The 112,362-nt window shown below is 56.8% G+C and carries 115 protein-coding genes and 1 other annotated feature (2 of these 116 running past the window's edge); of the genes, 63 read left to right on the forward strand and 52 right to left on the reverse strand.

The genetic code is table 11. The annotated features are described in order from the left end of the window. Both ACOYA6_RS04520 and ptsG read left to right on the forward strand, forming a co-directional pair. Positions 1-678 carry the 3' portion of a metal-dependent hydrolase gene (locus ACOYA6_RS04520; RefSeq protein WP_422654119.1) on the forward strand. Its footprint begins 117 nt before the window's first position, so 678 of the gene's 795 nt are visible here — the last part of the coding sequence; its start codon lies beyond the left edge, outside the window; the stop codon is at positions 676-678. A 297-nt stretch (positions 679-975) separates the two neighbouring features. Beyond that, positions 976-2,409, forward strand: coding sequence for a PTS glucose transporter subunit IIBC (gene ptsG / locus ACOYA6_RS04525; RefSeq protein WP_039028937.1), 1,434 nt, complete (start codon positions 976-978; stop codon positions 2,407-2,409). 171 nt (positions 2,410-2,580) lie between these two features. Here the strand turns inward: ptsG and fhuE are convergent, their stop codons facing one another. Continuing rightward, positions 2,581-4,770, reverse strand: coding sequence for a ferric-rhodotorulic acid/ferric-coprogen receptor FhuE (gene fhuE / locus ACOYA6_RS04530; RefSeq protein WP_039028938.1), 2,190 nt, complete (start codon positions 4,768-4,770; stop codon positions 2,581-2,583). A gap of 350 nt (positions 4,771-5,120) precedes the next feature. Between fhuE and hinT the strand changes: the two genes are divergently transcribed. From hinT to ACOYA6_RS04570, 8 genes are all read left to right on the forward strand, one after another. After that, positions 5,121-5,480, forward strand: a complete 360-nt coding sequence (gene hinT, locus ACOYA6_RS04535) for a purine nucleoside phosphoramidase (RefSeq protein ID WP_138368681.1) — start codon at positions 5,121-5,123, stop codon at positions 5,478-5,480. Between the two features lies 1 nt (position 5,481). After that, the gene (locus ACOYA6_RS04540; RefSeq protein WP_138368682.1) at positions 5,482-5,856 is read left to right on the forward strand and encodes a YcfL family putative periplasmic lipoprotein; all 375 of its coding nucleotides are present in this window, start codon (positions 5,482-5,484) and stop codon (positions 5,854-5,856) included. A gap of 10 nt (positions 5,857-5,866) precedes the next feature. After that, the gene (gene lpoB / locus ACOYA6_RS04545; protein ID WP_255296447.1) at positions 5,867-6,517 is read left to right on the forward strand and encodes a penicillin-binding protein activator LpoB; all 651 of its coding nucleotides are present in this window, start codon (positions 5,867-5,869) and stop codon (positions 6,515-6,517) included. Beyond that, positions 6,498-7,322 carry a thiamine kinase gene (gene thiK, locus ACOYA6_RS04550; RefSeq protein ID WP_139565464.1) on the forward strand — a complete coding sequence of 275 codons (825 nt, stop codon included), beginning with the start codon at positions 6,498-6,500 and terminating at the stop codon, positions 7,320-7,322. Before lpoB ends, thiK begins: the two co-directional genes overlap by 20 nt. Positions 7,323-7,333: 11 nt before the next feature. Then, positions 7,334-8,359 (forward strand): beta-N-acetylhexosaminidase, encoded by a 1,026-nt coding sequence (nagZ, locus tag ACOYA6_RS04555; RefSeq protein ID WP_139564769.1) that lies wholly within the window; start codon positions 7,334-7,336, stop codon positions 8,357-8,359. A gap of 34 nt (positions 8,360-8,393) precedes the next feature. Next, positions 8,394-8,936 carry an alpha/beta hydrolase YcfP gene (gene ycfP, locus ACOYA6_RS04560; RefSeq protein ID WP_032617568.1) on the forward strand — a complete coding sequence of 181 codons (543 nt, stop codon included), beginning with the start codon at positions 8,394-8,396 and terminating at the stop codon, positions 8,934-8,936. Between the two features lie 233 nt (positions 8,937-9,169). Next, positions 9,170-10,474 (forward strand): NAD(P)/FAD-dependent oxidoreductase, encoded by a 1,305-nt coding sequence (locus ACOYA6_RS04565; RefSeq protein WP_039028944.1) that lies wholly within the window; start codon positions 9,170-9,172, stop codon positions 10,472-10,474. Positions 10,475-10,670: 196 nt separating this feature from the next. Then, positions 10,671-11,210 (forward strand): glycine zipper 2TM domain-containing protein, encoded by a 540-nt coding sequence (locus ACOYA6_RS04570; RefSeq protein ID WP_039028945.1) that lies wholly within the window; start codon positions 10,671-10,673, stop codon positions 11,208-11,210. 479 nt (positions 11,211-11,689) lie between these two features. Here the strand turns inward: ACOYA6_RS04570 and ACOYA6_RS04575 are convergent, their stop codons facing one another. Next, entirely contained in the window at positions 11,690-12,325 is a 636-nt protein-coding gene (locus ACOYA6_RS04575; RefSeq protein WP_139564770.1) for a TetR/AcrR family transcriptional regulator, read from the reverse strand. A 240-nt stretch (positions 12,326-12,565) separates the two neighbouring features. Between ACOYA6_RS04575 and bhsA the strand changes: the two genes are divergently transcribed. Beyond that, positions 12,566-12,823 (forward strand): multiple stress resistance protein BhsA, encoded by a 258-nt coding sequence (bhsA, locus tag ACOYA6_RS04580; RefSeq protein WP_139564771.1) that lies wholly within the window; start codon positions 12,566-12,568, stop codon positions 12,821-12,823. Positions 12,824-12,899: 76 nt separating this feature from the next. Here bhsA and ldtC read toward each other — a convergent pair whose 3' ends face one another. From ldtC to ACOYA6_RS04595, 3 genes are all read right to left on the reverse strand, one after another. Next, positions 12,900-13,853, reverse strand: coding sequence for a L,D-transpeptidase LdtC (ldtC, locus tag ACOYA6_RS04585; protein WP_039028948.1), 954 nt, complete (start codon positions 13,851-13,853; stop codon positions 12,900-12,902). A 155-nt stretch (positions 13,854-14,008) separates the two neighbouring features. Beyond that, a complete protein-coding gene (gene mfd / locus ACOYA6_RS04590) occupies positions 14,009-17,455 on the reverse strand; it encodes a transcription-repair coupling factor (protein WP_138368686.1) in 3,447 nt (1,148 codons plus the stop codon). A gap of 118 nt (positions 17,456-17,573) precedes the next feature. Continuing rightward, positions 17,574-18,647, reverse strand: coding sequence for an acyltransferase family protein (locus tag ACOYA6_RS04595; protein WP_422654120.1), 1,074 nt, complete (start codon positions 18,645-18,647; stop codon positions 17,574-17,576). A gap of 270 nt (positions 18,648-18,917) precedes the next feature. Here ACOYA6_RS04595 and lolC point away from each other — a divergent pair, with 270 nt between their 5' ends. Genes lolC through cobB form a run of 5 tightly spaced genes read left to right on the forward strand, consistent with a single transcriptional unit; the run spans position 18,918 to position 23,858 of the window. Beyond that, a complete protein-coding gene (lolC, locus tag ACOYA6_RS04600) occupies positions 18,918-20,117 on the forward strand; it encodes a lipoprotein-releasing ABC transporter permease subunit LolC (RefSeq protein ID WP_039028951.1) in 1,200 nt (399 codons plus the stop codon). Further along, the gene (lolD, locus tag ACOYA6_RS04605) at positions 20,110-20,811 is read left to right on the forward strand and encodes a lipoprotein-releasing ABC transporter ATP-binding protein LolD (protein WP_039028952.1); all 702 of its coding nucleotides are present in this window, start codon (positions 20,110-20,112) and stop codon (positions 20,809-20,811) included. The genes lolC and lolD overlap by 8 nt, the downstream gene beginning before the upstream one ends. Continuing rightward, entirely contained in the window at positions 20,811-22,055 is a 1,245-nt protein-coding gene (gene lolE, locus ACOYA6_RS04610; protein ID WP_039028953.1) for a lipoprotein-releasing ABC transporter permease subunit LolE, read from the forward strand. The genes lolD and lolE overlap by 1 nt, the downstream gene beginning before the upstream one ends. A gap of 54 nt (positions 22,056-22,109) precedes the next feature. Continuing rightward, a complete protein-coding gene (nagK, locus tag ACOYA6_RS04615) occupies positions 22,110-23,021 on the forward strand; it encodes an N-acetylglucosamine kinase (RefSeq protein ID WP_422654121.1) in 912 nt (303 codons plus the stop codon). Between the two features lie 15 nt (positions 23,022-23,036). Then, positions 23,037-23,858 (forward strand): Sir2 family NAD+-dependent deacetylase, encoded by an 822-nt coding sequence (cobB, locus tag ACOYA6_RS04620; RefSeq protein WP_422654122.1) that lies wholly within the window; start codon positions 23,037-23,039, stop codon positions 23,856-23,858. A 105-nt stretch (positions 23,859-23,963) separates the two neighbouring features. Here cobB and potD read toward each other — a convergent pair whose 3' ends face one another. From potD to potA, 4 genes are read right to left on the reverse strand one after another with little or no spacing between them, the layout of a single operon-like run. After that, positions 23,964-25,010: a spermidine/putrescine ABC transporter substrate-binding protein PotD gene (gene potD, locus ACOYA6_RS04625; protein WP_422654123.1), complete on the reverse strand. Its 1,047-nt coding sequence runs from the start codon at positions 25,008-25,010 to the stop codon at positions 23,964-23,966. After that, on the reverse strand, positions 25,007-25,798 hold the full coding sequence (gene potC / locus ACOYA6_RS04630) for a spermidine/putrescine ABC transporter permease PotC (protein ID WP_039028957.1): 792 nt from the start codon (positions 25,796-25,798) through the stop codon (positions 25,007-25,009). Before potC ends, potD begins: the two co-directional genes overlap by 4 nt. Continuing rightward, positions 25,795-26,652, reverse strand: a complete 858-nt coding sequence (potB, locus tag ACOYA6_RS04635) for a spermidine/putrescine ABC transporter permease PotB (RefSeq protein ID WP_138368693.1) — start codon at positions 26,650-26,652, stop codon at positions 25,795-25,797. Before potB ends, potC begins: the two co-directional genes overlap by 4 nt. After that, positions 26,636-27,772: a spermidine/putrescine ABC transporter ATP-binding protein PotA gene (gene potA / locus ACOYA6_RS04640; RefSeq protein WP_422654124.1), complete on the reverse strand. Its 1,137-nt coding sequence runs from the start codon at positions 27,770-27,772 to the stop codon at positions 26,636-26,638. The genes potB and potA overlap by 17 nt, the downstream gene beginning before the upstream one ends. A gap of 248 nt (positions 27,773-28,020) precedes the next feature. Between potA and pepT the strand changes: the two genes are divergently transcribed. Beyond that, positions 28,021-29,247: a peptidase T gene (gene pepT, locus ACOYA6_RS04645; protein ID WP_422654125.1), complete on the forward strand. Its 1,227-nt coding sequence runs from the start codon at positions 28,021-28,023 to the stop codon at positions 29,245-29,247. Between the two features lie 74 nt (positions 29,248-29,321). Here the strand turns inward: pepT and ACOYA6_RS04650 are convergent, their stop codons facing one another. From ACOYA6_RS04650 to rluE, 8 genes are all read right to left on the reverse strand, one after another. Continuing rightward, positions 29,322-30,443, reverse strand: coding sequence for a ribosomal protein uL16 3-hydroxylase (locus ACOYA6_RS04650; RefSeq protein WP_039028962.1), 1,122 nt, complete (start codon positions 30,441-30,443; stop codon positions 29,322-29,324). A gap of 89 nt (positions 30,444-30,532) precedes the next feature. Then, a complete protein-coding gene (phoQ, locus tag ACOYA6_RS04655) occupies positions 30,533-31,996 on the reverse strand; it encodes a two-component system sensor histidine kinase PhoQ (RefSeq protein WP_039028963.1) in 1,464 nt (487 codons plus the stop codon). After that, positions 31,997-32,668: a two-component system response regulator PhoP gene (phoP, locus tag ACOYA6_RS04660; protein ID WP_039028964.1), complete on the reverse strand. Its 672-nt coding sequence runs from the start codon at positions 32,666-32,668 to the stop codon at positions 31,997-31,999. A 124-nt stretch (positions 32,669-32,792) separates the two neighbouring features. Next, positions 32,793-34,163 carry an adenylosuccinate lyase gene (purB, locus tag ACOYA6_RS04665; protein ID WP_138368695.1) on the reverse strand — a complete coding sequence of 457 codons (1,371 nt, stop codon included), beginning with the start codon at positions 34,161-34,163 and terminating at the stop codon, positions 32,793-32,795. Positions 34,164-34,182: 19 nt separating this feature from the next. Then, on the reverse strand, positions 34,183-34,812 hold the full coding sequence (gene hflD, locus ACOYA6_RS04670; protein WP_039029007.1) for a high frequency lysogenization protein HflD: 630 nt from the start codon (positions 34,810-34,812) through the stop codon (positions 34,183-34,185). Between the two features lie 27 nt (positions 34,813-34,839). Continuing rightward, entirely contained in the window at positions 34,840-35,949 is a 1,110-nt protein-coding gene (mnmA, locus tag ACOYA6_RS04675; protein ID WP_138368696.1) for a tRNA 2-thiouridine(34) synthase MnmA, read from the reverse strand. 41 nt (positions 35,950-35,990) lie between these two features. Continuing rightward, a complete protein-coding gene (locus tag ACOYA6_RS04680) occupies positions 35,991-36,464 on the reverse strand; it encodes an NUDIX hydrolase (protein ID WP_039029009.1) in 474 nt (157 codons plus the stop codon). After that, entirely contained in the window at positions 36,457-37,128 is a 672-nt protein-coding gene (rluE, locus tag ACOYA6_RS04685) for a 23S rRNA pseudouridine(2457) synthase RluE (protein ID WP_039029010.1), read from the reverse strand. Before rluE ends, ACOYA6_RS04680 begins: the two co-directional genes overlap by 8 nt. Positions 37,129-37,245: 117 nt before the next feature. On the opposite strand from rluE, the gene icd reads away from it, so the two are divergent. Together icd and ACOYA6_RS04695 are read left to right on the forward strand one after the other, a co-directional pair. Then, the gene (gene icd, locus ACOYA6_RS04690; RefSeq protein ID WP_039029011.1) at positions 37,246-38,496 is read left to right on the forward strand and encodes an NADP-dependent isocitrate dehydrogenase; all 1,251 of its coding nucleotides are present in this window, start codon (positions 37,246-37,248) and stop codon (positions 38,494-38,496) included. Positions 38,497-38,563: 67 nt separating this feature from the next. Next, positions 38,564-38,821 carry a hypothetical protein gene (locus ACOYA6_RS04695; RefSeq protein ID WP_422654126.1) on the forward strand — a complete coding sequence of 86 codons (258 nt, stop codon included), beginning with the start codon at positions 38,564-38,566 and terminating at the stop codon, positions 38,819-38,821. A 36-nt stretch (positions 38,822-38,857) separates the two neighbouring features. On the opposite strand, the gene yncL (ACOYA6_RS23090) is transcribed toward ACOYA6_RS04695, so the two are convergent. Next, positions 38,858-39,052 carry a stress response membrane protein YncL gene (gene yncL, locus ACOYA6_RS23090; RefSeq protein WP_353620492.1) on the reverse strand — a complete coding sequence of 65 codons (195 nt, stop codon included), beginning with the start codon at positions 39,050-39,052 and terminating at the stop codon, positions 38,858-38,860. Positions 39,053-39,313: 261 nt separating this feature from the next. Between yncL (ACOYA6_RS23090) and ACOYA6_RS04710 the strand changes: the two genes are divergently transcribed. Continuing rightward, positions 39,314-39,562: a GlsB/YeaQ/YmgE family stress response membrane protein gene (locus ACOYA6_RS04710; protein ID WP_032617669.1), complete on the forward strand. Its 249-nt coding sequence runs from the start codon at positions 39,314-39,316 to the stop codon at positions 39,560-39,562. 50 nt (positions 39,563-39,612) lie between these two features. Here the strand turns inward: ACOYA6_RS04710 and yoaJ are convergent, their stop codons facing one another. The 3 genes from yoaJ to ACOYA6_RS04725 are packed head-to-tail and all read right to left on the reverse strand — an operon-like array spanning position 39,613 to position 40,859. Next, a complete protein-coding gene (yoaJ, locus tag ACOYA6_RS04715; protein ID WP_073885218.1) occupies positions 39,613-39,687 on the reverse strand; it encodes a protein YoaJ in 75 nt (24 codons plus the stop codon). Beyond that, positions 39,688-39,786 (reverse strand): YoaK family small membrane protein, encoded by a 99-nt coding sequence (locus ACOYA6_RS04720; RefSeq protein WP_032617670.1) that lies wholly within the window; start codon positions 39,784-39,786, stop codon positions 39,688-39,690. Positions 39,787-39,830: 44 nt separating this feature from the next. After that, complete coding sequence (locus ACOYA6_RS04725; protein WP_422654127.1) at positions 39,831-40,859, reverse strand: sensor domain-containing diguanylate cyclase; 1,029 nt, start codon at positions 40,857-40,859, stop codon at positions 39,831-39,833. Between the two features lie 353 nt (positions 40,860-41,212). On the opposite strand from ACOYA6_RS04725, the gene ACOYA6_RS04730 reads away from it, so the two are divergent. Then, positions 41,213-41,518, forward strand: coding sequence for a hypothetical protein (locus ACOYA6_RS04730; protein ID WP_422654128.1), 306 nt, complete (start codon positions 41,213-41,215; stop codon positions 41,516-41,518). Position 41,519: 1 nt separating this feature from the next. On the opposite strand, the gene ACOYA6_RS04735 is transcribed toward ACOYA6_RS04730, so the two are convergent. After that, complete coding sequence (locus ACOYA6_RS04735) at positions 41,520-41,864, reverse strand: DUF488 domain-containing protein (protein WP_422654129.1); 345 nt, start codon at positions 41,862-41,864, stop codon at positions 41,520-41,522. A gap of 100 nt (positions 41,865-41,964) precedes the next feature. On the opposite strand from ACOYA6_RS04735, the gene ACOYA6_RS04740 reads away from it, so the two are divergent. After that, positions 41,965-42,675 (forward strand): CTP synthase C-terminal region-related (seleno)protein, encoded by a 711-nt coding sequence (locus ACOYA6_RS04740; protein WP_422654130.1) that lies wholly within the window; start codon positions 41,965-41,967, stop codon positions 42,673-42,675. A 7-nt stretch (positions 42,676-42,682) separates the two neighbouring features. Here the strand turns inward: ACOYA6_RS04740 and ACOYA6_RS04745 are convergent, their stop codons facing one another. Next, on the reverse strand, positions 42,683-43,870 hold the full coding sequence (locus tag ACOYA6_RS04745; RefSeq protein WP_422654131.1) for a CynX/NimT family MFS transporter: 1,188 nt from the start codon (positions 43,868-43,870) through the stop codon (positions 42,683-42,685). 99 nt (positions 43,871-43,969) lie between these two features. On the opposite strand from ACOYA6_RS04745, the gene ACOYA6_RS04750 reads away from it, so the two are divergent. Further along, entirely contained in the window at positions 43,970-44,758 is a 789-nt protein-coding gene (locus ACOYA6_RS04750) for an AraC family transcriptional regulator (RefSeq protein WP_138368751.1), read from the forward strand. On the opposite strand, the gene ACOYA6_RS04755 is transcribed toward ACOYA6_RS04750, so the two are convergent. Next, positions 44,742-45,188, reverse strand: coding sequence for a DUF441 domain-containing protein (locus tag ACOYA6_RS04755; protein WP_039029019.1), 447 nt, complete (start codon positions 45,186-45,188; stop codon positions 44,742-44,744). The genes ACOYA6_RS04750 and ACOYA6_RS04755 overlap by 17 nt on opposite strands. Before the next feature lie 311 nt (positions 45,189-45,499). Here ACOYA6_RS04755 and ACOYA6_RS04760 point away from each other — a divergent pair, with 311 nt between their 5' ends. Further along, a complete protein-coding gene (locus tag ACOYA6_RS04760) occupies positions 45,500-46,396 on the forward strand; it encodes a diguanylate cyclase (RefSeq protein WP_422654132.1) in 897 nt (298 codons plus the stop codon). Between the two features lie 242 nt (positions 46,397-46,638). Beyond that, positions 46,639-48,669 (forward strand): TonB-dependent copper receptor, encoded by a 2,031-nt coding sequence (locus tag ACOYA6_RS04765; RefSeq protein WP_422654133.1) that lies wholly within the window; start codon positions 46,639-46,641, stop codon positions 48,667-48,669. 47 nt (positions 48,670-48,716) lie between these two features. Here the strand turns inward: ACOYA6_RS04765 and ACOYA6_RS04770 are convergent, their stop codons facing one another. Next, positions 48,717-50,000: a YeaH/YhbH family protein gene (locus ACOYA6_RS04770; RefSeq protein WP_039029290.1), complete on the reverse strand. Its 1,284-nt coding sequence runs from the start codon at positions 49,998-50,000 to the stop codon at positions 48,717-48,719. A 121-nt stretch (positions 50,001-50,121) separates the two neighbouring features. Beyond that, a complete protein-coding gene (gene yeaG / locus ACOYA6_RS04775) occupies positions 50,122-52,056 on the reverse strand; it encodes a protein kinase YeaG (protein WP_039029022.1) in 1,935 nt (644 codons plus the stop codon). 434 nt (positions 52,057-52,490) lie between these two features. Between yeaG and ACOYA6_RS04780 the strand changes: the two genes are divergently transcribed. Further along, the gene (locus ACOYA6_RS04780) at positions 52,491-53,237 is read left to right on the forward strand and encodes a MipA/OmpV family protein (RefSeq protein ID WP_039029023.1); all 747 of its coding nucleotides are present in this window, start codon (positions 52,491-52,493) and stop codon (positions 53,235-53,237) included. A 90-nt stretch (positions 53,238-53,327) separates the two neighbouring features. Beyond that, positions 53,328-54,182 carry an aldo/keto reductase gene (locus ACOYA6_RS04785; protein ID WP_422654134.1) on the forward strand — a complete coding sequence of 285 codons (855 nt, stop codon included), beginning with the start codon at positions 53,328-53,330 and terminating at the stop codon, positions 54,180-54,182. A gap of 41 nt (positions 54,183-54,223) precedes the next feature. Here ACOYA6_RS04785 and ACOYA6_RS04790 read toward each other — a convergent pair whose 3' ends face one another. Beyond that, positions 54,224-55,108, reverse strand: a complete 885-nt coding sequence (locus ACOYA6_RS04790; protein ID WP_039029025.1) for a D-hexose-6-phosphate mutarotase — start codon at positions 55,106-55,108, stop codon at positions 54,224-54,226. A 75-nt stretch (positions 55,109-55,183) separates the two neighbouring features. After that, entirely contained in the window at positions 55,184-56,179 is a 996-nt protein-coding gene (gene gapA / locus ACOYA6_RS04795; protein WP_039029026.1) for a glyceraldehyde-3-phosphate dehydrogenase, read from the reverse strand. 341 nt (positions 56,180-56,520) lie between these two features. Here gapA and msrB point away from each other — a divergent pair, with 341 nt between their 5' ends. Together msrB and ACOYA6_RS04805 are read left to right on the forward strand one after the other, a co-directional pair. Continuing rightward, on the forward strand, positions 56,521-56,934 hold the full coding sequence (gene msrB / locus ACOYA6_RS04800) for a peptide-methionine (R)-S-oxide reductase MsrB (protein ID WP_039029027.1): 414 nt from the start codon (positions 56,521-56,523) through the stop codon (positions 56,932-56,934). A gap of 42 nt (positions 56,935-56,976) precedes the next feature. After that, positions 56,977-57,255 carry a YeaC family protein gene (locus ACOYA6_RS04805; RefSeq protein ID WP_039029028.1) on the forward strand — a complete coding sequence of 93 codons (279 nt, stop codon included), beginning with the start codon at positions 56,977-56,979 and terminating at the stop codon, positions 57,253-57,255. Between the two features lie 47 nt (positions 57,256-57,302). Here ACOYA6_RS04805 and chiD read toward each other — a convergent pair whose 3' ends face one another. The 4 genes from chiD to sppA all read right to left on the reverse strand — a co-directional run bounded on the left by chiD (position 57,303) and on the right by sppA (position 62,360). Then, positions 57,303-58,556, reverse strand: a complete 1,254-nt coding sequence (chiD, locus tag ACOYA6_RS04810; protein WP_422654135.1) for a chitinase ChiD — start codon at positions 58,554-58,556, stop codon at positions 57,303-57,305. A 220-nt stretch (positions 58,557-58,776) separates the two neighbouring features. Beyond that, the gene (pncA, locus tag ACOYA6_RS04815; protein ID WP_039029030.1) at positions 58,777-59,418 is read right to left on the reverse strand and encodes a bifunctional nicotinamidase/pyrazinamidase; all 642 of its coding nucleotides are present in this window, start codon (positions 59,416-59,418) and stop codon (positions 58,777-58,779) included. Positions 59,419-59,427: 9 nt separating this feature from the next. Further along, on the reverse strand, positions 59,428-60,444 hold the full coding sequence (gene ansA, locus ACOYA6_RS04820; RefSeq protein ID WP_039029031.1) for an asparaginase: 1,017 nt from the start codon (positions 60,442-60,444) through the stop codon (positions 59,428-59,430). Between the two features lie 59 nt (positions 60,445-60,503). Then, positions 60,504-62,360 (reverse strand): signal peptide peptidase SppA, encoded by a 1,857-nt coding sequence (sppA, locus tag ACOYA6_RS04825; RefSeq protein WP_139564805.1) that lies wholly within the window; start codon positions 62,358-62,360, stop codon positions 60,504-60,506. Positions 62,361-62,525: 165 nt separating this feature from the next. Between sppA and ACOYA6_RS04830 the strand changes: the two genes are divergently transcribed. The 3 genes from ACOYA6_RS04830 to ACOYA6_RS04840 all read left to right on the forward strand — a co-directional run bounded on the left by ACOYA6_RS04830 (position 62,526) and on the right by ACOYA6_RS04840 (position 66,147). Further along, complete coding sequence (locus tag ACOYA6_RS04830) at positions 62,526-63,077, forward strand: NAD(P)H nitroreductase (protein ID WP_039029033.1); 552 nt, start codon at positions 62,526-62,528, stop codon at positions 63,075-63,077. 117 nt (positions 63,078-63,194) lie between these two features. Beyond that, the gene (gene selD / locus ACOYA6_RS04835; RefSeq protein ID WP_138368757.1) at positions 63,195-64,238 is read left to right on the forward strand and encodes a selenide, water dikinase SelD; all 1,044 of its coding nucleotides are present in this window, start codon (positions 63,195-63,197) and stop codon (positions 64,236-64,238) included. 4 nt (positions 64,239-64,242) lie between these two features. Beyond that, positions 64,243-66,147: a DNA topoisomerase III gene (locus ACOYA6_RS04840; protein WP_422654136.1), complete on the forward strand. Its 1,905-nt coding sequence runs from the start codon at positions 64,243-64,245 to the stop codon at positions 66,145-66,147. A gap of 93 nt (positions 66,148-66,240) precedes the next feature. Here the strand turns inward: ACOYA6_RS04840 and gdhA are convergent, their stop codons facing one another. Continuing rightward, positions 66,241-67,584 carry an NADP-specific glutamate dehydrogenase gene (gene gdhA / locus ACOYA6_RS04845; RefSeq protein WP_039029036.1) on the reverse strand — a complete coding sequence of 448 codons (1,344 nt, stop codon included), beginning with the start codon at positions 67,582-67,584 and terminating at the stop codon, positions 66,241-66,243. Between the two features lie 235 nt (positions 67,585-67,819). On the opposite strand from gdhA, the gene ACOYA6_RS04850 reads away from it, so the two are divergent. Then, positions 67,820-68,095 (forward strand): YnjH family protein, encoded by a 276-nt coding sequence (locus ACOYA6_RS04850; protein WP_138368759.1) that lies wholly within the window; start codon positions 67,820-67,822, stop codon positions 68,093-68,095. Here ACOYA6_RS04850 and ACOYA6_RS04855 read toward each other — a convergent pair. Beyond that, a complete protein-coding gene (locus ACOYA6_RS04855; protein WP_422654137.1) occupies positions 68,046-68,471 on the reverse strand; it encodes a pyrimidine (deoxy)nucleoside triphosphate diphosphatase in 426 nt (141 codons plus the stop codon). The two genes, ACOYA6_RS04850 and ACOYA6_RS04855, sit on opposite strands and share 50 nt — an antisense overlap. 67 nt (positions 68,472-68,538) lie before the next feature. On the opposite strand from ACOYA6_RS04855, the gene ACOYA6_RS04860 reads away from it, so the two are divergent. Then, positions 68,539-69,111, forward strand: a complete 573-nt coding sequence (locus tag ACOYA6_RS04860; protein WP_039029039.1) for a carboxymuconolactone decarboxylase family protein — start codon at positions 68,539-68,541, stop codon at positions 69,109-69,111. Further along, on the forward strand, positions 69,104-69,727 hold the full coding sequence (locus ACOYA6_RS04865) for a CDP-alcohol phosphatidyltransferase family protein (RefSeq protein ID WP_422654138.1): 624 nt from the start codon (positions 69,104-69,106) through the stop codon (positions 69,725-69,727). Before ACOYA6_RS04860 ends, ACOYA6_RS04865 begins: the two co-directional genes overlap by 8 nt. On the opposite strand, the gene ACOYA6_RS04870 is transcribed toward ACOYA6_RS04865, so the two are convergent. The 6 genes from ACOYA6_RS04870 to xthA all read right to left on the reverse strand — a co-directional run bounded on the left by ACOYA6_RS04870 (position 69,728) and on the right by xthA (position 75,944). Continuing rightward, positions 69,728-71,035, reverse strand: a complete 1,308-nt coding sequence (locus ACOYA6_RS04870) for a rhodanese-like domain-containing protein (protein ID WP_422654139.1) — start codon at positions 71,033-71,035, stop codon at positions 69,728-69,730. Positions 71,036-71,122: 87 nt separating this feature from the next. Then, on the reverse strand, positions 71,123-71,755 hold the full coding sequence (locus ACOYA6_RS04875) for an ATP-binding cassette domain-containing protein (RefSeq protein WP_422654140.1): 633 nt from the start codon (positions 71,753-71,755) through the stop codon (positions 71,123-71,125). After that, positions 71,755-73,290, reverse strand: a complete 1,536-nt coding sequence (locus ACOYA6_RS04880; protein ID WP_422654141.1) for an ABC transporter permease family protein — start codon at positions 73,288-73,290, stop codon at positions 71,755-71,757. Before ACOYA6_RS04880 ends, ACOYA6_RS04875 begins: the two co-directional genes overlap by 1 nt. Then, on the reverse strand, positions 73,263-74,426 hold the full coding sequence (locus ACOYA6_RS04885) for an ABC transporter substrate-binding protein (protein ID WP_422654502.1): 1,164 nt from the start codon (positions 74,424-74,426) through the stop codon (positions 73,263-73,265). Before ACOYA6_RS04885 ends, ACOYA6_RS04880 begins: the two co-directional genes overlap by 28 nt. Positions 74,427-74,447: 21 nt before the next feature. Further along, the gene (locus tag ACOYA6_RS04890; protein ID WP_422654503.1) at positions 74,448-75,128 is read right to left on the reverse strand and encodes a TVP38/TMEM64 family protein; all 681 of its coding nucleotides are present in this window, start codon (positions 75,126-75,128) and stop codon (positions 74,448-74,450) included. Positions 75,129-75,134: 6 nt separating this feature from the next. After that, a complete protein-coding gene (gene xthA / locus ACOYA6_RS04895; RefSeq protein ID WP_422654142.1) occupies positions 75,135-75,944 on the reverse strand; it encodes an exodeoxyribonuclease III in 810 nt (269 codons plus the stop codon). 444 nt (positions 75,945-76,388) lie between these two features. Here xthA and astC point away from each other — a divergent pair, with 444 nt between their 5' ends. The 7 genes from astC to ves all read left to right on the forward strand — a co-directional run bounded on the left by astC (position 76,389) and on the right by ves (position 84,091). Next, positions 76,389-77,609 carry a succinylornithine/acetylornithine transaminase gene (astC, locus tag ACOYA6_RS04900; protein WP_422654143.1) on the forward strand — a complete coding sequence of 407 codons (1,221 nt, stop codon included), beginning with the start codon at positions 76,389-76,391 and terminating at the stop codon, positions 77,607-77,609. Continuing rightward, positions 77,606-78,640, forward strand: a complete 1,035-nt coding sequence (gene astA / locus ACOYA6_RS04905) for an arginine N-succinyltransferase (protein WP_039029046.1) — start codon at positions 77,606-77,608, stop codon at positions 78,638-78,640. Before astC ends, astA begins: the two co-directional genes overlap by 4 nt. After that, complete coding sequence (astD, locus tag ACOYA6_RS04910) at positions 78,637-80,124, forward strand: succinylglutamate-semialdehyde dehydrogenase (RefSeq protein ID WP_422654144.1); 1,488 nt, start codon at positions 78,637-78,639, stop codon at positions 80,122-80,124. The genes astA and astD overlap by 4 nt, the downstream gene beginning before the upstream one ends. Further along, on the forward strand, positions 80,111-81,436 hold the full coding sequence (astB, locus tag ACOYA6_RS04915) for an N-succinylarginine dihydrolase (protein WP_039029048.1): 1,326 nt from the start codon (positions 80,111-80,113) through the stop codon (positions 81,434-81,436). Before astD ends, astB begins: the two co-directional genes overlap by 14 nt. A 10-nt stretch (positions 81,437-81,446) precedes the next feature. Then, positions 81,447-82,412: a succinylglutamate desuccinylase gene (astE, locus tag ACOYA6_RS04920; protein ID WP_422654145.1), complete on the forward strand. Its 966-nt coding sequence runs from the start codon at positions 81,447-81,449 to the stop codon at positions 82,410-82,412. A 338-nt stretch (positions 82,413-82,750) separates the two neighbouring features. Next, positions 82,751-83,239 (forward strand): ATP-independent periplasmic protein-refolding chaperone Spy, encoded by a 489-nt coding sequence (spy, locus tag ACOYA6_RS04925; RefSeq protein WP_039029050.1) that lies wholly within the window; start codon positions 82,751-82,753, stop codon positions 83,237-83,239. Positions 83,240-83,533: 294 nt separating this feature from the next. Further along, positions 83,534-84,091, forward strand: coding sequence for an environmental stress-induced protein Ves (gene ves / locus ACOYA6_RS04930; protein WP_039029051.1), 558 nt, complete (start codon positions 83,534-83,536; stop codon positions 84,089-84,091). On the opposite strand, the gene cho is transcribed toward ves, so the two are convergent. Together cho and nadE are read right to left on the reverse strand one after the other, a co-directional pair. After that, positions 84,060-84,947 (reverse strand): excinuclease Cho, encoded by an 888-nt coding sequence (gene cho / locus ACOYA6_RS04935; protein WP_422654146.1) that lies wholly within the window; start codon positions 84,945-84,947, stop codon positions 84,060-84,062. The genes ves and cho overlap by 32 nt on opposite strands. Positions 84,948-85,032: 85 nt before the next feature. Then, positions 85,033-85,860, reverse strand: coding sequence for an ammonia-dependent NAD(+) synthetase (nadE, locus tag ACOYA6_RS04940; protein WP_039029053.1), 828 nt, complete (start codon positions 85,858-85,860; stop codon positions 85,033-85,035). Between the two features lie 231 nt (positions 85,861-86,091). Between nadE and osmE the strand changes: the two genes are divergently transcribed. The 7 genes from osmE to chbG all read left to right on the forward strand — a co-directional run bounded on the left by osmE (position 86,092) and on the right by chbG (position 91,942). Beyond that, the gene (osmE, locus tag ACOYA6_RS04945; protein ID WP_039029054.1) at positions 86,092-86,433 is read left to right on the forward strand and encodes an osmotically-inducible lipoprotein OsmE; all 342 of its coding nucleotides are present in this window, start codon (positions 86,092-86,094) and stop codon (positions 86,431-86,433) included. Positions 86,434-86,708: 275 nt separating this feature from the next. Beyond that, complete coding sequence (gene chbB / locus ACOYA6_RS04950) at positions 86,709-87,026, forward strand: PTS N,N'-diacetylchitobiose transporter subunit IIB (RefSeq protein ID WP_039029055.1); 318 nt, start codon at positions 86,709-86,711, stop codon at positions 87,024-87,026. Positions 87,027-87,110: 84 nt separating this feature from the next. Then, positions 87,111-88,469, forward strand: coding sequence for a PTS N,N'-diacetylchitobiose transporter subunit IIC (gene chbC / locus ACOYA6_RS04955; protein ID WP_039029056.1), 1,359 nt, complete (start codon positions 87,111-87,113; stop codon positions 88,467-88,469). A gap of 46 nt (positions 88,470-88,515) precedes the next feature. Next, complete coding sequence (chbA, locus tag ACOYA6_RS04960; RefSeq protein ID WP_039029057.1) at positions 88,516-88,869, forward strand: PTS N,N'-diacetylchitobiose transporter subunit IIA; 354 nt, start codon at positions 88,516-88,518, stop codon at positions 88,867-88,869. A gap of 28 nt (positions 88,870-88,897) precedes the next feature. Continuing rightward, positions 88,898-89,716 (forward strand): transcriptional regulator ChbR, encoded by an 819-nt coding sequence (chbR, locus tag ACOYA6_RS04965; RefSeq protein ID WP_039029058.1) that lies wholly within the window; start codon positions 88,898-88,900, stop codon positions 89,714-89,716. A 103-nt stretch (positions 89,717-89,819) separates the two neighbouring features. Continuing rightward, complete coding sequence (locus ACOYA6_RS04970; protein WP_422654147.1) at positions 89,820-91,175, forward strand: 6-phospho-beta-glucosidase; 1,356 nt, start codon at positions 89,820-89,822, stop codon at positions 91,173-91,175. 11 nt (positions 91,176-91,186) lie between these two features. After that, the gene (gene chbG / locus ACOYA6_RS04975; RefSeq protein ID WP_422654148.1) at positions 91,187-91,942 is read left to right on the forward strand and encodes a chitin disaccharide deacetylase; all 756 of its coding nucleotides are present in this window, start codon (positions 91,187-91,189) and stop codon (positions 91,940-91,942) included. Between the two features lie 97 nt (positions 91,943-92,039). Here chbG and katE read toward each other — a convergent pair whose 3' ends face one another. After that, positions 92,040-94,298, reverse strand: coding sequence for a catalase HPII (katE, locus tag ACOYA6_RS04980; RefSeq protein ID WP_422654149.1), 2,259 nt, complete (start codon positions 94,296-94,298; stop codon positions 92,040-92,042). A 197-nt stretch (positions 94,299-94,495) separates the two neighbouring features. Here katE and cedA point away from each other — a divergent pair, with 197 nt between their 5' ends. Beyond that, entirely contained in the window at positions 94,496-94,750 is a 255-nt protein-coding gene (gene cedA / locus ACOYA6_RS04985) for a cell division activator CedA (protein WP_223074245.1), read from the forward strand. Between the two features lie 58 nt (positions 94,751-94,808). Here cedA and ACOYA6_RS04990 read toward each other — a convergent pair whose 3' ends face one another. The 4 genes from ACOYA6_RS04990 to hxpB form a co-directional block, all read right to left on the reverse strand. Next, positions 94,809-96,200 carry an L-cystine transporter gene (locus tag ACOYA6_RS04990; RefSeq protein WP_039029064.1) on the reverse strand — a complete coding sequence of 464 codons (1,392 nt, stop codon included), beginning with the start codon at positions 96,198-96,200 and terminating at the stop codon, positions 94,809-94,811. Between the two features lie 129 nt (positions 96,201-96,329). Further along, complete coding sequence (locus tag ACOYA6_RS04995; protein WP_039029065.1) at positions 96,330-96,920, reverse strand: metal-dependent hydrolase; 591 nt, start codon at positions 96,918-96,920, stop codon at positions 96,330-96,332. Between the two features lie 92 nt (positions 96,921-97,012). Further along, positions 97,013-97,774: a 2-dehydro-3-deoxy-D-gluconate 5-dehydrogenase KduD gene (kduD, locus tag ACOYA6_RS05000; RefSeq protein ID WP_422654150.1), complete on the reverse strand. Its 762-nt coding sequence runs from the start codon at positions 97,772-97,774 to the stop codon at positions 97,013-97,015. Positions 97,775-97,923: 149 nt separating this feature from the next. Beyond that, positions 97,924-98,592 (reverse strand): hexitol phosphatase HxpB, encoded by a 669-nt coding sequence (gene hxpB / locus ACOYA6_RS05005; protein ID WP_422654151.1) that lies wholly within the window; start codon positions 98,590-98,592, stop codon positions 97,924-97,926. A gap of 145 nt (positions 98,593-98,737) precedes the next feature. Between hxpB and ACOYA6_RS05010 the strand changes: the two genes are divergently transcribed. Then, positions 98,738-99,274 carry a YniB family protein gene (locus ACOYA6_RS05010; protein WP_422654152.1) on the forward strand — a complete coding sequence of 179 codons (537 nt, stop codon included), beginning with the start codon at positions 98,738-98,740 and terminating at the stop codon, positions 99,272-99,274. Between the two features lie 39 nt (positions 99,275-99,313). Here ACOYA6_RS05010 and ACOYA6_RS05015 read toward each other — a convergent pair whose 3' ends face one another. The 3 genes from ACOYA6_RS05015 to pfkB form a co-directional block, all read right to left on the reverse strand. Then, positions 99,314-100,174 carry a fructosamine kinase family protein gene (locus ACOYA6_RS05015; protein ID WP_039029069.1) on the reverse strand — a complete coding sequence of 287 codons (861 nt, stop codon included), beginning with the start codon at positions 100,172-100,174 and terminating at the stop codon, positions 99,314-99,316. Between the two features lie 105 nt (positions 100,175-100,279). After that, positions 100,280-100,570 (reverse strand): type V toxin-antitoxin system endoribonuclease antitoxin GhoS, encoded by a 291-nt coding sequence (ghoS, locus tag ACOYA6_RS05020; RefSeq protein WP_422654153.1) that lies wholly within the window; start codon positions 100,568-100,570, stop codon positions 100,280-100,282. A gap of 89 nt (positions 100,571-100,659) precedes the next feature. Then, positions 100,660-101,592, reverse strand: coding sequence for a 6-phosphofructokinase II (pfkB, locus tag ACOYA6_RS05025; protein ID WP_039029071.1), 933 nt, complete (start codon positions 101,590-101,592; stop codon positions 100,660-100,662). Between the two features lie 292 nt (positions 101,593-101,884). On the opposite strand from pfkB, the gene ACOYA6_RS05030 reads away from it, so the two are divergent. Next, entirely contained in the window at positions 101,885-102,643 is a 759-nt protein-coding gene (locus ACOYA6_RS05030) for a DUF481 domain-containing protein (protein WP_039029072.1), read from the forward strand. A gap of 255 nt (positions 102,644-102,898) precedes the next feature. Then, positions 102,899-103,132, forward strand: coding sequence for a YdgH/BhsA/McbA family protein (locus tag ACOYA6_RS05035; protein ID WP_072036628.1), 234 nt, complete (start codon positions 102,899-102,901; stop codon positions 103,130-103,132). A gap of 188 nt (positions 103,133-103,320) precedes the next feature. Here ACOYA6_RS05035 and yniD read toward each other — a convergent pair whose 3' ends face one another. Together yniD and yncL (ACOYA6_RS05045) are read right to left on the reverse strand one after the other, a co-directional pair. After that, positions 103,321-103,428: a small membrane protein YniD gene (yniD, locus tag ACOYA6_RS05040; protein WP_138368780.1), complete on the reverse strand. Its 108-nt coding sequence runs from the start codon at positions 103,426-103,428 to the stop codon at positions 103,321-103,323. 100 nt (positions 103,429-103,528) lie between these two features. Beyond that, positions 103,529-103,621, reverse strand: coding sequence for a stress response membrane protein YncL (yncL, locus tag ACOYA6_RS05045; RefSeq protein ID WP_072036629.1), 93 nt, complete (start codon positions 103,619-103,621; stop codon positions 103,529-103,531). 328 nt (positions 103,622-103,949) lie between these two features. Here yncL (ACOYA6_RS05045) and thrS point away from each other — a divergent pair, with 328 nt between their 5' ends. From thrS to ACOYA6_RS05095, 10 genes are all read left to right on the forward strand, one after another. Beyond that, positions 103,950-105,878, forward strand: coding sequence for a threonine--tRNA ligase (thrS, locus tag ACOYA6_RS05050; RefSeq protein ID WP_039029073.1), 1,929 nt, complete (start codon positions 103,950-103,952; stop codon positions 105,876-105,878). 3 nt (positions 105,879-105,881) lie between these two features. Beyond that, complete coding sequence (gene infC / locus ACOYA6_RS05055; protein ID WP_023616141.1) at positions 105,882-106,424, forward strand: translation initiation factor IF-3; 543 nt, start codon at positions 105,882-105,884, stop codon at positions 106,422-106,424. A 97-nt stretch (positions 106,425-106,521) separates the two neighbouring features. Next, a complete protein-coding gene (rpmI, locus tag ACOYA6_RS05060; RefSeq protein WP_003030583.1) occupies positions 106,522-106,719 on the forward strand; it encodes a 50S ribosomal protein L35 in 198 nt (65 codons plus the stop codon). A 52-nt stretch (positions 106,720-106,771) separates the two neighbouring features. Beyond that, positions 106,772-107,128 (forward strand): 50S ribosomal protein L20, encoded by a 357-nt coding sequence (rplT, locus tag ACOYA6_RS05065; protein WP_000124850.1) that lies wholly within the window; start codon positions 106,772-106,774, stop codon positions 107,126-107,128. A gap of 117 nt (positions 107,129-107,245) precedes the next feature. Next, positions 107,246-107,369: a sequence feature (Phe leader region), on the forward strand. Beyond that, positions 107,251-107,295 (forward strand): pheST operon leader peptide PheM, encoded by a 45-nt coding sequence (gene pheM, locus ACOYA6_RS05070; protein WP_001386830.1) that lies wholly within the window; start codon positions 107,251-107,253, stop codon positions 107,293-107,295. (Overlaps the previous feature by 45 nt.) Positions 107,370-107,409: 40 nt before the next feature. Beyond that, positions 107,410-108,393, forward strand: coding sequence for a phenylalanine--tRNA ligase subunit alpha (gene pheS / locus ACOYA6_RS05075; protein WP_039029074.1), 984 nt, complete (start codon positions 107,410-107,412; stop codon positions 108,391-108,393). A 15-nt stretch (positions 108,394-108,408) separates the two neighbouring features. Continuing rightward, complete coding sequence (gene pheT, locus ACOYA6_RS05080; protein ID WP_422654154.1) at positions 108,409-110,796, forward strand: phenylalanine--tRNA ligase subunit beta; 2,388 nt, start codon at positions 108,409-108,411, stop codon at positions 110,794-110,796. A gap of 4 nt (positions 110,797-110,800) precedes the next feature. Beyond that, positions 110,801-111,100: an integration host factor subunit alpha gene (gene ihfA / locus ACOYA6_RS05085; RefSeq protein ID WP_006820203.1), complete on the forward strand. Its 300-nt coding sequence runs from the start codon at positions 110,801-110,803 to the stop codon at positions 111,098-111,100. Between the two features lie 101 nt (positions 111,101-111,201). Beyond that, positions 111,202-112,182, forward strand: a complete 981-nt coding sequence (gene btuC, locus ACOYA6_RS05090; RefSeq protein ID WP_138368783.1) for a vitamin B12 ABC transporter permease BtuC — start codon at positions 111,202-111,204, stop codon at positions 112,180-112,182. Positions 112,183-112,217: 35 nt separating this feature from the next. Next, positions 112,218-112,362 carry the beginning of a glutathione peroxidase gene (locus tag ACOYA6_RS05095; protein WP_138368784.1) on the forward strand. Its footprint extends 407 nt past the window's final position, so 145 of the gene's 552 nt are visible here — the first part of the coding sequence; its start codon is at positions 112,218-112,220; its stop codon lies off the right edge, out of view.

The following is a 112,362-nucleotide window of genomic DNA, read 5'->3' on the forward strand; positions in this document are numbered from 1 at the left end:
GTCGCCACGACTTTACCCGGCTACCGCACCATGCGCGAACTGGTGGGCGTGCGCGACAACGTGGTTTTCTCCTGCGGCGTGCATCCCCTGAACCAGGATGAAGCCTATGACGTCGAGGATTTACGCCGTCTGGCGGCGGAAGAGGGTGTGGTGGCGATGGGCGAAACCGGGCTGGATTATTTTTACACCCCGGAAACGAAAGACCGCCAGCAGACGTCATTCCGCGACCATATCCGTGTTGGCCGGGAGCTGAACAAGCCGGTGATTGTCCATACCCGCGATGCCCGGGCCGATACGCTGGCGATCCTGAAAGAAGAAAAGGTGACGGATTGTGGTGGCGTACTACACTGTTTCACAGAAGACAGAGAAACAGCGGGCAAGCTGCTGGATCTGGGTTTTTATATCTCGTTTTCCGGGATCGTAACGTTCCGTAACGCCGAGCAGCTTCGTGACGCTGCGCGGTACGTGCCGCTCGATCGCCTGCTGGTGGAAACAGATTCCCCTTATCTGGCACCGGTGCCGCATCGCGGTAAAGAGAACCAACCCGCGATGGTACGGGATGTGGCCGAGTACATGGCCGTTTTGAAAGGCGTCGACGTTGAAGAACTGGCACGCATTACCACCCACAACTTCGCCAGTCTGTTTCACATCGATTCCTCCCGCCTGCAATCTGCCTGATTAGTCAGTTTTTTTTGGGCTCGTAATTAATAGCTAAAGCGAGTAAAGTTCACCGCCCAAATGGGGGCGGTGAATGCGTTTCTGGTAACATCTGGCAATCTATTTTGTAAAAATCTGAAAGTTTTTCAGCTGCCGAGCGCTGAAACGTGATAGCCGTCAAACAAAGATCCGCAGATTTATTTTACTCTGCGTAATAAATAAAGGGCGCTTAGATGTCCTGTCCACGGCACGGTTCTCCCCCCGGGCCAATGCGTGAAAACGTAAAAAAAGCACAAATACTCAGGAGCACTCTCAATTATGTTTAAGAATGCATTTGCTAACCTGCAGAAGGTCGGTAAATCGCTGATGCTGCCGGTATCCGTACTGCCTATCGCAGGTATCCTGCTGGGCGTCGGTTCTGCAAACTTCAGCTGGCTGCCAGCCGTAGTTTCCCACGTGATGGCCGAAGCAGGCGGTTCTGTTTTCGGTAACATGCCACTGATCTTCGCTATCGGCGTTGCGCTTGGCTTCACTAATAACGACGGCGTATCTGCGCTGGCCTCTGTTGTTGCCTACGGCATCATGGTTAAAACCATGGCTGTGGTTGCACCTCTGGTGCTGCACTTGCCACCGGAAGAGATCGCAGCAAAACACCTGGCTGACACCGGTGTTCTGGGCGGTATCATCTCGGGTGCTATTGCGGCGTATATGTTTAACCGCTTCTATCGCATCAAGCTCCCTGAGTATCTGGGCTTCTTTGCTGGTAAGCGTTTTGTTCCAATCATCTCTGGTCTGGCGGCGATCTTCACAGGTGTGATCCTCTCCTTCATCTGGCCACCGATTGGTTCCGCTATCCAGACCTTCTCTCAGTGGGCTGCTTACCAGAATCCGGTACTGGCATTCGGTATCTATGGCTTCATCGAGCGTTGCCTGGTGCCGTTTGGTCTGCACCATATCTGGAACGTTCCTTTCCAGATGCAGATCGGCGAATTCACCAACGCAGCGGGCCAGGTATTCCACGGCGATATCCCACGCTACATGGCAGGTGACCCAACTGCAGGCAAACTGTCTGGCGGCTTCCTGTTCAAAATGTACGGCCTGCCGGCTGCTGCGATTGCAATCTGGCACTCTGCTAAACCAGAGAACCGTGCAAAAGTGGGCGGTATCATGATCTCCGCAGCGCTGACCTCGTTCCTGACCGGTATCACCGAGCCGATCGAGTTCTCCTTCATGTTCGTTGCGCCGATCCTGTACATTATCCACGCGATTCTGGCTGGCCTGGCGTTCCCAATCTGTATCCTGCTGGGTATGCGTGACGGTACGTCCTTCTCACACGGTCTGATCGACTTCATCGTACTGTCCGGTAACAGCAGCAAACTGTGGCTGTTCCCAATCGTTGGTGCGGGCTACGCAGTGCTGTACTACACCATCTTCCGCGTGCTGATCAAAGCACTGGACCTGAAAACACCAGGTCGTGAAGATGCAACAGAAGACAGCAAAGCGGGTGCGACCAGCGAAATGGCTCCAGCACTGGTTGCAGCCTTCGGCGGTAAAGAGAACATCACTAACCTGGACGCATGTATCACTCGTCTGCGTGTTAGCGTCGCCGATGTCGCGAAAGTTGACCAGCCAGGTCTGAAAAAACTGGGCGCAGCTGGCGTAGTTGTTGCAGGTTCCGGTGTACAGGCTATCTTCGGTACTAAATCCGATAACCTGAAAACCGAAATGGATGAGTACATCCGCGGCAACTAAGTTGTGACCTGGGGAGACTAAGGCAGCCAAATGGCTGCCTTTTTTATTGCCTGAGATTTGGGAAATGACCGGCGGCGCTGCGCTTGCACGGGCCTACATATCCTGGGCCACAGGCAAACCGCGCGTACAAAAAAGGGAGCCTTCTGGCTCCCTTTGGTAACGGATGCTGTATCAGAACTGATAGCTTGCGGTCACGCTGACGTTACGCGGTTCGCCATAGACAATCGCGCCTTCAATATTCGTGTCGTAAGTCTTATCAAACAGGTTATTCACATTACCCTGCAGAGAGAAGTTCTTCGTGACCTGATAACGGGTGAAGAGGTCAACCAGCGCGTAGCTGCCCTGTGACGCTCGCCATGTGCCGTACGGCGTGTCCTGATAGGTATACACGCTGTTTTGCCAGTTAACGCCGCCACCTACGGTCAGCTCAGGCATGACCGGCAGACGATAGCTGGTAAACAGTTTCACCGTGGTACGCGGCAGCTGCGGGTTAACCGCCTTGCCCTGGTTATCTTCTGCAACGTAACGCGTCGCACCGAAGGTCATCTGCCAGTTATCCGTCAGCGCGCCGTTGATTTCAAACTCAACGCCTTTACTCACGGTACCGTCTACGCTCTCGTAAGCCGTATCCGTCGAGCCCTGAATGGTCCGGCCGGTGCTTTGTCCCAGATTATCCTGCTCAATGCGGAAGACGGAGAGGGTGGTCGTCAGACGGCTGTTCATCCAGTCGGATTTCAGACCCGCTTCGTAGTTATTACCGGTGATCGGGTCGAGATATTTGCCCGAGCTGTCGCGGTAGTTCTGCGGCTGGAAGATAGAGGTATAGCTGGCGTAGGCAGACCAGTTGTCGTTGATGTCGTAGACCAGACCCGCGTAAGGCGTGGTGTGGTTCTTCTCCATGCCGTAGGTCAGGGTGTCAATGCTCCAGTTGGTATAGCGCGCGCCGAGGATCAGGTGCAGCGGATCGGCCAGCGAGATACGGGTTGCCGCATACAGCGATTTCATGTTGGTGGTATCGTCCTGGGCGAGGGACTGCGATCCCCAGTTGGTTTCCGGGAAGTTACCGTCATAGTCGTAGAAACTGCCGAACTCATCCGGGAAGACGTTGGCCCAGGAGTTGGTGTAACGGTTAGTCTGACGGCTGAAGCTGCCGCCGATCATCACGGTGTGCTGACGACCTAACAGCTCGTAACCACCGTCAGCAAAGAGATCCACTGCATCCACTTTACGCTTGCCGCTGTTCCAGCCGGTACCGCCAATGTAGCCGTAATCCGGACCGTAGTTCACGTAAGGACCTTCCAGCATTCCGGTGCTCTTGTTGACATAGGCATCAAGGTACATCGCTTTACTGTCGAATTTCGCTTCGGTATGGGTCGCATTTAACGTGGCCTGCCAGTCGTCGGCAAAACGCTGCTTCAGCGTAAAGAAGACCTTATTGAACTCTTTGTCGTTGTAGGCCCAGTCTGGCGACGTGCTGTGTGCGCGATCGTAGTGTCTGACGCTGCCATCGGTGTTCCAGCGCGGTAAACCACCCCACGTCTGGTTGTTGATGTCGATACGCTGATATTCGTAGCCCGCCGACAGCGCGGTGCTGGTGCCCAGGTCGGCGTCAAGAATTCCGGAGAAGAAGGTCCGCTTCTGGTTGTAGTTGTCGAGCCAGGAGTCGCTGTCCTGATAACCCGCCACGATGCGGCCGCGCAGATTGCCGTCATCCGTCAGCGGGCTTTGCATGTCCATCACGTAGCGCTGTTTGTTCCAGCTACCGTATTCCGCAGACAGATTGGCCTTAAATTCGCGGCTGGTGGCATGCTTACGCACCATATTGATCGCCGCAGAGGGGTTGCCTGTTCCGGTCATCAGACCGTTGGCGCCGCGCACCACTTCAACCCGCTCAAACAGGGCAGTGTCAGACTGAGAATCACCCAGATTCCAGCGCGATTCGAAGTAGGTTGGGATGCCATCGACCATGTAGTTGTCGATTTCAAACCCACGGGAGTAGAAGTTGCTGCGATCGGAATCGGTGGTGCTTTTGCTGATCCCCATCGTGTTGTCCATCACGTCGCCCAGCGTCTGCAACTGCTGGTCTTCCATGCGCTGCTCGCTGACGATAGTGACCGACTGCGGAATGTCACGCTGGACCATCTGCATTTTGGTGCCGACGGTTGTGGTTTTTACGCTGTAGTCCTGGCTGTCATCGCCAGATGCATCGGACTGTGAGGTACCATCGACAATGACGGTTTCCTCTGAAGGAGCAGCAAAACTGGCGGTAGGCATCAATGCCATAGCAATGCAGGCTGCCAGCAACGAAGGTGTTGCGACAGACTGAGATTGCCCTTCCCTGGATTGAATGGTGAAAGACATCATCAAACCCTTAATGAACGGTGAATGGTGTGCATCAGTCTCTTAAGCGAGCTGAAATAGTTTTCTAGGTATTAATTGCGCATGAAAATGCAAATGCGAAATATACGCATTCGGTTTATCACTGTAAACAGATGTTGCGGTGGTAAGTGAAATAATGTTTCAGACGGAGCAGGGAAGAGATGGTCATTCAGCGAGCAGATCGGGACGAACCAGCAAAGAAATCGTGGGATAAGGTTGAAAGGACTGGAGAAAGTCGCTCATACTCTTGAGTCGTGTCACAAAATAATGCGCCTGTACCGGGCGGGTTGTCTCCGGTCACGTCGCCAGATTAAATGAATAAGGAAAACCTCATGGCTGAAGAAACCATTTTCAGTAAAATTATCCGCCGCGAGATCCCGGCAGATATCATCTATCAGGATGAACTGGTTACTGCTTTTCGCGACATTTCCCCGCAGGCGCCTACCCACATTCTTATTATCCCCAATATTCTGATTCCTACGGTAAATGACGTGAAAACTGAGCATGAACTGGCATTAGGCCGTATGCTGACAGTAGCAGCGAAAATCGCTGAGCAGGAAGGGATTGCCGAGGAGGGTTACCGTTTGATCATGAACTGCAACCGCCACGGTGGGCAGGAAGTTTATCACATTCATATGCATCTGCTGGGCGGACGTCCGCTGGGCCCGATGCTGGCGCATAAAGGTCTCTAAGATGCAAAGAGGATGGATGGCGGCTCTGGTCATGGCGACGGTGTTAGCGGGATGCAGCTCGCAACCCTCGATACCCGTCAATGACGATCAGACGCTGGTAATGGAGTCATCGGTGCTGGCTGCAGGGATCACCGCGGATCAGCCTTCGCTTACCACTAGCGAAATTCAACCGTCCGCCTCCTCTGTGCTGTTTAATGAAAGAGATGAGCCGGTTACCGTTCACTACCGCTTTTTCTGGTATGACAACCGTGGCCTGGAAATGCATCCACTGGAAGCGCCGCGCAGCGTAATTATTCCGGCAAAATCGTCGGTTAAGCTTTACGGCAGCGCAAACTACCTGGGTGCGCATAAGGTCAGACTTTATTTATATCTCTGAGGGGTGAATTTTGATTAATAACTTCAGTCGTTACGCGCTTGTCACGGCTTTTGCACTGTTCCTGTCGGGCTGTATTAGCCGCACTGAGCAACCACCGGCACCGGTGGAAGAAGTTAAACCGGGCGTTGAGCAGCCGGTTGAGCCAACCCAGCCAGTCCCAACCGTACCGACCGTGCCGTCAGTACCGGAGCAGCCAGGCCCGATCGAGCATCAGGAGCAGCCTGCTCAGCCCACACCGCGTGAACGTCACTACGACTGGAACGGGGCAATGCAACCGATGGTCGGCAAGATGCTACAGGCGCAGGGCGTGACAGCGGGCAGCGTGCTGCTGGTGGACAGCGTCAACAACCGCACTAACGGCAGCCTGAATGCGGGTGAAGCCACCGAAACGCTGCGTAATGCGCTGGCGAATAACGGGAAGTTCACGCTGGTATCCGCGCAGCAGCTTGCGGTGGCCAAACAGCAACTGGGCCTCTCTGCGCAGGACAGCCTGGGCTCGCGCAGCAAAGCTATCGGTATTGCCCGTAACGTGGGCGCCCAGTACGTGCTCTATTCCAGCGCGACCGGTAACGTTAACTCCCCGGCGCTGCAAATGCAGCTGATGCTGGTTCAGACAGGTGAAATTATCTGGTCGGGTAAAGGTGCAGTTCAGCAACAGTAACCTGACGCGCGACACGCTGCTGTCGCGCTTTTTCCCGCAGTATCGCATCATCGCGCCGCCAGCCCACGCCGGGTTGAGCGGCGCGAGCTGCATTATCGAACATGCAGGGCACCGTCTGGTGCTGCGCCAGTGCCATGCCGGGCTGGCAACGCCTGCCCATTTTCGCCGTCAGTACCATGCCCTGCGCCATCTTCCCGCCGACATTGCTCCTCAACCGCGTTTTTACAGTCCTGGCTGGATGGCGGTGGATTATCTGGCGGGCGATATCAAAACCACGTTGCCCGCCGCACCTGCGCTGGCCGCAATGCTGTATCATCTCCATCAACAGCCGACGTTCGGCTGGAGCATCACCCTGACGCCGCTGCTGGAACAGTACTGGCTACAGGCCTCGCCCTCCCGACGCACGCCGCTATGGCTGAGATGGCACAAGCGCCTGCTAAAACGAGGAGAGCCGCGCCCGCTGCGCCTGGCGCCGCTGCATATGGACGTTCATGCGGGTAATATCGTGCATACCGACCTCGGCAGTCGGCTGCTGGACTGGGAGTACGCCGGTGATGGTGACGTGGCGCTGGAGCTTGCCAGCGTCTGGACCGATGGTGACGCCGGGCGTCAGGCATTGCTCGCCGCCTATGCAGAGGCCGCACAGCTTGACCTGACGCAGCTGCAACGACAGGTGAAGCGCTGGCGCCCCTGGGTGCTGATGCTGATGGCGGGCTGGTTTGAGCTGCGCTGGCAGCAATCACAAAACAAACAATTTATAACCCTGGCCGATGAAGTCTGGCGCCAGTTAGCAACGAGAGAATAAGAGAGGTTCGTGTGGGTCCGGTCATGTTGGATGTGGAAGGTTATGAGCTGGATGCGGAGGAGCGCGAGATCCTGGCGCACCCGCTGGTGGGTGGCCTGATCCTGTTTACCCGTAATTATCACGATCCGGCGCAGCTGCGCGAGCTGGTTCGCCAGATCCGCGACGCTTCCCATCACCGGCTGGTGGTGGCGGTGGATCAGGAGGGGGGCCGCGTGCAGCGTTTCCGCGACGGCTTTACCCGTCTGCCGGCTGCCCAGTCCTTTGTGGCGCTGCTCGGCCTGGAAGAGGGCGGCAAGCTGGCGCAGGAGGCGGGCTGGCTGATGGCCAGCGAGATGATCGCCATGGATATTGATATCAGCTTCGCCCCGGTACTGGACGTGGGCCATATCAGCGCTGCCATCGGCGAGCGTTCTTACCATGATGAACCGCAGAAGGCGCTGCAGGTGGCGACCCGCTTTATCGACGGAATGCATGAAGCGGGGATGAAAACCACGGGTAAACACTTCCCGGGACATGGTGCCGTCACGGCGGATTCCCATAAAGAGACTCCGCGCGATCCACGGCCACAGGCGGAGATCCGCGCCCGGGATATGTCGATTTTCAAATCGCTTATCAGCGACAACAAGCTCGACGCCATCATGCCTGCGCATGTGATCTACCCCGATGTCGATCCCCGTCCGGCCAGCGGCTCGCCGCACTGGCTCAAAACCGTTCTGCGTCAGGAGCTGGGTTTCAACGGGGTGATTTTTTCCGACGATCTGTCGATGGAAGGGGCGGCGATCATGGGCAGCTACGCTGAACGGGGTCAGGCATCGCTGGACGCGGGTTGCGATATGATCCTGGTCTGCAATAATCGTAAAGGCGCAGTGAGCGTGTTGGATAACCTGTCGCCGATCAAGGCTGAACGTGTTACACAATTGTATCATAAAGGTTCTTTTAGCCGTCAGGAGCTGCGGGATTCCGCACGCTGGAAAACCGTGAACGCGCAGTTACAGGCGCTTCATGAGCGCTGGGAAGCGCATAAAGCGGGGCAGTAATCCCTCCTGACAAGCGTAGTGTGGCGAGGATACGATGATCATCTATTTGCACGGTTTTGATTCGAACAGTCCCGGTAATCACGAGAAAGTACTGCAGCTGCAGTTTATCGATCCGGATGTGCGTCTGATTAGCTACAGCACGCGCCATCCGAAGCATGATATGCAGCATCTGCTGAAAGAAGTGGACAAAATGCTGCAGCTGAACGTTGACGACCGTCCGTTGATTTGTGGCGTCGGCCTGGGAGGGTACTGGGCTGAGCGCATTGGGTTCCTGTGTGATATTCGCCAGGTGGTGTTCAATCCTAACCTGTTCCCGAACGAGAACATGGAAGGCAAAATCGACAGGCCGGAAGAGTATGTTGATATCGCCACCAAGTGCGTGAGCAATTTTCGTGAGAAAAACCGCGATCGCTGTCTGGTGATCCTCTCCCGCAACGATGAGGCGCTGAACAGCCCGCGCGCCGCGGAGCTGTTGCACCACTATTACGAAATTGTCTGGGATGAAGAGCAGACGCACAAGTTCAAGAATATTGCCCCCCATCTGCAGCGTATCAAAGCGTTCAAGACCTTAGGATAAGGCTCATTTTTCCAACTAAGCCCGGCCACTTTCGTGAGCCGGGCTTTCTTTTTGCTAAGCTTGGGTGAATTTTAAGCGGCAAAACTTGATGCACATCAATTTTGGTATGACCAATGCACCGAACATGTTATTCTCATGACGCTTGAATGGTTTCAGTGCTGTAACCTGTTGTTAATTAAAGGTTATTTTAATAACTTTTAGTTAACAATTGGTTAATAATTTAGGGGGTCACGTTGACTACACCATTGAAAAAGATAGTGATTGTGGGCGGCGGCGCAGGCGGGCTGGAGCTGGCTACGCAGCTGGGTAAGAAGCTCGGCCGCGGTAAAAAAGCCAAAGTTACGCTCGTCGATCGCAACCACAGCCACCTGTGGAAACCGCTGCTGCACGAAGTCGCCACCGGTTCTCTGGATGAGGGCGTGGACGCGCTGAGCTATCTGGCGCATGCGCGCAACCACGGGTTCCAGTTCCAGCTGGGTTCAGTGGTCGATATCAACCGTGAAAGCAAAACTATTACGCTGGCAGAGCTGCGTGACGAGAAGGGCGAGCTGCTGGTGCCGGAGCGCAAGCTGGCGTATGACACGCTGGTGATGGCGCTGGGCAGCACCTCCAACGACTTCAACACCCCGGGCGTAAAAGAGAACTGCATCTTCCTCGACAACCCGCATCAGGCGCGTCGTTTCCATCAGGAAATGCTGAACCTGTTCCTGAAATATTCCAATAACCTCGGCGCAAGCGGCAAGGTAAATATTGCTATTGTCGGCGGTGGCGCGACGGGCGTTGAGCTCTCTGCGGAGTTGCACAATGCGGTGAAACAGCTGCACAGCTACGGCTATAAAGGCTTAACCAACGACGCGCTGAACGTGACGCTGGTGGAAGCGGGCGAACGTATTCTGCCTGCGCTGCCGCCGCGTATCTCCGGCGCTGCACATAGCGAACTGACCAAGCTGGGCGTGCGTGTTCTGACCCAGACAATGGTGACCAGTGCCGATGAGCACGGCCTGAACACCAAAGACGGCGAGCACATCAAAGCCGATCTGATGGTCTGGGCGGCAGGGATCAAAGCGCCTGATTTCATGAAAGAGATCGGCGGCCTTGAAACCAACCGCATCAACCAGCTGGTGGTTGAGCCAACGCTGCAAACCACCCGCGATCCGGACATCTACGCCATTGGCGACTGCGCTTCCTGCGCCCGCCCGGAAGGTGGATTCGTACCACCGCGCGCTCAGGCTGCTCACCAGATGGCAAGCCTGGCGCTGCACAACATCCTGGCCCAGGCGAAGGGCAAAACCCTGAAGAGCTATGTCTATAAAGATCACGGTTCCCTGGTTTCGCTTTCGAACTTCTCCACCGTGGGCAGCCTGATGGGTAACCTGATGCGCGGTTCAATGATGGTCGAGGGGCGCATTGCCCGCTTCGTCTACATCTCCCTGTACCGTATGCACCAGGTTGCGCTGCACGGTTACTTCAAAACCGGGCTGATGATGGTGGTTGGCAGCATCAACCGCGTGATCCGTCCGCGACTGAAACTGCACTGAGTTCTAAGCCCCTCCGCATCCGCGGTGGGGCTTTTTTAGCATATCGTTCTGCAAAACGCCCTCTCAGGGTCTAAGAGTCCTCCTAAACCAGCCAGTTTTGCGCTTGTCGCCGCATTTTTAATCCTTTCTCTGATTTGCCTGCGTACACCTTTCGTTGCAAAATTGTTACTAATAGCAATAAAAAGGAGAACGTCACATGAATAAATCCATGGTGGCAGGTATAGGGATTGGCGTGGTTGCCGCATTAGGTGTGGCGGCCGTTGCCAGTCTTAATGTTTTTGATCGTGGCCCACAATATGCGCAGGTGGTTTCGGCTACACCTATCAAAGAGACGGTAAAAACACCGCGCCAGGAGTGCCGCAACGTGACCGTAACGCATCGCCGCCCTGTGCAGGATGAAAACCGTATCGCCGGTTCCGTTCTTGGCGCGGTAGCAGGCGGGGTGATTGGTCACCAGTTTGGTGGCGGCCGCGGTAAAGATGTCGCAACGGTAGTGGGTGCCTTAGGTGGTGGTTACGCCGGGAATCAGGCGCAGGGTGCCCTGCAGGAGCGCGATACCTACACCACGACCCAACAGCGTTGTAAGACGGTCTATGACAAATCAGAGAAAATGCTCGGCTATGATGTGACCTATAAAATTGGCGATCAGCAGGGCAAGATCCGTATGGATAAAGATCCCGGCACCCAGATCCCGCTTAACGGCGACGGTCAGCTGGTACTGAATAACAAAGCATAAAAAAATCTGTTCTCTGCATTTAGCTCCCCATTCGCTCAGGCTGGGGAGCTTTTTTTGCGCAAAAAAAAGACCTTAACACCTGCGCCGGTTGCGCGATGACTAAGGTCTTTCTCAGGGATACAGCAGGGTAAGAGTGGTTAGAGGTCGAATTCGTGATACTGGCGTAGCAGCAAAAATCCCGTTATCAGTACGGAAAGAAAAGCAAATAAAACTGACCCACCACATAAAACCCAGAGACCGAATAACAATGTAATTACTATTAACACCTTGAATAAAGGTAATAGCAAAATCATTTATATTCTCCTTCTGAATGTGTATAGCCAGAACTTCTCCGCCACAACTCATGCGCCTAATCATTAGCACATCAATAATCACACAATAAAGAATAGCAAACAGCAGAGCTAGGGGAGTAATTTTTGCCAGGCTTTGAGAAAGTATAGTTGAGAGGAGGGGATCAGGGCGGCAGGCCGCCCTGACGATCAGGCTTTCAGAAGTTCGGGCCACAGACGCAAGGTAATTTGCGTTATGGTCAGCAATTTTTCCAGGCTGGCGCCTTCCCGGGCGCTGATGGACATACCCTGTAAAACGCAGTTGAGATATTGGGCAAGTTTATGGGGATCGCTCTGGGCCGGGATCTCATCGCGCTGCTGACGCTGCTGTAAAAACCGGCACAGCGTCTCTTCCTGCATGGCATGGCGTGATTTCACCGTGTGCGCAATCTCTTCCGAAGAGGCCGCAAGCGTCGCCGAGGTATTAATCATAAAGCAGCCCGCAGGCGTATCTTTGCTGGTAAAGCAGGTCGCCACTGCGGTGAAGTAGTCTTCCAGCGCCTGTTCGACGCGCTTCTCTTCGCAGAACAGCTGCGCTTCATGGCGTGCGGCGAAGCGGCTGATATAGCGATCCAGCACCGCGCGGAACAGCCCCTCTTTATTGGTAAATTCTGCATACAGCGTAGGCGCTTTCGCCCCCGTCGCGGCAACCAGGTCTGCCAGCGATGTGGCTTCATACCCATGCTGCCAGAACAGCGTCATGGCCTTATCCAGCGCCGCTTCCCTGTCGAACACTTTTGGTCGGCCACGGCTTTTCTTTTCGCAACGCGTGTCATCGGTTGTCATAGCCGTTGTACCTCTGTTGGTTTGTTGAACGACCATTATAAAAATAATCCCTTTCTGCGACCAGCGCTGAATGGATAAAAATTTATTCATCCTATCAATATGAATTTAAAAGCTTTTAAAATTATTTTAATGATCGTTATAAAAATTAATTGACGTGTGACGCAGATCACATCTATCATTTTGTTATCGATCGTTAAGTTAATGCTTGCGACATCCCTTCACTTGCAAAAGGTCTTTATCATGAAAAACGTAAAAACACTGATCGCCGCCGCCGTACTTAGCTCACTCTCATTTGCCAGCTTTGCAGCCGTTCAGGTGCAGTCTACCCCTGCCGATCAACAAAAAGTGGGCACTATCGCCGCGACGGGTGGGACTAACCTGGATTCACTGGAAAGCCAGTTAGCGCAAAAAGCGGATGAAATGGGTGCAAAATCTTACCGTATCACTTCCGTTACCGGCCCGAACACCCTGCACGGTACTGCGGTGATCTACAAATAAGCATGGCTTAACCCTCATTAATGCCACTGCGAAAAAAAACGCTCTGCCTGTGCAGAGCGTTTTTTGTTTGTGCAGTTTACATCGACTGGGTTACAGGATGTGGCGTCACGTCCACCGGCATACCCGAACGCGCTTCCATGGCGCGCTCCATCACCACCTCGTCAGCGCTGGCCTTAAAACCCTGCTGGGCGGCATTGAGGATAATCGGCAGGGTTTGCGGATCGTCATTCAGCTGCTTCGACAGCGGCTGGTGTACCTCCACCAGACGCACGCCGCCTGGCTCTTCCGACACCTTGATCGGCGTATTCATGATATTCACTTTAGTGCCGGGCTGGATGACACGGAACAGCGTCTCGATGTCATTGTCCCGCAGGCGAATACAGCCGGAACTCACGCGCATGCCGATGCCAAAATCGGCATTGGTGCCATGCAGCAGATACACCCCACCGTAGGCCGCGAGGCGAATGGCGTGATGTCCCATCGGGTTTTCCGGCCCAGCGGGCACCACCGCAGGCAGATCGATACCCTGGGCTTTATAGCGGGCGCGGATGTTGGCGGTTGGGGTCCAGGTCGGATTGGCGCGTTTGTCCGACACCGTAGTCACCATCGTTGGCGTCAGGGTATCGCCCCCCAGCTGACCAATGCCGATGGGGTAAACCGTGACCTCATTTTTACCCGGCGGGTAATAGTAGAGCCGCAGCTCGGCCAGGTTGATCACAATTCCTTCCCGCGGCGCGTCGGGGAGCAGGGTTTGCAGCGGGATAGTCAGCACGCTGCCCGCGCGGGGAACGTAGGGGTCAACGCCCGGATTTGCCTGCAACAGGGCCAGGAAACCGACGTTATATTTTTTGGCAATGGCTTCCAGCGAGCCACCATCGTTCTCGACCACATGAAAACGATTTTCGCCCACCAGCCGACTGCCCGCCGGGGGCAAGGGCCAGGTATTGGCCCGGGCGGGCAGGGCAAGCGCCAGGGTCGCGAGGAGCGCAACCAAGGGTATCCAACGGGTAAAACGCGACGTTTTTTTCATCACCAGAATCCATAGCAATAAAGATTATTATTATCTGAACGTTAATCGATAATTATGGCGAATGAGTGTGTCGGGAAGTCCAGGTGGATTGCAAAGAGTTGTAAATTGCGCGGGGGAAATCATGCCGGGCGATATCAACATCGCCCGGCACGGGGTCAGGCTACGGCGTTCTCTTCCAACTGACGCATAAAGTTGCACACCCACTCCATGCGGGTTTTGCGCTCCGCCAGATCCTGGGTGAACTTCAGGCGCGTCGGGCCATCAAGCCGGTAGTGCTGGGGCTGTTTCTGCAGCAGGCCGATCAGCCACATCGGATCGACATGGTTCTTCTCGGCAAACTCAATCATGCCGCCTTTTTCATTCCCTTCCAGCTTGCGGATCCCCAGTTTCTGCGCCTGCTGGCGTAACCGGGCGATATCCAGCAGGTTACGCGCTGCATCCGGCAGCAGGCCAAAGCGGTCGATCAGCTCTACCTTAATTTCGTCGAGACCGGCCTCGTCTTTGGCGCTGGCAATACGCTTGTAGAACGACAGGCGGGTGTTGACGTCCGGGATAAAATCATCCGGCAGCAGGGCTGGCATGCGCAGCTCCACTTCCGTTTGCTGGCTGGTGAGATCTTCCAGCGACGGCTCGCGCCCTGCCTTCAGCGCATCGACGGCGTTTTCCAGCAACTCCATATAGAGCGAGAAGCCGATGGTCTCCATCGAGCCGCTCTGATCTTCCCCGAGCAGCTCACCCGCCCCGCGGATCTCCAGGTCGTGGGTGGCCAGCGCAAAACCGGCACCCAGATCTTCCAGCGAGGCGATAGCTTCCAGGCGCTTCTGCGCATCGGTGGTCATCGCTTTCGGGTGCGGGGTCATCAGCCAGGCATAGGCCTGATGGTGCGAGCGCCCGACGCGACCGCGCAGCTGGTGGAGCTGCGCCAGGCCGAAGTGATCTGCCCGCTCGATGATGATGGTGTTGGCGGTAGGAATATCGATACCGGTTTCAATGATCGTGGTACACACCAGCACGTTAAAACGCTGGTGGTGGAAGTCGTTCATCACCCGCTCCAGCTCGCGCTCGCGCATCTGGCCGTGGCCGATGGCGATACGCGCTTCCGGCACCAGCTCCGCCAGCCGGTCGGCCGCTTTCTGGATATTCTCCACATCGTTATAGAGATAGTAGACCTGGCCGCCGCGCAGCACTTCACGAAGGATCGCCTCACGCACCACCAGATTGTCGTATTCGCGGACAAAGGTTTTCACCGCCAGACGACGGGCAGGCGGGGTGGCGATAATCGACAGATCGCGCATGCCGCTCATCGCCATGTTCAGCGTACGCGGGATCGGCGTGGCGGTGAGGGTCAGAATGTCCACGTCGGCACGCATCGCTTTGATGCGCTCCTTGTGGCGAACGCCGAAGCGGTGCTCCTCATCGACAATCAATAGCCCCAGATCTTTCCACTTCACGTCGCTCTGCAGCAGCTTATGGGTGCCGATCAGAATGTCGATCTTGCCTTCGCTTGCCTGCTCCAGGATCTGCGCCTGCTCTTTGGCGCTGCGAAAACGCGACATCATCTCGATGCGCACCGGCCAGTTGGCAAAGCGGTCGCGGAAGTTATCGTAGTGCTGCTGCGCCAGCAGGGTGGTCGGAACCAGCACCGCCACCTGCTTGTTGTTCTCCACCGCCAGGAAGGTGGCGCGCATCGCCACTTCGGTTTTACCAAAGCCCACGTCGCCGCAGACCAGCCGGTCCATCGCCAGCGGCTGACACATGTCGCTGAGGACGGCGTTAATGGCCTGGGCCTGATCCGGGGTGGTTTCAAACGGGAAGCTGTCGCAGAACAGCTGGTACTGCTCTTTATCGTGCTTGAAGGCATAGCCCGCTTTCGCCGCACGCTGGGCGTAGATATCCAGCAGCTCCGCCGCCACGTCGCGCACTTTTTCCGCCGCTTTCTGCCGTGCTCTGGCCCAGGCGTCACCGCCGAGCTTATGCAGCGGCGCGTTCTCTTCCGCACCGCCCGCGTAGCGGCTGATCAGATGCAGGGAGGAGACCGGCACGTAGAGTTTGGCGTCGTTAGCGTACATCAGCATCAGGTATTCGCCCTTGATGCCACCGGCCTCCAGGGTCGTCATCCCCGCGTAACGGCCTACGCCATGCTCCAGATGGACAATCGGCTGGCCGGTATGCAGCTCCGCCAGGTTGCGGATCAGCGTGTCGGGATTGATGGTGCGACGACTGTCCTGCCGACGGCGCGCCACGCGCTCACCCAGCAGATCGCTTTCGCAGATCAGCGCCAGATTATTGATGGTATCAATAAACCCATGTTCGGCGGCACCGATCATCAGGTAGCGCCCGGTCCCGCTGGCTTCGTCCAGACGCAGGATCCGTTTCGGAGCCACCTTGATGCGGCCGAGCAGTTCGCCCAGCGCCTCACGACGGCCTTCGCTCTCCACAGAGAAGATCACCGGCCCGGTAAAGGATTCGAGAAATTTACGCAGGTTATCCAGCGGCGATTTATTCTGCGCCTGCACCGCGAGGTCCGGCAGCGGCTGATAGGCGAGGTTGGTGTTGGCGGCTTTATCCGGCAGGCTTTCGGTTTTGAGCTGCACGCGCGGCCAGCGTTTCAGCTCGCTGAACAGTTCGTCAGTGCGCAGCCACAGCAGCTCGGGCTCCAGCAGCGGACGCATCGGATCGACACCGCGATTCTCAAAACGGGCGCGGGTTTCACTCTCAAAGCGGTTGGCGCTGGCCTCCAGATCGCCGGTGTTCAGCACCAGGGTATTCGCCGGGAAATAGCTGAACAGGGGAGGCAGCGGCTCGCTGAAGAACAGCGGCTGCCAGTATTCGATCCCCGACGGCAGGGTGCCTTTGCTCACCTGCTGGTAGATATGCTCGGCGTCACGCTTGACGTCAAACTTATCGCGCCACTGGCTGCGGAACAGCTCGATGGCGGTTTTGTCGGTGGGGAATTCATGGGCCGGCAGCAGGTTGATGGATTCCACTTCCTCCAGCGTGCGCTGGGTGTCGGCATCAAACAGGCGCAGGCTGTCGATTTCGTCATCGAAAAAGTCCAGACGATAAGGCTGTGCGCTGCCCATCGGGAAGAGGTCAAGCAGCGCGCCGCGGGTGGCGTACTCCCCATGCTCCATCACCTGATCGACATGGCGATAGCCGGCGCTGTCGAGCTGCACGCGCAGGCCATCCCTTGAGAGGCGCTGGCCTTTTTTCATCACCAGGGCGTGACCGTGCAGATAGCTGTGCGGGCAGACGCGCTGCATCAACGTATTAACCGGCACAATCAGCACGCCGCGCTGCATGGTGGGCAGCTGATACAGCGTGGAGAGGCGCGAGGAGATGATCTCCTGGTGCGGCGAGAAGCTGTCGTAAGGCAGCGTCTCCCAGTCGGCAAGGCTGGTGACCAGCTGATCGGTGAACTGGCGGATCTCATCATGCAGACGCAGGGCGTTTTGCATGTCAGGCGCGACCAGCACCACCGGCCCCTGATGACGCTCTGCAATTTCCGCAACCAGCGTGGCGCAGGCAGCCCCGGTCAGTTCACCCAACTGGCGTTGGTCGCCCGCTTTGCCGGGCAGGGAAAAACGATTTTGTTCAGGCATGGCTTTGTCAGGATCTCTTATGGGCATATCACTGATACACAATGTCTTTATTATCCTTGATCGTTTTACATTAGCAAACCGTAACCGCACACAGGGTGAAGACGCCCCCTGAGGGGCGTTAGCGCGCGGCCTGAACCGGCGTCAGGCGGGCAGGCGGGGTAAAGAAGAAATCCCCTGTCAGCGCAGTGGAGAGTTTGCGGGCAGCCAGGCCCACCAGCGTGCAGAGCAGCAGGCTGGCAAACGGGTAGAACAGCACCAGGGTCAGCTCTGCCCATACCGGCCACGCGCCGCCATTCAGCTCGTGAATCAAAAACAGGCTCATCCCTTCGATAAGAATGCGGTGGGTGGTGTAAATCGCAATGGTGTTCGAGCCAATCACGTTCAGCAGATTGTCAGGCCCGACGGCGAAGCGCTGCTCAAGGCGCGAGAACAGGGTCATGATCAGTAAAATAGAGAGCAGCGACAGCGGCAGGGGCACGTTCGCGAACCACAGCACGACGGAGACCACCGCAAAAGCCGCCACCGCCAGCCAGTCGCGTCGCCACACCCTGGCCTGCATCCAGGTCATCAGCTGCACGCCGTACCAGGCTCCCAGGCTGTAATAGATCATATTGCGCACCACGCTGTTCATCCCCCACCACGGCAGCGGCATAAAGTTAATGGCGATGCTCGCCAGGGCCAGCAGCCCGACCAGCGGCACTTTCCAGCGGCTCAGCAGCTTGCAAAGGGTGAAATAGACCACCAGGGCATAGAGATACCACAGGCTGGTGCTGGCGGTGAGCATACCGGTGATAAAGCCGGTCAGCGAGTCGGCGTAGGCGGCGTTTGAGGTGGTGTTAAGCTCGCGCTCCGGTGCCAGCCAGGCGTTGAGGTGGGTCAGCGCCTGCCACTGCAACACGCCCCACAGCATCAGAACCCAGACAATGCTCCAGAGCCGCTTATCGAGGCTGTTTTTCCAGTCCACCTCGTCGATATAGCGGCGGATCAGATAGCCTGAAATAAAGAAGAACACCGGCATGCGAAACGGGGCGAGATAGAGATTGAAATAGACCCAGCATTTGGCAAGCAGCGCCGACAGCGGCGAGTGCAGCGCGTTCAGATGGGGATAAAAGGTGATGACCGAGTGGTAGATCACCACCAGGCAGATGCAGAGCCCCTTTATCTGGTTAATCCATAGTGTTTTTTGTTTCATCGCTTACCGGGTCCTGTTGTTACCTTGTTCGAACGGGTAAGTGTGTTGGGCGGCGGGCAGGATGTAATGGGTAAGAGTCTGTATCCGTACGATTTTCAGAAAAGCTGCAAACAACCCCGGGCGTCAGGCTTGCGGGCAGATGCGGTTATTACGCTGATTTATCGTGCTTTTTCAGACAACCGGTAAGCAAAGCTTAGGGTTTCAGTCATTTACCCTTTGCGGATTCGCTTATATACTCGTGGGTCTGCTATCAGCAAACAGACGGATTTCATGTACCAACCTGTCGCACTATTCATAGGCCTGCGTTATATGCGTGGGCGCGCCGCGGACCGCTTCGGTCGCTTTGTCTCCTGGCTTTCAACCATTGGCATTACGCTTGGCGTGATGGCGCTGGTGACGGTTCTCTCCGTCATGAACGGCTTTGAGCGCGAGCTGCAAAATAATATTCTGGGGCTGATGCCGCAGGCCATCCTCTCATCCAGCAACGGGTCGGTTAATCCGCAGCAGCTGCCCGAAAGCGCCGTGAAGCTGCAGGGCGTCAGCCGCGTGGCACCGATCACCTCCGGTGACGTGGTGCTGCAAAGCGCCCGCAGCGTGGCGGTGGGTGTGATGCTGGGCATCGACCCGGCGCAAAAAGATCCCCTGACGCCATACCTGGTTAACGTCAAACAGACCGATCTGGCTCCCGGCCAGTACAACGTCATCCTCGGCGAACAGCTTGCCGGACAGCTGGGCGTCAATCGGGGCGACCAGCTGCGGGTGATGGTGCCGTCTGCCAGCCAGTTCACCCCGATGGGACGTCTGCCGAGCCAGCGCCTGTTTAACGTGATCGGCACCTTCGCCGCCAACAGCGAAGTGGACGGCTACCAGATGCTGGTGAATATCCAGGACGCGTCGCGTCTGATGCGCTATCCGCTCGGTAATATCACCGGCTGGCGTCTGTGGCTCAATGAGCCGCTGAAGGTGGATGTCTTAAGCCAGCAAACGCTGCCGGAAGGGACAAAATGGCAGGACTGGCGCGAACGCAAGGGCGAGCTGTTCCAGGCCGTGCGGATGGAAAAAAACATGATGGGCCTGCTGCTGAGCCTGATTGTGGCGGTCGCCGCGTTTAACATTATTACCTCCCTTGGCCTGATGGTGATGGAGAAACAGGGCGAGGTGGCGATCCTGCAAACCCAGGGGCTGACGCCGCGGCAGATCATGGCGGTCTTTATGGTGCAGGGCGCCAGCGCCGGGATTGTCGGAGCGCTGCTGGGCGCCGTGCTCGGTACGCTGCTTGCCAGCCAGCTGAATAATTTAATGCCGATTATCGGCGCGCTGCTCGACGGCGCGGCGCTGCCGGTGGCCATTGAGCCGCTGCAGGTGGTGGGCATTGCGCTGGCTGCGATGGCCATTGCCTTACTCTCCACGCTTTATCCTTCATGGCGCGCTGCCGCCACTCAACCCGCTGAGGCTTTACGTTATGAATAAGATCCTGTTGCAATGCGACAACCTGTGCAAACGCTATCAGGAAGGCACGGTGCAGACGGATGTCCTGCACAATGTCAGTTTCAGCGTAGGCGTTGGGGAGATGATGGCGATCGTCGGCACCTCCGGCTCCGGCAAAAGTACTCTGCTGCACCTGCTCGGCGGGCTGGATACGCCAACCTCTGGCGACGTAGTCTTCTCCGGCACCCCGCTGAGTACGATGTCATCGAGCGCCAAAGCCGACCTGCGTAACCGCGAGCTGGGCTTTATCTACCAGTTCCACCACCTGCTGCCTGATTTTACGGCGCTGGAAAACGTGGCGATGCCGCTGCTGATCGGCAAAAAGAAACCGGCTGAAATCAACGCCCGCGCCAGCGATATGCTGAAGGCGGTCGGGCTGGGCCATCGCGGCAACCACCGTCCTTCGGAACTCTCCGGCGGCGAGCGCCAGCGCGTGGCAATTGCCCGTGCGCTGGTGAACAACCCGCGCCTGGTGCTGGCAGATGAACCGACCGGTAACCTGGACGCCCGCAACGCCGACAGCATTTTCCAGCTCCTCGGCGAGCTGAATGCCTCCCAGGGCACCGCGTTTCTGGTGGTGACCCACGATCTGCAGCTGGCGAAACGCATGTCCCGCCAGCTGGAGATGCGTGACGGGCATCTGAATACCGAGCTGACCCTGATGGGGGCAGATTGATGGCTTCACCGTTATCGTTACTTATTGGTCTGCGTTTCAGCCGGGGCCGCCGTCGCAGCGGCATGGTGTCGCTGATCTCTGTTATCTCCACCATCGGTATCGCGCTGGGCGTGGCGGTGTTGATCGTTGGCCTCAGCGCCATGAACGGTTTCGAGCGTGAGCTGAACAACCGCATACTGGCGGTGGTGCCGCACGGTGAAATCGAGCCGGTTAACCAGCCGTGGAATAACTGGAACGACGCCCTTAACAAGGTGGAAAAAGTGCCGGGCATTGCCGCGGCTGCGCCGTACATCAACTTCACCGGGCTGGTGGAGAGCGGCGCAAACCTGCGCGCCATTCAGGTGAAAGGAGTCAACCCGCGCCAGGAAGAGAAGCTCAGCGCGCTGCCGCAGTTTATCCAGAAAGAGGCCTGGGCGAACTTTAAGGCTGGCGATCAGCAGATCATTATCGGCAAGGGCGTCGCCGACGCGCTGAAGGTGAAGCAGGGCGACTGGGTGTCGATCATGATCCCAAACGCCAGCGCCGATCATAAGCTGCAGCAGCCGAAGCGCGTGCGTCTGCACGTCACCGGCATTCTGCAGCTGAGCGGCCAGCTGGATCACAGCTTCGCCATGGTGCCGCTGGAAGATGCCCGTCAGTATCTGGATATGGGCAGCAGCGTCACCGGCATCGCCATCAAGGTGAACGACGTCTTTAACGCCAACAAACTGGTGCGCGACGCCGGAGAAGTGACCGACAGCTACGTCTACATCAAGAGCTGGATCGGCACCTACGGCTATATGTACCGCGATATCCAGATGATCCGCGCCATCATGTACCTGGCGATGGTGCTGGTGATTGGTGTGGCCTGCTTTAACATCGTCTCTACGCTGGTGATGGCGGTGAAAGACAAGAGCGGCGACATTGCGGTCCTGCGTACTCTTGGAGCAAAAGACGGTCTTATTCGTGCCATCTTCGTCTGGTATGGTCTGCTGGCGGGGCTGCTGGGCAGCCTGTGCGGCGTGGTCATCGGCGTGGTGGTTTCCCTGCAGCTGACGCCGATTATCAACGGTATTGAGGCTCTGATCGGCCATCAGTTCCTGTCGGGCGATATTTATTTTATTGACTTCCTGCCGTCTGAATTGCACTGGCTGGACGTTTTTTATGTGCTGGTAACGGCACTTTTACTGAGTCTGCTGGCAAGCTGGTATCCGGCGCGTCGCGCTAGCCGAATTGATCCGGCGAGGGTATTAAGTGGCCAGTAATTACGTCATGATTTAGTGGTCGCGAGGCCGCTGAATCAGAAAGAGGAATGCACTATGTATTACGGATTTGATATTGGCGGCACCAAAATCGCGCTGGGCGTATTTGATACCAACCTGAAGCTGCAGTGGGAAACCCGTGTTCCCACGCCGCGCGAAAGCTACGATGAATTTTTAACCGCCATTGCCGCGCTGGTGGCCCAGGCCGATGAGCTCTTCGGCGTGAAGGGCACTGTCGGGATTGGCATTCCCGGGATGCCGGAAACCGACGACGGTACGCTGTATGCCGCCAACGTCCCTGCTGCCAGCGGCAAGCCGCTGCGCGCCGACCTGACACGTCTTCTTGAGCGCGACGTGCGCCTCGACAATGACGCCAACTGTTTTGCCCTCTCCGAAGCCTGGGACGATGAGTTCCAGCAGTATCCGCTGGTGATGGGTCTGATCCTCGGGACCGGCGTTGGCGGGGGGATTGTGGTCGACGGCAAACCGGTGACCGGGCGCAGCTATATCACCGGCGAGTTTGGCCATATTCGTCTCCCGGTGGACGCGCTGGAGGTGGTCGGGCGCGATTTCCCGTTAACCCGCTGCGGCTGCGGCCAGCACGGCTGCATCGAAAATTACCTCTCCGGCCGTGGATTTGCATGGCTTTATGAACACTTCTATCATCAAAAACGTGAGGCACCAGAAATCATTGCGCTGTGGGAGCAGGGCGATGAACAGGCCGTTGCACACGTCGAGCGCTATCTCGATCTGCTGGCGGTCTGTCTGGGTAACATCCTGACCATTGTCGATCCAGACCTGCTGGTGATCGGCGGAGGATTGTCGAACTTTACGGCTATCGCCGAGCGATTGTCCGGCCGGTTGCCGCGTCATCTGTTGCCGGTTGCCCGCGTCCCGCGCATTGAGCGCGCGCGACATGGCGATGCCGGGGGAATGCGCGGCGCCGCGTTCCTCCATCTCACCCGTTAGCCATACGAGGTTTTTATGCTGTCGCGTCGGTCACTTCGACTCAGCCGTTTTCGCAAAAACAAACGCCGCTTGCGTGAGCGCTTACGCCAGCGAATCTTCTTCCAGGATGGGGCACTGCCAGAACTGATGGAAAAACCAAGAGTGTTGGTCCTGACCGGGGCGGGGATCTCCGCCGAGTCGGGCATTCGAACGTTTCGCGCGACCGACGGGTTGTGGGAAGAGCATCGGGTTGAAGACGTGGCGACGCCGGAAGGTTTTGCCCGCGATCCTGAGCTGGTGCAGGCGTTCTACAACGCCCGCCGCCGTCAGCTTCAGTCGCCGGAGATCGCCCCTAACGCGGCGCATCTGGCGCTGGCGAAGCTGGAAGAGGCGCTGGGCGACCGCTTTCTGCTGGTGACGCAGAACATCGATAACCTGCATGAACGCGCGGGCAACCGCAACGTGATTCATATGCACGGTGAACTGCTGAAGGTGCGTTGTTCCAGCAGCGGGCAGGTCTTTAACTGGACCGGCGACGTGACCAGCGATGACAAATGCCACTGCTGCCAGTTCCCCTCTACGCTGCGCCCACACGTGGTCTGGTTTGGCGAAATGCCGCTGGGGATGGACGATATCTACAGCGCGCTGGCGATGGCGGACGTGTTTATCGCCATCGGCACCTCCGGGCATGTCTATCCGGCAGCAGGATTTGTTCACGAAGCGAAACTGCACGGGGCGCACACGGTGGAGTTAAACCTTGAGCCGAGCCAGGTGGGCAGCGAATTTGAAGAGAAAACCTACGGACTGGCAAGCGTTGTGGTGCCGGAATTCGTGGATAAATTATTGAAGGGATTGTAGGCATATTTCCCCTCACCCCGGCCCTCTCCCCATAGGGGAGAGGGTGTAAAGTTCCCTCTCCCCTATGGGGAGAGGGTTAGGGTGAGGGGCCCAGACCGCACGAAATTAACGTCCCGCCTTTAACTTCTGATAATACTCTTCATACAGGCGGCTCGCGTCGCCGACATCGTTCTGCCACTCGCCTTTGCTGATGGTTTGCGCATCCGGATAGAGCGACTTGTCATTTGCCACCTCCGGGCTCAGCAGCTTGCGGGCGGCGAGGTTTGGCGTCGGGTAACCAATAGTCTCTGCCACCTGTTTTGCCACATCCGGACGCAGCAGGAAGTTAATCAGCTTCAGCGCCCCGTCCACGTTTTTGGCATTGGCCGGAATAGAGAGGCTGTCCATCCAGAAGATCCCACCTTCGGCAGGCCACACCACTTCAAGCGGCGTACCGGCCTGGCGCGCTACGTACGCTGAACCGTTCCACACCATCCCCACGTTCACTTCCCCTTCCATGTACGGGTTAGCCGGGTTATCGGAGTTGAAGGCGGCGACGTTAGGCATCAGTTTTTGCAGCTCGTGATAGGCTGCTTCAATCTCTTTCGGATCGGTGGTGTTACCGGAGTAACCCAGCTTACGCAGGGCAATCTGGAACACTTCGCGGGCGTCGTCGGTCAGCAGCAGCCCGCCCTTATACTCCGGTTTCCACAGGTCGGCCCAGCTCGTTACCGATTTCGGATCCATCGCCTCGCTGTTGATCCCGATAGCCGTCGCACCCCAGATGTACGGAATGGAGTAGTCGTTATTCGGGTCAAACGGCTTGTTGAGCATCTCCGGATCGAGGTTTGAAAAATTGGTCAGCTTCGTTTTGTCGATCTTCTGGATCATGCCCTCTTTGCGCATCTTGTCGACAAAATAGGTCGACGGGACCACCAGATCGTAGGCGCCCTCTTTATAGGTTTTGAGCTTGGCGTACATGGTTTCATTCGACTCGTAGGTCGAGTAAATCACCTTGATGCCGGTCTCTTTGGTGAACTGCTCCAGCAGGCCTGGCGGCACATACTCGGTCCAGTTATAGAAATAGATCGTTTTACTGTCGTCCGCGTGCGCAGCGCTTATACCCATTACCAGAGCGCCTGCCGCGAGCAGGTGGCGTGACCATTTTTTCATTTTAACGTCCCCTGAGATTTTGTTTTATCACGAGCAATAAGCTGGCTGGCGATCACCAGAACCAGCGATAACATCAACAGAATGGTCGCCAGCGCATTCACCTCCGGTGAGACGCCGACTTTCACCATTGAATAGATCTTCAACGGCAGAATTTCATAGCTCGGCCCGGTGACAAACGACGAAACCACCACGTCATCCATCGACAGAGTAAAGCTGAGCAGCCATCCCGCCGCCACGGCGGGCATCGCCAGCGGCAGGATTATTTTGCGCAGGATGGTCATCTCGCTGGCACCGAGATCCTTTGCCGCCTCCAGCATCCGCACGTCAAAGCCTTTCAGACGGGAGTAAACCGTCACCACCACAAACGGCAGGCAGAAGGTGATGTGCGAGAAGAGCAGGGACCAGAAGCCCAACTGCACTCCCAGCAGCATAAACAGCACCAGCAGCGAAATGGCCATCACGATGTCCGGAGACATCATCACCACGAACAGCATGCCGCTGACGAAGGGCTTGCCGCGAAAACGGTAGCGGTAGAGCGCCACCGCGGTCAGCGAGCCAATCAGGGTGGCAAGAGTGGCCGAGAAGATCGCCATCGTCAGGGAGTGTTGCGCCGCCTGCAGCAGGCTGTCGTTATTCATCAGCAGGCTGTACCACTGGGTGGTGAAACCCTGCCAGTTGATGCCAAAGCGCGAGCTGTTGAACGAGTTCACGATCAGAATAATGATCGGAATGTAGAGATACGCATATATGGCGGTCATAAAACCGCCCCGGAGCAGTCGACCGATCATTCAAGATCACCTTTACTGTTAAGCAGGCGAGACGCACGCCAGTAGATCAGCAGCATCAGGCCCATTACCAGAGTCAGGGTGATGCTGGTGGCCGAGCCGAACGGCCAGTCGCGAATATTCAGGAACTGGCTCTTGATGACGTTACCGATCAGCAGGTTTTTGGCGCCGCCCATCAGGTCGGAGACGTAGAACAGACCCATCGCCGGCAGCATCACCAGCAGGCAGCCGGCAATGATCCCCGGCATGGTCAGCGGAACGATGATGCGGATAAAGGTCTGCATTTTGCTGGCACCCAGATCCCTTGCCGCTTCCAGTAAGGGTTTATCCAGCTTCTCAATGCTGGAGTAGAGCGGCATCACCATAAACGGCAGCAGGATATAGACCAGCCCGACGATCACCGCGCTGGGGGTGAACATGATGCGGATCGGGGTATCAATCACCCCCAGCCACAGCAGGAACTCGTTCAGGTAGCCTTTGGTGCTGAGAAAGATCTTCAGGCCGTAAATGCGGATCAGCGAGTTGGTCCAGAACGGCACAATCAGCAGGAACAGCAGCAGCGGGCGCACCTTCGTCGGCAGCTTCGCCAGGAACCAGGCGAAGGGATAGCCGAGTATCAGGCATGCCAGGGTGGCAATCAGCGCCATGTTGAGCGAATGCAGCAGCACCTGGAAATAGAGCGGATCGAGCAGGCGCGCGTAGTTATCCAGCGTAAAGACCAGCGAGACGAAATGCGCGTCGTCACGGGTCAGGAAGCTGGTGGCGATGATCATCAGGTTGGGTAAAAAGACAAACAACACAAGCCAACCGACGATAGTGGCGATCACCACATTCTGGAATTTACTTGTGTTCTTCATCAGCCAGCACAACCTCCCAGCTCTCTACCCAGTTAATGACCATTTTTTGATTGAGCGAGTGGTCGAAATCAGGATCGTCTTCGTTAAAGAATTCGCTGACCATCACCATCTTGCCGTTTTCCAGCTCAACGACCGACTCCAGCGTCATCCCTTTGTAGTTGCGCTCGCGAATATAGCCGATTAACCCTTCAACTTCGGTTTCGTCGTGGATCTCATCAACGCGCAGATCTTCCGGACGCAGCAGGACGTTCAGCTGCTGTCCCGGCTCTACGGCAAAGTTAACGAAGATATTGCAGGCGCGGCCTTCGACGTTAGCCAGCACGCGCTGGTCGTCGAGACGTTCAATAACGGTAGCACTGAAGATGTTGATTTCGCCAATAAAGCTGGCAACAAACAGGTTTTTTGGCTCTTCGTAGATCTCGCGCGGGGTGCCGTCCTGCTCGATCTTGCCGTCGCGCATCACCACGATGCGATCGGACATGGTCAGGGCCTCTTCCTGATCGTGGGTGACAAAGACAAAGGTGATCCCGAGCTTACGCTGCAGTGCTTTTAATTCGTTCTGCATCTGCTTGCGCAGCTTGTAGTCCAGCGCGGAGAGGGACTCATCCAGCAGCAGCAGGCGCGGCTTATTGACCACGGCGCGGGCGATGGCGACACGCTGTTGCTGACCGCCTGAAAGCTGGTGCGGTTTACGCTGGGCAAACTCCTCCAGCTGCACCATGCGCAGGGCATCGGTAACGCGTGGGGTGATTTCACTGGCGGGGGTTTTTTGCATCCGCAGACCAAAGGCGACGTTTTCGAAAACCGTCATGTGCGGAAAAAGCGCGTAACTTTGAAAGACGGTATTAACGTGGCGGTGTTCAGCAGGAACCTGAGTAATGTCCTGATTTTCCAGATGGATATGACCGCGGTCGACGTTTTCCAGCCCGGCGATAAGGCGAAGCACTGTCGTTTTACCACAGCCCGATGGGCCAAGTAGCGTAAGAAATTCGCCGTTGTTGATGGTTAAATCGAGGCCGGAAATGACGGTTTTTCCATCAAAGCTCTTACGAATTCCGGCCAGTTGCACCAACGGTGACAGTGAAGCTGGTTGTGTATTCAATTTTTGATTCAGTCCCATATCGACGCTGCAAATACTTATCGCAGCGGGGTTTGTGGTTAACCACCTTGGTGAAACGTAATGAGGGCGGACATTCTACGGGAAACCTCTGCAATCGCCAATCCTTGTTACCCATTGATAAGCTACATTTATTAGCAAACGGCGAGATAAACGGAAATATTCTCGTTTACGGGATAATAGTGACCTGACGCAATATTTGGGTTTTGATGCTTATTGATAATGTTGTCACAAAAAGTGAGGGTGACTGCATGGATAAATTACTTGAGCGTTTTTTACAGTACGTATCGCTGGATACCCAATCTAAGCCGGGTGTCCGCCAGGTGCCGAGCACCGAAGGCCAGTGGAAACTGTTACAGCTGTTAAAAAACCAGCTGGAGGAGATGGGCCTCATCAACGTGACCTTAAGCGAAAAGGGGACGGTGATGGGCACGCTACCTGCGAATGTCAGCGGTGATATTCCTGCCATCGGCTTTATTTCCCATGTCGATACCTCACCGGATTTTAGCGGTAAAAACGTCAATCCGCAGATTGTTGAGAATTATCGGGGCGGTGATATCGCCCTCGGTATCGGCGATGAAGTGCTGTCGCCGGTGATGTTCCCGGTGTTACACCAGCTGCTCGGCCAGACCCTGATCACCACCGACGGCAAAACGCTGCTGGGTGCCGATGATAAGGCGGGCGTGGCCGAGATCATGACCGCGCTGGCGGTACTGAAAAATAATAACGTCCCGCACGGCGATATCCGCGTCGCCTTCACCCCCGATGAAGAGGTGGGGAAAGGGGCGAAGCATTTTGACGTTGCGGCGTTTGATGCCCGCTGGGCCTATACCGTCGACGGCGGCGGAGTGGGCGAACTGGAGTTTGAAAACTTCAATGCCGCTTCGGTGAATATCCGCATCGTTGGCAATAACGTTCACCCGGGTACCGCAAAAGGGGTGATGGTCAACGCGCTGTCGCTGGCGGCCCGCATTCATGCCGAAGTCCCGACGGAGGAAAGCCCGGAAAAAACCGACGGCTATGAAGGCTTCTACCATCTCACCAGCATCAAAGGAACGGTAGATCGCGCGGACATGCACTACATCATCCGCGATTTCAATCGCGAAGGGTTTGAAGCGCGTAAACGCAAGATGATGGACATTGCCAAAAAGGTGGGTAAAGGGCTGCACCCGGACTGCTACATTGAGCTGGTCATTGAAGACAGCTACTACAATATGCACGAAAAGGTGATCGAGCATCCCTATATCCTCGAGGTGGCGCAGCAGGCGATGCGCGACTGCGACGTCGAACCCCAGCTCAAACCGATCCGCGGTGGCACCGATGGCGCCCAGCTTTCCTTTATGGGACTGCCGTGCCCGAACCTCTTTACCGGCGGCTATAACTACCACGGCAAGCATGAGTTTGTGACGCTCGAGGGAATGGAGAAAGCCGTGCAGGTGATTGTGCGCATTGCCGAGTTAACGGCGAAGCAGCAGTAGAGAATTGCCCGGTTCACCGGGCCCATTCGTAGGCCGGGTAAGGCGTAGCCGCCACCCGGCAACGTAAAAACCACTCAGTCCTCGAAGAACCAGTACCCGCTGTTGACCAGCGCCGCCAGCATCGCGAGGAACGACGGATCTTCAAGTGCATCACCGAAATGCTCGGCGGTCAGCACCATATGGCTGGCAAGGGCTTCCAGCGCCGGACGGTGCGGGGAATCCAGCTGTTCGCCGTTGACGAAAACATCTTCGCCAATGCGCAACACGCGTAATCCACCCAGACGCGCCAGCTTGTCGCCCTGCTGCAGCGCATCGTAAATTTCATCCGGCTGATACGGCGGCTCCGGCAGGGAGACGTCCAGCTCGTGGCGGGACTGGCTGATAAACTCCCCGAACCACTGGTTGAAATGCTCAGGCTTGTTGATCATATCCAGCATCATCCCGCGCAGCTGATCCAGCTCCTGGGGCAGAATATCCGCCGGATGTTCCCGGGAAGGCACCGCCGGATCGCTGAAACGATGGCTGCCCAGCTCGCGTTGCAGAACGTAATCGGCAAACCCGCTGATCATCTCCCGGCCGCTTGGCGCACGGAAGCCCACCGAATAGTTCATCGAGTTCTCAAGAGAGTAACCTTCGTGCGGGAAGCCCGGTGGAATATAGAGGATATCGCCCGGCTCCATCTCTTCGTCGATGATGCCGACAAAGGGATCGACCTGCAGCAGGTCAGGGTGCGGACAGTGCTGTTTCATCGGCACCTTCTCACCCACGCGCCAGCGGCGGCGGCCGGTACCCTGAATAATGAACACATCGTACTGATCCAGATGCGGGCCAACGCCGCCGCCGGGCACGGAGAAGGAGATCATCAGATCGTCCATGCGCCAGTCGGGCAGGGCGCGGAACGGCAGCATCAGGGCTGCGGCGGGCTGATGCCAGTGGTTAACCGCCTGCACCAGTAGGGACCAGTTGCTCTCGCCCAGATGGTCATAGCTTTCAAACGGACCGTGGCTGACCTGCCATTTCCCGTCCTGATGGCTGACGAGACGGCTGTCGACTTCGCTCTCCATGGCCAGGCCGGCCAGTTCGTCAGGAGAGATGGGATCGACGAAGTTGGCGATGCCGCGTTTCAGAACAACCGGACGCTTTTGCCAGTAACGTTCGATAAAGTCGGGCCAGTTAAGGGCTAATTGATAATCCATATTTATATTCCGCAGGCTTTTACTTGCTCGGATTATAACGGAAGCACGGCAGCCTGCGTGTGAGAATCACGCTTTTTTCACCCGGATGCTCAACTATCGTCGCTGGTCAGGTGTTGGCGGCCAAAAATTGCCTCCATTCGGGCACCGCCCAGCAGACTGTCGCTGGTCTCGATCCTGCCGTCGTACTGCTCCACAATGTCGCGGGCGACCGACAAACCAACACCCTGGCCGGGACGCAACGTATCGGCGCGCTGGCCGCGATCGAAGACCTGATCGCGTTTACCCTGCGGGATCCCGGGGCCATCATCCTCAACAATAATGTGCAGCTGATCCTCTCCCTGCCGGGCAGAGACTTCGACAAACTCCAGGCAGTATTTACAGGCGTTATCGAGCAGGTTGCCCATCACTTCCATAAAGTCGTTTTTCTCGCCCACAAAGCTGATTTCCGGCGAGATATCGAGGGTAATGTTCACCCCCTTGCGCTGATATACCTTGTTCAGGGCCGAGGTCAGGCTGTCGAGCAGCGGGGCAACAGGGTGCAGCTCCCGGCTCAGGAGGGTACTGCCGGTTCGCATACTGGCGCGGTGCAGGTAGTACCCGATCTGCTGGGAGATACGGCTGATCTGCTCCAGCATTACCGGCTCCGCTTCATCGGCGCTCAGTCTGGCGCTGCGCAGGGATCGCATGGTGCTCTGCATCACCGCCAGCGGCGTTTTCAGGCTGTGGGTCAGATCGGTGAGGGTGGTGCGGTACTTATCGTAACGTTCGCGCTCGCTTTTCAGCAGACGGTTCAGGTTACGCACCAGGCTGGTGAGTTCCCGGGTGGTATTCGGATTGAGCTTCTCCCGGTGATGCTCTTCCAGCTCGCGCACCTCTTTCGCCAGCGACTCGATGGGCCGCAGGCTCCACCAGGCGGCCAGCCAGAGCAGGGGGATCACCAGCAGCAGGTTGGCGGCCAGCACGTACACGAACCAGTTCCACACCATATAAGAGCGTTTTAGCTCTACCGGAATGGTGTCGATGACCACAATCGTCAGCTGGGGCATCGCGATCGTGGCGGGGTAGATGTTTACCGCTACCGAGTGGGTCAGCTCGCTGTCGTCGTCGTCCTCGCGGATCTCGGCCAGCTCCTGCTGCATATTGTGATTGTCACCCACCAGCACGCTGGTGGCATCGACATTCGCTTCCAGCTCATGAAAACCGTTGGTGCGTAACCACTCCGGGCGGATGCTTTTTATCAGCCAGGGGACGTCGCGCTGGGCCCACAGCAGTTTGCCTTTTTCATCGTAAATCAGAGACATGGTCGGGCTCTGGCGATCCAGATGGTCCGGCATATCAATGCTGATTTTATTGTCTTCCCATCGAGCAAGGGTATAGAACAGATTGCTCTCCCCGCGCAGCAGGCGAAAGGTGGTTTTGTCGAAGCTGACGCTGTAGCCCACCAGCGCCACCATCCCGTAGGCCAGCGAGAGCACCAGCACCACTACCGCTGTCGCCAGCAGAAAACGAAACCGCAGCGACAGAGGCAGAAAGTGACGAAAGAGATTTTTCATTTAGCGTAATTCGAAAAGATAGCCCTGGCCGCGCACGGTGGTGATGACATCCTCCGGGTACTGCGCCTGAATTTTCTTGCGCAGACGCCCCATCAGCACGTCGATGGTGTGGCTTTCGCGCAGCTCTGCGTCAGGGTAGAGCTGGAGCATCAGGGAATCTTTGCTCACCACCTTGCCGCTGTTGCGGATTAGCGTCTCCATAATGGTGTACTCAAAGGCCGTCAGCTTAATGACCTCGTCATTAATCGCCAGCTCGCGGCGGGAGAGATCGACCTGAAACGGCGGGATGGAGATCACCTGCGAGGCCAGACCGCTGTTGCGGCGCATCAAGGCCTGCATGCGGGCGGCGACCTCTTCGATATGGAAAGGTTTAGTGACGTAATCGTCGGCACCGGCGCTGAGCACTTCAACCTTATCCTGCCAGCCTTCGCGGGCAGTTAAGACCAGTACCGGCAAAGAGACATCGTGGCTGCGCCAGCGGCGGATCAGCGACAGGCCATCTTCATCAGGCAGACCCAGGTCAACGATGGCGATATCGGGAAGGTGTTCATTGAGATAGTAATCGGCTTCTTTTGCATCTTCGGCATCATCCACCTGATGTCCCATTTCCTGAAGCTGAACTTTCAGGTGATGGCGTAGCAACGCATTATCCTCAACAACCAGAACGCGCATCATCGCTTCTCCCTAATATGAATGGTCAGAGTAGTTTAACGCTGATTATGTTGCGGCGGGGATAAACATTTCGTAAACCGAAGGGGAGGAACCCTCTTTCCGGGCGGAAAGAGGGTTAAAAGCGTTATTTCAGCTCATCAACCATCGCAATCGCGCGACCGATGTAGTTTGCCGGGGTCATCGCTTTCAGACGGGTTTTCTCTTCTTCTGGCAGGGCCAGACCGTCGATAAACTGCTTCATGCCTTCGGCGTCAACGCGCTTGCCGCGGGTCAGCTCTTTCAGTTTTTCGTACGGCTTCTCGATGCCATAGCGGCGCATCACGGTCTGGATTGGCTCCGCCAGCACTTCCCAGTTGTGATCCAGTTCGTCCAGCAGACGCTCGCGGTTCACTTCCAGCTTGCTCACGCCTTTCAGGGTGGATTGATAGGCGATCAGCGCGTAGCCAATGCCCACGCCCAGGTTACGCAGTACGGTGGAGTCGGTCAGGTCACGCTGCCAGCGGGAAACTGGCAGTTTGCTGGCCATGTGCTGCAGCAGCGCGTTCGCCAGACCCAGGTTGCCTTCGGAGTTTTCGAAGTCGATTGGGTTAACCTTGTGCGGCATGGTGGACGAACCGATTTCACCGGCGATGGTCTTCTGCTTGAAGTGGTTCAGGGCGATGTAACCCCACACATCGCGGTCGAAGTCGATCAGGATGGTGTTGAAACGCGCGATGCAGTCGAACAGTTCGGCGATGTAGTCGTGCGGCTCAATCTGCGTGGTGTACGGGTTCCACTGGATACCCAGAGAGGTCACAAACTCTTCGCTGAACTGGTGCCAGTCCACTTCCGGATAGGCGGCGATGTGCGCGTTGTAGTTACCCACAGCGCCGTTGATTTTACCGAGGATCTCCACCTGCTCCAGCTGGCGGTACTGACGCTCCATACGGTAGGCGACGTTGGCCATCTCTTTACCGATGGTGGATGGGGTCGCTGGCTGACCGTGGGTACGGGAAAGCAGCGGGATATCGCGATACTCGACCGCCAGCGCTTTGACCGCGTCGATGATTTTGCGCCAGTACGGCAGCACCACTTCTTCACGCGCGGTAGAGAGCATCAGCGCGTGGGAGAGGTTGTTGATATCTTCTGAGGTGCAGGCGAAGTGAATGAATTCAGACACCGCGTGCAGCGCCGGGACGCTGGCGACTTTCTCTTTCAGGAAATATTCAACGGCTTTTACGTCGTGGTTGGTGGTGCGCTCAATGGTTTTGATGCGCGCGGCATCTTCTTCATTGAATTCTGCGACGATTTTATCGAGGTAATCGTTTGCCTGGCTGTCAAAAGCAGGAACTTCCTTGATTGCTGCCTGCGCGGCCAGCTTTTGCAGCCAGCGTACTTCAACCTGTACACGGAATTTCAGCAGACCATATTCGCTGAAGATCCCGCGCAGCGCGCTGACTTTATCGCCGTAGCGTCCATCGACAGGGGAAACGGCGGTCAGTGAGGATAATTCCATAGTTCGCAACTCCGGGAGGTTAACAATGAGCAAGAATTTGTTTTGCCTGAGTCGTCAGGCGATTACGATAAAACATTAACTGCAGGCGGCCACCGCCGACCTGATGCCACAGCACAGCGGCACGAATACCTGCCAGCAGGGAGGCGCGCACTTTGGCCTGCACCTGTGGGCTTTGCAGCACGGCAGGGGAGCCGGTGACCTGGATACGTGGCCCCAGTGGACTGATGACATCCACATAAATGCCCGCCATGGCGCTGAGTAACGTATCGGATTGCAGCTCGAAATGGTCGAGCTGGCGCTGCAGGCCGCTAATGCGGTCACCGAGGGTGTCCATCGCCCCTTTGGCGGCATGCAGCTTGCGCTCGAGCACCATCATGCTGAGGGTATAACGCGTCAGTTCAGCGTTCAGCCCTTGACGGCTGCTGGCATTTAATACACCGAGCAAGGTTTCCAGACCGAGGCGAAGATTCGCTTCGCTACCACCAAACACGCCGAGGGTTGAACTGGGGTTCAGATCCACAACGCTGTTGAGCGAAACGTGCAGCGCGTCAGCATCGCAGTGACCCTGATGCGCCAGCTGTTGCACCAGACGGGCTGACTGGCAAATTCCCGCCAGCGCCAGGGTGATGTCATAAAAGTTCTTCGCCACACTTGCTCCTTTCTGTGTGTTATCGCATTAAACCGCGGTCAGCGGCAGGCGTTGTTCGATGATGCCGCCGCCAAGGCAGATCTCGCCGCTGTAAAAGACGGCAGACTGACCCGGGGTCACGGCGGCAACCGGCTCGTCGAAACGCACTTCAATGCGTTCGTCGTCCAGCGCGGTCACGGTGCAGGGAATATCGGTCTGGCGGTAGCGGGTTTTCACCGTGCAGCGCAGCGTGCCTTTCAGCGGCTCGCGGTCGACCCAGTGCAGCTGTTGGGCAATCAGGCCGACGGACATCAGACGCGGATGGTCATGACCCTGCGCCACAATCAGAATATTGTTTTCGACGTCTTTATCGACGACGTACCACGGATCTTCGCTACCCTCTTTGATACCGCCGATACCCAGGCCCTTACGCTGGCCGAGGGTGTGATACATCAGACCCTGGTGCTCGCCGATGGTATCGCCATCCACGCTGATGATTTTACCCGGCTGGGCAGGGAGGTAGCGGCCAAGGAATTCACGGAATTTGCGCTCACCGATAAAGCAGATACCGGTGGAGTCTTTTTTCTTCGCGGTGATCAGATCCAGCTCTTCGGCGATTTTACGCACTTCCGGTTTTTCCAGCTCGCCCACCGGGAACAGGCTTTGGGCAATCTGTTCGTGGCCGAGGGTATAGAGGAAGTAGCTCTGATCTTTGTTGCCGTCGAGACCGCGCAGCAGCTGGCTTTTGCCGTCGACATCGGCGCGGCGCACGTAGTGGCCGGTGGCGATGTAGTCAGCACCCAGATCTTCAGCGGCGAACTCGAGGAAGGCTTTAAATTTGATCTCTTTGTTGCACAGAATATCCGGGTTCGGCGTGCGGCCGGCTTTGTACTCTTCCAGGAAATGCTCGAAGACGTTATCCCAGTACTCTGCGGCAAAGTTGACGGTGTGCAGTTCAATGCCAAGCTTGTCGCAGACCGCCTGGGCATCAGCCAGATCCGCAGCAGCCGTACAGTATTCCTCGCCATCGTCCTCTTCCCAGTTCTTCATGAACAGGCCTTCAACCTTATAGCCCTGTTGCAGCAACAGCCAGGCAGAGACGGAAGAATCGACGCCGCCGGACATGCCGACGATCACTTTTTTTTGGCTTTCAGACATTGGAATACTCACGACATTGAACTTCAAGGCGGCGTATTCTATCACGCGCCCCCGGCATTGACACCCTCTGTAAACGGCCAGTTAAATTCCCCGATGGTCTCCAGCGGCAGACGCTGGCCGGAGAGGTAGCTGCGAATACTCTCCGCAACTAGCGGCGAGCGCAGATTTGTCGCGTTGAGAATGGTGTCGGCATCCACCCACAGGCAGCGGTCGATGTCGCTGTCATGGGGCTCAGTGGCGCACGTTTCGCTAAGCTCGATGGCGAACAGAAAACGGATAAACGGCGTTTTGTCCGGGGCAATCCACTGATGCAAACGGATGAAATGCTGGGGCTTAGCCTGAATGCCGGTCTCTTCCCACAGCTCGCGCTCAGCTGCCTGAACCAGCGTCTCGTCGGCTTCAAGATGGCCCGCAGGCTGGTTCCACAGCGCCTTGCCATTGATGGTTTCTTCCACCACTAAAAATTTGCCCTGGGCGTGCACAATGGTCGCCACCGTGACGTGCGGTTTAAACATGAGGCTCTCCTTGTTGAGTTACGTCCCGCCAGTCACCGTTGGCGAGGCTATCCAGCGTATAACTGCCCATGGCGTAGCGGATAAGGCGCAATGTCGGATGGCCGACATGGGCCGTCATGCGACGCACCTGGCGGTTACGGCCTTCATAAAGGGTCACTTTGATCCACGAAACGGGAATGGATTTACGCTCGCGGATCGGTGGGTTGCGCGGCCAGAGCCACTCTGGTTCATTGACCAGCTCAATACCTGCGGGCAGGGTAGGACCGTCGTTGAGCGTCACCCCGTGACGCAACGCCGCCAGCGCTGCTTCGTCCGGCACGCCTTCAACCTGCACATAGTAGATTTTGCCGGTGCGCTTACCGGGCTGGGTCAGCCTGGCCTGCAGTTCACCATCATTGGTGAGCACCATCAGCCCTTCGCTGTCGCGATCGAGCCGGCCTGCGGCATAGACTCCCTGGACAGGGATGTAGTCTTTCAAGGTGCTGCGTCCGGCTTCGTCGGTAAACTGCGGCAGGACATCGTAAGGTTTATTGAACAAAATAACGCGTGTCGGCGCGCTTTGCTTGCGCGGTCTGGACGCTTGTCGTTTGCTGAATCGTTCAACCCGGTGATTTCTAAAAGAAGTTTTCTGCATGGTATTTTCAGACGTTATCAATTGCCGCATTATAGCCTAATAACGAATGCCTTTCATGGCGCCAGACATTCAGGTACTATCGATGGGCTCATTACAAATTATTAACATAAGATCAGTAACAACCAGAAGCGCTCGAAGGAGAGGTTAATGGAAAGCAAAGTAGTTGTTCCGGCGGAAGGTAAAAAGATCACCCTGCAAGACGGTAAGCTGAACGTCCCACACAATCCGATTATCCCGTTCATCGAAGGTGACGGTATCGGTGTTGACGTAACCCCAGCGATGCTGAAAGTGGTGGATGCCGCTGTTGAGAAAGCCTATAAAGGCGAGCGTAAAATTTCCTGGATGGAAATTTACACCGGTGAAAAATCTACCCACGTTTACGGCCAGGACGTCTGGCTGCCAACTGAAACTCTTGACCTGATCCGTGACTACCGCGTTGCCATCAAAGGCCCGCTGACTACGCCAGTCGGTGGCGGTATTCGCTCCCTGAACGTTGCTCTGCGTCAGGAACTCGACCTGTACGTCTGTCTGCGCCCGGTACGTTACTACCAGGGTACGCCTAGCCCGGTTAAACACCCTGAACTGACCGACATGGTTATCTTCCGTGAGAACTCCGAAGATATCTATGCAGGTATCGAGTGGAAAGCGGACTCCGCAGAAGCAGAGAAAGTGATCAAGTTCCTGCGCGAAGAGATGGGCGTGAAGAAAATTCGCTTCCCTGAACATTGCGGTATCGGCATCAAGCCGTGCTCCGAAGAAGGCACCAAGCGCCTGGTTCGTGCAGCGATCGAATACGCAATCACCAACGACCGTGACTCTGTGACCATCGTTCACAAAGGCAACATCATGAAGTTCACCGAAGGCTCGTTCAAAGACTGGGGTTACCAGCTGGCGGCGGAAGAGTTCGGTGGTGAACTGATCGACGGCGGCCCATGGCAGAAGATCAAGAACCCGAACACCGGCAAAGAGATCATCATTAAAGATGTGATCGCCGATGCGTTCCTGCAGCAGATCCTGCTGCGTCCGGCTGAGTACGACGTTATTGCCTGTATGAACCTGAACGGTGACTACATCTCTGACGCCCTGGCGGCGCAGGTTGGCGGTATCGGTATCGCACCAGGCGCGAATATCGGCGACGAGTGCGCGCTGTTCGAAGCGACCCACGGTACTGCACCTAAGTACGCGGGCCAGGACAAAGTGAACCCAGGTTCTATCATCCTGTCCGCAGAAATGATGCTCCGTCACATGGAGTGGTTCGAAGCCGCAGACCTGATCGTTAAAGGTATGGAAGGCGCGATCAACAACAAGACCGTGACCTATGACTTCGAACGTCTGATGGAAGGCGCTAAGCTGCTGAAATGTTCAGAGTTTGGTGACGCGATCATCGAAAACATGTAATCCGGTATCGGGTTAAACAAGAACGGGAGCCGATGGGCTCCCGTTTTTTTTGGGATACGGAGGAGGGATGATGCTTGATGACACTGAACTGCGCCGCATCGCTGCAGGCGATCTTTCCAAAATAACCGCAGCAGAGCTTGCCACAGAACTGCTCTCACTGCGCCAGGAAAATACCCGCCTGAAACAGCTTCTCGCGACGGAAGTAAAGCTCCCTTACGTCAGCGCAAGCCCGGTATGCGATATCGAGGCAGGGTACGCGGCAGGCGTCACGGACAGCAAAGAGGCGATACGTCGGGCAGGGTTCTTCATCGAAGGGGATAATTAAAAGATGAAACCCGGCGGGATGCCGGGTCTGCTCACATTAAAACCAGTTAAATTTGTCAGAGAGTATCAGTAACAACGAACTGGCACAAACAAGGTTAATACAAATCACGAATCTGCTGGAAACATTCATGTTATCAATACCATTAAGGCTGTTCTGGGATTGTGTTAATAAGCGTAATAGCAAAATCCAGAACGTCAAATGGCAGAATGAAGGACAAAAAAAAGCCCACATAAAGTGGGCAAGAAATACTGGAAGCAATGTGAGCAATGTCGTACTGAATACCTGAGTATTTTGCTCAACTATTCAGTGTTGAGAAAGATAATGTTTCTCATTAACGATTGCAACCCCAATTTTTGTGCGGAACACAGGTTTGCCGACTAATTCTTAATTTTTTCGCGTGATGGTAATCACAAACTTGCATTTCTGAATCCTGTGCTAAGCTTTCTGTGTACTTGATTTGACGACAAAAACCATACAGAGAGGAAAGCAGTTATGGGAATCATATCCTGGATTATCTTTGGGCTTATCGCGGGTATTCTGGCTAAGTGGATCATGCCGGGCAAAGATGGCGGTGGATTCATCGTTACGGTCATTCTGGGGATCATCGGTGCCGTGGTCGGCGGCTGGATCAGTACCCTCTTCGGTTTCGGCAGGGTCGATGGCTTTAACTTCGGCAGCTTTATGGTCGCGGTAATTGGTGCGCTGGTTGTACTGTTCATTTACCGTAAGGTGAGAAGCTAACCCGACATTGCAAAAAAAAGACCGCCAAGTGGGCGGTCTTTTTACGCGATTTACCACCAGCCTAGCTGGCTACCGGCAACGGCCACAATGGCGACAATCAGCATAATAATCGTCGTTTTTCTCATTTATCCCCCGGGCGCAGCGTAGCCGCCGACAAAAAACCACGTTAAAAAAATCACCGCCGTAATAAAGATTACGATCGGGAACAGAATACCAAGCCGCATGCTATCACCTGTCCTGAAATGCGAAACCCGTTGAGTGTACGGGGTTAATCGATATTGAGAAAGGGCGTTTTCATTTTCCCTTTTTTATCGCTGTACATGGCCGCATCGGCTGCCCGCAGGGCGCTGTCGGCATCCAGTTGGGCCGGATCCACCTCAATCACGCCAATACTTGCGCCCGGATAAACGATATGCACATCCCCGAGCCAGTATTCACCGGCAATCTGCGCGCTCAGCTGCGTTTTCATTACCTTTAACGGGATCTGCTCCCCGGTGTCGCGGTCCTGACTCAGACAGGCCACCAGGAATTCATCCCCGCCCAGCCTGCCGACGATATCATCGTCGTCGCGTCCGTCGTTCAGCCGTTTACCCACCTCAACCAGAAAGCGGTCGCCCGCCTCGTGACCAAAGCGATCGTTGATGAGCTTAAAATCATCCAGATCGATGTACGCGATGATGGCGTTACGGTTCAGATGGCGCGCCAGCGAAAAGAGAGTGGTGAGATTGTCAAAGATGGCGCGGCGGTTAGGCAGCCCGGTAAGGGCATCGGTATAGGAGTACGCAATCAGGGCGGCGTTCGCTTCACGCAGCTGATTCACCAGCGACTCTTTCTCAATGTACTGGGCGATGAGTCCGGCGAAGAGCTTTAAGACATGCTCACCGCGTTCGCTCAACTCCTGTTTGCGGGTGCTGGTGGCGCACAGGGTGCCGTAGAGCGAACCATCGGTCAGATGAATGGGGATGCTCATGTAGGTAGTGATACCCAGCGCTTTTGCGGCGTCGCAGTCGGCAAAACGTTCGGGAACGCTATCGCTGTAGAAGCAGTCGGAATCGATCGCCCGTTTACACAGCGTCTCGTCCCAGGGAACGCTTAGCCCTTCCGGAATGTGCATCTGCTTGCTGTTTCTGGCGTAGAGAATGTGCTGCAGACGGGCGTTGATATCAATTTTGGTGAGGTAGGTGGACTCCATATCCGTCACCACCTCCAGCATTTCGAGCAGCTGACGCACCAGGCTTTCAAGTGATTGCTCAGTGCTGAGCGTTTCTGAAACACGGGCAAGAATAATATCCGACATGACGCTGCTCAACTCCCCTACAGATGACCTCTGTACCTGACTGTTTTGCTGAAAGATTCGACGGCGGATAGTAAAACATGAATTGAAAACATTTCATATATTCAGGCGAGGAACGACAAATTCTGGCAGGGAAAAAAGCCCCGGCGCAGGGCCGGGGAAAGTAACATCTTGATTACGGAATGATGTTCTCTGGTCAAGGCGAGAACAACCTCACTATAGCGATGAAACATGTCGGCATAATGAAGAAATCATGGAGAAAAATTCACCTGTTCACCCTGGTGACAGAGCCTTTTGGCTGAGATAAAATCCGCACTAAGAAAATTCTTATATACAATATTCAGACACGAGGAAGCATGTTTCAGTTAAATCCGGGCAGCCTGGCGATGATTATTGGTGCCCGCACGCCAGCAGGGCGTCGCAATATTGGCAAATCCGTTGAGCTGTTCAGCCTTTGCCATCCGGGAGAGCGTTTTTTGAACCCGGTTAACGGCGTGATGACAGAGCTGCCGCCATCTGCACAGCGCCCCCTGTGGCTGGTGACCGGGGATGTCTGGTCGGTGGATAATCAACACGGCTTTGCGTTTGTGCGCCCGGAATACCTGATGCCGCTCACGCCTGAAGAGGCGCCGGAGACCCTCGACGCCCTGATGCTGGAGTGACTTACAGCTCGCGCAGCCAGGCGGCTAACACCCGCGCGTGATTCTGCTGCGGATCTTTTGCGCCGTAGAGCAGCGTTACGGTCTGCTTGTCCGCCAGGCGGGCAATGCGCCGTCCCTCATCCTCATGTAATGCCAGCTCCTGACGATAGGCTTCGCTGAAGCTGGCAAAGTCGATCGTCTCGCTGTGAAATGCCTTGCGCAGTTCATTTGACGGCGCCAGCGTCTTACACCACTCATCACACGCCAGCGCCTCTTTTTTCATACCCCGCGGCCAGAGCCGATCCACCAGGATCCGGTAACCATCCCCCTGGCTGGCCTGGTCATAAAGACGTTTGCAATGAACCATTCTCTTGCCCCTCAATTTAAGGTGTTGTGATAACAACGAAAGATCGGTAGTCTGACGCGCCTTATGTTATCTGATATTTATCTGGCATAAGGATCACTCTATGGAACTCTCTCCGGTAAAAGATACCCTCCGAATTGCACTGGTCGGCGACTACAATCATGACGTGCTGGCTCACCAGGCGATCCCTCTGGCCATTGACGATGCCGCTGCGGTGCTGGACATTACCGCCGACTACGACTGGCTGGCGACCACCGAATTAACCAGCCCGGAAGACCTGGTCGGCTACGACGCACTCTGGCTGGTTCCTGCAAGTCCGTATAAAAACACCGAAGCCGCGTTCATTGCCGCGCGCTATGCCCGTGAAAACAGCGTGCCGTTTCTGGGCACCTGCGGTGGATTCCAGCATGCGCTCATAGAATATGCGCGTAACGTGCTGGGCTGGGAAGATGCCGCTCATGCGGAAACCGATACCGAAGGCCGGATGGTGATTGCCCCGCTGACCTGCTCGCTGGTGGAGGTCGCCGATACCATCGAACTGCGCGCCAACACCCTGATCGCTAAAGCCTATGGTCAGGAAGAGATCGAGGAGGGCTATCACTGCAACTACGGCGTTTCGCCTGAGTTCGCGCAGGAACTGGAGAAAGGCGATATGCGCGTCACCGGCTGGGACGCGCAGGGCGAGATCCGCGCCGTTGAGCTGGTAACGCATCCGTTCTTCGTGGCGACGCTGTTCCAGCACGAGCGCGCCGCCCTTGCCGGGCGTCCTGCGCCGCTGGTGCGGGCTCTGCTTCGCGCGGCGCAAAATTACTGAAGACAACTTAGCCCGGTGTGATCTCCCGGTCACGCCCGGCAAGCATACCGCACACCGCCATGATGACTGACACCAGCGCGCAGGCAAGCAGTGGGATCCGCCAGTCGCCGTTGACATCATGGATTTTACCCATTAACGGTGGACCACAGGCGGCAAGCAGATAACCGACCGACTGCGCCATCCCGGAAAGCGCCGCCGCCTGATGAGCCGAGCTGGCACGCAGGCCGATAAAGGTCAGGCCGAGGATCATGGTGGCACCGGAGCCAAAGCCAAATATTAGCGTCCACATCACCGCCATATCCGGCATAAACCACAGCCCGGCCGCGCTCACCGCGCACATCATTGCCGCCAGCCCGGCGACACCGCGCTGATCCTTCAGGCGAAGCAGAATTAACGGCACCACAATTCCCGGCGCGGCGGTCGCCAGCTGTAACAGCCCGTGCAGGGAGCCCGCCTCGGTTTCGCTGTAGCCATGACTCTGCAGGATCGCCGGAAGCCAGCCGATAATCACATAGTAAATCAGCGAGTTGATCCCCAGAAACAGCGTCACCTGCCAGGCGAGCGCAGAGCGCCAGATCCCCCGGTTTTGCAGCGCGCGGGCGCCGCTCAGGGAGCCGGCGGGGCGCTGACGCCACTGCGGCAGCCACAGCAACAGCGCCAGCAAAGGAAACGCCATCAGCATCAACAGCGCCCCGTGCCAGCCCGCGCCGCTCAGGGCGACGGGCACCACCAGCGCCGAGCCCAACGCGGCGGCGGCCCCCATGGTCAGAGAGTACGCCCCGGTCAGTTTTGCCACCTGGCCGGGAAAATCGCGCTTGATAAGCCCTGGCAGCAGCACGTTGCCCAGCGCAATGCCGCAGCCAATGACGGCGGTGCCGCCAAACAGCAGCGCTGCTGAGGGCAACGAACGCAGGGCGATCCCGGCAATAATCAGCAGCAGGGCGATAAACAGGCTGCGCTCCATCCCGATACGCCGGGCGAGCCCGGCCGCCAGCGGGGAGATCAGGGCAAAGGCCAGCAGGGGCAGGGTGGTGAGCAGCCCGGTCTGGGCGGTGGTCAGGGCGTAATCGGCGCGAATAGCGTCCAGCAGCGGCGCGGCCCCGGTAAAGGTCACCCGCAGCGAGGTGGCAATCAGCAAAATTCCGGCAATCAACAGCGCTCGCTGTTTGCCGGTGGCAGAAAGGGCAAGGGTCATGAGTTTCTCTTACGTCGAAATGAGCCTACAGGATACGCATTTTCACGCTGGCTGAAATCAGGCTAAAATGACAGATTATCGCTAATATCGGACAAGATTATGATTGGCCTCGGCCTTGAGGGATACGATCCCGACAGCCAGCACGACCCGGCGGTGGCGTTTCATGTGCGCGTGGTGGCAGACGAGCAGCGCATCCCGCGCCACCAGCACCGCAAAGGACAGCTCATTCTGGCCCTGCACGGCGCAATCACCTGCGAAGTGGAAAATGCCATGTGGATGGTGCCGCCGCAGTTTGCCGTCTGGATCCCCGGCCAGCTACCGCACAGTAACAAGGCGACACCCAGCGCCCGACTCTGCTTTTTATTTATCGAACCCGACGCCGTGTCGCTGCCGGATCGCTGCTGCACGCTAAAAATTTCCCCCCTGGTGCGGGAGCTGATCCTCACCCTGGCCGAGCGCAGCCCGGACGTGCAGGAGCCGGCGACCCGGCGGCTGGTGGAGGTGCTGTTTGATGAACTGCCCCGCCAGCCCCAGGAGCAGCTGCAGCTCCCGGTATCCACGCACCCCAAAATTCGCCTGATGAGCGACACCATGGCGCAATCCCCTGCCGAATGGCAGACGCTGCACCAGTGGGCGCGCCATTTTGCGATGAGCGAGCGCAACCTCGCCCGGCTGGTGGTCAGCGAAACCGGGCTCAGTTTTCGCCGCTGGCGGCATCAGCTTCAGCTGATTGTCGCCCTGCAGGGGCTGATTAGCGGGCAGTCGGTGCAGCAGGTGGCGCATCATCTGGGTTATGACTCCACCACGGCGTTTATCACCATGTTCAAAAAGGGGCTGGGCCAGACCCCGGCCCGGTATATCGCCAGCCTCGCTACGACTTTCCGATAAACAGCGACACCAGTCCGGCGGCAATAAGCGGCCCGACCGGGACGCCGCGAAACAGCGCCACGCCCAGTACCGTACCTACCAGCAGTCCGGCCACCAGCGTAGGCTGGGAGCTCATCAGCGTGACGCCGCGCCCGCCGAGCCAGGAGACAAATACCCCTACGGCAATGGCGATAAGCGATTTCCAGTTCATAAAGGCGTGGATCAGCGTCGAGGCCGGTAAGGTACCGCTGGCAATGGGTGCCATCACGCCGATGGTGAGGATGATAATCCCGATGGTCAGCCCCTGTTTTTCAATCCACGGGAAAAAGGTGTTAAGCGGCGTCACCCGGACAATGATCAGCACCAGAATCGAGATCGCCACCGTGGTGTTATGGCTGACGAAGCCCAGCGCGGCCAGAGCCAGAAGAATGAGCAGGGTAGGGTCAAACATGTTGTATTCCTTGCCAAAAATAAAAAAGTAAGCCTGCTTACTTTACGCCCTCGCACGCCTGTAAAAAGGGTTATGTGAAAAAAAAGTATTGATTTGGGCGATTGCCTGAAAGGGGCCGGGCAACGCGGCGGGAACCCGTTTCGTTGACGATAAGCCCTTTCTACTACAGAAGGTTATTTACAGATATTTGGAAACATTCATTTCGTATCTTTATTAGTAGCGGGCTATATAATCTTTAAATGCCATTACAAATATTGAGATTTAATTTGATATGATCTTTTTCGTTATTAATTTGTTAATTGCGAGGTCCAATGAACCGGAAATTCAAAGAGATTGATGAAACCGTTCGCGGGCTGAACCAGTCAACGGATGCGCACTTTAAGTGGTTGGTAAAGTTATTGCGCTTTATTGATAGCGGTGATGTCGATATACCCGAAATATGCAGTGACGATGCCCATCTGCATTGCGAGTTTGGACACTGGTTAAATACTCGCTTACTGGAGGAGCGGGAAGACACAAATTTTTTACTGGATATTAACAAAAAGCATATTTGCGTGCATCAAACCTGTCGGAATCTCATTACCGCCATTGAGCATCGACGGCAAAAAAGTGAAGATTTCGATCTTTTCGAACAATCGTTGCTGGCTTTTACCGATGCCCTGACCACTTATAAAGTACATCTGCTGCAGCTGCGTACCAGCTACGATGCCCTGACCGGTCTGCCGCTGCGACGCATTCTTGATGAGTCGTTCTGCAGCATGAATAAAGAGCTGGGTGCCGAGGGGCTATACCTGCTATTACTGGATATCGATCACTTTAAAAAAGTGAATGATAATTACGGCCATCTGAACGGGGATATTGTTCTGCGTTCGCTGGCGATGAATGTCAGCAATAATATTCGCCGCTCTGAGTCAATGTATCGCTACGGTGGCGAAGAGTTTATTGTTGTTCTGCATGCCACCAACGACCGGGAAGCGGTTACCATCGCCGAACGGCTTCGTCGTGATATTGCTCGTCTGGAAACTTTCGCCGGAGAGCATATTATTCGCATCACTTTTACCGGCGGCTTAACGCGTATTCATCAGGAGGAGACGCTCAGGGAAGTACTTGAGCGAGCAGATATTGCGTTATATACCGGCAAAAAAAGCGGGCGTAATTGCACCCATTTAATTAACAGGGAACTGCAAACCCAGAAGTATTGCGATTAACGAACAGGCCAGTTATTAATTAACTGGCCTGTTTATTTGTGCGCTCGTTCAGCATGTAATGGCAGTATTAATTTTTTCAACTCTTTTCTGTACCTCTTATTCTCTTCACCCGGCGTTGTTATGGCGCTTACCCTTCGGCAAAATTTTACTCCAGTTTATGTGCCTGCTCGTTAAGCGCTTTCGGTAGCGAAAGGATTCGGTTTGCAGCGGTACACCACGCCATCCTTAGCTCAGGCACAGAAATGAAAAAAGTAAAATTTACCCCCCATCCGCTGGCCGTGGGGCTGCTGATCGCTATCTCCGGCACCAGCCTGGCGGCAGAGAATAGCCGCACGGCGCCGGTAGACGATCAGGATGTGATCACCGTGACGGCACCGGTGCTTTCTCCTCTGGAAGTGGTGACATCGCCAAAAACGCCACGCCAGCCGGTCCCGGCCAGCGACGGCTCGGACTACCTCAAAACCATCCCCGGCTTTAGCCAGATCCGTAACGGCGGCAGCAATGGCGATCCCGTATTTCGCGGCATGTTTGGCTCCCGCCTGCGCCTGCTGACTAACGACAGCGAGATGCTCGGTGCCTGCCCGGCACGAATGGATGCCCCCAGCTCGTACATTTCGCCTGAAAGTTACGATCTGCTTACGGTCACCAAAGGGCCGGAAACGGTGCTCTGGGGACCGGGTAACTCTGCCGGGACGGTACGTTTTGATCGCGAACCGCCGCGCTTTGACAGCGCAGGCATCAAGGGTGACGCCAGCTTCCTCGCCGCCTCTAACGATCGCTTCGACGAGAACGCAGACGTCAGCTTCGGTAATGACACGGGCTATGTTCGCCTTAACGGCAATAAATCGAAATCGGGCGACTACAAAGACGGCAACGGCGATCGCGTGGCGTCGAAGTGGGACAAGTGGAACACCGATCTGGCGGTTGGCTGGACGCCGGACGCCGATACGCTGCTGGAACTGACCGCCGGGCAGGGTAACGGCGATGCCAGCTATGCCGGTCGCGGCATGGATGGCTCTCAGTTCAAACGCGAAAGCCTGGGCCTGCGCTTTAAGAAAGAGAATATCGGCGAGGTCTTCGACTCGCTGGATATGAGCGTCTACTACAACTATGCCAACCACATCATGGACAACTACTCCATGCGTTCTCCGGACTCCGGTTCCATGAACGGGATGCCAATGGGGTCGATGAATATGTCGATGCCGATGGAGAAACAGGTCGATCGCCGCACCGTCGGCGGCAGAATGATGGGCACCTGGCTGTGGTCAGATTTCCAGCTACAGAGCGGGCTGGATATGCAAACCAACACCCACCGCAGCAATGAAGATGACGAGAATAAAGGCTGGCAGGAGGACGCGCGTTTTCACGATTACGGTGCCTTCAGCGAGCTGACGTGGAATGCGACCGATCTGAGTAAAGTGATCGGCGGCGCGCGCCTGGATAAAGTCGAAGTGGATAACTACACCGGCATCGGCAGCGACAGCCGGGAAGATACGCTCCCGGCGGGCTTCCTGCGCGTGGAGCACAATCTGGGCACTATGCCGGCGATGGTTTACGCCGGGCTGGGGTATACCGAACGCTTCCCGGATTACTGGGAGCTGTTCTCGCCCACCTATGGTCCGGACGGCACCTCGGACGTGTTTGATAATCTGAAGCCAGAGCAAACCACCCAGCTTGATATCGGAGCCCAGTACAAAGGCGAGCGCACCACCGGATGGGTTTCCGCCTATGTCGGGCGCATCAATGACTACATCCTGTTCATCTACGATCCGGACGACTCCCACGTCAGCCAGGCCGACAACGTCGATGCCACCATTATGGGCGGTGAGATGGGCGCGTCGTATCAGCTGAGCGATCAATGGAAAACCGACGCGACCCTGAACTACTCCTGGGGCCAGAACACCGACGATCACCAGCCGCTGCCGCAGATGCCGCCGCTGGAGGCGCGTCTTGGACTGACGTGGGAGAAGGGCGATCTGAGCTCAACCGGGCTGCTCCGTATGGTCAGCCCGCAGCATCGGGTGGCGATGAACGAAGGTAACGTGGTCGGGAAAGATTTCGATCAGAGCGCCGGGTTCGCGATCCTCTCCGCTAATGCGGCGTACAAGGTGAATAAGTACCTGAAGCTCAGTACCGGCGTCGATAACCTGCTGGACAAGAACTACAGCGAACACCTGAACCTGGCGGGGAACAGTAGCTTTGGTTACTCCTCGGACACCCCGGTGAATGAGCCGGGCCGCACGGTGTGGGCGAAGATGAACGTGACGTTCTGAGGCGTGACAGCCAACGTAAAACCGCCGGTCAGTGACCGGCGGTGGCGTTAACTGTTGCTGGTGGCAGATTGCTTGTGGAAAAGCTCTCTGAATACCGGATAGATATCTTCCTGGTCGCGAATGTGCTGCATCGCGAAGTTATCAAACGTGGTTTGCAGATGTTCATACTCACGCCATAGCGTCTGGTGGGCGCGGCGGGTGATCTCGATATAGCTGTAGTAACGCACCACGGGCAGCAGTTTTTTCGCCAGAATTTCATGACACAGCGGCGAATCGTCTGCCCAGTTATCACCATCCGACGCCTGCGCGGCATAGATGTTCCACTGCGCCGGGTCGTAACGCTCTTTCACCACTTCATCCATCAGCTTCAGGGCGCTGGAAACAATCGTCCCGCCGGTCTCCTGCGAGTAGAAGAACTCGTGTTCATCCACCTCTTTGGCCTGAGTGTGGTGGCGAATATAGACTACCTCCACGTTCTTATAGGTTCGGCTCAGGAACAGATAGAGCAGAATATAAAAGCGCTTCGCCATGTCCTTGGTGGCCTGATCCATCGAGCCCGAGACGTCCATCAGGCAGAACATCACCGCCTGGCTTGAAGGCTCGGCACGTTTTTCATAGTTCTTGTAACGCAGGTCAAAGGTGTCGATAAAGGGCACGCGCTCGATTTTGGCGCGCAGTTCGGCAATCTCTTTGCGTAAACGCTCCTCTTCCAGCAGCTGCGCGGGTTCGCTGTTTGCCACGCTATCCAGGGTGGCTTCCAGCTCGCGCAGTTCACGCTTTTTGCCCGCCGTCATGGCGGTACGGCGCGCCAGAGAGTTCTGTAGCGAACGCACCACGCTGATGTTGGCCGGAACGCCGTTAGCGGTGAAACCGGCCCGGTGCGTTTTATATTCGTTCAACTGACGATGCTGGTTCTTCTTCAGATTTGGCAGAGCCAGATCTTCGAACAGCAGATCCAGGTACTCATCTTTCGAGATCTGGAAGACAAATTCGTCCTGTCCTTCACCGTCCTGGCTGGCCTGGCCCTGACCACTCCCGCCGCCACCGCCGCCGCCCTGAGGACGCTCGATACGGTCGTTCTGGACAAAATGGTCATTACCCGGATGAACGCGATGGCGCAAACCGCCGCGTCCCTGATGGAACATCGGTTCGCTAATGTCGTCCGTCGGGATAGAGACGGACTCCCCGCTGTCTACGTCGGTCACCGAACGCTTGTTAATGGCCTCGGAGATCGACTGTTTGATTTGCGCTTTATAACGACGCAAGAAGCGCTGGCGGTTCACCGTGCTCTTGTTTTTGCCGTTAAGACGCCGGTCAATAAACCAGGTCATATGCCCCCCGTACTGCATTTGCCAACTTGCATTGTCCGCAAGTGCCGGATGGCGTTAACGCTATCCGGCCTGCGGAACATAGTTGTAGGCCCGGTAAGCGGCAGCGCCACCGGGCTTAGTGTTAAGACGATTTACGCACGCGCAGGTACCATTCGCAGAGCAGGCGAACCTGTTTGCGGGTGTAGCCTTTCTCCATCATGCGATCCACAAAATCGTCGTGCTTTTTCTGCTCGTCGGTAGAGGTTTTGGCATTAAACGAAATGACCGGCAACAGCTCTTCGGTATTGGAGAACATTTTCTTCTCAATAACGGTGCGCAGTTTTTCGTAGCTGGTCCAGTTCGGATTGCGTCCGCTGAAGTTCGCTCTGGCGCGCAGCACGAAGTTGACGATCTCATTACGGAAGTCTTTCGGGTTACTGATCCCGGCAGGCTTCTCGATTTTTTCCAGCTCCGCATTCAGTGACTCGCGGTCAAACAGCTGGCCGGTATCCGGGTCGCGGTACTCCTGATCCTGGATCCAGAAATCGGCGTAGGTGACATAGCGGTCAAAAATGTTCTGGCCGTACTCAGAGTAAGATTCAAGATAGGCGGTCTGGATCTCTTTGCCGATAAACTCGGCGTATTTCGGGATCAGATAACCTTTCAGGAACTCCAGATAACGTTCAGCCTGCTCTTGGGGGAACTGTTCACGCTCAATCTGCTGCTCCAGCACGTAGAACAGATGCACCGGGTTGGCGGCCACTTCGGCGTGGTCAAAGTTGAACACGCGGGAGAGGATTTTGAACGCGAAGCGCGTGGAGAGACCGTTCATCCCCTCATCGACACCGGCGTAGTCGCGATACTCCTGGTAGGATTTCGCTTTCGGGTCGGTATCTTTCAGGCTTTCACCGTCGTACACGCGCATCTTCGAGTAGATGCTTGAGTTTTCTGGCTCTTTCAGGCGCGACAGGATCGAGAAGCGCGACAGCGTTTCCAGGGTTCCCGGGGCGCACGGCGCATGAACCAGCTCACTGTGGTTCAGCAGTTTTTCGTAAATCTTGATCTCTTCGGAGATCCGCAGGCAGTAAGGCACTTTGACGATGTAAACACGGTCAAGGAAGGCCTCGTTGTTTTTGTTATTGCGGAAGGTGACCCATTCCGATTCGTTGGAGTGCGCCAGGATAATGCCGTTAAACGGCAGGGCGGAGATACCTTCCGTCCCGTTGTAGTTCCCTTCCTGGGTTGCCGTCAGCAGCGGATGCAGCACCTTGATAGGCGCTTTGAACATCTCGACGAACTCCATAATCCCCTGGTTGGCGCGGCATAGCGCACCGGAATAGCCGTAGGCGTCAGGATCGTTCTGGGCGTGGTTTTCCAGTTTACGGATGTCCACTTTACCCACCAGCGCCGAGATGTCCTGGTTGTTCTCATCACCCGGTTCGGTTTTGGCAATCGCAATCTGCTCCAGAATGGATGGCCACACCTTCACCACGCGGAATTTGGTGATATCCCCGCCAAATTCGTTCAGGCGTTTCGCTGCCCACGGCGACATGATCGTGCCGAGATAGCGGCGGGGAATGCCGTACTCTTTATCCAGAATCTGCGCATCTTCCTGCGGGTTAAACAGGCACAGCGGATGATCGTTAACCGGGCTGCGTTCGCCGTTGGCGCTAAGTACGTAAATCGGTACGCGCTGCATCAACGATTTCAGCCGCTCGGCCAGGGACGATTTACCGCCGCCGACGGGACCCAGCAGATAGAGGATCTGTTTCTTCTCTTCCAGACCCTGAGCAGCATGCTTCAGATAGGAAACAATCTGCTCGATGGCATCTTCCATGCCGTAAAATTCTTCAAACGCAGGATATCGGGCGACGACCCGATTCGAAAACAGACGGGAAAGCCGTGGCTCCTGGGCGGTATCAACCATATTAGGCTCACCGATAGCCATCAATAGTCGTTCCGCCGCATTGGCATAAGCACTGCGATCTTGCCGGCAGATGGTAAGAAACTCCTGCAGTGTGAACTCTTCGTCCTTGGCAGCTTCATAACGCTGGCGATAGTGATCGAATATATTCATGGCATGCCGTCCTTTCGTTTTTTAGCACAGGAAAAGAGCCGTTCATATGAATAGTAGAGGCTCCCGGAAGCAGGATCCGTTGCACCTCACTGCCAGAGCAGCAACCCGTGTGCCAGGTCGGGCGGCCGAAACTGCGGGGTGATCGGGTATTCAGCTTCTTAAAATTAAGCGTAGATGGCATTTGCAAAACTTGCATGTATGCCAAAACCAATTTCAATGACATATCAATAACTCATCCAGAAATTCAGCCAAATCTTTAACGCCAAACACACTTCCTTCACTGAACGGTAATCCGGGTGACAGCGTTTCGTCATCTGCCGCACGCACAATAATCGGTTAATCGAATTGATTAGCAGACAAAAAATTTTGAGCAAAAGGGGGAATGACGGTTACACTTCACCCGCTGATTATTTGACTACAGGAAAGAATGGATTGTGACCAAACTCAAACTTCTGGCACTGGGGATTATCGTTGCCACCTCAGTGAGTACAGCATATGCGGAGAATCAGTGGTCTGTTGGTGCTGGTGTCGGCGTAATCAATAGCCCTTACAAACAGTACGATCGCGATTTCTACCCGGTTCCGGTTATCACTTATGAAGGGGATAACTTCTGGTTCCGCGGACTGGGCGGCGGCTACTATCTGTGGAACGACCAGACCGACAAACTCTCCATCATGGCCTATTACGACCCGACGCACTTCAAACCTGGCGACAGCGACAACCGTCAGCTGCGTCAGCTCGACAAGCGTAAGAGCACCATGATGGCCGGGATTTCCTGGGTACATAACACCGAGTACGGTTTCCTGCGTACCGCGCTGGCGGGCGACACGCTCGACAACAGCAACGGTTATATCTGGGATCTGGCGTGGCTGTACCGCTACACCAACGGCGGTCTGACGCTGACGCCGGGCATCGGCGTGGAGTACAACAGCGACAACTACAACGACTACTATTATGGCGTGTCCCGTGACGAAGCACGTCGCAGCGGGCTGCACAGCTATGATGCAGACGACAGCTGGAAGCCGTACCTGGAGCTGACCGCCAGCTACAAGTTCGCGACTGACTGGAACGTCTACGGCACCGGCCGCTATGCCCGTCTTAGCGATGAGGTGAAAGACAGCCCAATGGTGGACAAGTCCTGGACCGGGCTGATGTCGGTGGGTGTAACCTACAGTTTCTGATTGTGCATTTTCACTGTGCAATCTGTGCATCATAACGGGGCCTTCGGGCCCCGTTTGTTTTAGGGTGGTGCAGACAACGAGGAGCCTGATATGAGCGAAAAAACCGTCACCTTTGGCGACAACAGAGTGCTGCCAGCCATCGGCCAGGGCACATGGTATATGGGTGAAAAGGCGAGTCAACGCCGCCAGGAGAGCGATGCCCTGCGGGCAGGTATCGAGCGGGGACTATCGCTAATTGATACCGCCGAGATGTATGCCGAGGGCGGCGCGGAAGAGGTGGTGGGGGAGGCGATCAAAGGCCAGCGCGATAAGGTTTTTCTGGTCTCCAAAGTGTACCCGTGGAATGCCGGGGAACAAAAAGGCATCGCCGCCTGCGAAGCCAGCCTGCGCCGTCTGGGAACCGATCATATTGACCTTTATCTGCTGCACTGGCGCGGAAATTACCCTCTGGAAGAGACCGTCGGGCTGATGGAGACGCTGCAACAGCAGGGCAAAATTGGCCGCTGGGGCGTCTCTAATCTTGACTATGCGGATATGCATGAACTCTGGCAGACGCCGGGCGGCCAGGCGTGCGCCACCAATCAGGTGCTGTACCATCTGGCCTCACGCGGGATCGAATATGACCTGCTGCCCTGGTGTCAGCAGCAGAATATGCCGGTGATGGCCTACTGCCCGCTGGCGCAGGCCGGGCGGCTGCGCACCGGGCTGATGAATCACCCGGTGGTCAATGCGATTGCCCGAGAGTACAACGCCACGGCGGCGCAGGTTCTGCTGGCGTGGGTTCTTCGTCACCGCGGGGTGATTGCCATCCCGAAAGCGTCGACGATAGCGCACGTGGAGGAGAATGCGGGGGCGCTGGAGATTTCGCTCTCAGCAGAAGCCTTGCAGCAGCTGGATGCGGCCTTCCCGGCACCGCAGCAGAAAACACCGTTGGACGTGGTGTGACAACGAAATGCCCTCTCAGCATGAGAGGGCAAGAGCAGGGATTAACGCTTCACGATGTGAATGGTTTGTCCCAGACGGGTAGGTTTCTCTTCCGTCGCTTTTTGCGGTTCGCTGACGCAGGCGGTTTCCACGCAGACGAAGGTTTTATACCCGTCATCCGGAACATCACCCATGCTGACGGAGAGCGCCGGACCAGGGTTCCAGCCAACCACGTTGCTGTGATGGTGATGGATAACTTCAATCGCGCGGTTCAGGGCGGTATCTTCGATAACGCTACAGGCTTCCGGGTTCAGATAGACGCGGTCGGTACGATCCGGGAAGGTCTGCGCGCCGTCGGTCAGTCGGCCCTCTTTCGCGTTATCCACCTTGTCGATAAAGGTATCGCCAAGGCCGTTCACGGTAACGGCAGCGATGTCGCCGACGTTGAAGTAGGTGTGCAGGGCAGAGGTGGTTTCAAATTCACCGTGCGCTTCCAGTTCGATCTCACAGGTTTTACCCAGCTTAAAGCGCGCGTACAGGGTGAAGTCGTGCGGCCAGAGTTTACGCGTCTCGTCATCGCTTTGCAGTTCAAAGGTCAACACCACGCCGGATTCATCTTCATTGTGCGCTTTCAGCGTCCACGGCAGGTTGCGGGCAAAACCGTGTGACGGCAGCCCCTGCTGAGCGGCCGGGCCAAACCACGGCCAGCAGATCGGCACGCCACCGCGAATAGCGGCGCCTTTTTTGAACGAGGTGATATCGCTCAGCCACAGGGCTTCCACTTCGCCCTCCGGCTGCCAGGAGAGCAGGTGCGCGCCCTGCAGGGCAACGGAAGCCTGAACCTGTGGATGTTCGACCACAATCACTTCAACATCGTCAATCTGACGGCGGGAAAGCACAGGGGTAAGCTGTTCGACTACCGGAAGTGCAAAAATTGTTTTAATCATTACGCAATCCTCTGTCTTTAATGCCATAAAAAAAGGCGACCGAGGTCGCCTTTTTGGATCAGTTTCTCATCTCACTTATTTGGAGATGTGAGCGATCAGGTCCAGAACTTTGTTAGAGTAGCCGGTTTCGTTGTCGTACCAGGAAACCAGTTTCACGAAGTTGTCGTTCAGTGCGATACCTGCTTTAGCATCGAACACGGAAGTGCAGATTTCGCCGTTGAAATCGGTAGAAACAACGTCGTCTTCGGTGTAACCCAGAACGCCTTTCATTGCGCCTTCAGAAGCCGCTTTGATTGCTTTCTTGATTTCTTCGTAGCTTGCTGCTTTTTCCAGACGAACGGTCAGGTCAACAACAGATACGTTTGGAGTAGGAACGCGGAACGCCATACCAGTCAGTTTGCCGTTCAGTTCTGGCAGAACTACGCCTACTGCTTTAGCAGCACCGGTAGAAGAAGGGATGATGTTCTGAGCTGCGCCGCGGCCGCCGCGCCAGTCTTTGTGAGACGGGCCATCAACGGTTTTCTGAGTTGCGGTGGTAGCGTGAACGGTGGTCATCAGGCCTTCAACGATACCGAAGTTGTCGTTGATAACTTTAGCCAGTGGCGCCAGGCAGTTGGTGGTGCAGGATGCGTTGGAAACGATGTCCTGGCCAGCATACTTCTCGAAGTTAGCGCCTTTAACGAACATTGGGGTGTTGTCTTTGGATGGACCAGTCAGAACAACTTTTTTCGCGCCAGCGGTGATGTGCTTACGCGCAGTTTCGTCAGTCAGGAAGATACCGGTTGCTTCAGCAACAACGTCAACACCGATTTCGCCCCACTTCAGGTTAGCTGGATCTTTTTCAGCAGTAACACGGATGGTTTTGCCGTTGACAACCAGGTGGCCGTCTTTCACTTCAACGGTGCCGTTGAAACGACCGTGAGTTGAGTCGTACTTCAGCATGTACGCCATGTATTCAGCGTCTAACAGATCGTTGATACCAACGATTTCGATGTCAGAACGTTCCTGAGCAGCACGGAAAACAATACGGCCGATACGGCCAAAACCGTTGATACCTACTTTGATAGTCATATATTCCACCAGCTATTTGTTAGTGAATAAAAGGTTGCGTGTAAAATTACAAAAACCTTACGCAGCGTCAAGCGGAATCGTGTCAATCATTGCGACAAATCAATCCTTCGCACTAGCTTTGCTCGATTGACCTACCTCACATTCCCTTGGAGCTAGCACCCATATGGGGCCTGCGCACGGAATTTTAAAGGGCTGCCCACATAAAAAAGTGGACTGGATCACATTTGTCTGAGCACCTCTGCGCAACGAGTAAGTTTAGAACAAAAGTTCATACTTCAGTGTTAATGTTTTGTTAGAATCGACGGTAAAAGTAGTCTGTTTCAACTGCGAGATGTAAGCCTATGTCGAATCAACATAACTCCGATGAACTGAAAAAAAACCTCACAGAAATGCAGTTCTACGTAACCCAGCACCACGGTACGGAACCCCCGTTTACCGGGCGTCTGCTGCATAATAAGCGGGATGGTGTATACCACTGCCTGGTGTGTGACGCCGCCCTGTTTAACTCCCAGAGCAAATACGATTCTGGCTGCGGCTGGCCGAGCTTCTATGAACCGGTCAGTGAAGAGGCGATTCACTATCTGAAGGACACCAGCCACGGGATGGAGCGCATTGAGATCCGCTGTGGAAACTGTGATGCCCATCTCGGTCACGTCTTCCCGGATGGCCCTCAGCCGACAGGGGAGCGTTTTTGCGTCAATTCCGCCTCATTAAGCTTCACCGATGACCAGAACGGCGACCAGACCAAAGGTTGAAAAATCGATTCAGCAAATTATTCCTTCACCTCAGGATAAAACATGAACATTGAAGAGATGATTAACGGCATGACGCCGGAAGTTTATCAGCGTCTGGTCACGGCGGTTGAGCTGGGCAAATGGGCCGATGGCGTGGCGCTGACCCCGGAGCAGAAAGAGAACTGCCTGCAGCTGGTGATGCTGTGGCAGGCGCGCAATAACACCGACGCGCAGCACATGACCATCGACACCCAGGGTCAGATGGTGATGAAGAGCAAACAGCAGCTGAAAGAAGATTTTGGTATTGCGCCGAAATCCATCGCGACGCTGAAAATGCATTGATGGCGACTGCGGCCCGGCGATCCTCTCACCGGGCCTTTTTGATGCCGTTAGTGTTTGATCCCCAGCGAGTCAGCTAACTGCTTCGCCAGCTGGTTATTATCATCCGCGCCGTACTCCCAGAACATGGCGCCTGCCAGTCCTTTCTCTTTGATGTAGTCCGCTTTGATCGCCACCGAGCGTGGGTTTTCATACGACAGGGCGAACAGCGGCTTGCCGTCATCAGACTTCACCGATAACCACGGCACTTTGGCCTCATCGTCCCACTGTTCCGTAAAGCGTTTCTGCGGATCGTTTAAAAAAGTCTTCACGATGTCGTTGTACTTCACGTAGGTATCTTTGGTCAGATCGTAGCCCAGGGATTTGAACAGTTCGATCTGCTGTGCGCTGAAGTAAGGCTGCGTTGCGGGATTTTTCTGCGCATCCGGTTTGCTCCAGTCGATGCCCGGCTCAACGGCGCGCTTCGGCACGCGACCATAAAAACCGATGCCCAGGTTCATCTGCTGCGGTTTCAGCCCGGCGGCCAGATAGTTGTTCACCACAAAATCGACGCTGTATTTATCCGCGGCGGCAACGGTCGGCCAGGCGCTGGAGTCATACAGGTTGGCGTTGAAGTACTGAGTGCCGTACGCCATGTCGTAGGTCATCAGGTTGATGTAATCGAGCAGCGGGGCCACCGCTTTCACGTCCACCCAGCTTTTCGGACTTTCTGCATTGGCACCAACGGCGATGGTCACCAGTTTTTTATCGCCGAACGCGGCACGCAGCTCTTTCAGCAGTGCGGTAAAGTTAGCCCGATCTTCAGGCTTGCTGGCGACCAGTCCCCACGCGCCGTTGACCGGATACTCCCAGTCCAGATCGATCCCATCAAGTCCGTATTTCTCAACGATAGCGTCGGCGGAGCGGATGAACACCGCCCGGGTCTCCGGGGTTGATGCCGCGCCCGAGAAGCCACGAGCGCCCCAGCCGCCGACGGAGAGCAGCACCTTAAGGTTGGGGTTCTGCTTACGCAGGACAGGGAGCAGAGCCAGATCGGTTTCCACCTTAGGAGATAACCAGATCTGGTGCAGCCTGGCTGGATCTTTTAACGCCGGGTTAGTTTCGTCTTTTTCGTCGTTATAGATCAGGCCAAAGGAGTAGTTCAGGTGGGTTATCTGGCGCACGTCCAGTTTATTGATATCCCCGCCCGGTCCGGCAGTGACATCGCCGCCGCCGTTGAAATAGCCGACGGACATCATCGAACTGGCGGAAGCAACCGAGGCGCAGAGCAGGGGTAAAGCTGCCAGCAATGGCAAAAGTTTCATACAAGTTCCTCTTTGACTGAATAAAAATAACCACGCCACGGAAAGGCGTGGCGAAAAAACAGCCGAAAAAGAATAGCATTACCGCTGCGCTGAGAGTGGGAGGGAGTTCACTTTATGGGAGATCGTGCGGGTTGCCGGATTGCCCGGCGGCGCTGCGCTTGCACGGGCCTGGGGTTTCGTAGGCCGGGTAAGCGTCAGCGCCACCCGGCGAACAGGCACGCTACGCCTGCGTTTCCTGCCAGTCTGCCAGGGTATACAGCGTGGCGCCTTCCGCCGCCATGTCCATAAACGCCTGGGCGCTGTCCTGACGCTGAATGTTCACCCCGCGACAGCCGTCGGTGATCACATTCACCCGGTACCCCAGCTGCAACGCGTCCAGCACGGTAAACTTCACGCAGTAATCCGTCGCCAGCCCCATTACGATCAGCTCCACGATCTCGTGATGACGCAGCCACTGATCCAGCCCGGTTTTCTGTCGGTGCCCGTTATCAAAAAAGGCGCTGTAGCTGTCGATGTTCGGGTTTTCTCCCTTCTGAAACACCGCGTCAATGGCTTTGCTGTTGAGCAGGGGATGCAGCTCTGCGCCTTCGCTGTGCTGCACGCAGTGATCGGGCCAGAAGGTTTGCGGCAGGCCGTCCAGCTCGCCCTGGGTAAAGGGCTCAACGTTATGCTGGCTGGCAAAGCTGCCGTGATCCGCCGGATGCCAGTCCTGGCTGGCAACCACCGCTTCGCCGCGTGCTTTACACCACCCGATCAGCGCGTTGGCAACATCTACCGTGCTGTCGCCTTCGGCTACCGCCAGCGCGCCGCCGGCGCAAAAATCATTTTGTAAATCGACCAGTAACAGGGCTCGTTGCTTCATAGGGGCTCCTTATTCGTCTGGCGTCAGTTCGCCACGCAGGTTTTGCATCATTGCGGTGCGGATCGCCTGCACATCCAGATCCTGACTGAGTAAGTAGTGAAGTTTAGTCAGCGTCGCCTCGACCGTCATATCGAACCCGCTGATCACCCCCGCATGGGCCAGGGCGTTACCGGTGGCATAGCCTCCCATATTTACCTTGCCGGACATGCACTGGGTCAGGTTCACCACCACAATCCCCCGGCTGCTCGCCTCCTGCAGCTCTTTCAGGAATTCGCCATTCTGCGGCGCATTGCCCACGCCGTAGGAGCGCAGGATCAGCGCTTTCACCGGCTGGCGCAGGAAGTTACGCACCACCTCGGCGGAGATGCCCGGATAGATCGTCACCACGCCGATAGGCTGTGGGGTAATGGGATGCACCACCAGCTCGCCGGAGGTGTGCGGCGCTGGCGGCGTGCCGAGGCGGCGGATATGGATCCCCGCTTCCAGCAGCGGCGTAAGGTTCGGCGAGGCAAAGGCGTCAAAGCCGTCGGCGTGGGCTTTGGTGGTGCGGTTCCCGCGATAGAGCCGGTTGTTGAAGAACAGGCTCACTTCGTTAATCGGGAAGTTGGCCGCCACGTACAGGGAGTTGAGCAGGTTGATCTGCCCGTCGGAGCGCAGCTCCGCCAGCGGGATCTGCGACCCGGTGACGATCACCGGCTTGCTGAGGTTTTCCAGCATGAACGACAGCGCCGAGGCGGTAAACGCCATGGTGTCGGTGCCGTGCAGGATCACGAAGCCATCGTAGTCGTCGTAGTGCGCCTTGATGTCGTCAGCGATATGTTGCCAGTCTTCCGGGGTCATGTCGGAAGAGTCCATCAGCGGATCGTATTCGTGGATGGTGAAGTCCGGCATCTCCGGGCGATGGAATTCGGGCATTAACGCCAGCTGGCGTTGCAGGTGGCCGGATACCGGAATGTAGCCATTTTCCGAGCGCTGCATACCGATGGTACCGCCGGTATAGGCCACATAAATTGATTTCTTTTGCATGATGTTATGTTCGTTTGCTTCAAAGAAAAATCCCCTCTTCGCAGAAGAGGGGATGAGGATTATCGTACGTTAGCGCAGGTGAGGCAGAACGCGTAGCGGTTTTGCGGATCGTTAAAGGCGGCCAGCTTGTCGCCCTCCGCTTTGACCGCTTTCGCCGCCGTGGCGACCGGAGCAGGCAGGTAAGCCTGCATCGCGTCCGGCAGCATGGCTTTTACCGAGCCGGAGAAGCTGTCCATCACCAGATCCATAAAGGTCGGCTCATCCTGATAGAAATCGATGTGCCACTGCTTCAGTTTCGCCAGCTCAGCGGCCTTCGCCACGGCATCGTCGAAGTCGCCCAGGTTATCCACCAGACCGTTGTTCTTCGCATCCTGGCCGGTCCAGACGTGACCCTGCGCAATCTGGTCGATCTGCTCCGGGGTTCGCTTACGGGAGTCGGCCACCAGGGTGATAAAACGCTTATAGCCGTTCTCAATGCTGAGCTGCATCATCTGCGACACTTCCGGCGGCAGCGCCTTGGTTACGGAGATGTCGGCCAGCGGTGATGTGGCGACGCCGTCGGTGTGCACGCCCAGATAGTCAAGGCTGTTTTCGACGGTGTTAATCACCCCGAAGATGCCAATCGAGCCGGTGAGGGTGCTCGGGTTCGCCACGATGTAGTTCGCCGGGGTGGAGATCCAGTAGCCACCGGATGCCGCCATACCGCCCATCGAAACCACCACCGGCTTACCGGCGGCGCGCGCGGCTGCCAGTTCAGCACGGATCACTTCTGATGCGCTGACGCTGCCGCCCGGGCTGTTGACCCGCAGGACGATGGCTTTCACTTTCGGATCGAGACGCGCGTCGCGGATCTGTGCGGCGGTGGTATCACCCCCGACGTTACCCGGCGTCTCTTCGCCATCCATAATCGCCCCGTTAGCAAAGACCACGGCGATGCTGTCCCCGGTATCGGCCGGTTTTTTCGCCTGATAATCGTAGAAGCTGATGGCGCTGAAGTTCTTCTCCTCTTTGCTCCAGCCGAACTGTTTGGTCAGGGATTTTTCAACCTCGGCGCTGGAGCCCAGAGCATCCACCAGTTTGTTGTCCAGAGCATATTTCGCGGTATCGCCATCCACCTTACGCAGCCCGTCCAGCACGCCCTGCGCGCCCGGGAACACCTGCTCAGCGGTGATCTGACGGTTCGCGGCAACGGTGCTCAGGTAGTTCTGCCACAGCTCGCCAATCCAGCGGCTGTCCGCTTCACGGGCGGCAGGGGACATATCGTCGCGGATAAACGGCTCAACGGCGGATTTATAGGTCCCGACGCGGAAGACGTGGGTGGTGACCTTCAGCTTATCGAGCAGCGATTTGTAATAGAGGCCATTGGTGGCAAAGCCGTGCAGATCCACGCTGCCCTGCGGCGAAAGCCATACTTTGTTGGCAAAGCTCGCCAGATAGTACTGCCCCTGGCTGTAGTTATCGCCCACCGCAATCACCGGTTTGCCGCTGTCGCGGAACTCGCGCAGCGCTTTACCGATGTACTGCATTGAAGGCTGATCCGCCCCGGCAAAGTTTTTCAGATCCAGCACGATGCCGGTAATGTTGCGATCGTCTTTCGCCTGACGAATGGCGTCGACGATATCGAACAGCGAGTTTTCCTGCAGACGGTCGCTGGTAGCGCCAAATAGCTGGCGGCCCAGTACGCCAAGTCGATTGCTGGTGGACGGTTTATCCACCACCACGCCGGTAATATCCAGCAGCAGCGCGCCGCGCCCGGCGTTCTGGCTCTGGCTGGTGGCGCTGAGGTGCATCCAGACACCGACGCAAACCATCACAATAAGGATGAAAAAGAGGTTCATCACCAGGTTGCGGACGAAATTAAGCAGTCGCCACGTCCATTTAAAAAAACCGGCAAGCAGTCGCCAGAGGGTTCGCATGTATTCTCCCTGTCCAGATAATTACCTGTCCGTCCACGCTGGACGGTGTTGTCGGGCTATCGTAATGACCCGACCGTCACTTGTCAGCAGGAATCGCCTGCTACGCTGTAACAAAATCTGCCGTCGTGTTAATTTTGAGTAAATTTCAAGACAGGAGTTAACCCAATGGATGCACTCGAACTGCTTGTTAACCGTCGTAGCGCCTCGCGCCTGGCGGAGCCTGCTCCGGCTGGCGAACAGCTGGACAACATTCTTCGCGCCGGGATGCGCGCCCCTGATCACGGCACCTTACAGCCGTGGCACTTCTTTATCATCGAGGGTGACGGACGCGATCGCTTCAGCACCCTGCTGGAAAAAGGCGCCATCGCTGCCGGCCAGGATGAGAAGGCCATTGAGAAAGCCCGCAACGCACCGTTCCGCGCCCCGATGATCATCGCCGTGGTCGCCAAATGCCAGCCGCAGCACAAAGTGCCGGTATGGGAGCAGGAGATGTCTGCCGGTTGCGCGGTGATGGCGATGCAGATGGCGGCGGTTGCACAAGGCTACAACGGTATCTGGCGCAGCGGCGCGTTAACCGACAGCCCGGTGGTGCGTGAAGGCCTCGACTGCGGCGCAGACGATAAAATCGTCGGTTTCCTCTATCTGGGCACCCCGCAGCTTAAAGCCTCGACCACCGTTTCCGTGCCTGACACCGCGCCTTTCGTCACCCGATTCTGAACATCCTCATAAAAACTGTCTGGATCCTGAGCAAGCGCAGCAGAATTCAGACAGTCATACTTATCACTTAATGGAATGAGCGCTAACATAGTGCAATTGTAATGAAAGGAGATTGTCATGAGCGAGCAAGCCATTCGTTTAACGCAATACAGCCATGGAGCCGGTTGCGGTTGTAAAATTTCACCTAAAGTGCTGGAGACCATCCTGCACAGCGAGCAGGCGAAGTTTGTCGACCCGAACCTGCTTGTGGGCAACGAAACCCGCGACGATGCCGCCGTCTACGATCTGGGCAACGGCACCAGCATCATCAGCACCACCGATTTCTTCATGCCGATCGTCGACAACCCGTACGACTTCGGACGCATCGCGGCCACCAACGCCATCAGCGATATTTTTGCCATGGGCGGCAAGCCGATCATGGCGATTGCGATCCTCGGCTGGCCGATCAATACCCTGGCCCCGGAGATCGCCCGCGAGGTGATCGAGGGTGGGCGTTTTGCCTGCCAGCAGGCGGGGATCGCCCTGGCGGGTGGCCACTCCATTGATGCCCCGGAGCCGATTTTCGGCCTGGCGGTCACGGGCGTGGTACCCACGGAACGCGTCAAACGCAACAGCACCGCTGAAGCGGGCTGCAAGCTGTTCCTCACCAAGCCGCTGGGTATCGGCGTGCTCACCACCGCCGAGAAAAAATCACTGCTGCTGCCAGAGCACAAAGGGCTGGCGACGGAAGTGATGTGTCAGATGAACCTGGCCGGTGCCGCCTTTGCCAATATCGACGGCGTGAAGGCGATGACCGACGTGACGGGCTTCGGGCTGCTGGGCCACCTCAGCGAAGTGTGTCAGGGCGCGGGCGTGCAGGCGCAGCTCTGGTATCAGGACATACCTAAACTGCCGGGCGTCGAAGCCTACATTACCCAGGGCGCTGTCCCGGGCGGCACGCAGCGTAACTTCGCCAGCTACGGCCATCTGATGGGCGAGATGCCTGCCGAGTGGCGCGATCTGCTGTGCGATCCGCAGACCTCCGGCGGCCTGCTGCTGGCAGTAACCCCAGACGCCGAAGACGACGTCCGCGCGACAGCCGCCGAGTACGGCATCACCCTCACCGCCATTGGCGAGCTGGTGACCGCCCGCGGCGGCCGTCCGATGATTGAGATCCGTTAATTCAATGCGGTTATTTATTGCCGAAAAACCGAGCCTCGCCAGGGCGATTGCGGATGTTTTACCCAAACCGCATCGCAAGGGCGATGGCTATATTGAGTGCGGAAACGGGCAGGTGGTGACCTGGTGTATTGGCCACCTGCTGGAGCAGGCCCAGCCGGACGCCTACGACAGCCGCTACGCGCGCTGGAATCTAAACGATCTCCCCATCGTGCCGGAAAAGTGGCAGCTGCAGCCGCGCCCGTCGGTGACTAAACAGCTGAACGTGATTAAGCGGCTGCTGAATGAGGCGACGGAAGTGATCCACGCCGGTGACCCGGACCGTGAAGGTCAGCTGCTGGTGGACGAAGTGCTGGATTACCTGAGTCTGGCCCCGGAAAAACGCCAGCAGGTGCAGCGCTGTCTGATTAACGATCTCAACCCGCAGGCGGTCGAGCGGGCCATTTCGCGTCTGCGATCCAACAGCGAGTTTGTCCCGCTGTGCGTCTCGGCGCTCGCCCGTGCCCGCGCCGACTGGCTGTACGGCATCAACATGACCCGCGCCTATACCATTCTCGGGCGTAACGCCGGGTATCAGGGTGTGCTCTCGGTGGGCCGGGTGCAGACCCCGGTGCTGGGGCTGGTGGTGCGCCGCGATGAGGAGATCGAGAACTTTGTCGCCAAAGACTACTTCGAGGTGAAAGCCCATATCGTCACCCCGAAAGACGAACGCTTTACCGCGGTGTGGCAGCCGAGCGAGGCCTGCGAACCCTATCAGGATGAAGAGGGGCGTCTGCTGCATCGACCGCTGGCCGATCACGTGGTGACCCGCATCCAGGGTCAGCCCGCTGTGGTCACCAGCTATAACGATAAACGGGAATCAGAACCTGCGCCGCTGCCGTTCTCGCTTTCTGCTTTGCAGATAGAAGCGGCAAAACGCTATGGCCTGAGCGCGCAAAACGTGCTCGATATCTGCCAGAAGCTGTATGAGACGCACAAGCTGATTACCTATCCGCGTTCCGACAGCCGCTACCTGCCGGAAGAGCATTTCGCCGGGCGTCACGCGGTACTGAACGCCATTGCCGCGCACGCTCCCGATTTGGTGCCGCAGCCGGTGGTCAACCCGGACACCCGCAACCGCTGCTGGGACGATAAAAAGGTGGATGCTCACCACGCCATCATTCCGACGGCGCGCAGCAGTTCCGTCAACCTGACGGATAACGAAGCGAAGGTCTATAACCTCGTGGCCCGCCAGTATCTGATGCAGTTCTGCCCGGATGCGGTGTTCCGCAAGTGCGTTATTGAGCTGGAGATCGCCAAAGGCAAGTTCATCGCTAAAGCCCGATTCCTCGCGGAAGCCGGGTGGCGCACGCTGCTGGGCAGTAAAGAGCGGGACGAGGAGAACGACGGTACGCCGCTGCCGGTGGTGGCGAAAAACGACGAGCTGCTGTGCGAGAAAGGCGAAGTGGTGGAGCGACAGACCCAGCCACCGCGCCACTTCACCGACGCCACAATCCTCTCAGCCATGACCGGGATCGCCCGCTTTGTGCAGGATAAAGATCTGAAGAAGATCCTGCGCGCCACCGACGGGCTGGGAACGGAAGCGACCCGCGCCGGGATTATCGAGCTGTTGTTCAAACGCGGTTTTCTGCACAAGAAAGGGCGCTATATCCACTCGACGGATGCGGGCCGGGCGCTGATCCACTCTCTACCGGAGATGGCCGCCAGACCGGACATGACCGCGCACTGGGAGTCGGTGCTGACCCAGATCAGCGAGAAGCAGTGTCGCTATCAGGACTTTATGCAGCCGCTGGTGGGCACCTTATTTGATTTGATCAACCAGGCGCGCAACACCTCGGTGAGGGATTTTCGCGGCATGGTGGCGCCGGGCGGCGACAAGAAGAAAAAGTTTAAGAAGAAGAGTGCGGCCTGAGGAATTGCCGGGTGGCGGCTACGCCTTACCCGGCCTACAAAAGCACGAACCGTAGGCCGGGTAAGCGCAGCGCCACCCGGCACAGCCACAGAATCAGATCACACCCTGACCCAACATCGCATCCGCCACTTTCACAAACCCGGCAATGTTCGCGCCGCGAACGTAGTTGGTCTGCTTCTCCTCGCCGCCGTACTCGACGCAGGCGTGGTGAATATCCAGCATGATGTGATGCAGACGCGCATCCACTTTCTCCGCTTTCCAGCCCATACGCGCGGCGTTCTGCGCCATCTCCAGACCTGAGGTTGCCACACCGCCGGCGTTCGCCGCTTTACCCGGTGCGAACAGCACGCCAGCCTGCAGGAACAGGTCGGTGGCTTCGATGGTGGTTGGCATGTTGGCCCCTTCGGCCACCGCTTTCACGCCGTTGGCGATCAGCTGGTGCGCGGCATCCACGTCCAGTTCGTTCTGGGTGGCGCACGGCAGGGCGATATCCACCGGTACGGCCCACGGCTGTTTGCCTTCCAGATAGACCAGCCCGAACTCACGGGCATAATCGGCCACGCGGCCGTCGCGGCTGGCTTTGATCTCGCACAGGCGCGCCAGTTTTTCGGTAGTGAAGCCCGCTTCGTCAACCACGGTACCGCTGGAGTCAGAGGCGGTAATCACCCGCGCGCCCAGCTCCATCGCTTTCTCGATTGCGTACTGGGCCACGTTGCCGGAGCCGGAAACCGCAACCCGCATCCCGTCAAAGCTCATCCCGTGACGCTTCAGCATCGCTTCCGTGAAGTAGACCAGACCGTAGCCGGTGGCTTCCGGGCGGATCAGGCTGCCGCCGAAGGAGAGGCCTTTCCCGGTAAAGACGCAGGCGCTGTTGTTGGAGAGTTTTTTCATCATCCCGGCCATAAAGCCCACTTCGCGACCGCCCACGCCGATATCCCCGGCCGGTACGTCGGTATCCGCGCCCAGGTGACGGTAGAGTTCAGTCATCAGCGCCTGGCAGAAACGCATCACTTCGCCTTCGCTTTTGCCTTTCGGATCAAAATCGCTGCCGCCTTTACCGCCGCCCATAGGCAGGGTGGTCAGAGCATTTTTAAAGGTCTGCTCAAAGCCGAGGAACTTCAGGATCGACAGGTTTACCGACGGGTGGAAACGCATCCCGCCCTTGAACGGGCCAATCGCGGAGCTGAACTGCACGCGCCAGGCACGGTTGACCTGCACCTGATTGCGGTCATCGACCCACACCACGCGGAACTGGATCACGCGTTCAGGTTCAACCAGGCGCTCAAGCAGGGACATCTGACGATAGCGGGGATTTTGTTCCAGGAATGGCCAGAGGGTGGTCATTACTTCACGTACGGCCTGAGCAAATTCGCTCTGGTGCGGGTCACGCTGTTGAACACGATTCAAAAAGGATTCAAGGGAGCAAGCCTGGTCCATAACTATAAGTTCCTCTTATATTAAAGATTGTTCTATTTGTTACAAATATATACATGTTGTTGTGTTTTTCGACTATACCACCCGATGGCCTTTTGAATGCAAGCGAAATTTCGCCGTCCAGATAAATTCATTAAACGCGCCGGGTCATAACAAAAAACGATGACCGGCGGGATTAAAGCTTCGGCCACTTTTTACCGTTATAGTGATTATCAGGACACAACAGGAAGAGACGTCTATGAAGCGTATTGTGATGGCTGTTTTGCTTGGGGTTTTCTCGGCCGGCAGTCAGGCCGACCAGCGGTTTGGCACCGGGGTGGATGTGAATATCCCGCCGGAGATCTTCAGCTCCAGCGGTCAGCGTCCGCCGCCGTGCAACCAGTGCTGCATCTATCAGGATCAAAACTATTCAGAAGGGGCGGTGGTAAAAGCCGAAGGCGTGTTGTTGCAGTGCCAGCGCGATCCTAATGCCCTGAGCACAAATCCGCTGGTGTGGCGTCGCGTAAGAGAATAAACGCTTCAAGCAAAGGGATATCCGCCGGGGCGAGATCGTAATCCAGCGCCTCGCGCGGTGAACACCACACCAGCTGGCTGTGGTAGTGCGTTTGGGGTGCGCCGGTAAATTCCGGTACGTGCCAGGCGTGCAGATTGATGAGTCGCTGCGACACTTCCCGCTGATGGCTGGCGACGTAGTGGGCAGGGCGGGCTTCAATGCCAAGCTCCTCGCGCAACTCACGCACCAGCGCGTCGGGCTGCGTCTCCCCGGTTTCCACTTTACCCCCGGCAAACTCCCACAAACCCGGCTGATCCGCATGCTCAGGGCGTTGCGCCAGTAAAATTTTGCCATCCCGTTCGAGAATAGCGCAGACAACATCGAGTGTTTTTAGCATGATCGTCAATAATGGTTGAGAGAAAAAGAGTTAGGATCTGCGCACTTAACACGCCAGGGAGCATCCTGTGAAAGAGATACCGCCAGTCTGGGTTAAACCCATCGAATCCATCCCCGCCATTCTAACGCCAGTCGCCTCGATGCAGAAAAAACATTATGGCGCGGTGCTTAATCCCCTGCGCTGGTGGGGACGCATGCCCCGGCTCTTCTGGCTGGTGGCGCTGTTTGTCGGCTTTCTGGAGCGTAAAAAATCGCCGCTCGAGCCGGTACTGCGATCGCTGCTGATGACCCGTATCTCGCAGATCTGCCACTGCGCCTTTTGCATCGACGCCAACGCGCTGCGCCTGGCAGAACGCAGCGGTGGGCTGGACAAGGTGCAGGCGGTGGCAACATGGCGCGACAGCAGCCTGTTCAACGATAAAGAGCGCGCCGCGCTGGCCTATGCGGAGGCGGTGACCGCCACGCCGCCGAGGGTTGATGAGACCACCAAAGCGGCGCTGCGCCGTCACTTTGACGATGAGGCGATCACCGAGATGACGGCCCTGATCGCTTTCCAGAATTTGTCGGCCCGCTTTAACGCGGCGCTGGAGATCCCCTCGCAGGGATTGTGTGCAGTGGCAGGAGAGAAACGCGATGCTTGACCGTCACCTTCACCCGCGCATCAAGCCGCTGCTTAACCGGCTGGTGAACACCCTTGATAAACCGGGCATCACCCCGGACGGTATTACGTTGATTGGCTTTGCCATCGGGGTGCTGGCGCTGCCGTTTCTGGCGCTGGGCTGGTATCTGGCGGCGCTGGTGGCCATTGTGCTAAACCGTCTGCTTGACGGGCTGGACGGGGCGCTGGCCCGGCGGCGCGGGCTGACCGATGCCGGCGGTTTTCTCGATATCTCTCTCGACTTCCTGTTCTACGCCCTGGTGCCCTTTGGTTTTGCCCTAGCCGATCCCATTCAGAACGCGCTGCCCGCCGCCTGGCTGCTGTTTGCCTTTATCGGCACCGGGAGCAGTTTTCTGGCGTTTGCGGCGCTGGCCGCGAAGCATGAGATTGATAATCCGGGCTATGCCCATAAGTCGTTTTACTATCTGGGGGGCCTGACGGAGGGGACGGAAACGCTGCTGCTGTTTGTGCTTTTTTGCCTGTTTCCGGCCCATTTCGGCTGGATGGCGTGGGTGTTTGGCGCGTTGTGCTGGCTCACCACCGCAACGCGCATCTGGAGTGGGTATCTGACGCTGAAAAACGTTCAGCGCCAGCCGTGATCACAGTGAACTGTCTGGCCCGCGTTCACCGGTTGCCACAGGGTTCTGCGGGTTGCTGCTCCACTCGTACCAGCCTCCGTCGTAGACGCCGACGTTTTTCCAGCCCATCGCCCGGGCGTACATAAAGGTTTCAGATGCCCGCCAGCCGGTGCCGCAGTAAAACGCCACCTGCTGATCCGCCACGATATGCCACTGCTTCCACATGGCCGCGATATCGTCCGCGCTGCGCATGGTGCCGTCCGGGTTCTTGAAATCTTCCATATGGGTGGCATCGCTCCCCGCGTGGCCCCAGCGTGCGCCCTGAATCTCACCTTTTGGCTTGATGTAGCTGTAGCCGCTGGTGACGCCGGTAAACTCCGGCCACGAGCGGATGCTCACCAGCGAGGCGTCCTTACGATGCAGCAGGCCGCGAGCCTGTTCGGTATTCAGCATCAGCTGCGGCTGCCCGGGAACTGGCGCGCCAAAATCGGCGGCGGGGATCACTTTGCCCGGCGTGCCGCGTTCAACCGGCAGGCCAGCGTCGTCCCACGCTTTCCAGCCGCCATCCAGCAGGCGGACATCTTTCACCCCGGCATACAGCATGATCTGCGCCACGCGCGCGGCGGCATAGACGTCGCGGCCGTAAAGGATCACCGTGGTGTCATGGCGAATGCCATGTTTCGCCAGCATGGCTTTGAGCGCGTCATCGGAGACCTTGTTCCACAGCGGTTCGCTCTCTACCTCGTTGGTGTCGATATAGTCCGCACCGGGAATGTGGCTCAGCAGATAAAATTTCGGCGCGCCCCAGGCGGCCTCAATCACTTTCCACTCCCCGGCAGGGGCGGCGGTCACGGCTTTACCCTGCTGAAGCTGACTGAGCCATTGGGGATAAACCAGCTGTTCGAAGTGGGCGAGGCGCTGCAGGCGCGCCGGGGTTTGCAGGGCGTCACCGAGCAAAGCGATGTGGCTGAAGCCCGCCTCGCTCAGCCGCGCCTTTACGGCCTGGTTATCGCTGTCGCTACCGTATAACGCGATGGGGGTTGTCGGGATCAACTGATGCTGCGTGGCCCAGGCTTTCAGCTGCGCCTCGTTCATCGCGCCAAGCCAGCTGGCAGAAAGATTAAGAGCCGAAGGTTCATGCCCGGAGGTCCCGTTCAGTGCCTGCGGCCAGCCGTTGTAAAAGGCGCTGACGCGGGTATCAATCACCGCGCCTTTTTGCTGTTGAAGCTCAGCCAGGGTGAGGGAATGCGCCATATCAGCGGCGAAAGAAGAGAAAGCGGCGAGACCTAAAGCGGCGGTCAGCGCGGTCAGTTGAGAAACACGTTTCATCGAAATGCCCGTCGTAAGAGAAAAGAGCCGTGATTGTGGCAACCCTCCCGACTAAAAACGTTGCGTTTGCGCAGGTTGCCCTTCGATTCATTGCCACTTCTCCATCGCCAGCACCCGACCGCCGGACGGTACATCGTCCTCGTCGTGGGTCACCTGTACGACCGGAATGCCCAGGCTGCGCACTTCGGCAAACACCCAGCGGCGAAACTGATCGCGGAGCGTTTTATCCAGACGACTGAACGGCTCATCAAGCAGCAGCGCCTGCGGCTGGGCCAGCAGGGCGCGCAGCAGGCTGACCCGTGCGCGCTGCCCGCCGGAAAGCGTGGCCGGATCGCGATGAAAAAACCCGCTCAAATCGGCGGCGTCCAGCGCGTCGTTGACCTGCTGTTTGCGCGCCGCGCCTTTGACCGACGCCGGGAGCGCCAGCAGCAGGTTCTGCCCGACGCTGAAGTGATCGAACAATAGCGCATCCTGGAACAGCAGCCCCAGGCTCCGCTGCTCGGTGGGCAGGGTGTCGCAGCGCCGGGCGTTGATCCACAGCTCCCCTTCGGCGCGAAAATCCGCGGGCAGGGCCCCCACCATCCAGGCAAACAGCGAGGATTTCCCGCTGCCGGAGGGGCCCATCAGGGTGAGGATCTCCCCTGGCTGCACGGTAAAACTGACGTTATGCAGCAGCGTTGTCTGGCGCAGCGAGAGCGAAACATCCTTGACCATCAGCATTAACGTAACCCCTGTCGAAAACGGCCAATCAGCCTGGAAAGTACAATGCAGACGGCGAAAACCAGCATCGGCAGCAGCAGCTGCCACAGCGCCTGCGCCGCCAGCACCGCGCTGCTCCCGCCGCTGCTGAGCGCGACGGCGTCGGTGGTGAGGGTAGCAAACCGTCCGCTCCCCAGCCACAGGGTGGGCAGATACTGCGCCACGCTGACGGAAAAGCCGACCGCGAACGCCGTCAGCGCCGGGCGGATCATCTGCGGGCATTTGATCAGCCAGAAAATTTTAAGCGATCCCCAGCCGAGCGTGCGGGCGGTCAGGATTAGGCGCGGATCGAGCCTGCGCCAGGCCGGTTGCATCACCAGCAGCATCCACGGCAGCACCCACAGCAGATGCCCCCACAGCACGGCGATAAACTGTCCGTCCAGCTGTAACAGCAGCGCCAGCCGATACTGCCCGGCCACCAGCGGCAGGGCGGGAAGGGCCAGCGGCAGCCAGACCCAGAACGCGCCGCGCTGCGGGCCCCACTCGAGCCACAGCAGAATCATTCCCAGCGCAATACCCGCAGAGAGCAGCCCCAGCATCAGGCTCAGCCCGGCCGTCTCGCGCGTGACGCTGGCATTGCCCGCCACCAGCACCAGCACCGCGATGCTGGCGAGACCGGCCAGGGGGAGCAGCACCCCGCAGGCTTGTCCCATCACAAGCGGTCGCGGCGTCGGGCGCTCCCCGGACACCGCCGGGATGGTGCGCCGCCAGCGCCGCCAGCCGATAAACACCGCGATGGCAATCAGTTCCAGCAGCACCAGCAGGATCGCGCATACCAGCATCCCTTTGGCCTGCTGGACGCTGTCGCCCTGCGTCAGCCACTGCCAGGCCAGCACCGCCAGGGTGGGGGGATTACCGGGCCCGAGGATCAGGGCGACGTCCACCACCGACAGCGACCAGGCGATCACCGCCAGCATTACCGCCCCCAGCGCCGGGGCGATGGCGGGCAGGATCAGCCAGCGCAGCGCCTGCCAGCGGCCGTATCCCAGCGAGCGCAGGATCGTCACTTTTTGCGCCAGCTCCTTCTCCGGCAGCGAGGCATAAATCGCCCACATCACGAAGGCGCTCTCCTTGACGGCGAGGGTCAGGCCCAGCCCGATCCCGTAGCGATCCATCATTGGGGAGCAGATCGTACAGACGCGATAGAGCGCGCCCCCTTCGGCAAAAACCAGCAATATGCTGACGGCAAACGCCACGTGCGGGATCGCCAGCAGCCACGGGAGATGGTTGCACAGCCGCCGCCAGTGGCTGCCGGGCCACAGCGCGGCCACCACCGCGAGGGCCAGCATCAGCGCCCCGGCGGCGGCAATCAGCGTAGAAACCAGAGTGGCGATCAGCGCCTGCGGCAACTGCGGATCGGCCGCCAGCGCCCGCCAGCTATCCGCAGAAAAAATCGGCGGCAGCAGCAGGCCGAAGGCGGGCAGTAGCGGCAGATACACCGCGCCCAGCAGCAGCCAGGCCAGGGCGCTTAGTGGGTGCCGTAGCGACGAAGCCATTCCTGCTCCAGCGCGTTAACCCAGGCGGCATGCGGCTCACCAAGGGTCGGTGGAAGATCCGCCGGAATAAACTGGCGCAGCTTTTCTGCCTGGGGGGCAGGCAGTTTCTGCGGGTCAAGCACGCTTGGGTCGCCCCAGTTGGCCGGGTCCGCCTTGCGGATCTGCGCCTCTGGCGAGAGTAAGAAGTTCGCGACGACCTTTGCCCCCGCGCTGGCGGAGGCGTTAGCCGGGATCGCCACAAAATGGACGTTGCCGAGCATTCCCTGGCGGAAGCCAAAGCTGTAGCTGTCCGCTGGCAGCTCCTTGCTGGCGACTTTCTGCCGGGCGTGGGCCGGGTTAAAGGTGATCGACAGGCGTAAATTTCCGCTCGCCAGCAAAGCATCCATCCGCGCCGGAGACGGCGGGAAGTCTTTGCCCTCGCGCCACAGATAAGGATGCAGCTTATCCAGATAGGCCCACAGGGGGGCGGTAATGCGGGCAAAGTTGGCGTTGTCCGGCGGCTGTTTCAGCGCCTCCGGCTGGGTGGTCTGCGTCAGCAGGAGCTGTTCCAGGAACGCGGTGCCGGTAAAGTCGGGCGGGCGGGGGTAGGTGACGGTGCCGGGATGTTTGCTGGCGTATTCCAGCAGCGCCCCGGCGTCCGCCAGCGGCTCAGCAAGCTGTTCGCGACGGGCAATAAAGGTGAGCTGGGCGCTGCCCCAGGGGGATTCAGCCCCTTCGGTCGGAATGGCGAAATCTTCGCTGACCGGTTTGGTTGTATCCACATAGCGCCAGTTGGGGAGGGTTTTTGCCCAGCCGGTCTGCAGCAGCCCGGCGGTTTTCAGGGTGCGGAAGTTCTCCCCGTTCACCCACAGCAGATCCACCGAGCCGTTAGTTTTGCGCCCGGCGCTGGCCTCGGTCTGGATCCGCTTCACCGCGTCGGCGGCATCCGCCAGACGGACAATCTTCAGGTTGATGGCGTAGTGGCTTTTCATTTCGCCGCTCACCCAGTCCAGGTAGCGGTTCACCGCCTCATCGCCGCCCCAGGCGTTAAACCAGACGGTCTGGCCCCGGGCGTCCTGTTTGATTTTCTGCCAGCCGTCATCGGCCAGCGCCTGTCCTGCCATCAGCAGGCCCGTTAACAACATGCAAAAACGCACACGGCGCATAATGCCTCCCTGTTATGGAGAAGTGCGGGAAAAACGGGCCAGCAGCCAGCGGGTGATGAGCGGCAGCAGCCCCAGTAGCGTGAAGGCTAAAACCACGCCGGGCGAGAGGATATCACGCAGCGAGGCGATCTGCCCCAACTGGTGCCCGGCATTCAGATAGACAATCGCCCCCGGCAGCATGCCGAGCTGGCTGACCCACCAGTAGCGTCTCACGCCAAGTGTAGTCACTCCGGCCAGCAGGTTGACCACAAAGAACGGAAACAGCGGCACCAGGCGCAGGGCAAAGAGATAAAACGCCCCGTCGCGGGAGACGCCTTGGTTGACGGTACGCATCGGCCCGGCAAAGCGGCGCTGCACCCAGTCACGCAGCAGGTAGCGGCTGGTAAGCATTGCCAGCGTCGCGCCAAGCGTCGAGGCGAACGAGACCAGCACAATCCCCGGCCACAGGCCGAACAGCGCCCCGCCGAGCAGGGTCAGTAGCGCTGCGCCCGGCAGCGACAGGGTGGTGACCAGCACATAGACGATAAAAAAGAGTGCGGCGCTTTTTAACGGTGTCTGCTGGCAGTAAAGCAGCAGGGCCTGATGCTGCGCCTGGAGATTTTCCAGCGTCAGCATGCCGGGAGGCAGTTGCGTAAAGATGATGCTAAAAGCGCCCAGAAGGGCGCATATAAGCAGAAATTTACCGCGATGTATCCGCATTTACTTCACGTCGAAGGTTGCCCATACCGGGGCATGGTCAGAGGGTTTTTCCATGCTGCGGATCTCGTAGTCGATCCCGGTTTCGATGCAGCGCTCCGCCAGCGGGGCGCTTGCCAGCAGCAGGTCGATGCGCAGGCCACGGTTGTCATCAAAGCCCTTAGAGCGGTAATCAAACCACGAGAAGCGATCCTGGGTTTCCGGGTTGGCGGTGCGGAAAGTATCCACCAGACCCCAGTCCAGCAGGCGTCCCATCCACTCGCGCTCTTCCGGCAGGAAGGAGCACTTCCCGGTGCGCAGCCAGCGCTTGCGGCTGTCTTCGCCGATGCCGATATCCAGATCGGTATAGCTGATGTTCATGTCGCCCATGATCAGCACCGGATTCTCTTTTTTCAGCTCGGTTTCGAGGAAGGACTGCAGATCCTGGTAGAACTTCTCTTTCGCCGGGAACTTCAGGGGATGGTCGCGGCTCTCGCCCTGCGGGAAGTAACCGTTGATCACGGTGATGTTGCCCAGCGGCGAGGGAATTTCCGCCATGATGATGCGGCGCTGGGAATCTTCACCGTCACCCGGGAAGCCGCGGCGCACCGAGACCGGCGTCTCTTTGGTGAGCAGCGCCACGCCGTAATGGCCTTTCTGGCCGTGATAGAAGACGTTGTAACCCAGTTTTGCCACCTCTTCGAGGGGGAACATATCGTCGTGAACTTTTGTCTCCTGCAGGCCGATCACGTCAGGCTGATGCTGGTCGACGAGGGCTTGCAGTTGATGAGGACGGGCGCGCAGGCCGTTGATATTAAAAGAGACAAATTTCATAGTCGCTGCCAGTGCAAGGTGAATAGTGCAAGGATGGTAGCAGAATTTCCGACGGCTGACTCCCGCCGCTGCGTATGTTCGGCCAATTACTGCGACAGCTTGTATCAACGGTGCAATTTCTGCACCGTTCTGGCGCGTAACGCCCTCTGATGGCGCGTAAAAGCTATACAAATTTCGCGAGCGATCACAATTCCAGAATTATATTTGGCCTATGCATAATATTTCTGTTTTTCCTTCGGTAAAGCGCCGCTTGTTGTAAAAATATTCACTTTTTATGCAATAACAGTGAATAACTCCATATTGTAACCTGTTGATATTTCGTTAACTCATCCCGTTTATGCATTTTTATCGCTGGCTGGCACGAACGCTGCAATCTACATTCACAGGGCAAACACATAAATATTTAACATTTTATCAACCTTTTATTTACCGGGTGAGGTCGCTATGTCTCTGTCAATTACGCGTGAAAACTTTGATGAATGGATGATGCCGGTTTACGCCCCGGCGGCTTTTATTCCGGTACGGGGAGAGGGCTCGCGCCTGTGGGATCAACAGGGTAAAGAGTATATCGACTTCGCCGGCGGTATTGCGGTCAATGCCCTGGGACACGCCCATCCGGCCCTGCGTCAGGCGCTGAACGATCAGGCGGCGAAGTTCTGGCATACCGGCAACGGCTACACCAACGAACCCGCGCTGCGTCTGGCGAAAAAACTGATCGACGCCACCTTTGCGGAAAAAGTGTTCTTCTGTAACTCGGGCGCGGAGGCCAACGAAGCCGCGCTGAAACTGGCGCGCAAATATGCTCACGATAACTTCGGCAGCCAGAAAAGCGGCATCGTCGCCTTCAAAAATGCCTTCCACGGCCGCACCCTGTTTACCGTCAGCGCCGGCGGGCAGCCTTCCTATTCCCAGGACTTCGCGCCGTTGCCGCCGGATATCCGCCACGCGGTCTATAACGATCTGCAGTCTGCCAGCGAGTTGATTGACGATACCACCTGCGCGGTGATCGTCGAGCCGATGCAGGGTGAAGGCGGCGTGCTGCCCGGGGATAAAGCCTTCCTGCAGGGGCTGCGCGAGCTGTGCGATCGTCACAACGCGGTGCTGATTTTTGACGAAGTGCAGACCGGCGTCGGGCGCACCGGCGAGCTGTATGCCTATATGCACTATGGCGTCACGCCGGATGTGCTCTCCACCGCCAAGGCGCTGGGCGGCGGCTTCCCGGTCGGGGCGATGCTGACCACCGACAAATTTGCCCGCGTGATGACCGTCGGCACCCACGGCACCACCTACGGCGGCAACCCGCTGGCGTCGGCGGTGGCAGGTCAGGTGCTGGATATCATTAACACCCCAGAAGTGCTGAACGGCGTGAAACAGCGTCACGACTGGTTTGTCGAGCGTCTGCAGGCCATTAACAACAAAACCGGCCTGTTCAAAGAGATTCGCGGTCTGGGGCTGCTGATCGGTTGTGTACTCACGGACGAATTCGCCGGAAAAGCTAAACTTATTTCACAGGAAGCGGCAAAAGCGGGCGTGATGGTATTGATCGCCGGGGCTAACGTGGTGCGGTTTGCGCCTGCGCTGATTGTCAGCGAAGAAGAGGTGCGGACCGGGTTAGATCGCTTTGCGCTTGCCTGTGAACAGGTGAAGTCCGGGGTGTCATCATGATGGTCATCCGTCCCATTGAGCGCGGTGATTTACCCGCCCTCATGCAGCTTGCCGGTAAGACGGGAGGCGGGCTGACCTCGCTTCCCGTTGATGAAAATACGCTCTCGGCGCGCATCGAGCGCTCCATCGAGACCTGGCAAGGGACGCTGCCGAAAGGCGAACAGGGTTATGTGTTTGTGCTGGAAGATACCGACACCGGCACCGTAGCGGGGATCTGCGCCATTGAGGTGGCGGTGGGCCTGAACGATCCCTGGTACAACTACCGCGTGGGCACGCTGGTGCATGCCTCGAAAGAGCTGAACGTCTACAACGCGCTGCCGACGCTGTTTCTCAGTAACGATCACACCGGCAGCAGCGAACTGTGCTCGCTGTTTCTCGACCCGTCATGGCGCAAGGAGGGCAACGGCTATCTGCTTTCCAAATCGCGCTTTCTGTTTATGGCCGCTTTCCGCGATCGCTTTAATGAAAAAGTGGTCGCCGAGATGCGCGGCGTGATCGACGAAACCGGCTTCTCGCCGTTCTGGAAAAGCCTGGGCGAACGCTTCTTCTCCATGGAGTTCAGCAAGGCGGACTACCTGTGCGGCACCGGGCAGAAAGCCTTTATCGCCGAACTGATGCCGAAACACCCCATCTATACCCATTTCCTCAGCCCCGAGGCGCAGGCGGTGATTGGCGAAGTGCATCCGCACACTGCCCCGGCGCGCGCGGTGCTGGAAAAAGAGGGCTTCCGCTACCGCAACTATGTCGACATCTTCGACGGCGGCCCGACCCTGGAGTGCGATATTGACCGGGTGCGGGCGATCCGTAAAAGCCGTCTGGTGGAGGTGGCCGAGGGCCAGCCTGCGCCGGGGGAATTTCCGGCCTGCCTGGTGGCAAACGAGCAGTATGACCATTTCCGCGCCACGCTGATCCGCGTGGATCCTGATTGTGAACGTCTGGTGCTGACCCCTGCGCAGCTGGATGCCCTGAAATGCCGCGCTGGCGATCGTATTCGCATGGTGCGCCTGTGCCCCGAGGAGAAAACGGTATGAACTTATGGATTAACGGCGACTGGGTCACCGGCGAAGGTGAACAACGCAGCAAACACAACCCGGTAGGCCAGGAGTTGCTCTGGCAGGGGGCGGACGCCAGCCCGGCGCAGGTTGAACAGGCCTGCCGCGCGGCGCGCGGCGCGTTCCCCGGCTGGGCGAAGCTGCCGTTCAGCGCCCGCCAGGCGATTGTTGAGAAATTTGCTGCCCTGCTGGAGGCGAATAAACAGGAGCTGACCAGCATTATTGCCCGCGAAACCGGCAAGCCGCGCTGGGAGGCGGCGACCGAAATCACCGCCATGATCAACAAGGTCGCCATTTCGATAAAGGCCTACCACACCCGCACCGGCGAGCAGCGCACCGAGATGGCAGACGGTGCCGCCACGCTGCGCCATCGCCCGCACGGCGTGCTGGCCGTGTTTGGCCCCTATAACTTCCCCGGCCATCTGCCGAACGGCCACATCGTGCCCGCGCTGCTGGCGGGCAACACTCTGATCTTCAAGCCGAGCGAGCTGACGCCGTGGAGCGGTGAGGCGGTAGTCAAACTGTGGGAGCAGGCCGGGCTGCCGCCGGGCGTGCTTAATCTGGTGCAGGGCGGACGCGAAACCGGCCAGGCCCTGAGCGCCCTCGGCGACATCGACGGGCTGCTGTTTACCGGCAGCGCCGGGACCGGCTATCAGCTGCACCGCCAGCTCGCCGGTCAGCCGGAAAAAATTCTGGCCCTTGAGATGGGCGGCAACAATGCCCTGATCGTCGATGACCCGTCGGATATCGACGCCGCGGTTCACCTGACGATCCAGTCAGCCTTTATTACCGCCGGGCAGCGCTGCACCTGCGCCCGTCGCCTGCTGGTAAAAAGCGGGGCAGAAGGCGATGCCTTCCTGGCCCGTCTGGTCGAAGTGAGCGGACGCCTGCTGCCGGGCGAGTGGGATGCCAGCGACCAGCCGTTTATCGGCGGGCTGATCTCCGAGCAGGCGGCAAAAAATGTCTATCACGCCTGGCGGGAGCATGTTGCCCGTGGCGGCCAGTCGCTGCTGGAACCGCGTCTGGTGAAAGCGGGCACCTCTTTACTCACCCCGGCCATTGTTGAGATGACCAACGCGCGCGACGTGCCGGATGAAGAGGTCTTTGGCCCACTGCTGTGCGTCTGGCGCTACGACGATTTTGACCAGGCCATCGCCATGGCGAACGCCACGCGCTACGGCCTGTCGTGCGGGCTGATCTCCCCGGATCGCGAGCGCTTTGACCAGCTGCTGCTGGAGGCCCGCGCCGGGATCGTTAACTGGAATAAACCGCTCACCGGCGCGGCCAGTACCGCACCCTTTGGCGGGGTGGGGGCCTCCGGCAACCATCGCGCCAGCGCCTGGTATGCGGCAGATTATTGCGCCTGGCCGATGGCGAGCCTCGAGACAGCCGCCGTCGTCCTGCCGGAGCAGCTGAATCCGGGTCTCGATTTCACACGGGAGAAGCGTCATGAAAGCGCGTGAAGTTAACTTCGACGGGCTGGTGGGGCTGACCCACCACTACGCCGGGCTGTCGTTCGGCAATGAGGCCTCTACAAAGCACCGCTTTCAGATCTCCAACCCACGGCTGGCGGCAAAGCAGGGTCTGTTAAAGATGAAGGCGCTGGCCGATGCGGGCTTCCCTCAGGCGGTGATCCCGCCCCAGGAGCGGCCCAACGTCGGCGTGCTGCGTCAGCTTGGCTTTACCGGCACGGACGAGCAGGTAGTGGAAAAGGCAGGCACCCAGATGCCGCAGCTGCTCTCCGCCGCCAGCTCCGCTTCCTCTATGTGGGTGGCCAACGCCGCCACGGTGGCCCCGTCTGCGGATACCCTCGACGGGAAAGTGCATCTGACGGTGGCGAATCTGAATAACAAGTTTCACCGCGCCAGTGAGGCCGGCACTACGGAACAGGTGCTGCGCGCCATCTTCCGCGATGAATCCCGCTTCAGCGTGCATACGGCGCTGCCGCAGGTGGCGATGTTCGGCGACGAAGGGGCGGCCAACCATAACCGTCTCGGCGGCGATTACGGCGAGCCGGGCCTGCAGCTGTTTATCTATGGCCGTGACGAGGGGGCTGGCCGCGCGCCTGCCCGCTACCCGGCCCGTCAGACTCTGGCCGCAAGCCAGGCCGTGGCCCGCCTGAATCAGGTCAATCCGGGGCAACTGATGTTTGCCCAGCAAAACCCGCTGGTGATTGACCAGGGTGTGTTCCATAACGACGTGATTGCGGTATCAAATCGTCAGGTGCTGTTCTGCCACGAGCAGGCGTTTGTCGATCAGCCCGCGTTGTTGCAGTCCCTGCGCGATCGCGTGCCCGGCTTTATGCCTATTGTGGTGCCGACCGGGGCGGTCCCGGTGCAGGACGCGGTGGCAACCTACCTGTTTAACAGCCAGCTTTTGAGCCGCGACGACGGCAGCATGATGCTGGTCCTGCCCCAGGAGTCGCAGAACCACCCGGGCGTCTGGCGCTACCTGAGCCAGCTGGTGGCAGAGGATAACCCCATCAGCGAACTGCGGGTGTTCGATCTGCGTGAAAGCATGGCCAACGGCGGCGGTCCGGCGTGTCTGCGCCTGCGCGTGGTGCTGACCGCCGAAGAGCAGCGGGCGGTGAACCCGGCGGTGATGATGAACGATACCCTGTTCAACACGCTTAACGACTGGGTGGATCGCTACTATCGCGACCGTCTGACCCAGGCCGATCTGATCGACCCGCTGCTCCTGCGGGAAGGGCGCGAGGCGCTGGATGCCCTGACGCGCATTTTGCAGCTCGGCTCCGTCTATCCGTTCCAGCAATAAAGGAGGCGTTATGGAAAACTTTCTGGCGCTGACGATGGCCGATGAACCCCCCGCCCAGCGCGAAGGCAACGGGGCGTCGTTTCACTGGCGCTGGCTGGCACGCGGCGTGCTGGAGCTAACCCCGGAGGCGGCAAGCGAGCGCGCCCTGGTGCTCTCTGCCGGGATCCACGGCAACGAAACGGCCCCGGTGGAGATTGTCGACCTGCTGGTCAGGGCACTGTTTCGCGGTGAACTGACCTTGCGCTGCCGTCTGCTGGTCATCTACGGCAATCCTCCGGCGCTGCGGGCCGACAAGCGCTACCTGACCTGCGACATCAATCGCCTGTTCAGCGGGCGCGGAGCGCAGTTCCCGGCCTGCAATGAGACCGAACGGGCGGTGTTGCTGGAGACGCTGGTTGAAGCCTTTTACCAGCAGGCGGGGGCCGATCGCTGGCATCTCGATCTGCATACCGCCATTCGTGCCTCTTATCATGAGCGATTTGGCGTGCTGCCCCAGCGCAGTCAGCCCTGGGACGAGGCCTTTATTGAGTGGCTGGGGGATGCCGGGCTTGAAGCGCTGGTGTTTCATCAGGCACCTGGCGGTACCTTTACCCATTTCACCTGCGAGCGTTTTGGCGCGCTGGCCTGCACGCTGGAGCTGGGGAAAGCGCTGCCGTTCGGGCATAACGATCTGACGCGCTTTGCCACCACCCATCAGGCGCTGCGGGCGTTGCTGAGCGGTGTGGCCTCGACGCCGCACGCTGAGCCAGTGGAGCAGTATCGTGTGGTGCAGCAGATCACCCGGCGCAGCGAGGCCTTTGTCCTGCATATGGCCGGGCATACCCTCAACTTTACCCCTTTCCGCCAGGGCGTTTTACTGGCAGAGGATGGGGACGAGCGCTACGAGGTGCAAAAGCCGACCGAGTACGTGCTGTTCCCCAATCCGGCAGTGGCCTTTGGCTTACGCGCCGGGCTGATGCTGGAAAAAATCGGCTGATAAATACCTGGCCCCAATAAGCGCAACGCGGCGGGGCCGGTTATTCACGCACTCATTTCATTATCACTGCTTTTATTACAGATTATTCCTGGCTGTTTGCTTTATTATTAATCTGTTTGTCGGTATACTCCTTCACAATCTCTTTAAAATCATGTTATTGCATATTTCTGTTTCAACTCTCCACGCTTTATCCTTATTTTCTCCATATTTGACGATAATTTGTTTTTTACACTTTCATTGTTTTACTGTTGCTCTGACTAATTGACGATAAACCCCGTAAAGTGAATCTCGTCAACACGGCATAGCGCCGAAGAATAACTGAAAGGAAGGACAAAATTATGCGTAAATTAACTGCACTGTTTGTTGCCTCTACCCTGGCTCTGGGCGCTACCAGCGCGGCGTTCGCCGCAGATACCGCCACCACCACGGCAGCACCGACCGAAGGCAAAATGATGCATCATAAAGGTAAGCCGGGTATGCATCACGACATGATGTTTAAAGACCTGAACCTGACCGATGCGCAGAAACAGCAGGTTCGCGACATCATGAAAAGCCAGCGTGACCAGATGAAGCGTCCGCCGGTAGAAGAGCGTCGCGCAATGCATGACATCATCGCCAGCGACAGCTTCGATAAAGCGAAAGCCGAGGCGCAGGTAGATAAGATGGCCGAGCAGCATAAAGCCCGCATGCTGGCGCACATGGAAACCCAGAACAAGATCTACAACATTCTTACCCCGGAACAGAAAAAGCAGTTTAATGCCAATTTTGAGAAGCGTCTGACAGAACGTTCAGCGCCGGAAGGTAAAATGACCCCACCAGCCGAATAATCGGTTCAGCCATTCAAGACCGCCGGAGTCCTGTTCACCCAAGCATATTCGCTGTGGACAGGTCCGGCGGTTTTTTCTTTTCCTGCCTCTTGCCAGCCGCCGCCATCCCGGTATTCTCCTGTTATCGATCTGCAGAATGTGTTTGAAATGTCTGACGTTACTTTTTTTCATCGTCGGACTAAGGCCCACCCGCACATCTGCCGATATTGATCCGCAGCGACCTAATGATAACAAACAATAAGCAACCGCCCCCGGCGGGGTGCTCTGGCGCGCATTGCGCCATTTGGAGTGGTGATGGACTTTTTTGATATCCGCAAAATGCCGGTTAACCTCTGGCGCAACGGCGCAGGCGAGACGCGCGAAATATGTTGTTTCCCTCCTGCAACCCGGGACTTTACCTGGCGCGCCAGTATTGCGTCCCTTGCCAGCAACGGCGATTTTTCCGTTTCGCCCGGCATCGACCGGGTGATTACCCTGCTGGAAGGGGGAGAAGTGAAGCTGGATGGCGGGCAGGCGTTTAACCACACCCTGCGACGTCATCAGCCCTTCAGCTTTGCCGGAGAGTTGCCGGTCAAGGCGCAGCTGCTGGAAGGACAGATGTCGATGGACTTTAACATCATGACCCGCCGGGACATCTGTCGGGCGAAGGTGCGGGTGGCGGATCGCACCTTCACCACCTTTGCGTCACGCGGCGGGGTGGTCTTTGTGCTGAGCGGGGCCTGGCAGCTGGGCGACAAGCTGCTCACCGCCGACCAGGGCGCGTACTGGCATGACGGCGACCATACCCTGCGGCTGCTCAAGGCAGAGGGCACGCTGCTGTTCAGCGAGATTTTCTGGCTTCCGGGTCACTGAGCGGAATGATCTCATAGTTGCCCGCCAGCAGCGGCTTGCAGAGAATTTTATACCCATCCTGATCAAAACCGGCGGGGGCGCGCAGCAGTTCCGCCGCCTCGTCGAGGCTGTCCACCGCGCCCAGCCAGAGCCAGTTATGGATGATATGGTAATGGGTCATCTCCGGGCGCGACTCTTTCAGCGCCACGGCGCAGTCCCACGGCCAGCAGGTGACGCCAATCGCCTGCAACCCTTCAACCAGTCGCTGCTGGTGATCCTCAACGCTCTCTTTTCCGCAGCACGCCCCCGCACAACGCTTCAGCGCCGAACGGAAACAGGCCCGCCCGCGGGTTAACGACTCCAGCCCGAGCAGGCCATAACAGAGCTGGCGCTCATCGGCCAGCGCCTGCAGGGTTTGCAGCGCCGCCCGGCGATTAGCAAACAGGCCAAACAGGTTCGGCGTGTGGGAGAAATCCACCTCCCGGGCATACACAATCTGCGGTTTTCCCTCGGTGATCTGCAGCGAGCAGAGCTGGCGATTGCGGCGTAACCGTTTATTGAACAGCGGCTGCTGCTCCTTGATTAAACGCGCTTCCAGCAGCAGCGCGCCCAGCTCACCGGCGGTTTGCGTCCAGGTGATCCGCCGGGACTGGCGCAGCATGGCGGCCTCGTCCGGGGTGCGCAGATGCGACAGCACCCGGCTGCGAATATTGACGCTCTTGCCTATATACAGGGGCATGGCGTCGCTTTCGCCATGAAAGAAGTAGACGCCAGGCTGTTTGGGCAGAGCCTCAAGCCACGGGCGAAGATGTTCGGGATATTCATAGATGGCGGCCGCTTCGAATTCAAGCCGCGGTGCCGATTGACGCCTGCTCACAACATACTCCTGATACTGTTCAGGCATACAGTGTAGCAGCAGTTATGTGGTTAAAAAAGAGGCGGCAGACGCCGCCCCTGCAGAATTACTGTTTCCAGAAGTCGTCGAATACCGTGATCGGCGGACGACGTTTGTGCTCAGTCTTCAGGTACCAGCCTTCAATAATGCGGGCGGTGCCTTCGTCCAGGGTCTTGCCTTCCAGATAATCATCAATGTTTTCATAGGTCACGCCCAGCGCGGCTTCGTCTGGCAGGGAAGGGCGATCGTCTTCCAGGTCCGCGGTTGGGGCTTTCTTATAGAGATGCTCCGGGCAGCCCAGCGCGGCCAGCAGCTGTTTGCCCTGGCGCTTGTTGAGACGGAACAGCGGGTTGATGTCGGTGCCGCCGTCGCCATATTTGGTGAAGAAGCCGGTCAGCGCCTCTGCGGCATGGTCGGTACCCACCACCACGCCGCTGGTCATCCCGGCGATGCTGTACTGGGCTTTCATACGCTCGCGGGCTTTTTCGTTGCCGCGGACAAAATCGCTCAGCTCAATGCCGGCTTCACGCAGCGCTTTTTCGCTGGCCAGCACCGCTTCTTTAATGTTTACGGTCAATACGCGATCGGGCTGAATAAAGGCGATGGCATCCTGACAGTCCTGCTCGTCGAACTGTACGCCGTAAGGCAGGCGCACGGCGATAAACTGCAGGTCGTTGTTGCCTGTCTCTGCACGCAGTTCACTGATAGCCATCTGGCTCAGTTTACCGGCGAGCGTGGAGTCCTGTCCGCCGCTGATGCCCAGCACCAGCGTCTTCAGGAACGGGAAGCGGGTTAGATAGGATTTCAAAAAATCAACGCTGCGGCGGATCTCGTCTTCCGCATTGATGGTGGGTTTGGCACCCAGCGCCTGGATAATCTCTTGTTGTAGAGCCATCTGGCCCCTCCGTTACACAAATTTGCCTGATGAATGTTCTGTTAAAGCTAACCTGTCATGCGGAAAACGACAAGGATCACAGATTTGAATGCAGCGAATTAGAGCGATTCAGCAGGTTATATTGGTTTTACAGGAATTTTCCTAAAAAACTCTGCCGTCACGCTTAGGGTTGAAAAATGTGGTTTTCTATTCCAGGCTTACTTAACACGCTGATAAACAAGAGGACGGAATATGAACAAGAACGTAGCAGGAATGTTAGGCGCAGCGGCTGTACTGACTTTACTGGCGGGCTGTACCGCCTATGACCGCACAACAGATCAGTTTAAAGAGCCAGTAGTAAAAGACGTTAAAAAAGGGATGACCCGTGCTCAGGTTGAGCAACTGGCCGGCAAGCCGTCATCAGAGGTGACGATGATCCACGCTCGCGGTACCTGCCAGACCTACATCCTGGGTCAACGGGATGGTAAAACCGAGACCTATTTTGTTGCATTAGATGACACAGGTCACGTTATGAACTCCGGCTATCAGACCTGTGCCGAATACGACACCGATCCACAGGCGCCTAAAGCCTAATCAGGCTCCTTCCTGAGCAGACAGACAAACCGGCCCTCTGGCCGGTTTTCTTTTTGCCGCCCCGCAATCTTATTTCTTATCGCGAATTATTTGCCTGAAATGTGAAGGCAGTCATAACCGCAGGTCAATGAGAGACAATTCCAAAACATTCTGGATTATCCCCAGCAATTCCCTTGCCGTATACTCATCCCATCAGACAGGCCAGCGAGACGAGACGCCAGGTAACGGCGCTGATATCGCGGCTAACGCGGTGGCCATATAAGAGGGAAGTCATTATGGAAAAGAAACATATCTATCTGTTTTGCTCAGCGGGCATGTCAACGTCACTGCTGGTGTCAAAGATGCGCGCGCAGGCAGAGAAGTACGAAGTGCCGGTTGTGATTGAAGCCTTCCCGGAAACCCTGGCGGGTGAGAAGGGCACCAGCGCAGACGTCGTGCTGCTGGGTCCGCAAATTGCGTATATGTTGCCGGAAATTCAACGTCTGTTACCGAATAAACCGGTGGAAGTGATCGACTCTGTGCTGTACGGCAAAGTGGATGGTTTGGGTGTTCTTAAAGCTGCTGTAGCGGCGATTAAAAAAGCTGCTAATTAATTTAATTTTTTATTTTTCCCGTCAAAGAGCAATTTCACACACACTTACGCCGCAATATTATTGCGGCATTTAAGGGCATTTTCTATGAGTAGATTTATTGCTGCGCTTGAAAAGGTACTCCTTCCTTTTGCAGTTAAAATAGGAAAGCAACCGCATGTCAACGCCATTAAAAACGGTTTTATTAAGGTAATGCCGTTAACCCTGGCCGGTGCCATGTTCGTTTTAATTAACAACGTTTTTCTGAGCTTCGGTGATGGTTCATTTTTCTATTCATTAGGTGTTCGTTTAGATCCCTCAACTATTGAAACGTTAAATGGTTTCAAGGCCATCGGCGGCAATGTGTACAACGGTACGCTGGGTATTATGTCGCTGATGGCGCCTTTCTTTATCGGGATGGCGCTGGCGGAAGAGCGTAAAGTCGACTCGCTGGCCGCCGGTTTATTATCTGTCGCTGCCTTTATGACCGTGACCCCTTACAGCGTCGGTGAAGCTTACGCGGTGGGTGCCAACTGGCTGGGCGGGGCGAACATTATTTCCGGTATTGTGATCGGTCTGGTCGTGGCGGAAATGTTTACCTTTATTATTCGTCGCAACTGGGTGATCCGCTTGCCGGACAGCGTCCCGGCATCGGTGTCGCGCTCCTTCTCGGCGCTGATCCCAGGCTTCATTATTCTCTCCATCATGGGGACCATCGCCTGGGCGCTCTCTCACTGGGGCACCAACTTCCACCAGATCATCATGGACACCATCTCCACACCGCTGGCATCCATGGGTGGGGTCGTGGGCTGGGCTTACGTCATCTTCACCTCCCTGCTGTGGTTCTTCGGTGTTCACGGCTCTCTGGCGCTGGCCGCGCTGGACAGCGGCATCATGACCCCATGGGCGCTGGAAAACGTGGCACTCTACCAGCAGTACGGCTCCGTTGACGCGGCGCTGGCGGCAGGCAAGACCTTCCACGTCTGGGCGAAACCGATGCTCGACTCCTATATCTTCCTGGGCGGTACCGGGGCGACGTTAGGTCTGATCATCGCGGTGTTTATCACCTCCCGCCGTGCGGATCACCGCCAGGTGGCGAAGCTGGCCCTGCCGTCAGGCATCTTCCAGATTAACGAGCCCATCCTGTTCGGTATGCCGATCATCATGAACCCGGTTATGTTCATTCCGTTCATCCTGGTGCAGCCGCTGCTGGCCGCCATTACCCTGACGGCGTACTACCTGGGCATTATCCCGCCGATCACTAACATCGCACCGTGGACCATGCCTGCCGGTCTGGGCGCCTTCTTCAACACCAACGGCAGCGTTGCGGCCTTCCTGCTGGCGATATTCAACCTTGGTGTGGCAACCCTGCTCTACATGCCGTTTGTCGCCATCGCCAACAAGGCCCAGACCACCATTGATGAAGAAGAGAGCGAAGAAGATATCGCCCTCGCACTGAAATTCTGATGTCGTATGACGCGGGGCAACCCGCGTCAGTACAGGAGAACAAGAGATGTTTGATTTAGAGAATGTTGTAGCAGAGCCAGAAGACGTAGCAGAGAACGATCTTGAAGAAGTGGTGATGGGGCTTATCATCAACTCCGGACAGGCGCGCAGCCTGGCGTACGCGGCGCTGAAAAAAGCCAAGCAGGGCGATTTCGACTCCGCCAAAGAGATGATGGCCCAGTCGCGCACCGCGCTGAATGAAGCCCATCTGGTGCAAACAAAACTGATCGAAAGCGATCAGGGTGAAGGTAAAATGAAGGTGAGCCTGGTGCTGGTACACGCCCAGGACCATCTGATGACCTCCATGCTGGCCCGTGAGCTGGTGGCGGAACTCATCGAACTTCACGAGAAAATGCAGTAAATCAGTCTGATAGCAGGAGGTCAGCGCCATGGAAATCACTACCGCCCGGGAACAACAGCTGTTCAATGGTAAAAATTTTCATGTGTTTATTTACAACAAAGTGGAGAGCATCAGCGGTCTGCATCAGCATGACTACTATGAGTTCACCATTGTGCTGACCGGCCGCTATTTCCAGGAGATCAACGGCAAGCGGGTGCTGCTGGAGCGCGGGGACTTTGTCTTTATCCCGATGGGGTCGCATCATCAGAGCTTTTACGATTTTGGCGCCACGCGCATTCTCAACGTCGGCATCAGTAAACGCTTCTTCGAAACCCACTACTCGCCGCTGTTGCCGTTCTGCTTTGTGGCCTCGCAGGTTTATCACGTTAAAAGTGAATTCCTGAACTGGATCGACACCGTGATTGCCTCGCTTAACTTCCGTGACAATGAGTTCGATGAATTTATTGAAACGGTGACCTTTTACGTCGTCAACCGCCTTCGCCACTATCGCGAAGAGCAGCAGGCAACTGACGATATCCCCCAATGGCTGCGCACCACCGTTGAAATGATGCACGACAAGCTGCGTTTTGGTGAAAACGCGCTGGAAAATATGGTGGCGCTGTCGGGTAAATCGCAGGAATACCTGACCCGTGCGACCCAGCGTTATTATCAGAAAACGCCGGTGCAGATTATTAATGAAATACGGATCAATTTCGCCAGAAAACAGCTGGAAATTACCAACTATTCGGTGACGGATATTGCTTACGAATCCGGTTACAGCAGTCCGAGTCTGTTTATTAAGACCTTTAAGAAATTGACCTCATTTACACCTAACAGCTACCGGAAAAACCTCACGGTTATTAATTAACGTCCGGCGGTGTTACCGCCGGGAATATTGATTTAAATGATTGCCCAAAATAGATGGGAAGGGACCGCTATACTCAAAAGGCGGATCGCCCAGGGAGAATATTATGCAAAAGAAACTTAAAGTAGTGACCATCGGCGGCGGAAGCAGCTATACCCCGGAATTACTGGAAGGCTTCCTCAAGCGTTACCATGAACTGCCGGTCAGCGAATTGTGGCTGGTTGACGTGGCCGAGGGCCAGGAGAAGCTGGATATTATTTTTGACCTCTGCCAGCGCATGGTGAAAAAAGCGGGCGTGCCGATGACCGTGCATAAAACCCTCGACCGCCGCCAGGCGCTAAAGGATGCCGATTTTGTCACCACCCAGCTACGCGTCGGCCAGCTGAAGGCCCGCGAGCTGGATGAGCGCATCCCGCTGAGCTACGGCTATCTGGGCCAGGAGACCAACGGGGCAGGCGGCCTGTTCAAAGGGCTGCGTACCATTCCGGTGGTGTTCGACATCATTAAAGACGTGCAGGAGATCTGCCCGCAGGCGTGGGTGATCAACTTCACCAACCCGGCCGGAATGGTGACCGAAGCGGTTTATCGCCACACGGATTTCAAACGCTTTATCGGCGTCTGCAACATTCCTATCGGCATGAAGATGTTTATTCGCGACGTGCTGGCCCTGACCGACAGCGACGAGCTTTCCATCGACCTGTTTGGCCTGAACCACATGGTGTTCATCAAAGACGTGCTGGTTAACGGCAAGTCACGCTTCGCGGAGCTGCTGGACGGCGTGGCGAGCGGCGCCCTGAAAGCCAGCTCGGTGAAGAACATTTTCGACCTGCCGTTCAGCGAAGGGCTGATCCGCTCCCTGAACCTGCTCCCGTGCTCCTATCTGCTTTACTACTTTAAGCTGAAAGAGATGCTGGCGATTGAGATGGGCGAGTACTACAAAGGCGGCGCCCGCGCGCAGGTTGTACAGAAGGTAGAAAAACAGCTGTTCGATCTGTATAAGAACCCGGATCTGAACGTGAAGCCGAAAGAGCTGGAGCAGCGCGGCGGAGCTTACTACTCTGATGCCGCCTGCGAAGTGATCAACGCCATCTACAACGACAAGCAGGCGGAACACTACGTCAACGTGCCGCACCACGGCCACATTGATAACATTCCGGCGGACTGGGCGGTGGAGATGACCTGTATTCTGGGACGCGACGGCGCGAAGCCGCATCCTCGCCTGACCCATTTCGATGACAAGGTGATGGGGCTTATCCACACCATCAAGGGCTTTGAGGTGGCGGCAAGCCAGGCGGCCATCAGCGGCGAGCTGAACGACGTGCTGCTGGCCCTGAACCTGAGCCCGCTGGTGCAATCCGATCGCGATGCCGAGAAGCTGGCGCGCGACCTGATTCTGGCCCATGAAAAATGGCTGCCGAACTTCGCTGCTACCGTCGATAAACTGAAAAGCGAGCAGCACTGAGAGGGATCGCTATGGAATATCTGCTGATCGTCAATGCCGATGATTTTGGCCTCTCAAAAGGGCAGAACTACGGCATCCTGGACGCCTGTCGGAACGGGGTGGTGACCTCCACCACCGCGATGGTTAATGGCGATGCCGTTGAGCATGCTGCGGCGCTCAGCCGTGATCTGCCTGAGTTGGGGGTAGGCATGCACTTTGTGCTGACCCTCGGCATGCCGCTGACCTCCATGCCGGGGCTGACCCGGGACGGCGTGCTCGGCAAGTGGATCTGGGAGATGGCAGAGCAGGGGACGCTGCCGCTGGAGGAGATTGCCCGCGAGCTGGACTGTCAGTTCAATCGCTTCGTCGATCTCTTCGGGCGCGAACCGACCCATATCGACAGCCATCACCATGTGCACATGATCCCGGCCATCTTCCCGCTGGTGGCCGAATTTGCCCGCCGCAAAGGGGTGGCATTACGGGTGGATCCTCAGGTTGAAGGGATCGAACGGGATGCCGGCCTGCCGCCTACCACGGACGGTTTCAGCAGCGCGTTCTATGGCGATGACATCAGTGAAGCGCTGTTTTTACGCGTGCTGGATGAGTCAGTGCAGAAGGGAGAGCGCTCGCTGGAGGTGATGGCACATCCGGCGTTTATCGATAACACCATTCGTAAAAGCGCCTACTGCTGGCCGCGACTGACGGAGCTGGACGTGCTCACCTCGACATCGCTGAAATATGCCATTGCCGAGCGCGGGTACCGGTTGGGAACGTTCAGGGATCTGTGAGGAAACGCCGGGTGGCGCTTGCGCTTACCCGGCCTACAATGTCTACAAAAGCACCGAAACGTAGGCCGGGTAAGGCGTAGCCGCCACCCGGCTTTTTTTACGCCGGAATGGCCGCGATTTTACTGCTGCGGGACCACACCCGGTGCGCCGCCATCAGCAGCGTCAGTTCATCCATAAACGCGCCTGCCGCCGTATCGCCTTCGATAATCCCTTCTTCGCCCTGATCCGCCACCTTCAGCAGCGGCTTGAACTGACGGGCATCGCCTGCCAGCGCAATCGGCTTGAGGTGCTTATAGGCTTCCAGCAGGTAATAGGCCGCATCGCCGTTAGTGAGAAGGCTCTGAATATCCCCGCACGGCACCACCACCGCATCCACGGTCAGCGACGGAGAACCGGCGAAGGTTCCGGCCACCGGCAGCACCGAGCCGTCGTCGGCAATGACTTCACCCATTCGCGAGTAGAGCAGCTTCGCATGCACGCCTTTGGCCTTCAGCGCCTGCAGCACCGCCAGCACATCGCTGGCGCGAGGCTTATCGTTCAGCAACACGGCCACCACGCGACCTTTGATATCGCCGCCGGGAACGGCATACAGGCTGAGGGACGGATCCTTTTTCAAGCCGTTCACATCCTGCGGCGGAACAAGGTTGCGCTGCTCGTCGGTCAGGGTGATACCCAGATTGTCCGCCACGCCCTGGGCCAGGGTGATATCAATATGTGCCAGCTGATCCACCACCCGCTCGCGGATGTAGGTGCGCACCACCTTGCTCAGCTCAAAGCTGAAGGCACCGATAATATGCTCCTGCTCCACCGGCGTCTGGCTGTGCCAGAACAGGCGTGGGTGGGCGTAGTATTCGGCGAAGGAGGGGCTGCGCTCGCGGATTTTGGTCCCTTCCACGCGCTCCTGATACGACTCAAAGCCGCCGCGTTTTGGCCCCGGCGGTGTTTCGCGCGGCCAGTTGTCGTTGATCGAGTTCGGCTCGTAGTTGGCCGGGTTGGTGTCGATCTCCATGCGGTGCATCCCGTCCCGCTGGAAGTTATGGTAGGGGCAGGTTGGTTTGTTGATCGGGATTTCGTGGAAGTTTGGCCCGCCGAGGCGGCTGATCTGCGTATCGGTGTAGGAGAACAGACGCCCCTGCAGCAGCGGGTCGTTAGTGAAGTCCAGCCCCGGAACGATATGCCCCGGGTGGAAGGCGGCCTGTTCGTTCTCGGCAAAGAAGTTGTCCGGGTTACGGTTGAGCACCATTTTGCCCACCAGCTGCACCGGCACCAGCTCCTCGGGGATCAGCTTGGTGGGGTCGAGAAGGTCAAAATCGAATTTGAACTCGTCCTCTTCCGGGATCAGCTGAAAACCGAGCTCAAATTCCGGGAAGTCGCCCGCTTCAATGGATTCCCAGAGGTCGCGGCGGTGGAAGTCCGGATCGCGCCCGGTAAGCTTCTGCGCCTCATCCCACACCAGCGAGGCTTTACCGGCCACCGGCTTCCAGTGGAAGCGCACAAAGGTGGCTTTGCCTTCGGCATTGATCAGGCGGAAGGTGTGGATGCCAAAGCCTTCCATGGTGCGATAGCTGCGCGGAATACCGCGGTCAGACATCGCCCACATCACGTTGTGCAGGGTTTCCGGCTGCAGGGAGACATAATCCCAGAAGGTGTCGTGCGCGCTCTGACCCTGCGGGATCGCCCAGTGCGGCTCTGGTTTTACCGCGTGTACAAAATCGGGGAACTTGTGTGCGTCCTGAATAAAGAAGATCGGCGTGTTGTTGCCCACCAGATCAAAAACGCCCTCTTCGGTGTAAAACTTGGTGGCGAAGCCGCGAATATCACGCACCGTATCGGCGGAGCCTGCGCCGCCCTGCACCGTAGAGAAACGGACAAAGACCGGGGTAATTTTATCCGGGTCGGAGAGGAAATCGGCTTTAGTTAAATCGCTCAGGTTTTTATACGGCTGAAAATAGCCGTGCGCGGCCGAACCACGGGCGTGCACAATACGCTCCGGGATGCGCTCATGGTCAAAGTGGGTGATCTTCTCCCGCAGGATAAAATCTTCCAGCAGGGTCGGACCGCGGGTTCCGGCGCGCAGGGAGTTCTGATCGTCCGCGATGCGCACCCCCTGGTTAGTGGTCAGCGGAAAGTTCTCGCCGCCTTTGCGGACTTCATCCAGCGCATTCAGTTTCTGGTTGCCGGTATCGGGTGCCTTCAGGCTGCCGGGCGCTGTGGGCTCCTGGCCCGGTGGCGTAGGGACCGGGCTGGCGAGGTGAGAACCGTCCGCCGGGGCCAGCGAGTCCATTCCGGGCTGCGCTTCATGGGCGTCGTGAAGCGGGGATTGTTCGGGTTTATGTGTCTTATCATTTTGCGACATTGCACTCGTCTCCTGTTTTCATTGCTGAAACGCGGTCGTATTTGCCTTAAAACCCAATAACTATAGAACATTAAGGGTTATAAGCTGGGTGAATACCCAATTTCGGACTACCGCTTACGCTTCAGCTGGCACGTGGGGCGCGACGCAGAAGGGGCAATCGGCTATGATAGGAATTTACTGATTTTTAAGTTTGTTTAGTGAACCCGCTGCTTATGAAACCTCTTCGCCAACAAAATCGTCCTGTAATCAGCTATCAGCCTCGCGTTGAACCCGCGCCGCCCGACCACGCCACAAAGATGGATGGCTTTCGTGACGTCTGGCTGTTACGCGGTAAATATGTGGCTTTTGTACTGATCGGCGAACGTTTTCGTCGTTCCCCGGCGTTTACTGTGCCGGAGTCTGCCCAGCGCTGGGCGGTTCAGGTCCGGCAGGACGAAGACGTTGAGGATTAACAGATATAAAAAAACCGCCGTCATTGCTGAAGGCGGTTTTTTTTAACAGAGGAGGCGATTAACGGTGCGCGAGTTCCGCGTCGTCTTCGCTTTCCAGAACGGCTTTGTCGGTCTGCTTCAGCCACTGGCTGGTCAGCGTCCCGGCGGTCATGGAGCCGCTGACGTTCAGCGCGGTACGGCCCATGTCGATCAGCGGTTCAACGGAGATCAGCAGCGCCACCAGCGTTACCGGCAGACCCAGCGCAGGCAGGACAATCAGCGCCGCGAAGGTTGCGCCGCCGCCCACACCGGCTACACCGGCAGAGCTCACGGTCACAATCCCGACCAGAGTCGCAATCCACACCGGATCCAGCGGGTTAATGCCTACCGTTGGGGCAACCATTACCGCCAGCATGGCCGGGTAGAGACCGGCACAACCGTTCTGACCAATGGTCGCGCCGAAGGAGGCGGAGAAGCTGGCGATGGATTCCGGCACGCCCAGACGACGGGTCTGCGCTTCCACGTTCAGCGGAATGGAGGCTGCGCTGGAGCGGCTGGTAAAGGCGAAGGTCAGCACCGGCCACACTTTGCGGAAGTATTTCAGCGGGCTTACGCCGTTCACAGTCAGCAGAATGGCGTGAACCACAAACATGATGCCCAGACCGAGGTAAGAGGCAACCACGAAGCTGCCCAGCTTGATGATGTCCTGCAGGTTAGAGCCGGCAACCACTTTGGTCATCAGCGCCAGGACGCCGTACGGGGTCAGCTGCATCACCAGACGCACCAGCTTCATCACCCAGCTCTGCAGGGTGTCGATGGCGGTCAGCACGCGCTGGCCTTTCGGGGCGTCATCTTTCAGCAGCTTCAGTGCAGCCACGCCGAGGAAGGCGGCGAAGATCACCACGCTGATGATGGACGTCGGGTTGGCACCGGTCAGATCCGCAAACGGGTTTTTCGGGATAAAGGAGAGCAGCATCTGCGGAACGGTGAGATCCGCCACTTTACCCGCATAGTTGGTCTCGATGGCGGTCAGACGCGCGGTTTCCGCGGTGCCCTGCACCAGGCCTTCTGCCGTCAGGCCAAACAGGTTGGTCACCAGCACGCCGACCAGCGCCGCGATAAGCGTGGTAAACAGCAGCGTACCGATGGTCAGGAAGCTGATTTTACCCAGCTGTGAGGCGTTATGCAGACGGGCCACCGCGCTCAGAATAGAGGCGAAGACCAGCGGCATGACGATCATCTGCAGCAGCTGCACATAGCCGTTGCCGACTACGTTAAACCACTGGATAGACTCTTTCAGCACCGGGTTGCTGGAGCCGTAAATGGCCTGCAGCGCCAGGCCAAAGACCACGCCCATCACCAGACCGACCAGCACTTTTTTGGCCAGGCTCCACTGTTTATGACGCGCCTGCGCCAGCAACAGCAGTAAGCCGACGAACACCACGATGTTCGCGATTAATGGAAAATTCATCCCCGTTCTCCTGATTTAATATCAGATCGGTATCAGTCCGACCTTGTTGGCGCAAGGTTAGCAGAAGTGTGATCCCGTCGCTTATATCCAAATGGAATGGTTTATTCCAAACTCGCTAACTTTGTCGAATTAGCGCTCAATCTGATGATGGATAAAGCGGTTGAACTGAAATTGCAGGGAATTGATCATGTGCGAGGACCAGCGCACGGCACCGTTTTCCGGTAACGTCTGCGGCATCCACACCGCCCAGGCGAACAGCGCCATGCACAGGGCGCGCTCCAGCTGGTTACCTTTTTGTGGGCGGAGGATCGGCAGGCGAAAACGCCAGCGGCAGGGCCACAGCAGGGGAACGCCCGCCGGGGTAAGCATGTCGGCCAGAATATGGCTCAGATAGCCCAATACCATTCCCTGGATAGCGTCCGCCGGGATCAGCCAGCTGTCCGGCACTTTTAAGTAGAAAAGGGTCAGGGCAGCGAACACCGCCAGCAGGCTGTGGGTAAAGCCGCGATGCCCGCAGGCGCGGGCAATGGGTTTGGAGATCCACTTCAGCCGCTGCCCGAGCAGCGACTTGGGATGATCGATATCCGGCAACAGGCAGGTCAAAACCGCCGATGGCACGATATGCCACCAGTCACCCTGCGCCAGCACCGGTGTAAGCTCCGCATTTTTGGCAAACACTGCGCAGGCGAGAGAAAAGAGCAGATGACCTTCCGCCGTCATGATAAAACCCACTAAACTGTCGATGCATCCAGTATAGGGATTTTATACAGTATACGGAAGTAGTGACGGTGTAACTCTTTGTCACAAAGCTGTTAACGCGCCAGCCAGCCACCATCGACGGCCAGGGTGTAGCCGTTCACATAGTCCGACGCCGAAGAGGCCAGAAAGACCGCCGGGCCCTGCAGATCGTCCGGTTTACCCCAGCGCCCCGCGGGGATGCGGTCGAGGATCTCTTTGCTGCGCTGTTCGTCGTCGCGCAGCTGCTGGGTGTTATTGGTCGCCATATAGCCCGGCGCGATGGCGTTGACGTTGATGCCGTGGTGCGCCCACTCGTTGGCGAGCAGGCGGGTGATCCCCAGCACGCCGCTTTTGGAGGCGGTATAAGAGGGAACGCGGATCCCGCCCTGGAACGACAGCATGGAAGCGATATTAATGATTTTGCCGCCCTGACCCTGGGCAATGAACTGGCGGGCCACGGCCTGCGAGAGGAAAAAGACCGATTTCAGGTTGAGGTTCATCACGTCATCCCAGTCCTTTTCGCTGAAGGTCAGCGCGTCTTCCCGACGAATGGTCCCGGCGTTGTTCACCAGAATATCCACGCGTCCCATTCCGGCAACCGTCTGTTCGACAATACCGTCGATGGCATCCTGCTTGCTGAGGTCGGCCTGAATAGCCAGAAACCGACGTCCCAGCGCCTTAACGCCTGCGGCGGTCTCTTCGGGGATGCGACGGTTGACGCTGACGATGTCGCAGCCAGCCTGCGCCAGACCCAGCGCCATGCCCTGGCCGAGGCCGGTATCACAGCCGGTAACGATGGCAACTTTTCCTGAAAGATTAAAGGCATCCAGTATCATACGGACCTCAGAGTGTAGGGGGGGTATTATTGTTCTGAGATAAGCATAGAAGCAGTTGGAAATAAGATCAAACTAAAATGAAATGGCGTTTTAAAAATTTGAAATGCGATCGTATTTGCGGGCAACGGTGCGCTGCCCGCCATTGACACTCACCCGCGCAGATGCGCCACAGTGAGTTCCTGCAGGGAGGTCAGTTTTACATCCGCCAGCGCGTAACGGGCGTCGTGCTGGTTCTCTTCGGCAGGGACGACGATAGAACGCATCCGCGCCGCCTTGCTGGCGATCATGCCATTCACCGAGTCTTCCAGCGCCACGCAGGTTGTCGGGTCAACGCCCAGCTTCGCGGCGCAGTCCATATACACCTGCGGGTGCGGCTTGCTGTAGGGCAGCTTTTCAGCCGAGGCCATGGCATCGAAACTGTCGCGCAGATCGAACATGATCAGCACCTTTTCCAGCATATGTAGCGGCGAAGCGGAAGCCAGACCGACCTTCAGTCCCTGTTCTTTGCACAGCGCCACGGCTTCACGCGCGCCTTTGAGCAGCGGGCGATTCTCTTCCACCAGGGTAATGGCGCGGTTAATGATGCGATCGGTCACCTCATCACGCCCCGGGCCGACCCACGGCTGGTGGGCGTACCAGAGCTCAACCACCATATCGATGCGCAGGCCGAGCGTATCCGGCAACTCGTGGCGGCGGGTGATATCCACGCCCAGGCTGGCCATCACATCCAGTTCAGCCCGATCCCACAGCGGCTCGGAATCAATCAGTAATCCATCCATATCAAAAATGGCAGCAACAATTTGACGCGGCGTCGACATGCAACCTCTCCTTTCGTTGGTTTTAGCAGGGGGTAAGCGCTACCTCACCCTGGCAATTTAGCATATCACCCGTAAAGAGCGGGCGAAAATGACAACCAGCAGGTAGACTTAGCCTCAAAGGATGTAATTTGAAAATGAGGAATCAATGACATATCAACAAGCTGGACGTATCGCGATACTGAAACAGGTCGCTGGATGGGTGATTTTTATTCCGTCAGTGATCTCGACCATTATTTCCGTCCTGAAATTTATCTATGACCACAGCGAGAAACAGGCGGGCATCAACGCCGTGATGCTTGATTTTGCCCATGTCATGATTGAGATGATGCGATTCAATACCCCGTTCCTGAATTTCTTCTGGTACAACTCGCCGACGCCCGACTTCCGTCAGGGGATGAACGTCGCCTTCTGGATTATTTTTGCTCTGGTCTTCATTGCCCTGGCGCTGCAGGCCTCTGGCGCGAAGATGCGCCGTCAGACCCGTATGATCCGCGAAGGGTTAGAAGCTCAATTGATTCTGGAGAACGCAAGAGGGGAAGAGGGGTTAACCCGCGAGCAGATCGAATCACGCATTGTGGTGCCGAATAACACCATTTTCCTGCAAATCTTTACGCTTTACGTCCTGCCGGTGCTGATGATTGTCGCCGGGTATTTCCTGTTTACCCTGCTCGGCCTGCTGTAAGCGTTTGCTGCCGGGTCAGGACGCCCGGCAGCCTGCGCGCTATGCCGCCAGCACTCTCTCCAGCGCTCTCTGCGCCTTCACCAGATGCTCGCCGCCAAACAGAATGGCTCGGTTCATCAGTGTATAGAGCTGATAAACCGGTTGTCTTTCCAGGAAATCAGCCGGGAGCGGGGATATCGACTGATAGCCGTCGTAAATCTGCGGCGGCTGCTCAGGATGCAGCGGCAGCATGGCGAGGTCGCACTCTCTGTCTCCCCAGTAGCAGGCCGGGTCGAAGATATAGGGACCGTTCGGACCCAGCGCGCAGTTGTCTGACCATAAATCGCCGTGCAGCAGGGAAGGCTGCGGCTGGTGCGAGGCCAGACGCTGCTGAATATGATCGACAATGGCGTCGATATTGCCGAACTCCAGCCCTTTTTCCGCCGCCAGCTCCAGCTGCCAGCCAATACGCTGCTCGGCAAAGAAGGTCGACCAGCGTCGTTGCCAGGCGTTGGGCTGCGGGGTGGTGGAGAGATCGTTGTCAAAATCGAGGCCAAACTGCGGCTGATCGCTCCACTGGTGCAGGCGGGCGATCTGCTGCCCCAGAATAAAGGCGTTATGGGCATCCAGCGGGCGGGGCGGGAGATAGTCCATCACCAGAAAGCTGTAGTCGCGATCGCTGCCGACGGCCCGGACCTGGGGAACATGTACGGTTTTGCTGCGGGAGAGCAGTTCCAGCTGGTCAGCTTCTGCCGTGAAGATAGGTAACAGCTCGCGTTCGTCACACTTTACGAAAAGTTCACGACCCGCATAGCGCAGATGCCACGCGGCGTGGATCTCACCCCCTGGCAGCTCGTTACGCAGTTCAATTTCACCTTCGCCCAGTTGTTCACTTAAAAGATGACTGATAGCCTGCCACATGATCGCTCTCCCATGTTGTCTGCCAGATCATAAAGTTAGCGTGAAACTATGGTTAAAAAATACGAGCTAACGCACAGTTGGGCCGTTTGGCTGGCCCGGGGGCACTTATTGTTGCGCTTTTTGCCAGGTTTCCCAGCGCGTCACCTCAACCTGCGGCTCTTTTCCGGTTGCGCTCTCCACGAGCCCTGACGCCAGCGCTTTAACCTCATCTTCACTCAGCGGGCTGACCAGGCCATAGGTATGGCTGCCCAGCTCGTGCAGATTGCCCTCATCGTCGGTCATGGTCATTAAAAAACCACCGCGGGTAAGGTTGTTGTTGATTTCATTGAGCTCTGTCAGCGTGTCTTCATGAACTTTGATGGTTACCACATAGCGCGCGATATCTCCGCTGCTCATAATTCACCTCGTTGTTATCCCAAAAGTTTTTTTAGCATAGTTGATTCATACCATTTGTCGCCCTCACCGGGTAACCGGGAGGGCAGTCATTACACACTGGCCAGATAGGTGAATATCTTCTGCGTGTCCTCCAGCGAGCACAGGCGGGTGCCATGATTGATGGTCGCCGCGCTGCCTGCTGCCACGCCGTACTGGGTCATCTCCCGTAATGAGGCCCCCTGCGCCAGCTTCAGGGTCATTGCGCCCACCATGCTGTCGCCCGCGCCGACGGTGCTCTGGCTTTTCATTGGCGGGGGCACAACCTGCACCGAGCCGGTCTCATCAACGGCCAGCGCACCCTGCGGACCCAGGGAGACCACCACCCGCCGCGCTTTACCGCTTTTCACCAGCTCCTCGGCGGCCTTACGCACGTCATCAGGCTGGCTAAGATCGCGATTGACCAGCGCACTCAGCTCTTTCTGGTTGGGTTTGACCAGCTCGATGTTGCCGAGCGTCAGCGCGGCGCTGAGCGCCTCGCCGGAGCTGTCGACAATGCAACGAATGCCGTTCTGCTGGGCGGCGCGGATCAGCTGCGTCAGTTTTTCGGTTTTCACCCCGGGCGGCAGACTGCCGCTGATAACCAGCAAAGCGCCGCTCTCGATAGCCAGCACTTTCTCTTCGAGCTGGCGGAACTCATCATCACTCAGCGTCGCGCCTGGCATGACAAAGCGGTACTGCTCGTGGGTGGATTCAACGTGGACGTGCAGGTTTTGCCGGGTCCAGTCCTGGGCCTCGACCGTATCGACGGCGACCTGCTCGTCAGCAAGAAGCGAGACCAGATGTTCCCCCGTCGCGCCGCCTGCGGGAAAGATGGCGGTGGCTTTGCCGCCAAGGTGGGTAATAGCGCGGGCGACGTTAATGCCGCCGCCGCCGGGCTCGAAAACCGGCACGCTACAGCGGAGTTTACCCTCAGGATAGAGTTGTGCCGTCAGGGTTGCGCTGTCCAGAGAAGGGGAGAGCGTCAACGTAAAGATACGATCCATGCTTATCTCCTGTCAGTGAGGTTCGCATTAAGCCTGGCACCGAACCCACAGAAGCGAAAGTATTAACAATATGATTTTCAATATAAATACCTTTACGTACCCTGACTTTTATTTATAAATATCGGGCTGGTTTAAGATCGTTCTTATTCCAAAAATGAAACAAGAAATCATTGCTATGTTATTTGAGCCTTTTTATAATTTGTAACCTTTCTAAGGATCCCATGGCATTGATCCGCAAGAAAGTTTCCGGGACCGTAATGGTCTCTTTTTTTGTTGTACGGACTCTTTATAAATGAAGCTCTTAAAGACAGTACCCGCCGCGATGATGTTGGCGGGAGGCCTGCTTGCGTCACTGAATGCGGCAGCCGATGATTCCGTTTTTACTGTCATGGACGATCCCTCCACTGCACAGAAACCCTTCGAAGGCACCCTTAACGCAGGTTATCTGGCGCAATCGGGCAATACGAAAAGCTCTTCCCTGACCGCCGACACCACCCTGACATGGTACGGCAACACCACAGCCTGGTCGCTGTGGGGTAACGCCAGCAACACCTCTTCTAACGATGAGCGCTCTTCCGAGAAATATGCGGTGGGCGGACGTAGCCGTTACAACATGACTGACTATGACTATCTGTTTGGTCAGGCGAGCTGGTTAACGGATCGCTACAACGGCTACCGCGAGCGTGATGTGGCAACCGCCGGTTACGGTCGCCAGTTCCTGAATGGTCCGGTACACAGCTTCCGCTTTGAATTTGGTCCGGGTGTTCGCTATGACGAATACACCGACGGTGATACCGAAACCCAGCCGCTGGGTTACGCATCCGGAACCTACGCCTGGCAGATGACCGATAACGCGAAGTTCAGCCAGGGCGTCTCCGTCTTTGGCGCTGACGATACCACCGTCAACTCCGAGACCGCCCTCAACGTGGCGATCAACGCGCATTTCGGGCTGAAAGTTGCATATAACGTGACCTGGAACTCCGAGCCGCCAGCGTCTGCACCGGAACACACCGATCGCAGAACCGTCGTCTCTCTGGGCTACAAAATGTAATTACCGCGGGCCAATAATATATTGGCCCGTTTTTAATTTTTGTGCTGATAAATAATAAACACTGTTTTAAAATATAGCGGTAGCCGATATCTCCATATTCTCTCCATAATCCCTCCTTTTGTTAACCATTCAGTTTATTTGACACGAATTGATAAATATTTTGACTATGCAAAAGTGTGATCCAGATCTAAACTGTAAATACAGGCTAGATATTGCCTAAGTTGGTCTGTATTAATTCAGTAAGAGAAAAACATTATGAATAAAATCACAACTGCATCTGCAGCATTAGTCCTTTCTGCATTGTCATTCGGTGTCTTTGCCGCTGACTCTGTATATAACTCTGCCAGTGACACCTCTACACAAATTGGCATTACCAAAGCCTCTGATGTAGAAGCCGGTTCGAACATCGCCCCGGGCTCACAATCGACCGGGCAATCCATGGATGACGCGTTCGACGTGCATAAACTGGTTGCCGGTGAATGGTCCTGATTGATTTGTCAGATGTGATAAATGCATTTTCGGCCGTTTATTGCCGCTAAAAAAAACCGGATCCTGATGTACCGGTTTTTTTATTTCTGTAATTTGTGTAAAGATAAATAAAACGTAAGTTTATATTTGTGCTGATTGTGCAAACCAGTCGATAAATATCCTGATCTGCAGGGGCAGGGAAGATGAGATTAACCCCAAAGCATCGCCGCCCAGCGTAATAACAGCATAGCGGCACATATGGCGATTAAGACAATCACCATCTTCCAGTGTTTTTTTGAAAAGCGTTTCGTCGGCATCACGTCATCCTTGTTCTTTGGTGAAAGCAGTTTACCAAAGAGCAATGATAATTGCGCATCGCCGGAATGCTACAGCTTCAGGTGCTTGCAACAACGCGCTTCAGAACCAGTGAAACTTATCTGCCAGAATCACGAGTAGTGCGGTGGCAGAAAGAATGTTAAGGATAACGACTGTTCTGCTTGATACGTTCATAATTCGCCCCAATAAAGTGTTGAAGGACCTGTTCAAGAATAGCTCAGCAACCCGGTATTGCGAGAAACTGTCTGAAATTCCACATCAAAGTCATGCAAAAGTACTAACACATGCAATCTGCCTGTGGAGGGTGTTTTCACCCTTTTGTTAGTGTTACCATCTACAGGCTGATCGTAAATTGTCATTTATCTGATTTCGATCCTGTGCATGGTTGCGAGCCAATTTGACGATTGTTGGTCAGATGGTTTTGCAATTCACTGTAAATTAAAGATTATTTTCTTTGCATATGCTCTTATGTGTGGGGCATCACTGCAAATAAGGACATAAAATGCCTGTTATTACTCTTCCTGATGGCAGCCAACGCCATTTTGACCGTGCCGTCAGCCCAATGGATGTTGCGCTGGATATCGGCCCGGGTCTGGCGAAAGCCACTATCGCTGGCCGCGTAAACGGTGAGCTGGTTGATGCTTCCGATTTAATTGAAAACGATGCGAAGCTGTCGATCATCACCGCGAAAGACGAAGAAGGTCTGGAGATCATTCGTCACTCATGCGCACACCTGCTCGGTCATGCGATCAAACAGCTGTGGCCTAACACCAAAATGGCTATCGGCCCGGTTATCGACAACGGTTTCTACTACGACGTTGACCTTGACCACACGCTGACCCAGGAAGATATCGAAGCCCTCGAAAAGCGTATGCACGAGCTGGCTGAGAGCAACTATGACGTCATCAAGAAGAAAGTGAGCTGGCACGAAGCGCGTGAAACCTTCGTGAAGCGTGGCGAAAGCTACAAGGTCACTATTCTTGATGAAAACATTGCTCATGATGACAAGCCTGGCTTGTATCACCATGAAGAATACGTCGACATGTGCCGTGGACCGCACGTGCCGAATATGCGCTTCTGCCATCACTTCAAGCTGATGAAAACCGCAGGCGCTTACTGGCGTGGCGACAGCAACAACAAGATGCTGCAGCGTATTTACGGTACTGCCTGGGCCGACAAAAAAGCCCTGAGCGCGTACCTGCAGCGTCTGGAAGAAGCGGCGAAGCGTGACCACCGTAAAATCGGTAAACAGCTCGACCTGTATCACATGCAGGAAGAAGCGCCGGGTATGGTGTTCTGGCATAACGACGGCTGGACAATCTTCCGTGAACTGGAAACCTTCGTGCGTTCCAAGCTGAAAGCGTACCAGTATCAGGAAGTGAAAGGCCCGTTCATGATGGACCGTGTGCTGTGGGAAAAAACCGGCCACTGGGACAACTACAAAGATGCGATGTTCACCACCTCTTCCGAGAACCGTGAATACTGCATCAAGCCGATGAACTGCCCGGGTCACGTTCAGATCTTCAACCAGGGTCTGAAATCCTACCGCGACCTGCCGCTGCGTATGGCGGAGTTCGGTAGCTGCCACCGTAACGAGCCGTCAGGCGCGCTGCATGGCCTGATGCGTGTTCGTGGCTTTACGCAGGATGACGCGCACATCTTCTGTACTGAAGATCAGGTGCGTGATGAAGTTAACGCCTGTATTCGTATGGTCTACGATATGTACAGCACCTTTGGCTTCGAGAAGATCGTGGTCAAACTCTCAACTCGTCCTGAAAAACGTATCGGCAGCGACGAGACCTGGGATCGTGCTGAGGCGGACCTGGCCGTCGCCCTGGAAGAGAACGGTATCCCGTTTGAATACCAGTTGGGCGAAGGTGCATTCTACGGTCCGAAAATTGAATTTACCCTGTATGACTGCCTCGATCGTGCATGGCAGTGCGGAACGGTACAGCTGGACTTCTCCCTGCCGCAGCGTTTAAGCGCCTCTTACGTTGGCGAAGACAACGAGCGTCAGGTTCCGGTAATGATTCACCGTGCGATTCTCGGTTCACTGGAGCGCTTCATCGGCATCCTGACCGAAGAGTTCGCTGGATTCTTCCCAACCTGGCTTGCGCCGGTGCAGGTAGTGGTGATGAACATTACCGATTCTCAGTCTGAATACGTTAAAGAATTGACGCAGAAACTACAAAATGCGGGCATTCGCGTAAAAGCGGACTTGAGAAATGAGAAGATTGGCTTTAAAATCCGCGAGCACACTTTACGTCGTGTCCCGTATATGCTGGTCTGTGGTGATAAAGAGGTGGAAGCAGGCAAAGTTGCCGTTCGCACCCGCCGTGGTAAAGACCTGGGCAGCCTGGACGTAAATGAAGTGATTGAGAAGCTGCAACAAGAGATTCGCAGCCGCAGTCTTCAACAACTGGAGGAATAAGGTATTAAAGGCGGAAAACGAGTTCAAACGGCACGTCCGAATCGTATCAATGGCGAGATTCGCGCCCAGGAAGTTCGCTTAACAGGTCTGGAAGGCGAGCAGCTGGGGATTGTGAGTCTGAGAGAAGCAATCGAAAAGGCTGAAGAAGCTGGAGTAGATTTAGTTGAAATCAGCCCTAACGCCGAACCGCCAGTTTGTCGTATCATGGACTACGGCAAGTTCCTTTATGAAAAGAGTAAGTCTTCTAAGGAACAGAAGAAGAAGCAAAAAGTTATCCAGGTTAAGGAAATTAAATTCCGTCCTGGTACCGACGATGGCGATTATCAGGTAAAACTCCGCAGCCTGATTCGCTTTCTGGAAGATGGCGATAAGGCCAAGATCACACTGCGTTTCCGCGGTCGTGAGATGGCCCACCAACAGATCGGCATGGAAGTGCTTAACCGCGTCCGTGACGATCTGAGTGAACTGGCAGTAGTCGAATCCTTCCCTACGAAGATCGAAGGCCGCCAGATGATCATGGTGCTCGCTCCTAAGAAGAAACAGTAAGGCCTTCAAGTAGCAATTCCTGTGGAGCCTACAGGCTTCGCAGGTTTTGTTCGCCTACGTTTCGTTTATTTAACAATGCGAAGTGGAAGTTATTAAGATGCCTAAAATTAAGACCGTACGCGGTGCTGCTAAGCGCTTCAAAAAAACCGGTGGTGGTGGATTTAAGCGTAAGCACGCAAACCTGCGTCATATTCTGACCAAAAAATCTACTAAACGTAAACGTCACCTGCGTCCAAAAGGCCTCGTGTCTAAAGGCGATCTGGGTCTGGTTATCGCGTGCCTGCCGTACGCATAAGCCGTTAACGTTTAATTTTTTTTACTAAGAATATAGATACAGGAGAGCTCACATGGCTCGCGTAAAACGTGGTGTAATTGCTCGTGCACGTCACAAAAAAATTCTGAAACAAGCTAAAGGCTACTACGGTGCGCGTTCTCGCGTATACCGCGTTGCCTTCCAGGCTGTTATCAAAGCTGGTCAGTACGCTTACCGTGACCGTCGTCAACGTAAACGTCAGTTCCGTCAGCTGTGGATTGCACGTATCAATGCGGCAGCACGTCAGAACGGTATTTCTTACAGCAAATTCATCAACGGCCTGAAAAAAGCCTCTGTTGAAATCGACCGTAAGATCCTGGCTGACATCGCAGTATTCGACAAAGTAGCGTTCACCGCTCTGGTCGAAAAAGCGAAAGCAGCACTGGCATAAGCCAGTTGGAAGAGGGAGCTTTGCTCCCTCTTTTCGTTTCAACAGCATCAAAACATTGACAATTTTCTGGCGACCCTTTTCAATAAGGCGACAGGTTCCGTATCACACAAGGTAACGCAAGCATGAATGCTGCTATTTTCCGCTTCTTCTTTTACTTTAGCACCTGACATCAGGAGGCTAGCGCGTGAAAGACGAAACGGAAAACAGCGCCAGAAAGCCTCCTGATGGAGGCTTTTTTCGTATCTGCCGCTTGTAAATATCGCTACATAACGAGGAAAACCATGTCACATCTCGCAGAGCTGGTTGCCAGTGCAACGGCCGCCATTAACCAGGCCTCAGATGTTGCCGCGTTAGACAACGTCCGCGTCGAATATCTGGGCAAGAAAGGGCACCTGACCCTTCAAATGACTACCCTGCGTGAATTGCCGCCAGAAGAGCGCCCGGCTGCAGGTGCGGTAATTAACGAAGCCAAAGAGCAGGTTCAGCAGGTGCTGAACGAGCGTAAAAACGCGCTGGAAAGCGCCGCGCTGAATGCGCGTCTGGCTGCAGAAACCATCGACGTCTCCCTGCCGGGTCGTCGCATTGAAAACGGTGGCCTGCACCCAGTTACGCGCACTATCGACCGCATTGAAAGTTTCTTCGGTGAGCTCGGCTTTACCGTGGCGACCGGCCCGGAAATCGAAGACGATTACCATAACTTCGATGCCCTGAATATCCCAGGCCACCACCCGGCGCGTGCTGACCACGACACTTTCTGGTTCGATGCTACCCGTCTGCTGCGTACCCAGACCTCTGGCGTGCAGATCCGTACCATGAAAGAGAAGCAGCCGCCAATCCGCATTATTGCCCCGGGCCGCGTCTATCGTAACGACTACGATCAGACCCACACCCCAATGTTCCATCAGATGGAAGGGCTGATCGTTGATAAAAACATCAGCTTTACCAACCTGAAAGGTACCCTGCACGACTTCCTGAGCAACTTCTTTGAAGAAGATCTGCAGATTCGTTTCCGTCCGTCCTACTTCCCGTTCACAGAACCTTCTGCCGAAGTTGACGTGATGGGTAAAAACGGCAAGTGGCTGGAAGTGCTGGGCTGCGGCATGGTGCACCCGAACGTCCTGCGTAACGTTGGCATTGATCCGGAAGTGTACTCCGGCTTTGCATTCGGTATGGGCATGGAGCGTCTGACCATGCTGCGTTACGGCGTAACCGACTTACGCGCTTTCTTCGAAAACGATCTGCGTTTCCTCAAACAGTTTAAATAAGGGCAGGACAGAACAATGAAATTCAGTGAACTGTGGTTACGCGAATGGGTGAACACCGCGCTCGACAGCGAGGCGCTCTCTAACCAGATCACCATGGCAGGCCTGGAAGTGGACGGCGTTGAGCCGGTTGCGGGCGCGTTTAATGGCGTTGTTATCGGCGAAGTCGTGGAGTGCGGCCAGCACCCCAACGCCGACAAACTGCGTGTGACGAAAGTGAACGTGGGCGGCGAACGCCTGCTGGATATCGTCTGCGGCGCGGCAAACTGCCGTCAGGGCCTGAAAGTGGCCGTGGCGACCGTGGGCGCGGTGCTGCCAGGCGATTTCAAAATCAAAGCGGCGAAACTGCGCGGCGAGCCGTCTGAAGGCATGCTGTGCTCTTTCTCTGAGCTGGGTATTTCCGACGACCACTCCGGCATCATTGAGCTGCCAGCGGATGCGCCAATTGGTACCGATCTGCGTGAATACCTGAATCTCAATGACAACACCATCGAAATCAGCGTGACCCCGAACCGTGCTGACTGCTTAGGCATTATCGGCGTGGCCCGCGACGTGGCGGTCCTGAATCAGACCGAACTGAACGCGCCAGAGATTGCCCCGGTTGCCGCCACCATCAACGACACGCTGCCGATTCAGGTTGATGCGCCAGACGCCTGTCCGCGCTACCTCGGCCGTGTGGTCAAAGGCATCAACGTTAAGGCGCCCACTCCGCTGTGGATGAAAGAGAAGCTGCGCCGCTGCGGCATCCGCTCTATCGATGCGGTGGTTGACGTGACTAACTACGTCCTGCTGGAGCTGGGTCAGCCGATGCACGCGTTCGATAAAGATCGTATCGAAGGCGGCATTGTGGTGCGTATGGCGAAAGAGGGCGAAACCCTGGTTCTGCTCGACGGTAGCGAAGCCAAACTTGATGCCGATACCCTGGTTATTGCCGATCAAGGCCAGGCGCTGGCCATGGGCGGTATCTTCGGTGGCGACCACTCTGGCGTGAATGATGAAACCCAGAACGTGCTGCTGGAGTGCGCCTTCTTCAGCCCGCTGTCCATTACCGGTCGCGCGCGCCGTCACGGCCTGCATACCGATGCCTCTCACCGCTATGAGCGCGGCGTGGATCCAGCCCTGCAGTACAAAGCGATGGAGCGCGCTACCCGCCTGCTGATCGACATCTGCGGCGGCGAAGCCGGTCCGGTTATCGATGTGACCAGCGAGGCGCATCTGCCGAAGCCTGCGACCATCACCCTGCGCCGCAGCAAACTGGACCGCTTGATTGGTCATCACATTGCCGATGCGCAGGTGAGCGACATTCTGCGCCGTCTGGGCTGCGACGTGACCGAAGGTCAGGATGAGTGGACCGCTGTCGCGCCGAGCTGGCGTTTCGACATTTCGATCGAAGAAGATCTGGTGGAAGAAGTGGCCCGCGTATACGGCTACAACAACATTCCTGATGAGCCGGTACAGGCAGGCCTGGTGATGGGTTCCCATCGCGAAGCCGACCTCTCCCTGAAGCGTGTGAAAACCATGCTGAACGACAAAGGCTACCAGGAAGTGATCACCTACAGCTTCGTTGACCCGAAGGTGCAGCAGCTGATCCATCCAGGTCAGGAAGCGCTGATCCTGCCAAGCCCGATCTCCAGCGAGATGTCCGCCATGCGCCTGTCGCTGCTGACCGGCCTGCTGGGCACCATCGTCTACAACCAGAACCGTCAGCAGAGCCGCGTGCGCATCTTCGAAACCGGTCTGCGCTTTGTTCCGGATACCCAGGCAAACCTCGGCATCCGTCAGGATCTGATGCTGGCGGGCGCAATCTGCGGCAACCGCTATGAAGAGCACTGGGATCTGAGCAAAAACAGCGTTGATTTCTACGATCTGAAAGGCGATCTGGAATCAGTCCTCGATCTGACCGGTAAATTGTCTGAAATTGAGTTCCGCGCAGAAGCCATTTCGGCCCTGCATCCGGGCCAGAGCGCCGCGATTTATCTGAAAGGTGAACGCGTTGGTTTCATTGGTGTTGTGCATCCGGAACTGGAGCGCAAGCTCGATCTCAATGGCCGCACGCTGGCGTTTGAGCTGGAGTGGAACAAGGTCGCAGACCGCGTCATTCCTCAGGCTCAGGAGGTTTCTCGCTTCCCGGCAAACCGTCGTGATATCGCCGTCGTGGTGGCCGAAAATGTGCCTGCCGCAGATATTTTGGCCGAATGTAAGAAAGTTGGCGTAAATCAGGTAGTTGGCGTAAACTTATTTGACGTGTACCGCGGCAAGGGCGTAGCAGAGGGCTTTAAGAGCCTGGCTATCAGCCTGATCCTTCAGGATACCAGCCGTACACTCGAAGAAGAGGAGATTGCCGCTACCGTCGCCAAATGTGTAGAGGCATTAAAAGAGCGATTCCAGGCATCATTGAGGGATTGAACCTATGGCGCTTACAAAAGCTGAAATGTCCGAATATCTGTTTGATAAGCTTGGGCTTAGCAAACGGGATGCCAAAGAGCTGGTTGAGCTGTTTTTCGAAGAGATCCGTCGCGCTCTGGAAAATGGTGAGCAGGTAAAACTCTCCGGCTTTGGTAACTTTGATTTGCGCGACAAAAATCAACGTCCGGGTCGTAACCCGAAGACGGGTGAGGATATTCCCATTACAGCTCGCCGCGTGGTGACCTTCAGACCCGGACAGAAGTTAAAAAGCCGTGTCGAAAACGCTTCACCCAAAGCAGAGTGAGATGATCTAACCAAAAAGGCCGCATTTGCGGCCTTTTTTCTTTGCGCTGCTCTGAACCCACCGTAAAATCAATCACATCATTCACCCGCAAAATGATTCCAATGCCTGAATTTGCCCGTCTGCAGTACCGTTCCGACCTGCGTAAAGTGCTCTTCCTGCTGCTGGCGCTGGTTCTCGCGCTGGGGCTGAGCCTGTGCGCGGGCGATCAATGGATCGGGCCGCCGTCGTGGTTTAGCCCGCAGGGGGAACTGTTTATCTGGCAGATCCGTCTGCCGCGCACCCTGGCCGTGGTGCTGGTGGGAGCGGCGCTGGCGCTGAGCGGCACCATCATGCAGGCGCTGTTTGATAACCCACTCGCCGAGCCGGGCTTATTAGGCGTATCAAACGGGGCCGGCGTCGGGCTGATTGCCGCCGTTATGCTGGGCGGAGGCGTGCTGTCCGGCTGGGAACTGAGCCTCTGCGCCATTGCCGGGGCGCTGATCGTTACCCTTATTCTGTTGCGCTTTGCCCGCCGTCATCTCTCGGTCAGTCGCCTGCTGCTCGCCGGGGTGGCGCTGGGAATTATCTGCAGCGCCCTGATGACCTGGGCGGTCTACTTTTCCACCTCCTTTGATCTGCGCCAGCTGATGTACTGGATGATGGGCGGCTTCGGCGGCGTGGACTGGGGGCAGGGCTGGCTGATGCTGCTGCTGGTACCGGTTATTGTCTGGGCCTGTTTTCAGGCCGCACCCCTGAACGTCCTGGTGCTGGGTGAGATTTCGGCCCGCCAGCTCGGACTGCCGCTCACCTTCTGGCGCAACATCCTGGTGGTCGCTATCGGCTGGATGGTGGGCGTAAGCGTGGCGCTGGCCGGTGCCATCGGCTTTGTTGGCCTCGTTATCCCCCATATGCTGCGTTTATGCGGCATAACCGATCACCGGCTGCTGCTGCCTGCTGCGGCCGTGACGGGCGGCGCGACGCTGCTTATCGCCGACATCATCGCGCGCCTGGCGTTAACGGCGGCAGAGTTGCCGATCGGCGTTGTCACCGCTACGCTGGGTGCACCGGTATTTATCTGGCTATTATTAAAAGCTGGCCGCTAAGGCTGCCAGTCTGAACCACAACCTGAGGGAATGCTATGCCGAACGATATTCTGAACACCGAAGTGACGACCATCGATGGAGAAAAGACCACCCTGGAAGGCTATAAGGGCAAGGTTCTGCTGGTGGTAAACGTGGCATCGAAATGCGGTCTGACGCCGCAGTATGAGCAGCTCGAAAACA

Origin of the sequence: Leclercia barmai (assembly GCF_049312895.1) — a bacterium.
Taxonomy (GTDB): domain Bacteria; phylum Pseudomonadota; class Gammaproteobacteria; order Enterobacterales; family Enterobacteriaceae; genus Enterobacter; species Enterobacter barmai.

Coding starts and splice junctions, on each gene's coding strand:
- ptsG (WP_039028937.1), top strand. CDS start 976: ATGTTTAAGAATGCATTTGCTAACCTGCAGAAGGTCGGTAAATCGCTG.
- fhuE (WP_039028938.1), bottom strand. CDS start 4,770: ATGTCTTTCACCATTCAATCCAGGGAAGGGCAATCTCAGTCTGTCGCA.
- hinT (WP_138368681.1), top strand. CDS start 5,121: ATGGCTGAAGAAACCATTTTCAGTAAAATTATCCGCCGCGAGATCCCG.
- ACOYA6_RS04540 (WP_138368682.1), top strand. CDS start 5,482: ATGCAAAGAGGATGGATGGCGGCTCTGGTCATGGCGACGGTGTTAGCG.
- ycfP (WP_032617568.1), top strand. CDS start 8,394: ATGATCATCTATTTGCACGGTTTTGATTCGAACAGTCCCGGTAATCAC.
- ACOYA6_RS04570 (WP_039028945.1), top strand. CDS start 10,671: ATGAATAAATCCATGGTGGCAGGTATAGGGATTGGCGTGGTTGCCGCA.
- ACOYA6_RS04575 (WP_139564770.1), bottom strand. CDS start 12,325: ATGACAACCGATGACACGCGTTGCGAAAAGAAAAGCCGTGGCCGACCA.
- bhsA (WP_139564771.1), top strand. CDS start 12,566: ATGAAAAACGTAAAAACACTGATCGCCGCCGCCGTACTTAGCTCACTC.
- ldtC (WP_039028948.1), bottom strand. CDS start 13,853: ATGAAAAAAACGTCGCGTTTTACCCGTTGGATACCCTTGGTTGCGCTC.
- mfd (WP_138368686.1), bottom strand. CDS start 17,455: ATGCCTGAACAAAATCGTTTTTCCCTGCCCGGCAAAGCGGGCGACCAA.
- ACOYA6_RS04595 (WP_422654120.1), bottom strand. CDS start 18,647: ATGAAACAAAAAACACTATGGATTAACCAGATAAAGGGGCTCTGCATC.
- lolC (WP_039028951.1), top strand. CDS start 18,918: ATGTACCAACCTGTCGCACTATTCATAGGCCTGCGTTATATGCGTGGG.
- lolD (WP_039028952.1), top strand. CDS start 20,110: ATGAATAAGATCCTGTTGCAATGCGACAACCTGTGCAAACGCTATCAG.
- lolE (WP_039028953.1), top strand. CDS start 20,811: ATGGCTTCACCGTTATCGTTACTTATTGGTCTGCGTTTCAGCCGGGGC.
- nagK (WP_422654121.1), top strand. CDS start 22,110: ATGTATTACGGATTTGATATTGGCGGCACCAAAATCGCGCTGGGCGTA.
- cobB (WP_422654122.1), top strand. CDS start 23,037: ATGCTGTCGCGTCGGTCACTTCGACTCAGCCGTTTTCGCAAAAACAAA.
- potD (WP_422654123.1), bottom strand. CDS start 25,010: ATGAAAAAATGGTCACGCCACCTGCTCGCGGCAGGCGCTCTGGTAATG.
- potC (WP_039028957.1), bottom strand. CDS start 25,798: ATGATCGGTCGACTGCTCCGGGGCGGTTTTATGACCGCCATATATGCG.
- potB (WP_138368693.1), bottom strand. CDS start 26,652: ATGAAGAACACAAGTAAATTCCAGAATGTGGTGATCGCCACTATCGTC.
- potA (WP_422654124.1), bottom strand. CDS start 27,772: ATGGGACTGAATCAAAAATTGAATACACAACCAGCTTCACTGTCACCG.
- pepT (WP_422654125.1), top strand. CDS start 28,021: ATGGATAAATTACTTGAGCGTTTTTTACAGTACGTATCGCTGGATACC.
- ACOYA6_RS04650 (WP_039028962.1), bottom strand. CDS start 30,443: ATGGATTATCAATTAGCCCTTAACTGGCCCGACTTTATCGAACGTTAC.
- phoQ (WP_039028963.1), bottom strand. CDS start 31,996: ATGAAAAATCTCTTTCGTCACTTTCTGCCTCTGTCGCTGCGGTTTCGT.
- phoP (WP_039028964.1), bottom strand. CDS start 32,668: ATGCGCGTTCTGGTTGTTGAGGATAATGCGTTGCTACGCCATCACCTG.
- purB (WP_138368695.1), bottom strand. CDS start 34,163: ATGGAATTATCCTCACTGACCGCCGTTTCCCCTGTCGATGGACGCTAC.
- mnmA (WP_138368696.1), bottom strand. CDS start 35,949: ATGTCTGAAAGCCAAAAAAAAGTGATCGTCGGCATGTCCGGCGGCGTC.
- ACOYA6_RS04680 (WP_039029009.1), bottom strand. CDS start 36,464: ATGTTTAAACCGCACGTCACGGTGGCGACCATTGTGCACGCCCAGGGC.
- rluE (WP_039029010.1), bottom strand. CDS start 37,128: ATGCGGCAATTGATAACGTCTGAAAATACCATGCAGAAAACTTCTTTT.
- icd (WP_039029011.1), top strand. CDS start 37,246: ATGGAAAGCAAAGTAGTTGTTCCGGCGGAAGGTAAAAAGATCACCCTG.
- ACOYA6_RS04695 (WP_422654126.1), top strand. CDS start 38,564: ATGATGCTTGATGACACTGAACTGCGCCGCATCGCTGCAGGCGATCTT.
- yncL (WP_353620492.1), bottom strand. CDS start 39,052: ATGTGGGCTTTTTTTTGTCCTTCATTCTGCCATTTGACGTTCTGGATT.
- ACOYA6_RS04710 (WP_032617669.1), top strand. CDS start 39,314: ATGGGAATCATATCCTGGATTATCTTTGGGCTTATCGCGGGTATTCTG.
- ACOYA6_RS04720 (WP_032617670.1), bottom strand. CDS start 39,786: ATGCGGCTTGGTATTCTGTTCCCGATCGTAATCTTTATTACGGCGGTG.
- ACOYA6_RS04725 (WP_422654127.1), bottom strand. CDS start 40,859: ATGTCGGATATTATTCTTGCCCGTGTTTCAGAAACGCTCAGCACTGAG.
- ACOYA6_RS04730 (WP_422654128.1), top strand. CDS start 41,213: ATGTTTCAGTTAAATCCGGGCAGCCTGGCGATGATTATTGGTGCCCGC.
- ACOYA6_RS04735 (WP_422654129.1), bottom strand. CDS start 41,864: ATGGTTCATTGCAAACGTCTTTATGACCAGGCCAGCCAGGGGGATGGT.
- ACOYA6_RS04740 (WP_422654130.1), top strand. CDS start 41,965: ATGGAACTCTCTCCGGTAAAAGATACCCTCCGAATTGCACTGGTCGGC.
- ACOYA6_RS04745 (WP_422654131.1), bottom strand. CDS start 43,870: ATGACCCTTGCCCTTTCTGCCACCGGCAAACAGCGAGCGCTGTTGATT.
- ACOYA6_RS04750 (WP_138368751.1), top strand. CDS start 43,970: ATGATTGGCCTCGGCCTTGAGGGATACGATCCCGACAGCCAGCACGAC.
- ACOYA6_RS04755 (WP_039029019.1), bottom strand. CDS start 45,188: ATGTTTGACCCTACCCTGCTCATTCTTCTGGCTCTGGCCGCGCTGGGC.
- ACOYA6_RS04760 (WP_422654132.1), top strand. CDS start 45,500: ATGAACCGGAAATTCAAAGAGATTGATGAAACCGTTCGCGGGCTGAAC.
- ACOYA6_RS04765 (WP_422654133.1), top strand. CDS start 46,639: ATGAAAAAAGTAAAATTTACCCCCCATCCGCTGGCCGTGGGGCTGCTG.
- ACOYA6_RS04770 (WP_039029290.1), bottom strand. CDS start 50,000: ATGACCTGGTTTATTGACCGGCGTCTTAACGGCAAAAACAAGAGCACG.
- yeaG (WP_039029022.1), bottom strand. CDS start 52,056: ATGAATATATTCGATCACTATCGCCAGCGTTATGAAGCTGCCAAGGAC.
- ACOYA6_RS04785 (WP_422654134.1), top strand. CDS start 53,328: ATGAGCGAAAAAACCGTCACCTTTGGCGACAACAGAGTGCTGCCAGCC.
- ACOYA6_RS04790 (WP_039029025.1), bottom strand. CDS start 55,108: ATGATTAAAACAATTTTTGCACTTCCGGTAGTCGAACAGCTTACCCCT.
- gapA (WP_039029026.1), bottom strand. CDS start 56,179: ATGACTATCAAAGTAGGTATCAACGGTTTTGGCCGTATCGGCCGTATT.
- msrB (WP_039029027.1), top strand. CDS start 56,521: ATGTCGAATCAACATAACTCCGATGAACTGAAAAAAAACCTCACAGAA.
- ACOYA6_RS04805 (WP_039029028.1), top strand. CDS start 56,977: ATGAACATTGAAGAGATGATTAACGGCATGACGCCGGAAGTTTATCAG.
- chiD (WP_422654135.1), bottom strand. CDS start 58,556: ATGAAACTTTTGCCATTGCTGGCAGCTTTACCCCTGCTCTGCGCCTCG.
- pncA (WP_039029030.1), bottom strand. CDS start 59,418: ATGAAGCAACGAGCCCTGTTACTGGTCGATTTACAAAATGATTTTTGC.
- ansA (WP_039029031.1), bottom strand. CDS start 60,444: ATGCAAAAGAAATCAATTTATGTGGCCTATACCGGCGGTACCATCGGT.
- sppA (WP_139564805.1), bottom strand. CDS start 62,360: ATGCGAACCCTCTGGCGACTGCTTGCCGGTTTTTTTAAATGGACGTGG.
- ACOYA6_RS04830 (WP_039029033.1), top strand. CDS start 62,526: ATGGATGCACTCGAACTGCTTGTTAACCGTCGTAGCGCCTCGCGCCTG.
- selD (WP_138368757.1), top strand. CDS start 63,195: ATGAGCGAGCAAGCCATTCGTTTAACGCAATACAGCCATGGAGCCGGT.
- ACOYA6_RS04840 (WP_422654136.1), top strand. CDS start 64,243: ATGCGGTTATTTATTGCCGAAAAACCGAGCCTCGCCAGGGCGATTGCG.
- gdhA (WP_039029036.1), bottom strand. CDS start 67,584: ATGGACCAGGCTTGCTCCCTTGAATCCTTTTTGAATCGTGTTCAACAG.
- ACOYA6_RS04850 (WP_138368759.1), top strand. CDS start 67,820: ATGAAGCGTATTGTGATGGCTGTTTTGCTTGGGGTTTTCTCGGCCGGC.
- ACOYA6_RS04855 (WP_422654137.1), bottom strand. CDS start 68,471: ATGCTAAAAACACTCGATGTTGTCTGCGCTATTCTCGAACGGGATGGC.
- ACOYA6_RS04865 (WP_422654138.1), top strand. CDS start 69,104: ATGCTTGACCGTCACCTTCACCCGCGCATCAAGCCGCTGCTTAACCGG.
- ACOYA6_RS04870 (WP_422654139.1), bottom strand. CDS start 71,035: ATGAAACGTGTTTCTCAACTGACCGCGCTGACCGCCGCTTTAGGTCTC.
- ACOYA6_RS04875 (WP_422654140.1), bottom strand. CDS start 71,755: ATGCTGATGGTCAAGGATGTTTCGCTCTCGCTGCGCCAGACAACGCTG.
- ACOYA6_RS04880 (WP_422654141.1), bottom strand. CDS start 73,290: ATGGCTTCGTCGCTACGGCACCCACTAAGCGCCCTGGCCTGGCTGCTG.
- xthA (WP_422654142.1), bottom strand. CDS start 75,944: ATGAAATTTGTCTCTTTTAATATCAACGGCCTGCGCGCCCGTCCTCAT.
- astC (WP_422654143.1), top strand. CDS start 76,389: ATGTCTCTGTCAATTACGCGTGAAAACTTTGATGAATGGATGATGCCG.
- astA (WP_039029046.1), top strand. CDS start 77,606: ATGATGGTCATCCGTCCCATTGAGCGCGGTGATTTACCCGCCCTCATG.
- astD (WP_422654144.1), top strand. CDS start 78,637: ATGAACTTATGGATTAACGGCGACTGGGTCACCGGCGAAGGTGAACAA.
- astB (WP_039029048.1), top strand. CDS start 80,111: ATGAAAGCGCGTGAAGTTAACTTCGACGGGCTGGTGGGGCTGACCCAC.
- astE (WP_422654145.1), top strand. CDS start 81,447: ATGGAAAACTTTCTGGCGCTGACGATGGCCGATGAACCCCCCGCCCAG.
- spy (WP_039029050.1), top strand. CDS start 82,751: ATGCGTAAATTAACTGCACTGTTTGTTGCCTCTACCCTGGCTCTGGGC.
- ves (WP_039029051.1), top strand. CDS start 83,534: ATGGACTTTTTTGATATCCGCAAAATGCCGGTTAACCTCTGGCGCAAC.
- nadE (WP_039029053.1), bottom strand. CDS start 85,860: ATGGCTCTACAACAAGAGATTATCCAGGCGCTGGGTGCCAAACCCACC.
- osmE (WP_039029054.1), top strand. CDS start 86,092: ATGAACAAGAACGTAGCAGGAATGTTAGGCGCAGCGGCTGTACTGACT.
- chbB (WP_039029055.1), top strand. CDS start 86,709: ATGGAAAAGAAACATATCTATCTGTTTTGCTCAGCGGGCATGTCAACG.
- chbC (WP_039029056.1), top strand. CDS start 87,111: ATGAGTAGATTTATTGCTGCGCTTGAAAAGGTACTCCTTCCTTTTGCA.
- chbA (WP_039029057.1), top strand. CDS start 88,516: ATGTTTGATTTAGAGAATGTTGTAGCAGAGCCAGAAGACGTAGCAGAG.
- chbR (WP_039029058.1), top strand. CDS start 88,898: ATGGAAATCACTACCGCCCGGGAACAACAGCTGTTCAATGGTAAAAAT.
- ACOYA6_RS04970 (WP_422654147.1), top strand. CDS start 89,820: ATGCAAAAGAAACTTAAAGTAGTGACCATCGGCGGCGGAAGCAGCTAT.
- chbG (WP_422654148.1), top strand. CDS start 91,187: ATGGAATATCTGCTGATCGTCAATGCCGATGATTTTGGCCTCTCAAAA.
- katE (WP_422654149.1), bottom strand. CDS start 94,298: ATGTCGCAAAATGATAAGACACATAAACCCGAACAATCCCCGCTTCAC.
- ACOYA6_RS04990 (WP_039029064.1), bottom strand. CDS start 96,200: ATGAATTTTCCATTAATCGCGAACATCGTGGTGTTCGTCGGCTTACTG.
- ACOYA6_RS04995 (WP_039029065.1), bottom strand. CDS start 96,920: ATGACGGCGGAAGGTCATCTGCTCTTTTCTCTCGCCTGCGCAGTGTTT.
- kduD (WP_422654150.1), bottom strand. CDS start 97,774: ATGATACTGGATGCCTTTAATCTTTCAGGAAAAGTTGCCATCGTTACC.
- hxpB (WP_422654151.1), bottom strand. CDS start 98,592: ATGTCGACGCCGCGTCAAATTGTTGCTGCCATTTTTGATATGGATGGA.
- ACOYA6_RS05010 (WP_422654152.1), top strand. CDS start 98,738: ATGACATATCAACAAGCTGGACGTATCGCGATACTGAAACAGGTCGCT.
- ACOYA6_RS05015 (WP_039029069.1), bottom strand. CDS start 100,174: ATGTGGCAGGCTATCAGTCATCTTTTAAGTGAACAACTGGGCGAAGGT.
- ghoS (WP_422654153.1), bottom strand. CDS start 100,570: ATGAGCAGCGGAGATATCGCGCGCTATGTGGTAACCATCAAAGTTCAT.
- pfkB (WP_039029071.1), bottom strand. CDS start 101,592: ATGGATCGTATCTTTACGTTGACGCTCTCCCCTTCTCTGGACAGCGCA.
- ACOYA6_RS05030 (WP_039029072.1), top strand. CDS start 101,885: ATGAAGCTCTTAAAGACAGTACCCGCCGCGATGATGTTGGCGGGAGGC.
- ACOYA6_RS05035 (WP_072036628.1), top strand. CDS start 102,899: ATGAATAAAATCACAACTGCATCTGCAGCATTAGTCCTTTCTGCATTG.
- yniD (WP_138368780.1), bottom strand. CDS start 103,428: ATGCCGACGAAACGCTTTTCAAAAAAACACTGGAAGATGGTGATTGTC.
- yncL (WP_072036629.1), bottom strand. CDS start 103,621: ATGAACGTATCAAGCAGAACAGTCGTTATCCTTAACATTCTTTCTGCC.
- thrS (WP_039029073.1), top strand. CDS start 103,950: ATGCCTGTTATTACTCTTCCTGATGGCAGCCAACGCCATTTTGACCGT.
- rpmI (WP_003030583.1), top strand. CDS start 106,522: ATGCCTAAAATTAAGACCGTACGCGGTGCTGCTAAGCGCTTCAAAAAA.
- rplT (WP_000124850.1), top strand. CDS start 106,772: ATGGCTCGCGTAAAACGTGGTGTAATTGCTCGTGCACGTCACAAAAAA.
- pheS (WP_039029074.1), top strand. CDS start 107,410: ATGTCACATCTCGCAGAGCTGGTTGCCAGTGCAACGGCCGCCATTAAC.
- pheT (WP_422654154.1), top strand. CDS start 108,409: ATGAAATTCAGTGAACTGTGGTTACGCGAATGGGTGAACACCGCGCTC.
- ihfA (WP_006820203.1), top strand. CDS start 110,801: ATGGCGCTTACAAAAGCTGAAATGTCCGAATATCTGTTTGATAAGCTT.
- btuC (WP_138368783.1), top strand. CDS start 111,202: ATGCCTGAATTTGCCCGTCTGCAGTACCGTTCCGACCTGCGTAAAGTG.